Origin of the sequence: Methylomonas albis (assembly GCF_014850955.1) — a bacterium.
Classification (GTDB): Bacteria; Pseudomonadota; Gammaproteobacteria; order Methylococcales; family Methylomonadaceae; genus Methylomonas; species Methylomonas albis.
Genome location: NZ_JACXSS010000001.1, coordinates 4261195 through 4376537, shown reverse-complemented (window position 1 = coordinate 4376537; position 115343 = coordinate 4261195). Strand labels below are relative to the sequence as shown.

The 115343-nt window shown below is 57.0% G+C and carries 39 protein-coding genes (2 of these 39 only partly in view); 10 read left to right on the top strand and 29 right to left on the bottom strand.

Annotated elements, in window-relative coordinates; genetic code table 11:
* From EBA_RS19625 to EBA_RS24655, 22 genes are all read right to left on the bottom strand, one after another.
* Window positions 1-17319, bottom strand: partial view of a non-ribosomal peptide synthase/polyketide synthase gene (locus EBA_RS19625; RefSeq protein WP_192376280.1) — the 5' portion only. The gene continues 11451 nt to the left of window position 1, outside the view; the window shows 17319 of its 28770 coding nt (coding positions 1-17319); the start codon lies at window positions 17317-17319; its stop codon lies off the left edge, out of view.
* A gap of 251 nt (window positions 17320-17570) precedes the next feature.
* Entirely contained in the window at window positions 17571-18731 is a 1161-nt protein-coding gene (locus EBA_RS19620; protein ID WP_192376279.1) for an amidohydrolase family protein, read from the bottom strand.
* A gap of 141 nt (window positions 18732-18872) precedes the next feature.
* Entirely contained in the window at window positions 18873-27623 is an 8751-nt protein-coding gene (locus tag EBA_RS19615; RefSeq protein ID WP_192376278.1) for a non-ribosomal peptide synthetase/type I polyketide synthase, read from the bottom strand.
* On the bottom strand, window positions 27617-39943 hold the full coding sequence (locus EBA_RS19610; protein ID WP_192376277.1) for a non-ribosomal peptide synthetase: 12327 nt from the start codon (window positions 39941-39943) through the stop codon (window positions 27617-27619). Before EBA_RS19610 ends, EBA_RS19615 begins: the two co-directional genes overlap by 7 nt.
* Window positions 39944-40417: 474 nt before the next feature.
* Window positions 40418-41470 (bottom strand): prohibitin family protein, encoded by a 1053-nt coding sequence (locus tag EBA_RS19605; RefSeq protein ID WP_192376276.1) that lies wholly within the window; start codon window positions 41468-41470, stop codon window positions 40418-40420.
* A gap of 9 nt (window positions 41471-41479) precedes the next feature.
* Window positions 41480-43117 carry a cyclic peptide export ABC transporter gene (locus EBA_RS19600; RefSeq protein WP_192376275.1) on the bottom strand — a complete coding sequence of 546 codons (1638 nt, stop codon included), beginning with the start codon at window positions 43115-43117 and terminating at the stop codon, window positions 41480-41482.
* 341 nt (window positions 43118-43458) lie between these two features.
* The gene (locus EBA_RS19595) at window positions 43459-43965 is read right to left on the bottom strand and encodes a YcjF family protein (RefSeq protein WP_192376274.1); all 507 of its coding nucleotides are present in this window, start codon (window positions 43963-43965) and stop codon (window positions 43459-43461) included.
* A 274-nt stretch (window positions 43966-44239) separates the two neighbouring features.
* A complete protein-coding gene (locus EBA_RS19590; RefSeq protein WP_192376273.1) occupies window positions 44240-45655 on the bottom strand; it encodes an efflux transporter outer membrane subunit in 1416 nt (471 codons plus the stop codon).
* Between the two features lie 2 nt (window positions 45656-45657).
* A complete protein-coding gene (locus EBA_RS19585) occupies window positions 45658-48792 on the bottom strand; it encodes an efflux RND transporter permease subunit (RefSeq protein ID WP_192376272.1) in 3135 nt (1044 codons plus the stop codon).
* Window positions 48789-49949, bottom strand: a complete 1161-nt coding sequence (locus EBA_RS19580) for an efflux RND transporter periplasmic adaptor subunit (protein WP_229427853.1) — start codon at window positions 49947-49949, stop codon at window positions 48789-48791. Before EBA_RS19580 ends, EBA_RS19585 begins: the two co-directional genes overlap by 4 nt.
* 57 nt (window positions 49950-50006) lie before the next feature.
* Window positions 50007-54593, bottom strand: coding sequence for a type I polyketide synthase (locus EBA_RS19575; protein ID WP_192376271.1), 4587 nt, complete (start codon window positions 54591-54593; stop codon window positions 50007-50009).
* Window positions 54594-54605: 12 nt separating this feature from the next.
* Window positions 54606-63884 (bottom strand): non-ribosomal peptide synthetase/type I polyketide synthase, encoded by a 9279-nt coding sequence (locus EBA_RS19570; protein ID WP_192376270.1) that lies wholly within the window; start codon window positions 63882-63884, stop codon window positions 54606-54608.
* 12 nt (window positions 63885-63896) lie between these two features.
* Window positions 63897-68693 (bottom strand): type I polyketide synthase, encoded by a 4797-nt coding sequence (locus EBA_RS19565; RefSeq protein ID WP_192376269.1) that lies wholly within the window; start codon window positions 68691-68693, stop codon window positions 63897-63899.
* Window positions 68690-76492, bottom strand: a complete 7803-nt coding sequence (locus EBA_RS19560; RefSeq protein ID WP_192376268.1) for a type I polyketide synthase — start codon at window positions 76490-76492, stop codon at window positions 68690-68692. Before EBA_RS19560 ends, EBA_RS19565 begins: the two co-directional genes overlap by 4 nt.
* Before the next feature lie 9 nt (window positions 76493-76501).
* Complete coding sequence (locus EBA_RS19555) at window positions 76502-77941, bottom strand: beta-ketoacyl reductase (RefSeq protein ID WP_192376267.1); 1440 nt, start codon at window positions 77939-77941, stop codon at window positions 76502-76504.
* Complete coding sequence (locus EBA_RS19550) at window positions 77884-82134, bottom strand: type I polyketide synthase (RefSeq protein WP_192376266.1); 4251 nt, start codon at window positions 82132-82134, stop codon at window positions 77884-77886. Before EBA_RS19550 ends, EBA_RS19555 begins: the two co-directional genes overlap by 58 nt.
* On the bottom strand, window positions 82127-82654 hold the full coding sequence (locus EBA_RS19545) for a 4'-phosphopantetheinyl transferase family protein (protein ID WP_192376265.1): 528 nt from the start codon (window positions 82652-82654) through the stop codon (window positions 82127-82129). The genes EBA_RS19550 and EBA_RS19545 overlap by 8 nt, the downstream gene beginning before the upstream one ends.
* A 38-nt stretch (window positions 82655-82692) precedes the next feature.
* Window positions 82693-82938, bottom strand: a complete 246-nt coding sequence (locus EBA_RS19540) for a 4'-phosphopantetheinyl transferase family protein (RefSeq protein WP_192376264.1) — start codon at window positions 82936-82938, stop codon at window positions 82693-82695.
* Window positions 82939-82943: 5 nt separating this feature from the next.
* Window positions 82944-83531, bottom strand: coding sequence for an MbtH family protein (locus EBA_RS25035; protein WP_192376263.1), 588 nt, complete (start codon window positions 83529-83531; stop codon window positions 82944-82946).
* A 77-nt stretch (window positions 83532-83608) separates the two neighbouring features.
* A complete protein-coding gene (locus EBA_RS19530) occupies window positions 83609-84436 on the bottom strand; it encodes a thioesterase II family protein (RefSeq protein WP_192376262.1) in 828 nt (275 codons plus the stop codon).
* Window positions 84433-95133, bottom strand: a complete 10701-nt coding sequence (locus tag EBA_RS19525) for a type I polyketide synthase (protein ID WP_192376261.1) — start codon at window positions 95131-95133, stop codon at window positions 84433-84435. Before EBA_RS19525 ends, EBA_RS19530 begins: the two co-directional genes overlap by 4 nt.
* Window positions 95134-96728: 1595 nt before the next feature.
* Window positions 96729-97088, bottom strand: a complete 360-nt coding sequence (locus EBA_RS24655) for an MGMT family protein (protein ID WP_192376260.1) — start codon at window positions 97086-97088, stop codon at window positions 96729-96731.
* Between the two features lie 186 nt (window positions 97089-97274).
* On the opposite strand from EBA_RS24655, the gene EBA_RS19515 reads away from it, so the two are divergent.
* The 4 genes from EBA_RS19515 to EBA_RS19500 all read left to right on the top strand — a co-directional run bounded on the left by EBA_RS19515 (window position 97275) and on the right by EBA_RS19500 (window position 100570).
* On the top strand, window positions 97275-97997 hold the full coding sequence (locus tag EBA_RS19515; RefSeq protein ID WP_192376259.1) for a DUF445 domain-containing protein: 723 nt from the start codon (window positions 97275-97277) through the stop codon (window positions 97995-97997).
* A gap of 11 nt (window positions 97998-98008) precedes the next feature.
* Entirely contained in the window at window positions 98009-98782 is a 774-nt protein-coding gene (locus EBA_RS19510; protein ID WP_192376258.1) for an alpha/beta fold hydrolase, read from the top strand.
* 112 nt (window positions 98783-98894) lie between these two features.
* Window positions 98895-99269, top strand: a complete 375-nt coding sequence (locus EBA_RS19505) for a hypothetical protein (RefSeq protein WP_192376257.1) — start codon at window positions 98895-98897, stop codon at window positions 99267-99269.
* 71 nt (window positions 99270-99340) lie between these two features.
* On the top strand, window positions 99341-100570 hold the full coding sequence (locus EBA_RS19500) for a pyrophosphate--fructose-6-phosphate 1-phosphotransferase (protein WP_192376256.1): 1230 nt from the start codon (window positions 99341-99343) through the stop codon (window positions 100568-100570).
* Window positions 100571-100644: 74 nt separating this feature from the next.
* Here EBA_RS19500 and EBA_RS19495 read toward each other — a convergent pair whose 3' ends face one another.
* Window positions 100645-101112, bottom strand: coding sequence for a nuclear transport factor 2 family protein (locus EBA_RS19495; RefSeq protein WP_192376255.1), 468 nt, complete (start codon window positions 101110-101112; stop codon window positions 100645-100647).
* A 96-nt stretch (window positions 101113-101208) separates the two neighbouring features.
* Here EBA_RS19495 and EBA_RS19490 point away from each other — a divergent pair, with 96 nt between their 5' ends.
* Window positions 101209-101829 carry a TetR/AcrR family transcriptional regulator gene (locus EBA_RS19490; RefSeq protein WP_192376254.1) on the top strand — a complete coding sequence of 207 codons (621 nt, stop codon included), beginning with the start codon at window positions 101209-101211 and terminating at the stop codon, window positions 101827-101829.
* Here EBA_RS19490 and EBA_RS19485 read toward each other — a convergent pair.
* Window positions 101797-104490 (bottom strand): cation-transporting P-type ATPase, encoded by a 2694-nt coding sequence (locus tag EBA_RS19485; RefSeq protein WP_192376253.1) that lies wholly within the window; start codon window positions 104488-104490, stop codon window positions 101797-101799. The genes EBA_RS19490 and EBA_RS19485 overlap by 33 nt on opposite strands.
* A 190-nt stretch (window positions 104491-104680) precedes the next feature.
* Here EBA_RS19485 and EBA_RS19480 point away from each other — a divergent pair, with 190 nt between their 5' ends.
* The gene (locus tag EBA_RS19480) at window positions 104681-104887 is read left to right on the top strand and encodes a hypothetical protein (RefSeq protein ID WP_192376252.1); all 207 of its coding nucleotides are present in this window, start codon (window positions 104681-104683) and stop codon (window positions 104885-104887) included.
* 62 nt (window positions 104888-104949) lie between these two features.
* Here EBA_RS19480 and EBA_RS19475 read toward each other — a convergent pair whose 3' ends face one another.
* Complete coding sequence (locus EBA_RS19475) at window positions 104950-105696, bottom strand: HesA/MoeB/ThiF family protein (RefSeq protein ID WP_192376251.1); 747 nt, start codon at window positions 105694-105696, stop codon at window positions 104950-104952.
* Between the two features lie 206 nt (window positions 105697-105902).
* On the opposite strand from EBA_RS19475, the gene groES reads away from it, so the two are divergent.
* From groES to zwf, 4 genes are all read left to right on the top strand, one after another.
* Window positions 105903-106190: a co-chaperone GroES gene (gene groES / locus EBA_RS19470; RefSeq protein ID WP_192376250.1), complete on the top strand. Its 288-nt coding sequence runs from the start codon at window positions 105903-105905 to the stop codon at window positions 106188-106190.
* Window positions 106191-106246: 56 nt separating this feature from the next.
* Window positions 106247-107887: a chaperonin GroEL gene (gene groL, locus EBA_RS19465; RefSeq protein WP_192376249.1), complete on the top strand. Its 1641-nt coding sequence runs from the start codon at window positions 106247-106249 to the stop codon at window positions 107885-107887.
* A gap of 150 nt (window positions 107888-108037) precedes the next feature.
* A complete protein-coding gene (locus tag EBA_RS19460; RefSeq protein WP_192376248.1) occupies window positions 108038-108811 on the top strand; it encodes a response regulator in 774 nt (257 codons plus the stop codon).
* A 106-nt stretch (window positions 108812-108917) separates the two neighbouring features.
* On the top strand, window positions 108918-110408 hold the full coding sequence (gene zwf, locus EBA_RS19455) for a glucose-6-phosphate dehydrogenase (protein ID WP_192376247.1): 1491 nt from the start codon (window positions 108918-108920) through the stop codon (window positions 110406-110408).
* A gap of 286 nt (window positions 110409-110694) precedes the next feature.
* Here the strand turns inward: zwf and EBA_RS19450 are convergent, their stop codons facing one another.
* The 4 genes from EBA_RS19450 to EBA_RS19435 form a co-directional block, all read right to left on the bottom strand.
* Entirely contained in the window at window positions 110695-111474 is a 780-nt protein-coding gene (locus EBA_RS19450) for a hypothetical protein (protein ID WP_192376246.1), read from the bottom strand.
* 415 nt (window positions 111475-111889) lie between these two features.
* Window positions 111890-113200, bottom strand: a complete 1311-nt coding sequence (locus tag EBA_RS19445) for a hemolysin family protein (RefSeq protein WP_192376245.1) — start codon at window positions 113198-113200, stop codon at window positions 111890-111892.
* An 86-nt stretch (window positions 113201-113286) separates the two neighbouring features.
* Window positions 113287-114084 carry a transglutaminase domain-containing protein gene (locus EBA_RS19440; RefSeq protein WP_192376244.1) on the bottom strand — a complete coding sequence of 266 codons (798 nt, stop codon included), beginning with the start codon at window positions 114082-114084 and terminating at the stop codon, window positions 113287-113289.
* A 108-nt stretch (window positions 114085-114192) separates the two neighbouring features.
* Window positions 114193-115343, bottom strand: partial view of a glycoside hydrolase family 17 protein gene (locus EBA_RS19435; RefSeq protein ID WP_192376243.1) — the 3' portion only. The gene runs 550 nt beyond the window's last position; the window shows 1151 of its 1701 coding nt (coding positions 551-1701); its start codon lies off the right edge, out of view; it ends in the stop codon at window positions 114193-114195.

Genomic DNA, 115343 nt, shown 5'->3' with positions numbered 1-115343 from the left:
TATATTAATGCGATACAGCGGCGCGTCCGCTTGGGCGATGGACTGCTCGATCAGGCGAATTAGATGCTGTCCAAGCCGCCGGCCTTGACGGTCGTCAAAGAGTGCCGGGTCGAATTCCAGACGCAGTTCGATTTGCTCGCCGGGGGCGACCATCAGCGCGAGCGGATAATGGGTGGCGTCGTGGCCGGCAATATGGCTAATTTTAAGGTCGCCGATACCTTGTTTGATGGCGGCGCGGTCTATCGGGTAGTTCTCAAATACCAGTAGAGTGTCGAACAAAGGCTTAAGGTCGCCGGCGATATGCTGGATTTCCGTGAGGCCGAGGTAGCCAAAGTCCAACAAACCAGCCTGGCGCGCTTGTAGTCCGCCAAGCCACGCGGCAAGCGTTTGATTGGCCGGTACGATTACCCGTAGCGGCACGGTGTTGATCATCAGTCCGACCATTTGCTCTACGCCGGGCAGTTCGGCTGGACGTCCCGATACGGTGATACCAAAAATCACCTCCCGCTGTCCGGTCATACGACTCAGCAGCAAGGCCCAGGCGCCCTGGAACAAGGTATTGAGGGTGATGTCATGCTTGCGGGCAAAATCGTGCATTGCCCGGCTAATGGTTTGCGGAAAATTATGCCGCCATTGGTGGGGAGTCTGGTTTATGGCTTGGTCGGAGCGTTCAGGCGCGATCAGGCAGGGTGTGTCAAGGCCTGCGAGGTAGGCTCGCCAAGCGCTATGAGCCTGGGGCCGCTGTTGCGCTTGCAGCCAAGCGAGATAGTCGCCATAGCTGGATACTGGTGACAGCGTGTTTTGGCCGCTGGAGTCGCGATACAGGCTGAAGAGTTCCTTTAACAGAATAGGTGTCGACCAACCGTCCAATATCAAGTGGTGATTGGTGACCAGTAAACGATGCCGTTGTGGTCCGAGCGTGAGCACAGTGAAACGAATCAACGGCGGCTGGTCAATAGTGAAACGGTTAGTCCGCAATTCGGCGGCCACGGCTGCGGCACGTTGCGATTGCTGCGCCGCTTCAAGATCGCTCAAATCCTGGTATTGCCAAGGCAGGGGGGGCTGAGACACGACAACTTGCAACGGGGTTTGGCCTTGGTGGACAAAGCCGGTACGCAGCACGGCATGACGTTGTAACAAGGCCGCACAGGCGTTGCGCAAACGCTCCGCTTCCAAGTTGCCAGTCAGGTCAATCGCCGTTTGGACGCTGTAGAGGTCCGCCTCTGTGCTATCGAACAGGGCGTGGAACAGCAAGCCTTCTTGCAGCGGCGATAAAGGCCATAGGGTTTCCAGCTGTGGATAACGCTGTTCAAGCGCGCTCACCTGTGGCTGGGACAGCGCGAGTAACGGAAAATCAGCCGGCGAATGGCCGCCGGCTCCCTCTTGCCGGGTATGTGACACCAGCGCTCGCAAGGCGTGTTGCCAATGTTCGGCCAGTTTCGCGATGCTCTGTTCGTCAAGATGGCGAGTCGCCCAACACCAATGTGCCGAAAGCGTCGCGCCTTCCGGGCCGTCGACGATGACCGCGTTGACGGTTGTGGCATGCGTGACAGGCATCTCGGCATCCGCGCCGCCGCTCAGTCCATTGCCATCGGTGGCGATGCACCAGTCTTGGTTAATTCCCGCCGCAAACCGGCCCAGATAATTAAAAGCCAGTTGCGGTGAGGGTAGGTCTGCCAGAGTTTGTCCCTCGTTAGGCTGCAGATAACGTAGCAAGCCGAAACCCAGGCCGCGGCCGGGTATGGCACGCAACTGGTCCTTGACTTGCTTTAGCGCTAAGCCCATGTCCGCTTCGCCACGCAACGCGGCATCAATATCGATGCCCGCCAACGATAAGCTCACAGGGTATAGGGTTGTGAACCAGCCGACTGTGCGCGAAAGATCGAGATCGTCAGCGAAGGGTTCGCGGCCATGGCCCTCAAGATCGATCAACACTCCCGGCTTGCTTGCGGGTCGCCACGCGGCGACGGCCACGGCCAGTGCGGTCAGCAGCACATCGTTGATTTGGGCATAAAAGGCCGCGGGTATATCGGTCATTAGCGCCAAGGTCAGCGCGGGATTTAGGGAAACCGAAAAGGTTTGGCTGGTCGCCGTGGTATCCCGCTGCGTATCCAGGATAATGCCCGGTAATAACGGTACGCCCCGGGCAAGAATGGATTTCCAGGCCGCTAGTTCCGCAGCGATGACGGCGGACAGCGCGTATTCCTGTAGCCGTTGCGCCCAGATTCTAAACGGCGTGGTGACCGGTTCCAGCACGATGGGTTGCTGACGGCAAATGGCTTGCCATGCCGCGTCCAGATCTGACAGTAGAATGCGCCAGGAGACACCGTCGACGGTTAAGTGATGGATGATCCACAACAAGCGTTCCCCTTCGGGCAGCGAAAGCCACAGCGCCTCGAAAAGCAAACCGTTTGCCGGATCGAGTCGACCGGCGGCTTGATTAATCGCTTCGTTTAGACGCTGCTGCCGACTTAACGCTTCCATGTCGCGCAGATCAATACGCTGTAGGCGGCTATTGGCGGTGACTGTTTTTGGCGGTATCACCCCCTGCCATGCCCCGTTTTCACTACGCATGAAATGAGCACTTAACAGGGCATGGTGATCGGCCATGGCCTGTAGGATGGCGTTGAGCTGTTCGGCTTCGATGTGTGCGGGCAACTGGATTAGCATGGCTTGGTAGAAGCCGTTGCCTGGGCCTTCCGCGCTCAGAAAGCGGGCCATTATCGGCGTAGGCGGAAACGGCCCGCTGACTTCGAAGACGGTGGATGGCTTATTGCTAAGCGTCGTCCCGGCAATCTTTGCGAGATCGGCGACGCAGGGATGCTCGAACACATCGCGTGGCCGAATCTCTAGCCCAACGCGCCGGGCGCGGCTGACCAACTGAATGGACAGAATACTATCGCCGCCCAGCGCAAAGAACGAATCCGCCACACTGACGTGCTCCAGCCCCAACACCTCGCCGAACAACGCCGCCAAACGCGCCTCTTCCGAAGAAACCGGCGCCACAAACCGGGCCCCGCCGCGTTGCGGTGCCGGCAAGGCCCGCCGATCCAGCTTGCCATTCGGCGTCAACGGCAAGGCCTCTAACTTCACAAAGGCCGACGGCCGCAGATAGTCCGGCAACTGCGCCGCCAAGGCCGCGCGCAACGACGCGTCGGATTGATAGGTAGACAGCTCGGCGCCGACAGCCGGCACCCAATAGGCCACCAACTGCAAACCGAGGCCGTCGTCGCGGGCCACCACAGCCGCCTGCGCCACCCCCGGCAAGGCCAACAACAAAGCCTCCACCTCGCCGGGCTCGATGCGGAAACCGCGAATCTTGACCTGACTGTCGGCCCGTCCCAAAAACTCCAGCGTGCCGTCCTCGCGCCAGCGCGCCAGATCGCCGGAACGGTACATCCGGGCACCGGGCGAAAACGGATCGGCGACGAAACGCTCGGCAGTCAAGGCCGGACGGTTTAAATACCCACGGGCCAACGCCGCGCCGGCGATGTACAACTCAGCCGCGACACCGACCGGCACCGGTTCCAGAGTGGGGTCCAGCAGGTAAATGCGGGTATTGCGGATGGGCGAGCCGATGGGGATGGTCGGGCCGTTGACAGACGGGCCTTGTGCCGCATAATGCGTCACCTGGATCGTGGTCTCGGTCGGCCCGTATAAATTGACAACGCCTAGCTGCCAACGCTCCAACACGCGGCGGGCGAGCTCGGTCGATAAGGCCTCGCCGCCGCAAAATACCTGGCGTAGCGCCTTGGGCTTGCGGTCGTGTTCGGCCAGGAACGACGCTAGCAGCGAAGGCACGAATTGGGCAATCTGTACCTGATGCCGGTCGAGCTGTTCAAACAGCGACTGGTCGTCGCGGAGTTGCTGAGCCGAGATCAACACTTGCGTGGCTCCGGCCAGTAATGGTAGCCAAAGTTCCCAGACCGAGGCATCGAAGGTGGCGGCGGTTCTGCCGAGCACCCTCTCCTGCGAACCGAGCGGGTAAGCCTGTTGCATCCAGCCCATATGGTTGACTAGCGACCTGTGAGCAACCATCACCCCCTTCGGCTGCCCGGTCGAACCGGAAGTAAACAGCACATAGGCCGGATGCAGCGGGCTGAGCGGCGTCAAGCGATGGGCATTGCTCGGATTATCGGCGGGACGCAAGGCCAAATCGGCCACTATGGCCGGATCATCCAGCCGCATCGCCAGGCAGTTCGTGGGCAAGCGTTCGGCCAGCGTCGCCGTCGTGATCACCCATATTGGTCTTGCATCCTCCAGCATGGCGGCCACGCGGGCTTGGGGATGATCAGGATCCAGCGGCAAGTAGGCCGCACCGCTTTTCAGTACCGCCAGCAGCGCAATCAGCAATTCGAACGAACGCTCCAGATACAGGCCGATTAGCGCTTCCGGGCCCGCGCCTTGCGCAATCAGCGCATGCGCCAGCCGGTTGGCGCGATCGTTAAGTTCGGCATAGCTGAGTGTCAGATCGCCAAAGACCAAGGCAATGGCGGCCGGATCACGCGCCACTTGGGCTTCGAACAGTTCCGGCAAGGTGGCTTTTGGAACAGGCTGCGCGGCGGGGTTGAATTTTTCCAGCAGCGTATGGCGTTCTTCCGGGGTCAGAATATCGCACTGATACAAGGGCGCATCGGGCTGGGCCAGGGCCTGTTCGATCAGCCTTAACCAACGGCTGCTTATTCGTTCGACGGATTCGGCATCGAACAGATCGCGGCTGAATTCCAGCTCGCCGCTTAAGCCCAAGGGTTCGCCCTGATCATCGTAATGCTCGGCCAAACTCACCAACAAATCGAACTTGGCGCCGTGGTGCGCCAAGGGTTCCAGTGCCAGCGTCAGCCCCGGCAAAGCCATGCGCGGACGGGCGGTATTTTGCAAGGCCAGCATCACCTGAAACAGCGGATGGCGGGCCATCGAACGCGCCGGTTGCAAGGCATCGACCAACAACTCGAACGGCAAATCCTGATGCGCGTAGGCCTCCAGATCGAAGGCCCGCACACGTTGCAGTAGCGTGCGTAACGAAGGCCGTCCCGACACATCGCAGCGCAACACCAGCGCATTCACGAAAAAGCCGATCAAACCCTCGATCGCCCGGTCGGTGCGGCCGGCGATCGGCGTGCCAATCGCAATATCCTCGCCGGCCCCCAGGCGCGACAACAATGCCGCCAACGTGGCCTGCAACAGCATGAACAGCGACGCCTGCTCGGCCTGGGCCAAAGTCAGCAAGGCCCGATGCAGTTCGGCGGATAGCCGAAGCGGCACCGTGCCGCCGCGATAGGAAGCGACCGCCGGCCTGGGCCTGTCGGTCGGTAGCGGCAACTCATCGGCAATCCCGGCCAAAGCCGACTTCCAGAACGCCAACTGCCGGGCCATCGGACTGCCGGGATCGTCCACCGCCCCCAAGGCCTGGCGCTGCCACAGCGCATAATCGGCATACTGAATCGGCAAATCCGCCCAAGCCGGCGCCTGGTTCAGACAACGGGCGCTATAGGCCAAAGTCAAATCGTCCGCCAACACCGCCATCGACGCACCATCGGCGGCGATGTGATGCACCAGTAGCAGCAATACTTGCTCTTCCTGGCCTAAAGAGTCGGTGCTGAGCGGATCGACACTTGTGCTGAGCGGATCGACACTTGTGCTGAGCGGATCGACACTTGTGCTGAGCGGAGTCGAAGCAAACAACCAAGCCCGAAACGGCAACTCCACGCTAATATCCAGCGTGGTATCGGCGGCGGTTTGTAACTGCTCAGCCAGCTCCGCTTCCGTGACCCGGCAGCGCTTCAAAATAGAACCAATAGCCGCAACCGGCACAATCGCCTGCGCAGCCACACCGTCGAACTCCGGGAAGCGGGTGCGCAAGGCTTCATGACGAGACAGCAGATCGAGCAACGCCTGTTCGAGCGCCTCGACATTCAACTGACCGCTTAAACGCAAGGCGATAGGAATGTTATAAGTCGAGCTTGGTCCTTCCAGACGGTGAATAAACCACAAGCGTTGCTGCGCATAAGACAACGGCAAGCGCACAGGGCGCGGCAAGGCCAGCAGCGGCGCTCTTGCACCGAGCATATCACGCAGACGTAAAGCCAATTGCGCCACCGTCGGCGCCTCAAATAAAGCCCGGATCGGCAGCTCCAGCGCAAATGCCTCGCGCACCCGACTGACCAAACGGGTCGCCAGCAAGGAATGCCCGCCCAGTGCAAAGAACGAATCCGCCACGCTAACGCGCTCCAGCCCCAACACCTCGCCGAACAACGCCGCCAAACGCGCTTCTTCCGAAGAAACCGGCGCCACAAACCGGGCCCCGCCGCGTTGCGGTGTCGGCAAGGCGCGCCGATCCAGCTTGCCATTCGGCGTCAACGGCAAGGCCTCTAACTTCACAAAGGCCGAAGGCCGCAGATAATCCGGCAACTGCGCCGCCAAGGCCGCGCGCAACGACTCGTCAGACAGCCGGGTCGACAGCTCGGCGCCGACAGCCGGCACCCAATAGGCCACCAACTGCAAACCGAGGCCGTCGTCGCGGGCCACCACGGCCGCCTGCGCCACCCCCGGCAAGGCCAGCAACAAAGCCTCCACCTCGCCGGGCTCGATGCGGAAACCGCGAATCTTGACCTGACTGTCGGCCCGTCCCAAAAACTCCAGCGTGCCGTCCTCGCGCCAGCGCGCCAAATCGCCGGAACGGTACATCCGGGCACCGGGCGAGAACGGATCGGCGACGAAGCGCTCGGCGGTCAAGGCCGGACGGTTTAAATAGCCACGGGCCAACGCCGCGCCGGCGATGTACAACTCAGCCGCGACACCGACCGGCACCGGTTCCAGGGTGGGGTCCAGCAGGTAAATGCGGGTATTGCGGATCGGCGAGCCGATGGGGATGGTCGGGCCGTTGACAGACGGGCCTTGTGCCGCATAATGCGTCACCTGGATCGTGGTCTCGGTCGGCCCGTATAAATTGACAACGCCTAACTGCCAACGCTCCAACACGCGGCGGGTGAGCTCGGTCGATAAGGCCTCGCCGCCGCAAAATACCTGGCGTAGCGCCTTGGGCTTGCGGCCATGTTCGGCCAGGAACGACGCTAGCAGCGAAGGCACGAACTGGGCAATCTGTACCTGATGCTGGTCGAGCTGTTCAAACAACGACTGGTCGTCGCGGAGTTGCTGAGCCGAAATCAACACTTGCGTGGCCCCGGCCAGTAACGGTAGCCAAAGTTCCCAGACCGAGGCATCGAAGGTGGCGGCGGTTCTGCCGAGCACCCTCTCCTGCGAACCAAGCGGGTAAGCCTGTTGCATCCAGCCCATATGGTTGACTAGCGACCGATGAGCAATCATCACCCCCTTCGGCTGCCCGGTTGAACCGGAAGTAAACAGCACATAGGCCGGATGCAGTGGGCTGAGCGGCGTCAAGCGATGAGCATTGCTCGGATTATCGGCGGGACGCAAGGCCAAATCGGCCACTATGGCCGGATCATCCAGCCGCATCGCCAGGCAGTTCGTGGGCAAGCGTTCGGCCAGGGTCGCCGTCGTGATCACCCATATTGGTCTTGCATCCTCCAGCATGGCGGTCACGCGGGCGTGAGGATGGTCCGGATCCAGCGGCAAGTAGGCCGCGCCGCTTTTCAGTACCGCCAGCAGCGCAATCAGCAATTCGAACGAACGCTCCAGATACAGGCCGATTAGCGCTTCCGGGCCCGCGCCTTGCGCAATCAGCGCATGAGCCAGCCGGTTGGCGCGATCGTTAAGTTCGGCATAGCTGAGCGTCAGATCACCAAAGACCAAGGCAATGGCGGCCGGATCACGCGCGACTTGGGCTTCGAACAGTTCCGGCAAGGTGGCTTCGGGAACAGGCAGCGGGGAGGGGTTGAATTTATCCAGCAGCGTATGGCGTTCTTCCGGGGTCAGAATATCGCACTGATACAAGGGCGCATCCGGTTGGGCCAGGGCTTGTTCGATCAGCCTTAACCAACGGCTGCTTAAGCGTTCGACGGATTCGACATCGAACAAATCGCGGCTGAATTCCAGCTCGCCACTCAAGCCTAAGGGCCCGCCTTGTTCGTCGAACTGCTCTGTCAAATCGAAGGTTAGATCGAACTTGGCGCCACTGTGTGCCAAAGGTTCCATGGCGACGCGCAAGCCAGGTAAATCCATGCGGGGTTTAGCGGTGTTCTGCAATATCAGCATCACCTGAAACAGCGGATGGCGGGCCATCGAACGCGCCGGTTGCAAGGCATCGACCAACAACTCGAACGGCAAATCCTGATGCGCATAGGCCTCCAGATCGAAGGCCCGCACGCGTTGCAGTAGCGTGCGTAACGAAGGCCGTCCCGACACATCGCAGCGCAACACTAGCGCATTCACGAAAAAGCCGATCAAACCCTCAATCGCCCGGTCGGTGCGGCCGGCGATCGGCGTGCCAATCGCAATATCCTCGCCGGCCCCCAGGCGCGATAACAATGCCGCCAACGTGGCCTGCAACAACATGAACAGCGACGCCTGCTCGGCCTGGGCCAAAGTCAGCAAGGCCCGATGCAGTTCGGCGGATAGCCGAAGCGGCACCGTGCCGCCGCGATAGGAAGCGACCGCCGACCTGGTCCTGTCGGTCGGCAGAAGCAACTCATCGGCAATTCCGGCCAAAGCCGACGTCCAGAACCCCAACTGCCGGGCCATCGGACTGCCGGGATCGTCCACCGCCCCCAAGGCCTGGCGCTGCCACAGCGCATAATCGGCATACTGAATCGGCAAATCCGCCCAAGCCGGCGCCTGGTTCAGACAACGGGCGCTATAGGCCAAAGTCAAATCGTCCGCCAACACCGCCATCGACGCACCATCGGCGGCGATGTGATGCACCAGTAGCAGCAATACTTGCTCTTCCTGGCCTAAAGAGTCGGTGCTGAGCGGATCGACACTTGTGCTGAGCGGATCGACACTTGTGCTGAGCGGATCGACACTTGTGCTGAGCGGAGTCGAAGCAAACAACCAAGCCCGAAACGGCAACTCCACGCTAATATCCAGCGTGGTATCGGCGGCGGTTTGTAACTGCTCAGCCAGCTCCGCTTCCGTGACCCGGCAGCGCTTCAAAATAGAACCAATAGCCGCAACCGGCACAATCGCCTGCGCAGCCACACCGTCGAACTCCGGGAAGCGGGTGCGCAAGGCTTCATGACGAGACAGCAGATCGAGCAACGCCTGTTCGAGCGCCTCGACATTCAACTGACCGCTTAAACGCAAGGCGATAGGAATGTTATAAGTCGAGCTTGGTCCTTCCAGACGGTGAATAAACCACAAGCGTTGCTGCGCATAAGACAACGGCAAGCGCACAGGGCGCGGCAAGGCCAGCAGCGGCGCTCTTGCACCGAGCATATCACGCAGACGTAAAGCCAATTGCGCCACCGTCGGCGCCTCAAATAAAGCCCGGATCGGCAGCTCCAGCGCAAATGCCTCGCGCACCCGACTGACCAAACGGGTCGCCAGCAAGGAATGCCCGCCCAGTGCAAAGAACGAATCCGCCACGCTAACGCGCTCCAGCCCCAACACCTCGCCGAACAACGCCGCCAAACGCGCTTCTTCCGAAGAAACCGGCGCCACAAACCGGGCCCCGCCGCGTTGCGGTGCCGGCAAGGCGCGCCGATCCAGCTTGCCATTCGGCGTCAACGGCAAGGCCTCTAACTTCACAAAGGCCGAAGGCCGCAGATAATCCGGCAACTGCGCCGCCAAGGCCGCGCGCAACGACTCGTCAGACAGCCGGGTCGACAGCTCGGCGCCGACAGCCGGCACCCAATAGGCCACCAACTGCAAACCGAGGCCGTCGTCGCGGGCCACCACGGCCGCCTGCGCCACCCCCGGCAAGGCCAGCAACAAAGCCTCCACCTCGCCGGGCTCGATGCGGAAACCGCGAATCTTGACCTGACTGTCGGCCCGTCCCAAAAACTCCAGCGTGCCGTCCTCGCGCCAGCGCGCCAAATCGCCGGAACGGTACATCCGGGCGCCGGGCGAGAACGGATCGGCGACGAAGCGCTCGGCGGTCAAGGCCGGACGGTTTAAATACCCACGGGCCAACGCCGCGCCGGCGATGTACAACTCAGCCGCGACACCGACCGGCACCGGTTCCAGAGTGGGGTCCAGCAGGTAAATGCGATAGTGGTCGAGTGGCGTACCAATGTCTAGCAATGGAGTGCGTTGCCTCGCCAACGTAGTTTCAGTGACGGACTGCGCGGTCGCCCAGACCGTTGCTTCGGTGGGGCCATACAGATTGACCAACGAACGGGTTTTTGCCAACAAGCCCTGTGCCAGATCCTGCGGTAGCGCTTCCCCGCCGCAAATGGCCCGGAGTTGCGGGTCACTGTCCGGCAGAGCTTCGAGCAAGGCTCGCCAATGGCTCGGTGTTGCTTGCATCACAGTCGGTTGGTGACGAGCAAAAAATTGCGCGAATTCAGCAATATCCTTGTTTTCCGAACCCATGCTCAATAGTACGCAGGCGCCGCGAGACAGCGGCAGGAAAAGTTCAAGAACGGCGATATCGAAGGCAATCGTGGTCATTGCTAAGCAGCGGTCAGCCGCATCGCAATGAACGACTGCTTGGATCGACGCCAGGAATACGCTGAGCGCGCCATGGCTAATTGCGATACCTTTCGGTTTTCCGGTCGAGCCGGAAGTAAAGATCACATAAGCCGGCTGACGCGAGTCAAGCGGCATCAGTCGATTTGCATTGCTCGGATTATTGGCGGGCCGCAACGCCAAGTCGGCAGTTGTGGCCGAATCGTCAAGCCGAAAGTGCCTATAGCCTTCCGGCAAACTATCGGCCATAGCTGTCGAGGTAATCACCAGTAGCGGCGAAGCATCCTCCAACATGGTTGCAATACGCGCTATCGGATAGTCAGTATCCAGCGGTAGATAAGCCGCGCCGCTTTTCAGTACCGCCAGCAGCGCAATCAGCAATTCGAACGAACGCTCCAGATACAGGCCGATCAGCGCTTCCGGGCCCGCGCCTTGCGCAATCAGCGCATGCGCCAGCCGGTTGGCGCGATCGTTAAGTTCGGCATAGCTGAGTGTCAGATCGCCAAAGACCAAGGCAATGGCGGCCGGATCACGCGCCACTTGGGCTTCGAACAGTTCCGGCAAGGTGGCTTTTGGAACAGGCTGCGCGGCGGAGTTGAATTTTTCCAGCAGCGTATGGTGTTCTTCCGGGGTCAGAATATCGCACTGATACAAGGGCGCATCGGGTTGGGCCACGGCCTGTTCGATCAGCCTTAACCAACGGCTGCTTAAGCGTTCGACGGATTCGGCATCGAACAGATCGGCGCTGAATTCTACGGTGCCGGATAAGCCCAAGGGCCCGCCTTGTTCGTCGAACTGCTCTGTCAAATCGAAGGTTAGATCGAACTTGGCGCCACTGTGTGCCAAAGGTTCCATGGCGACGCGCAAGCCAGGCAAAGCCATGCGGGGTTTAGCGGTGTTCTGCAATATCAGCATCACCTGAAACAGCGGATGGCGGGCCATCGAACGCGCCGGTTGCAAGGCATCGACCAACAACTCGAACGGCAAATCCTGATGCGCGTAGGCCTCCAGATCGAAGGCCCGCACGCGTTGCAGTAGCGTGCGTAACGAAGGCCGTCCCGACACATCGCAGCGCAACACCAGCGCATTCACGAAAAAGCCGATCAAACCCTCAATCGCCCGGTCGGTGCGGCCGGCGATCGGCGTGCCAATCGCAATATCCTCGCCGGCCCCCAGGCGCGACAACAGCGCCGCCAACGTGGCCTGCAACAGCATGAACAGCGACGCCTGCTCGGCCTGGGCCAAAGTCAGCAAGGCCCGATGCAGTCCGGCGGACAGCCGAAGCGGCACCGTGCCGCCGCGATAGGAAGCGACCGCCGGCCTGGGTCTATCGGTCGGCAGAAGCAACTCATCGGCAATCCCGGCCAAAGCCGACTTCCAGAACCCCAACTGCCGGGCCATCGGACTGCCGGGATCGTCCACAGTCCCCAAGGCCTGGCGCTGCCACAGCGCATAATCGGCATACTGAATCGGCAAATCCGCCCAAGCCGGCGCCTGGTTCAGACAACGGGCGCTATAGGCCAAGGTCAAATCGTCGGCCAACACCGCCATCGACGCACCGTCGGCGGCGATGTGATGCACCAGCATCAACAACACCTGTTGCTCGGTAGTCGACGAACCCGTGCCAAGCGGATCGATACTTGTGCTGAGCGGAGTCGAAGCAAACAACCAAGCCCGAAACGGCAACTCCACGCTAATATCCAGCGCGGTATCGGCGGCGGTTTGTAACTGCTCAGCCAGCTCCGCTTCCGTGACCCGGCAGCGCTTCAACAGCGAACCAATAGCCGCAACCGGCACAATCGCCTGAGCAGCCACACCGTCGAACTCCGGGAAGCGGGTGCGCAAGGCTTCATGACGAGACAGCAGATCGAGCAACGCCTGTTCGAGCGCCTCGACATTCAACTGACCGCTTAAACGCAGGGCGATAGGAATGTTATAGGTTGCACTGGGGCCTTCCAGACGGTGAATAAACCACAAGCGTTGCTGGGCATACGACAGCGGCAAGCGCTCGGGACGTGCGAGTGCGGAAATCGTTGCTCTGGCGCCGCGCAAGTCGCGCAAGCACATCAGCAATTGTGCGACGCTTGGGGCATCGAATAAGGTTTTGGCGGGCAGTTCCAGTGAGAACGCCTCGCGTACCCGGCTGACCAACTGTGTTGCCAACAAAGAGTCGCCGCCCAGCGCAAAGAAGGAATCGTCAGGACCGACGCTATCCAGCCCCAGCACTTCGGCGAACAATGCTGCCAACAGTTCTTCGTCAGTACGATGCTTTGCTCTAGCGGCTTGCAGCCACTGATCTCGCACTTCGTTCGGCGCAGTGGGCATTGCCGCGGGCGATTGCCCCAGCAGCGCCAGCAAGGGTTGAGGTCCGCGAATCTCATACAAGCTCTTGAGGCGAGGCCAATCCGCATCGACCACGGCCACGCGGCTTTGCGAGCTTGCCAGCAAACGGCCGAACAGCGCCAGCGCCGAGTGGGCGTCAAGCGGGGTAAAGCCGCTGGCGGCGACTTGTGTGGCGGTCTCGTCAGCGATCATGCCGCCGGTTTGCCACGGTCCCCAGTTGATGCTGAGCACGGGCAGGCCCAGGCCTTGGCGATACGCGGCCAGGCCGTCCAGGAAGCCGTTTGCCGCCGTGTAAGCGGCCAGTTGCGCCGTCCCCAAAACCGCGGAAATCGAGGAGTAAAGGACAAAAAAATCCAGTTGCAGGTCCATGCTCAAGCGATGCAGAGTCCAGGCACCGCGAAGCTTGGGCGCCAGTACCTGACTTAAACCTTCGCGATCAAGCTCGTTCAGGCTGCGGGTGCTGAGGACGCCGGCGGCGTGGATGATGCCTTTGAGGCGAAAGTCGCCGGTGGCAATTTGCTTGAATAACTCGGACATGGCGGCTTCATCGCCGCTGTCCGCCTGCAGCAGGCGCACTTGCACGCCCAGCTGCCGGATAAAGTCCAGGGTGTCCCGAGCGGCTTCGCCAGGAGCCTTGCGGCCTAGCAGGATCAATTGGCCGGCGCCGTTTTCGGCTAAAAAGCGCGCGGTTTTTAAACCGAGTGCGCCCAGGCCGCCGCTAATCAGGTAAGCGCCGTCGGCTTTGCAGCGGACAACGGCGGCAGGGGGTGGCGGGTAGCCTGCCAGCCGGGCGACATAGCGTTTTCCGCCGCGCAGACTGATGGCGTCTTCGTCGCCCGGATTGAGCAGTTCGCGGATTAAGGCTGGGGTTTCGCCGGGATCAAGGTCAATCACGCCGCCTTTGAGCTGGGGATATTCGAGAAACAAACTTCTGGCCAGACCCGTCAGCAGCCAGGGAAAGGGCGAGGTGGGCGCATGGTCCGCGGCATTGCTAGCCGAAGGCGTGATCAGCCAAAGTTTGACCGCGGGTTGCAAGGCGGCGGCACGCGCCAGCAGAATGACCTGCATCAAGGCCGCCTCGCCCAAAGCGTCGGGCGGTGTCGGCGCGGACGGCCAGAGATAGACAATGGCTTGCGGCTGAATCGCCTCCAGCAAAACCCGGTAATCGTCGGCATTCTCGGCATCAAGCGACCAGACATCGCTGGCGGTCTGGGCATAGCGATTGCCCGGCGAGACACGGATACCGGTGAGTCCGGCATCCTGGAAACCCTGCGTTAACTCGGCGGCTTCGTCGCTGCTGAAAATCAGCCACGGCCGGCTTGGCGCGGCGCCGGGCGCTAAGGCTGAAGCGCTCAGGCGGGATTGTTGCTGCCAGATCGGCCGGTAGCACAGGCTGTCGAGATTGGCATTGACGGATTGATGCCCGCGAATCAATAAGCCGCTCAGTTTCGGTAACAACCGTAATTCGTCCGCCGACAGCTCGCCTTGGCTTTGCAGGTACTGGCTCAGCGCCTCGGCGTTTCCGGCTTGCAGCAGGGATAGCAGTGGGGAGTCGGGGGCGGCGGGTTGTTGCAAACTCCGCTCCACCCAAAATCGTTGGCGTTGAAAAGGATAAGTCGGCAACTGCAGAGACTGGTGGCGGTGTTTTGGATACAGGCTAGGCCAGTCGATGGATTCGCCATGCACAAACAACTGGCCCAGGGCGCGGTTGACTTGTTGGTCGTCGGCGGTGTGTTGCCGCAAGGCGGGGATCAAGACCGCGTCCGGGCAGAGCGAAGCGGCCATGCCCAGCAACACCGGATGGGGGCCGATTTCCAGCAGTAGTGAGATGCGCCGCTGTTTTAACGCGGCGACGCTGTCGGCAAAGCGCACCGGTTTGCGGATGTGTTCGAGCCAATAGGCCGGCGTGGCGATGGCTTCGGTGATCAGTTGGCCGCTGACATTGGAAATTAAGGGTATCCGCGGCACATGGAAATGGACTTCGGCGGCGACCTTGGCGAATGCCGCCAGCATCGGTTCCATCAACGGCGAGTGGAAGGCGTGGGAGACCTGCAGCCGGCGATGGCCGATGTGTTGGGTTTGCAGCGTCTCCAGCACTTGCTGCAGCGCGGCTTCCTCGCCCGAGATGACCACGTTGTCGGGGCCGTTGATCGCGGCGATGGCCAAGCGGTTGACCAACGTGGCGGCCTGTTCGCTCAGGACTTGCGTAACTCGCGTTTCATCGGCAAACACCGCCGCCATCGCGCCGCCAGCCGGCAAGGCCTGCATTAGCCGAGCCCGGGCGCAGAGCAATTTAAGCGCATCCGCTAGGCTGAACACCCCGGCCACGCAGGCGGCCACATACTCGCCGACGCTGTGCCCCAACACCGCGGCAGGCCGTACGCCCAGCGCTTGCCAGAATTCGGCCAGCGCCATTTCCAGACAGAACAGCGCCGGTTGGGTGTAAACGGTCTGGTCGAGTGCCGCCGCCGTCGACGCAAACAGCAACTCGACCAGCGGCACGGGACAATACGGCAGCAGCTGCTCGGCACAACCGTCGAGGGCCTGACGGAACAGCGGCTGGGTTTGATACAGCCGCTGGCCCATGCCCGGATATTGCGCGCCCTGGCCGGTAAACAGAAAGGCTGTGGCCGGCGCGGTCGTGGCCGGAAGCGGATGAGTGAACAAGCCCTCGACCGGATTAGCGTCGGCAAACGCCGCCAAGGCCTCGGCAAACGCGGCAATCGACGCCGCGCTCAACGCCAGACGATAGGGGAAATGGTTGCGACCGGTGGCGGCGCTGGCGCACAGATCGAGCGGCGCGAGGTTCGGGCTTGCGTACAGAAAATCCCGGTAACGCAGGGCCAGCGCCCGCAGCGCCGGCTCCGAGCGGGCGCTCAACACCAGCAACGGCTGCGGCGGACTGGCGGAAGCGGAAGCGGCTGTTGCTGTTGCGGCGACAGCGGGTATCAAATCGACTGGCCCCGCAGTTTCGATAGGCTGATTGGACGGCTTTGCCTGATCCCATTGCAGGGATTGAGCGGACAGCGCCAGCGGCGCCTCTTCAATGATGACATGGGCATTGGTGCCGCTGAAGCCGAAGCTGCTGATCCCGGCGATCCGTGGCCGTTCGCCTCGCTGCCAAGGCTGTGACGCCTGCAGCACCCGCAAGGGTTTATCGGCCCAGGGGAAACGCGGCGTCGGCTGCCGGCAATGCAAATGCCGCGGCAGCGATTCATGCTGCAGCGCCAGCACCAGCTTGATGATCCCGGCCACCCCGGCGGCGGCTTCCAAATGCCCGACATTGGTCTTGACCGAGCCCAGATACAAAGGATTGTCCACCGAACGCGACGGACTAAACACCTGATCCAAGGCCCCCAACTCAATCGGGTCGCCCAGCGCCGTGCCGGTGCCGTGGGCCTCGACATAACTCACCGCCGCCGGGCTTAGGCCGGCATGGCGCAACGCCTGGCGAATCACCTGTTCCTGCGCGGGGCCGCTGGGCACCGTCAGACCGCCGCTGGGGCCATCCTGATTCAGCGCCGAACCGCGCACCACCGCCAGCACCCGGTCGCCGTCCGCCAGCGCATCGCTCAAGCGCTTCAGCACCAGCACCCCGCAGCCTTCGCCACGCACATAGCCGTCCGCGCCACTATCGAAGCTCTTACAGCGGCCGTCGGGCGCCATCATTCGCGCCTTGGAAAAATTAATGCTCAGCCCCGGTTCCAGGATTAGATTCACCCCGCCGCTCAAGGCCAGCTCGCATTCCCGGCGGCGCAAACTCTCGCAGGCCAGATGCAAACTCACCAACGACGAAGAGCAGGCGGTATCGACACTGAAACTGGGACCGGTCAAACCCAAACAATACGACAAACGCCCCGCCGCGACGCCCTGCGAAGCGCCGGTGCCGACATAAGCATCGATCTGCTGCAGATGCGCCGGCGCGAACAAACGCTGGGCATAATCCTGACCGATGATGCCGATAAACACCCCTGCGGCGCTGCCATAGACGCGCTCGGGCGGAATATTGGCGAACTCCAACGCCTCCCAGGCCACTTCCAGCAACAAGCGTTGCTGCGGATCCATCGACTGCGCCTCGCGCGGGGAAATCGCGAAAAAACGCGCATCGAAGTCTTCGACCTGCTCGATAAAACCGCCATAACGGGTATTCATCTTGCCGGGGGCATCGGGATCGGCATCGTAATAGGCCTCGATATCCCAACGCTGCGCCGGCACCTCGGTGATGGCATCGCGGCCCTCGTCCAGCAACCGCCAAAAATCCTCGGGATTATTCACCCCGCCGGGCAAGCGGCAGGCCATGCCGACGATGGCAATGGCCTCGTTTTTTTCGGCGACGCAAGCCTTGAGCTTGGCTTGCAGCTCATCGATCTTCAGCAGTGCGCTTTTAATCAAGTCCCGCTGCGCGGGGCCGGGGTCGCTGGTTGGGGTCATAGTGGGCGTTGATTATGCATGTTTTCGCGCGGCAGAAAGTGACGGTATGCAAGCGCTTTGGGTATCAAGGAGCGGCCCGATGGCAGTCTGTCAAAGTTCACTTAATCGGATACGGCGCTGTAGCCAAGCCTATCGACCGGATTGTCACATAGCGCTTGGCTGGCAAGTGCCGGTGTGTACGGGACAGGTTTGCCATGATGTGGGTGAAGATAAGCCGCCAGGCATTGCTAATGGACAAGCCGGCTCATCCCTCAGCTCAATGCGGGCAGTACCCACTCTGCATTGGTGACGAAAAATTTTTCCGCATGTTGTTGACCCAGCCGGTCGATATGATCGACAAACTCCTGCATGGGTCTGGTGCCGCCTTCCGGGTGAGGAAAGTCGCTGTTGTAGCAATAGCATTCTTCGAATCCGTAACGTTCGATGTAATCAGCGACGGGCTCGAAGCGATAGGGGGTCACGCGGATGTTGCGGCGGATATATTCGGAAGGTTTCATGGACAGCGCAGATGATAAACGTCCATTGTAAATGGCTGCGACTTGATCCAGATGAGTAGCCATTGGTCCTAGCCATAATGCGCCCAATTCGATGACGGCGAAGCGGAGTCTTGGAAAACGTTCGAAGACGCCGCCGAGCAGGAGTGTGGACAGAAAATTCTGCGGCGAGTAATACATGGAAGAAAATATATAGGTATTAACCTGTTCGCCTTCGGATGTCATATCCGTGGGTTGAAAGCAGAGGTGATCGACGCCCTTAGCCCAGGAATCGCTGGCCATAAATCCATGTTCGCCGCCGGCATGAAGAATGGCGGTGGCGTCTGCCTCCTGGATCAGATGCCATAGTTTATCCATGTTGGCGTGGGCAGGCGAAGCGTCGCCGGGCGGAACCGAACTGGCCAAAACAAATGCCCGTCCGCCTGCTTTCAGAACTCGCTCGGCTTCTTTCGTGGCAACGTCAATGTTATGCGTATTCAATATGGCTACCGAGCGCAGCCGGTTGGGGTTGAGCTTGCCGAAATCGATGATAAAGTCATTCCAGTGGCGCATGGTGGCAAGGCCTAGCTCGTTATTGGCAAATGCCGCGCCTTGAATGCCGGGATCCGAGAAGATGAAAGATCGGTTAACGCCCATATAATCCAATGTTTTCAAGCGGCCGTCGGAACTAAACGCACCGGGTGCGGCCGAGCCTTTGATTTGCCATACGGTCTCTTCGGTATATTCCCGAGATTCTTCGCCCACCCACTTGGCGATTTTTGCCGCTTCTTCCGCGGGGGCATTTTCCAGCATTTGCTGATACATATCGGCGAAATATCTACCGACTTCTCCGGCGGCTATCGAGTAGTTATTCGGGGAAGGTTGAATATGAGTATCAAGGTCGTTCAGGCGGCCGTGGAATTGGCTAATGTCCAGCATCGGTCTGTCCTCTCGTCATTATTGGGGTGAAATGCACTTACTAAAAGCTTGCTCATTCTGTTTGGCTTTTGTCATGCCTGCTCCAGCAGCCTGACCAGACTAACAGAGATGCTGAGGTTTGGGTAGAACCAAGCAGGGGTTTTAGTCATTGAAATTTCCTTGGGCTAAAGATAGTGCAAGATGTAAAAGTTGTGTAAGCCGCCGGACATGGGGTTGGGTAACCATGGTTAGGTGATCGCCCGGTGTGTATTCCAATATCGGCGCGCCCTTGCTGTATTGTTGCCAACCCCAGCTGGCATCGTTTTTCAAATGCTCCGGCATCCCATCCAGGAAATCCGCCAGCGGCTCGCGGGCGCGAAATAAGGCGATTTTCACCGGTTGATCAGGGATAGGACGATAATCAATTCGCGCCTGGGTTTTGTAGACTTCGACAAAACCGCGGATTTCAGCGGCATCGGTACCGGGTTGGGTAATGCCTTGCGCCGCCAAGCATTGGGCTAACAGTTCGATTTGATCGCTCCAGGTCAGATCGACGATTTTTTCATAGTTTAATGACAAGGGTTTTTCGTAGAGATGGCCCAGTGTATTGGCAACCGCGACTAACCAGCGGCTATCGTCCCAGCCGCCGATGGCGGAGAGGTCTCTGGCAGCGGGTGAGCCGGTGTCCAGAATGGCCAATAATGCCACTTCGTGTCCGGCTTTTTGTAATTGCCGCGCCATTTCGAACGCCACCCAACTGCCGAAGGAATGCCCGCCCAAATAATAGGGCCCCTGGGCTTGAACTTTTTGTAGAGCGCGGACATTCAGCGCGGCGATGTCTTCTATCCGGGTCAACGGCGGAGTAAGGCCATCCAGTCCCTGCGCTTGCAGTGCGTAGAATGGGCGGTCGTATTCCGCAAAACAACGAGCCAACTCATTAAAATACAAGACATTGCCGCCGGTGCCGGGGACGCAGAAAAAAGCCGGGAGCGAGCCTTGAGATTGAATCGCGACCAGTGGCGAGAATGTCCGGCTTTCTTCCGGCTGGTCAAGTGTTTGTGCCAGTTGGCGAATACTCGGTTTATCCAAAAGCACAGTCAAAGGCAATTGCCGAGCGAATTTTTCTTTGATGCCGCTGAGCAAGCGGATAGCCAGCATCGAGTCGCCGCCCAATTCAAAGAAATCATCGTCTATACCGATTTCCGCAAATCCCAACAAATTTTGCCAAAGCGCCGTCAGCTGGTTTTCGCTGTGGCTGTTTGGCGCGGAATAGCTGCTGGATAGTTCGGGGCGAGTATAGAGTTTATTGGCCGGCGGTGTTGCCAAGCCGTTTTCCCGGCGTACCCATTGCTTAAATCGCTTTTCCAAGTCGCCGGTGGCGATGATGATCCTACCGGAAAAAACTTGGGAAATAAGCCGCCGAAAAGCTTCCACGGATTCCGTGGCTTGCATGGACAATGCTTCCGCTTGGGGCGTATCGGTAAATTGCCAGGCATCCCAGTCGGTCGAAAGCCAGGGAGTGGTGCTAACACGGTTTTGCCTGGCGGCGAAGGCGTCGAGGAACAGATTGGCGGCGCTGTAGGCGGTAAATCCCAGCCCGCCCAATACCGCCGAGGTTGAGGAAATCAGCAAACAAAAATCCAGCTGCCGTTCGCGCAATAGTTTTTCCAAAACATACAGGCCGTGAATTTTAGGGCCGAATTGGGCTTGCGATTCGCGTCGGCCTGTGTCGGTCAACGCACTCACGAAGGACGGATCGTTCAAGCGACCCGCAGCATGGATAAGGCCGTGCAACGCGCCGAATTGGCTATGGACTTGCGCAAGCGCCAGCTGCATGGCTTTTTCGTCGGCGACATCGGCTTGCAGCAGCACTACCTCCGCCCCTAAGTTTTCCAGGGTTTGAATGGCTTGAATTTTAAGGCTCAGTTCGTCGTCGGCAGGGTGATTTTGCAGCCACTCCGGCCACTGGGAACGTGTCGGAAAAAACGAACGGCCTAGCAATACCAGCCGGGCTTGCACGGTTTCAGCCAGAAACTTGGCGAGTAACAGGCCGATATTACCCAGGCCGCCTGTGATTAGATAGACCCCGTGCCGGCGCAGTTGCCGGACGCTATCGCCATCGGCGCCGAGCGCTACCCGCTCAAAGCCTGGCACCAGCCGCCGGCTACCCCGGTATGCGAGCAGCGGATCGTTGCCATCGTGCGCTATTTCCGCCAGCACTCGATTAAGCAGATCGGCTGTGCCGCTTTCGCTGCTTGAGGCGAGGCTGACATCCAGACAGCGGCAGCTTAGGCGGGGTATCTCCTGCGGCATGACCAAACACGGGCCGAGCAGCGTGGCTTTTTCCGGAACGATTTCACCCTGGCCGTTGACATCGTGTAGATGATTGGAGATCACGGTGATGTCGATTTTCTCGTTGTGTTGTTGTTTAGCCAGGGCGCGGCCCAGAAACAGCAGACTGTAATAGCCGTTGAGTTGAGACTGTTCAAAAATTTCCGGGCCGGTGACATCGGCGGCACTGAGACTCCAGAAATGCAGGATTTTGTGAAAAGTCTTTTCTTCAAGCGATTGAATCAAGCGGCCATAATCGTCTGCTGAAGCCGGGTTGATACGATAGTCGCCGCCATGTTGGCTATAGCTATCGCCCTGGCAAACCGTAATGACCGCTTGTCCGGCCTGTTGCAGTTTGGCGATGCAGAGCCGACTGAAACCGGACTCATCGCTAAACACTAGCCACAGCGATTGCTCGGCGAAATCTTCGTCGCACAGTGGTCGCGGCGTGAGCGTCGGCTTCCATCCCGGCAGATAAAACCATTCCTCCAGCGGAGGTTTTTTTAGCGGATTTTGCGCTGTGGAGGGTAAAACATCAGCGGCTGGCGGGTCTATCCAATAGCGCTGTCTTTCGAAAGGATAAACCGGCAAGGGAATGCGGGAACGTGGTTCGTGGGCGTAAAAAGCCGCCCAATCGACGTCGACGCCGACGCACCACAATCGGCCCAGGCTATCCAGCAACGGCGGTGTTTCAGTACTGCCCGGACCTGCTAGCGAGGTCAACACGCAGCGATGACGCCCGGCTAATGGATGACGTCGAACCAATCGGCTCAATATGGCGCCGGGTCCGACTTCTAACAGCAGCCGATCAGGATCGGTTAACAGGGTAGCGATGCCGGCTTCAAAATTGACCGTCAGGCGTAAGTGTTTTGCCCAGTATCCCGGATCGACCGCTTGTTGCGGGCTTATCCAAGTCCCCGTCAGGTTGGAAATAAACGGCAGACGCGGCGGATTTAAACTTACGCTACTCAAAATTTCGGCGAAAGCGGTTATCGCCGCTTCCATCATGCTTGAATGGAACGCGTGCGAGGTTTGCAATTGGCGACAAGCGATAGCCTGGTTCTCCAACCGAGATTTTAGCGCCGCAATGGCCGGGAACGGGCCTGACACCACGCAGGCTTCGGCGGCGTTAATCGCCGCCAACGATAGCTGGTCGCCCAGCAAGGCTTGGGTTTTGTCGACCGGCAGAGAAACGGCGAGCATGGCGCCTTGCGGTTGTTCCCAGATCAGCCGGCCCCGCCTGGCCACCAGCATCAGGGCGGTCTCCAGATCGAATACGCCGGCTAAACAAGCGGCTACATATTCCCCAAGACTGTGTCCGATCATGGCGCCGGGTGCGATGCCCCATGACATCAACAGTTGGGCCAGGGCATATTCGGTGACGAACAGAGCAGGTTGGGTCAACCAGGTTTGCTCCAATCGGGCAGGGGCTTGATCTGTTTCATTCGCCGAGGGGTAGAGGATTTGCCGCAGATCCAGGCCTAATTCCGGGAGCAGCCGTTCCGCACAATCATCGATGTGTTTGCGAAACACGGCTTCGTCACGGTAAAGATCGGCGCCCATGGCGACATACTGGCTGCCTTGGCCTGGAAACAGAAATGCGACGCCGGGCGCTTCGGTCCGGTTCTTGGCGATATGTCCCGAGCGGCAGCGTTCGGTGGTCTGGAGTGCGATTATTGCGTCTTGCCGGTCTCGGCAAACCACGGCAATGCGCTGGGAAAACTGCCGTCGCCCCAGTCCCAGGGTATAAGCCGCGTCGGCCAGGTTAATGTCGGGGTGCTCTTGCAAATAATGGAACAGCTCGAGCCGTTGGTTTTCCACGGCGCCGAGGCTGCGCGCCGATAGAATCAACAATTGCCAGGGCCGGGACGATGCGCTACTGGTTGCCGGCGGCGCTTCTTCCACGATCAAATGGGCATTGGTGCCGCCAATGCCGAACGAACTGACACCGGCGCGGCGCGGCGCGCCATTGGCGGGCCAATCGCGTAGCCGGTCGTTGACATAAAACGGACTGTGTTCGAAGTCGATTTCCGGATTGGGCCGTTCAAAATGTAGAGTCGGCGGAATTTGCCGGTGTTGCAGGGCCAGCACGGTTTTACAGAGACCGGCAACCCCCGCGGCGGCATCCAAATGGCCGATGTTGGTTTTTACCGCTCCCAACGCACAAAACTGTTTGTTGTCGGTTCCCGAACGAAATGCTTGGCTCAATGCGGCAATTTCGATTTGATCGCCCAAATGCGTCCCGGTGCCGTGGGTTTCGATGTAGGAAATGCTGTCGGGGGCAACGTTGGCTCGTGCCTGGGCATTGGCGATCACTTGCGCTTGGCCTTCGACGCCGGGGGCGGTGTAACCGATTTTGAGCGCGCCATCGTTGTTGATGGCCGAGGCCTTGATCACCGCGTGTATGGCGTCGCGGTCGGCCAAGGCCGACGCCAGCGGTTTCAACAGGACAATGCCCAAGCCGCTGCCCCAGGTGGTGCCGTCGGCGCTGGCGTCGAACGCGCGACAGTGACCATCGGCGGAGTTGATCATGCCTTGTTCATGCACATAGCCGGATTTTTGCGGAATTTTTAAACCGACCCCGCCGGCCAAGGCCATGTCGCATTCGCTATCCAGCAGGCTGCGGCAAGCCAGGTGGATGGCGACCAGCGAGGTGGAACAGGCGGTTTGTACGCTGACGCTGGGGCCTCTTAAATCCAGCGCGTAAGAGACGCGGGTGGATAAAAAGTCTTTGTCGCTGCCCAGAATGACCTGATAAATCGAGTGGGCGTCGCTGCTATACAAGTGCGGCAGCAAATTACGGATTAGATAGCCGTTATGACTACAACCGGCAAAAACGCCGATAGCGGTATCTGCGCTGTGAGTGCCGTAGCCGGCATGTTCCAGCGTATGCCAGGCATTTTCTAAAAACAGCCGCTGTTGCGGATCGATAATTTCCGCTTCGGCCGGCGTATAACCGAAAAAAGCCGCATCGAAACCGGCCACATCCGACAGTATGCCGTTGGCGCGCACGTAATGCGGCAAGTCGATTAATTCGGCCTCTATACCGGATTCCAGCAATTCTTCGCGACTGAAAAAACTGATCGACTCGCGGCCTTCCCGCAGATTGTTCCAGAATTGCTGCAGATCGTCGGCGCCCGGAAAACGGCCGGTCAAGCCGATGATGGCAATGTCGTCGTTGCCGTCAGGCCGGCGTGAAGGCGTTGCCCTGATGCGCAGTGGGCTTGGCGCTTCCTGATCGGCAAGCCGGGAGGCGAGGCTGCGGATCGTGGGATGCTGAAATAAAGTAATCAGCGCAAACGGTTCGCTGACCTGTTTGCGCAGGCTTTCATAGACGCGGGTGAGCAATAGCGAGTGCCCGCCCAAGTCGAAAAAGTTATCGTCGATGCCGACGTGTTCCAGGTTGAGGGTTTGCCGCCAAATTTCGGCAATGCTGTTTTCCAGCGCGTTGCGCGGTGCGGCAAAGCCGGCGGTTAATTCCGGGCGGACCGAGTCCGGGGCAGGCAGTGCTTTGCGGTTAATCTTGCCGTTGGGGGTTAGTGGCAGCTCGGCTATAAAGACAAAGGCAGCGGGCAGCATATAGTCAGGAAGGCTGTGCTTCAGGTGGCTGCGCAGTTCATTGATGCCGAGGGCGGTTTCGGGCGAGGCCAGCAGATAGGCGACCAGGCGTTTATCGCCGGGTACATCCTCTCGCGCCAGGACAGTGGCGTGTTTGACGCCCGGTAGTTGGCGCAAGGCCGCTTCGATGTCGCCCAGCTCAATGCGGTAGCCTCGAATTTTCACCTGGTGGTCTTGGCGGCCCAAAAACGCGAAGCCGCCGTCTGGCAAACGGCGGGCGAGGTCGCCGCTGCGATACAGACGCGCACCGGCTTTGCCGGTGAAGGCATCCGGCCGATAGCTGTCCGCGGTCAGGCTTGGACGGTTCAGATAGCCTCGAGCCAGGCCGTCGCCGCCAATGTGCAGTTCGCCGACAATACCTATCGGTAGCGGTTGATGAGTTTTGTCCAGAATATGGATTTGGGTGTTTTGTATCGGATGGCCTATCGGTTCTACAGCTTCTTGGTCGGGGCGGAGGGCTAGCACTTCGCGGACCGACGACCAAATAGTGGTTTCCGTGGGGCCGTAGAGATTCCACAGCCGCAAGCCGTTTTCGAGCAGTTGCCGGGCCAGGGCCACCGGCAGGGCTTCGCCGCCGCATAACACGTTAAACGGTTTTGGCGCTTTCCAGTCCGATTCCAGCAATAGCCGCCAGGTAGCCGGGGTGGCCTGCATGTGGCTGATGCCGTGGCATTGCAGCGTGGCTTGCAGTTGTCTGCCGTCCAGCGCGGTTTCGCGGTCGGCCAATAGCAGATGCGCGCCGCTAATCAGCGGTAAATAGATTTCCAGCGCGGCGATGTCGAAAGCAATGGTGGTGACCGCCAGTAGCGAGTCCTGTTCGCTTAATCCAGGTTCGCGCTGCATGGACATCAGAAAATTCAGCAGCGAGCCATGCTGGATTTGCACGCCTTTGGGCCTGCCGGTCGAACCGGAGGTAAAAATCACATAGGCGGTGTTAGACCCGGCGGGTAGTACGGGGCTATGCGGGTTTTGCCGCGCCAAGTCCGTCAGCATTTCCCGGTCCCTATCCAGGCAGATAACCCGCGCACCGCTTGCCGGCAGACTGGCTTCCAGCGCTTGTTGGGTAAGCAACAGCAAGGGGCGTGCATCGTCGAGTACCGCCGCCAGCCGTTCCGGCGGATAGCCGGGGTCCAGCGGAATATAGGCGCCACCGGCGCGCATAATGGCCAATAGACCGATGACCATGTCAAGGGAGCGTTCCAGGCAAAGCGCGACCAATGCTTCGGCGCCAACGCCCAACATCTGCAAGGCTGAGGCAAGCTTGCTCACGCGTTGAGCCAATTGCCGGTAGCTGAGGGATTGATAGCCGCAACTCAGCGCAATACGGTCCGGCGTCGCTTGTGCCTGGGTTTCGAACAGTTCAAGAAAACTTTGCACGGTTGGGTAACTTCGGGCAGTGGCGTTGGTGGCAAACAAAATATGCCGGCGTTCGTGCTCGTCGAGTAACGCTAATTCACTCAAGGCTTGTGTTGGCTTGGCGACCATGCTCTCCAGCAGCGTGCGGTAATGGCCGTTCATGCGGATGATGCTGGCTTCATCGAACAAATCGGCATTGTAATTCCACACCGTCAGCAGTTCGGTAGCCGTTGCTTCCACGGACAGACTCAGGTCGAATTTCGCCGCCACGGCTTCTTGCTCGACTGGATACAGGCTCAGACCGGGCATGGCGATGGCATCTTGCGAGGTGTTTTGCAGATCGAACGACACCTGAAACAGCGGCGCGTAGCTGAGGCTGCGCGGCGGTTTTAGCGCTTCGACCAGTTGCTCGAAGGGCAGGTTCTGGTGTTCGTAAGCCGCTAAACAGGTGCTTCTTACCCTTGCCAGCAGTTCTTGCACCGACGGATTAGCCGATAGATCCAGGCGTAGCGCCAGGGTGTTGATGAATAAGCCGATCAGCGCTTCAATATCGGCATGGTTGCGATTGGCGACCGGCGTACCGATGACGATGTCCTCCTGGCCGCTGTAGCGGGAAAGCAATAGCGCAAACCCCGACAGCAAGGTCATGAACAGCGTGGTGCCCGCCGTTTGGCTGAGTGCCTGCAAGCGCGTGCTTAAGTCGGCGTCCAGTCTGGCGTTTAGGCTGTGGCCGCGATAGCTTTGGATCGGCGGCCTGGGCCGGTCGGTTGGCAAAGCCAACAGTTCCGGGGCGCCGGATAGCTGCCGACGCCAATAGTCGAGCAGTCGATCAAGGATGACGCCTTGCAAGCGTTGGCGTTGCCAGTGGGCGTAATCGAGGTACTGGATCGACAGCTCCGGCAGCGGTGACGGGAAGCCTTTGCTGAAGGCTTCGTAGAGGGCGACTAATTCGCGCAGAAAAATACCTAGGGACCAGCCGTCGGAAACGATGTGGTGCATGGTCAGTAGAAACAGCTGCGAGCGATCGCTCCATTGCACCAGGGTGGCGTGTACCAGCGGATCGTTGGCGAGATCGAAACAGCGCCGGGCTTCCTGGTGAATCCAGCGTTGTTGTTCGGCCCCTGCTTCTTTTGCTTCGACAACAGTCAGCGGGCATGCCGCCGTTTCCCGAATGCGGATGACGGCTTGTTCGTCCGCCAGCGTGAAATTGCTGCGCAACACCTCATGTCGCCGCATGATTTCGTTCAAGGCTTTTTCCAGCGCAAGCACATCCAGCGATCCTTCCAGTCGCATGGCCAGCGGCATGTTATAGGTCGGTGAAGGGCCTTCCAGTTGTTCCAGAAACCATAGACGTTGTTGACCGAAGGACAGCGGTAAAGGTTGATGACGCGGGATAGCGGCAATGCGGCTTTGATGAGACGCTGCGGTTGAGGATTCCGCTTGTTGCAGATAGCGCAGGATGTCGGCCTTGCGAGCGGATAATTCCGCGGCCAGCTCTGCGCTCATAACCCCTTTGGGCGCCCGGCAACCTAATTGATCGCCATCCAGCCAGAGTTTGACATTTAACTCGCGCAGCCTGGACATCAATGCATCGGTGGATTTCACCATCTAAATTCCTCTTCGTCGTCCTCTAGCTCGGCTTCGGGCGTAGCGCCTTGCCGCGCTGCCCATAAGGTGGTATCGATATATTCGGCCAGTTGTTCGATAGTCGGCTTTTGAAACAGCACCGGCAGTGGCATGGCGAGTTGGAAGGCCTGGGCTATGCGGGTAACCAGCTTCGCCGCCAACAACGAATGCCCGCCCAGTTCGAAGAAGTCGTCGTCGACGCCGGCTTGTTTCACGGCTAAGACTTCGCTCATCAGTTCGGCCAACTTTGCTTCGGTCTTGGTGCGCGGCGCGGTGTAAGCCGCTCGGCGTTGGCGATTGGGAACCGGCAGGGCGGCGCGATCCAGTTTGCCGTTCGGCGTCTGCGGCAAGCTGTCGAGGAATAGCCAGTCTGTCGGCAGCATATAGGCCGGTAAATGCTGTTTAAGTCCATCGCGGAGGTTTTCCGCATCCAACTTCGTGCCGGGTTTCGCCAACAGGTAAGCGATTAGCCGTTTGTCGTCAACGCCCGCCTCCCAGACGCTGACCACCGCTTGTTTTACCCCGGCATGTTGGTTGAGCAGCGCTTCGATTTCACCCAACTCGATGCGGAAGCCGCGTATTTTTATTTGCTGGTCGATACGGCCCAAACAGCTCAAATTGCCATCCTCGCGGTAACGGACCTGGTCGCCGGTACGATACAAACGACTGCCCGGCTCGGTGCCGAAAGGGTCTGGCACGAAGCGTTCAGCGGTCAGGCCCGGACGGCCTAAATAGCCTTGCGCCAGCCCCGCGCCGCCGATCAGCAATTCTCCCGGTACGCCCATGGGGGCTGGTTGGCAAAAGCGGTCCACCACGTACAGGCGGGTGTTGTCGATCGGCCTGCCGATGGCTTGGGTCGCTTCGCCGTGGTTCTGTGCCGAGACCGGATGGGTCGACGACCACACCGTGGTTTCGGTAGGGCCGTACAGGTTCCAGGTTTCGATACCGGTTTGCAGCATGCGGAGGGCTAAATCCTGGGGCAAACCTTCGCCGCCGCAGAATGCTGTTTGTAAAGGCGCGCCTTGCCAACCGGCTTCCAGCAATAAACGCCAAGTGATGGGGGTGGCTTGCATCAGCGTGGCGTTAACTCGCTGCATTTCGGCCAATAAACCTGCGCCATCCACGGCGACTGCGCGGCTGACCAAGGCCAGCTTGGCGCCGACGATTAGGGGTAAATACAATTCCAGCCCGGCAATATCGAAGGATAAGGTGGTCACGCCCAGCAGCACGTCGCTTTGGGTCAAACCCGGCTTTTCCGCCATCGCCATCAGAAAATTCACCAAGGCGCCCTGGCTAATCTGCACGCCCTTGGGTCTGCCGGTGGAGCCGGAGGTATAGATGACATAGGCCAAGTCTCGTGGCGCGGAGCGGCGGACGGGATTGGCGTCGCTGAAAGCCGCCAAACTTGCGTCGTTTTCGTCCAGGCACAGCAACCGAGCATGGGTCGCCGGCAAAGTTGCGGACAAATGTTGTTGGCCGAGGATGACCGTCGCCTGGCTGTCTTCCAGCATAAAGGCCAGTCGTTGCGTGGGATAAGCGGGATCCAAAGGTAGATACGCGCCGCCGGCTTTTTGGATGCCCAGCAGCCCGATCAGCATTTCCAGAGAGCGTTCCATGCATAGCGCGACCAGTACGCCCGGCCCGACACCTAGCGCCCGCAGCCGATGGGCGACTTGGTTGGCGCGACGGTTTAGCCGGTCGTAGCTAAGCTGTTGATCGGCAAAAATCGCCGCTATCCTGAACGGTGTGCGCCTGACTTGTGCCTCGAATAGGTCGGCTAGGCTATGGTCGTATTCGGGATGTTTTATCGAGGACTGGTTCCAGCTTAGCAACAGCTGCTTCCGCTCTTCGGCAGCGATCAGGCAGCCAGACCATTGGCCAACGGTTTGCAACTGCGCCGCAACCAGGCCTCTCAACAGATTGCCGAGGTGATTCAGCAGGCGCCTGATGCTGTGTTCCTCGAAACGGCTGCTGTCGTAGGCTATTTTTAGCGGGATAGCTGCGGCATTGGCCGCCGTTAAAGTTAGCGGGAAGTTGGTTTGTTCATGGATTTCCAGGTCGGTAATCGCCAGTAATTCGGCCTGCTGTTCCAAAGAGCTGTCCATCGGATAGTTTTCAAACACCACGATGCTTTCAAATAAAGGCTGACGGGGGGCAATTTCACTGCAGGCTTGGATGGTTACCAATGGCGTATAAGCGTAGGCGTCGCGAGTCAGTTGCGTATCGCGCAGCTGTGTGAAAAAGTCGAGCAACAATTGCGCGCTGTCCAGTTGGATACGCACGGGGAGGGTGTTGATGAACAAGCCGATCATGGTGTCGACTTCGGCTATTTCCGGCGGCCGGCCCGAGACGGTGGCGCCGAACAGCACATCGTTCATGCCGCTGTAAGCACTCAATAACACCCCCCAAACACCCTGGATCAGTACGCTCAAGGTGAGTCCGCGGCTTTGCGCGAACTGTTGCAGGGCTTGGCTGGTGTCGGCATCCAGCGTCACCGCGGACTCCCGGTACTCGGCGCTTGCCGGTATGCCGACCGGGTTAGGCGGGCGATCCACGCCAAAGCCGGTCGGCGCGCTGAAACCGCGCAAAGTTTCACGCCAGAAGCTTTGCGCTTGGCTCAAATCCTGTTGCTGCAACCAGGCGATGTAATGCCGGTAGGGGCGGGGAGCGGTCAGATCAATGTCGCGGTCACTAACGAAAGCGCGGTAAAAATTCAGCACTTCCCGCATCAGGATCGGCAGGCACCAGCCGTCGGTGAGCAGGTGATGGTGACTCCAGAGGAATTGCCAGGTATTTTCATCCAGCCGCGCCAAGCAGCACCGCATCAGCGGTGCTCGATCCATGGAAAAACCTTGAGCGCGGTCCGCCTTAAGCCATTGTGCCCAGTTGGTTTGTTGTTGTGCTGCCGACTGGTCGCGCCAATCCAGTTCTTGCCAGGGCAAGTCGACTCGGTTGATAACGACTTGCAACGGATCCTCGCCGCCTTCGGCCACTATCGCCGTGCGTAAACTCGGATGCCGATCCAGTACCCGCTGCCAAGCCCGCTGAAACGCGAGCGGCTGAAACTCGCCTGTCATCTTGCCGGTCAGCTGGATGATGTAGGCCCCGGAATCGCCGGCGTACAGGCTGTGGAACCACATGCCCCGTTGCATCGGTGAAAGCGGATAGGCATCCTCGACCTGGCTGCCCCACAGCTGGAACAGGCGGTTTAACAAGGGCTCATTCGCGGCGGCTAGCGGGAAATCGGATGCGGTATAGCCGCCGGCTTCCTCGCTGCGGCAGTGATGGATAATGGCTTCCAGTTCGGCAAAGTAGCTGTTGGCCAAGCGTTCGATGGTTGGCCGCTTGTGCAAACGCTTGCTATAAGTCCAGGTCAGTTGCAAGCGGCTTTCTTTAAGAATAGCGTTGATTTCCAGTACAAATCGCCTCGGGCCGATTTGGCTTTGCTCGGAGCCCGTGGGTTCCGAGGCCTCGCCCAACAAGATCGTGCTGCCGGCATTTTGTTCGAAGCTGCCTAAATAGTTAAAACTGATTTCCGCCTGACTATTGGTAGCCAACAGGGCGCGAATGTCCGGGTCTTGATGGAGATAACGCAGAACGCCATAGCCGATGCCATGCTTGGGGATGCGGCGCAAGGTTTCTTTGATCTGTTTAAGCGAGCTGCCTATCGCTTGGTTGGCTTCTCCCTGTAATAGCAGCGGGAAGCCGCTGGTAAACCAGCCCACGGTGCGCGACAAGTCCACATCGTCGAACAATTCCTCGCGGCCATGGCCTTCCATCACGATACGCAGCCGGCTGTCGCCGGTCCAGGCGTTGACGGTGCGCAGCAGTGCAGTGAGCAGTACATCGTTGATTTGGCTGCGGTAGGCTTGCGGCGTTTCCAGCAACAGCGCCCGGGTTAAATCGGCCGATAAAGTCAGAGTGACATGCTCGGCGCTAGCCAGGGTATTGGCATCCGGCAGGGCGTGGCTGTCCAGCGGCAGCTGTTGGGTAGGGGTTGTGGCTTGTTCGCGCCAATAAGCCAGTTCCGTAAGGGCCTGCTCGGAATTGGCATTGGCCTTGAGTCGTTGGCTCCAATAAGGAAAAGCGCTGGTTTTGGCGGCCAGCTCAATCGGTTCGGCACGGCTTAATTGATTCAAGGCGGTATCGAGATCGCCGAGTAAAATGCGCCAGGAAACGCCGTCCACCACCAGATGATGGATGATCAATAATAATCGGTCGGTTTGGTTGTCGCCCATCCGGTAAAAAATCGCCCGCAATAAGGGGCCTTCGGATAAATTGAGACGGGTCTGTTGTTGCAACGCATCCGCCGAAAGTGCGGCTTGGCGCCGCTCGGGCGGTAGGCCGGAATAATCATGAACACTAAAGGGCAATTGGCCGCAACCGACAATTTCGGCACGGACAGGCCCATCTTGCCAATGGAAGCGGGCGCGTAGCATGTCGTGGTGGTTTATCAGGGCCTGTACGGCGCGTTCCAGGTGAGTCGGGTCAAGTCCCGCGACCAGCTTCAGCAACACGGATTGATTGAAATACTGCGGTTCCGGCGAGTTTCCCTCAAAGAACCAGATCTGAATCGGTGTTAGCTCTACGGGTCCGGTCAGCGTTCGCTGCTCGGCGTGTATCGCTTGCCGTTCCGGGGCCACCCGCGCCAGTTCTGCAATGGTTTGATGCTGGAACAATTGTTTGACGGTCAGGCCGAGACCGGCCCGGTTCGCACGGCTGACGATCTGTATGCTCAAGATCGAATCGCCGCCCAAACTAAAAAAATTGTCCTGAACGCCGATCTGTGCCAGGCCTAAAACGTCTTGCCAGAGATTGGCAAGTAGCGTTTCGGTAGCCGTGCGAGGGGCCAGATAATTCGATTCGCTGCTACCTCGTTCCGGTGCGGGTAGGGCCCGCTGGTCGAGCTTGCCGTTTGCGGTGAGCGGCAGGCTGTCGAGAAACACAAACGCCGCAGGGATCATGTAATCGGACAAACGGGTGCGCAAATAGGCTCGGATGCGTTCGCTGTCGCTAACGCCGCCGGCTTCGACAATCAGATAGGCCACCAGACGCTTGCTGCCGAGCTGATCGTTGACTACGACTGCGGCTTCAGCAATGTAGTCATACTCTTTAAGCGCCGCCTCGATTTCGCCGAGCTCTATTCTGAAACCGCGGATTTTTACTTGCTGGTCCACGCGGCCCTGGAATTCGATGTTGCCATCGCCGCGATAACGGCCAATATCGCCGCTACGGTACAAACGCGCGCCCGGCAGGGCTGCGAAGGGGTCGGGAATGAATTTTTCGGCGCTTAGGGCCGGATGGCTCTGATAGCCGCGACTGACTTGCTCGCCGCCAATATACAATTCGCCGGCTACGCCAACCGGCAGCGGATGCAGCCATTCGTCCAGCAGATAAAGACGGCTGTGCACGTTGGGTTTGCCGATCGGAATCGTTCGGCAGGGCGCGTCCTCATCGACCTGAAAGGCGCTGCACCAAATGCTGGCTTCGGTCGGGCCGTATTCGTTGTACAAAGCGGCATGCGGCACGAGCTGTCGGTGAAGCGTAGCCAGTTCGACAGGCATTTGTTCGCCGCCGACGATCACCAGATTCAGGTTTGCCAATTGCGCCGTTGTCGCCAAGTCCAGTAACGGCGAGTAAAGCAGGGGCAGCAGGATCAGGTGGGAAACTTGGGTTTGGGCGATCCGATCCAGCAATTGCCTGGGGTCTTGCGCTAAGTTGCGCGGTTCCAGGAACAGGCTGCCGCCTTGACACAGGCTCCAAAAGATGGCGCCGCTGGCAATATCGAAAGCAATAGGCTGCAGTAGCAGCAGGCCGGTTAAGGGAGCGGCGTATTGATTCAGTCTAGCTTGGATGGAATGCGCCAGATTGCCATGGCTTACCTGTACGCCCTTGGGTTGGCCGCTGGAGCCGGAGGTGTAGATGATGTAGGCCAAGTTGTCGGCGTGGCCCGTGAAATCGGGGTTGGTGTCCGGGGCGTTATTGCCAAGCAGCTCGTCGATGTTCAACACCTGCGTTCCACAAGCCGATAGCGATTCGGCCAGTGCGCTGTTGGTCAAAATCAGGGATGACTGGCTTTCCGCCAGCATAAACGCCAGACGTTCCGGCGGGGTCTCCGGCAACAGCGGCAGATAAGCGCCGCCGGCTTTGAGGATGGCTAGCAGGCCGATGATCATTTCAAACGACGGTTCCAGGCATAGCCCGACCGCTACCTCCGGGCCTATGCCCAACGTGCGCAATTGGTGGGCTACGCGGTTGGCTTGTTTGTTTAATGCCGCATAGCTTAGGTTTGCCCCGGCATGAACCAGGGCGATTTTGTCGGGGGTTTGCGCGGCCCGTGCCTCGAAGAACCGTGGCATGACCTGCGGCGGTGTCAGCGAAGGCGAGCTATTCCAGTCGAATACGATCTGCCGCTGCTCCGCTTCATCCAGCAAGGGCAGAGTCATTACCGGAGTATGCGGCGTCGCGGCCATGCTTGCCAGCAGTCGGCGGTAGTGCGCGATGAAGCGCAGCATGGTGGTTTCGTTGAATAGATCGGTGTTGTATTCGATCACGCCGCGCAATTCCCCCGACGTTTCTTCAATCGACAGCGTCAGGTCGAATTTGGCTGCCGGTGCGGCGGATTCGAGCATTTCCAAACTCAGGTCTGCCACGGCCACGGTCGGCGCGGGGGCATTTTGCAGCACGAACATCACTTGAAACAACGGGGCGTGGCTTAGATTGCGTTGCGGTTGGAGTTCTTCGACGATGTATTCAAAGGGTAGATCCTGGTGGGCGTAGGCGGCCAGCGCTGTTTGCCTGATCCGGCTCAATAGTTGCCGACTGCTGGGATTGCCGCTTAAATCCAGTCGTAGCGGCAGGGTGTTGACGAAGAAGCCGATTAACTGTTCCAGCTCGCCGCGGTTGCGATTGGCGATCGGCGAGCCGATCACCAGATCGGTGGTTCGGGCGTAGCGGGCCAGTAACACGGCATAAGCAGCCAACAGCGTCATGAATAAGGTGGCTTCGGCGGATCGTCCCAATTGCTTGAGTTGCTCGGTAAGTCCGGCTGCAATGCTAAACGATAGACTGCTGCCCCGATAGCGTTGTACTGGCGGGCGAGGTCGGTCGGTCGGCAAATCCAATAGGTCAGCGGCTCCGGCCAACTGCTTGGCCCAATAGCTTGATTGTTTTTCCAGTACCGGCCCCGACAGCCATTGGCGTTGCCATAGAGCATAATCGGCGTATTGGATGGGCAGTTCGGGCAGTGGCGATGCTTGGCCCAAATCGAAAGCCAGGTACAAATCCGCCATTTCTTGCAACAGCAGGCCGATGGACCATTCGTCGGAAACGATGTGGTGCAGGGTCATCAGCAGTAGGTGGCAGGTTTCATCCAGGCGCAATAAGGTGACGCGCAGCAACGGTTCCTCGGCCAGAATGAAGGGGCGCTGGTTTTCACTGGACAGCCAATGTAGGATTTCTTGTTCGCGAGCCTGTCCGGTCAATGCCTGCAGCGATACTTGCTGAATCCGGAAAGGTTCCGGCGGCAGGATGGTCTGAATAGGGTTGCCGTCGCGTTCGCTAAAGCGGGTGCGCAAAACCTCGTGGCGGCGGACGATCTCGCTGAAAACGCCTTCCAGCACGGTCACGTTCAGTTTGCCGGTCAGTCGTGCCGCCCCGGAAATATGATAAGTCACGCTGGCGCCTTCCAGCTGGTCGAGAAACCATAAGCGTTGCTGGGCAAAAGACAGGGGCGCGGCGGAACGTTCCGATGGCGATAGTGCTCGAACCGGCACTAGTATCGGCTCCCCGTTTGCGCCGTCACTCAAGCGTTCGCTTAACAGCGCGATGGTCGGTGCATCGAACAGGGCTTGAATCGGCAATTCGACGTTGAAAGCGTCGCGGACTTTAGAGATCACTTGAACGGCCAACAACGAGTGTCCGCCCAAGGTGAAAAAGTTGTCATTGACGCCGATGCGCTCTACGGCCAGGACTTCGGTCCAGATAGCGGCCAAGCCTTGCTCATCTTCATTGCGCGGCGGCTGATATTCTTCCTTGAGTCCGGCCAGATCGGGGGCGGGTAGCGCTCGGCGGTCGATTTTACCGTTTGCGGTTAAGGGCAGCTTATCCAAGAAAACGATGGCGGAGGGCAGCATATAAGCGGGTAACTGCTGCTCCAAATGCTGGCGCAGTGCCGTCGTCAATCGTCGCGCTTGAGCGTTGCGGCCGGGATTGTTGATGTAGCGTGCCAGACTATCAGCCGGGACCTCGCCGGCAATGCGGATGCCACGGCCGGCGTTGCGGCTGTTAAGGTGATAAAAAACCGCGTCGAAACGTCGTTGCGGTTCATCCGCCGCCCAGCCGAGCGCGACCGTGTAGGCTAGCGATTCGCCGAGCTCGCAGAGCGCTTCTGGATCGACACCCGGTGGTGTCTCATGCCGCAATTGCGTACGCAGGTCGCCGACGCTGCCGACGCCGTCGCGTAGCCATTCCAGTATCCGCGCATCCTCCGTAAGTCGTCGGTTTAGCAGGTTTTTGACCAGTAGGGTTTCAGGCTGTGCGGATAGAAGTTCTTGCAAATCCGCCAGGCTTAGCGGCTGTTTTTCAGCGTCCAGGATTGGGCTGGCAGGCTTAGTCAAGGGCGCTTCGCCGCCGATACGCAGTACCGCATCGTAGCGGAATTTAATCATTTCATTGGCCGCCGTCCCGTGTTTCAGGAAAAACTCAACGGCGCTGATGCGCGGTAATCGCGCTTGCAACGCGGCGAAAAAGCGCGGGTCCAACAGCAGCTCTTCTTCGCGTTCGGTTTGAGCCGCCACGCGGAGGCTCAATTCTTCGCGACCGCAGTCGGCGGCGGCTTGATGGAATTGTACCGAAGCGTGCTGAAGCTCCAGTAAGGGCAGGGTCCGTAAATCGCCAAGAAACAGACAGCCGCCGTCTTTGATGGCGTTGATCGCCCCTTCCAGAACGGTCAGCAGATAATCCAGGCCGGGAAAGTATTGGATGACCGAATTGATGATGATGGTGTCGCAGCTTTGCGCTTCATCCGGGGAAAATTGGTTGGCTTCCCGCCTTTGCAGTTGTACACCGCTTAAGCCCCAGGTTTCGATTTTTCGCCGCAGACCTTCCAGCACGGCTGCTGAAAAATCCACGCCAACATAAGTTTGCACACGGGGTGCAAGGCGCGACAGCAATAAGCCGGTGCCGCAGCCTATTTCCATGACTCGCGAAGGTTGCAGAGCCAGAATGCGCGCGACCGTGTCATCCACCCAGGCCTGCATTTCCAATTTTGGGATCGGTTTGCCGGTGTAACTGCTCAGCCAGCCGCTGGTATCGAAATTGTCCTCGCTAGGCGGTCGGGTGGTGCGATAGGTTTGCTCCCAAACCGTCTGCCATTTTTCAATCATGACTTCGCTGGCGGCGGTGTCGGCCTCTGCCGCACGCCAGTCGAAATCGGCCTCGACGTAAGTCAGTAATTGCTGCTGATCGGCGCGATCTTCCCGGCATATTGCCACTGCGTTAAGCACGGCCGGATGGCGGCTGAGTACGGCTTCGATTTCACCCAACTCAATTCGAAAACCGCGAATCTTGATTTGGTGATCCACTCTGCCCAAAAAGGCGATTTGGCCGCTGTTGAGAAAACGCACCAAGTCACCGGTTTTGTAAACCCGTGCACCGGGTATGGCGGCGAAAGGATCGGGTAGGAAGCGTTCGGCGGTCATCGCGGCTTGCCCCAGATAACCACGGCTTAGGCCGTCTCCGCCGATGTACAGTTCGCCGGGAATGCCAATCGGCAGTGGCTGAAAAAAGCGATCGACGATATAGGTTTGGGTGTTGGCAATCGGGTGGCCGATAGCGGCGTTGCCGCCGAATTCTCCGCCGTTATGCCGAGGTATTACCCGACTGGCCGTCGACCAGACCGTAGTTTCGGTCGGTCCGTATAAATTCCAGACTTGCGCGCGGGTTTGTAAAAGCTGCTGGGCCAGTTCCCCGGTCAGGGCTTCGCCGCCGCAGAATATCCGGCGTAGCGGCAGCGATGTCGGCTCTTCGGCGGCAAACAACAACCGCCAGGTCGCCGGAGTGGCTTGCATGACCGTCGCTTGCGTGCGGTTTATGGTTTCCCGCAACGCAAATCCATCCGCTGCTGTTTCCCGAGATGCCAGGGCGATGCGCCCTCCGGTGATCAACGGTAAATACAATTCCAGGCTGGCAATGTCGAAACAGATAGTGGTGACTGCCAGTAGGGTGTCATCAGGTCCCAGACCCGGCTCGTTACGCATGCTAAACAAGAAATTGAGCAAAGCCCGGTGGGAAATTTGCACGCCTTTAGGCCGACCGGTGGAGCCGGAGGTATAGATTACATAGGCCAATCGGTCGGTGCGGATTGGGCTGGCGGTCGTGGTGGGGCGGGTTGCGGCAATGCTTGGCCAATCTCTGTCCAAAAAAACGATGCGGGCCGCGCCGGCAGGCAGGGCGGATGCGGCGGCTTGCTGTGTCAATAACAGGCTAAGGCCGGAGCTGGCGATCATCGCGTTCAGGCGCTCCTTGGGATAGGCCGGGTCTAGCGGTACATAAGCCGCCCCAGTCTTCATAATGCCCAGCAAGCCCACCAGCAGTTCGGCGGAGCGTTCAACGCAGAGACCGACCAGGGTTTCCGTTGTTGCGCCCAGTGTACTCAGATAACCGGCCAGCAGATTGGCTCGCGCATTCAAAAGGCCGTAACTCAGTTGTTCGTTTTCCCATATCACGGCGATGCGGTCGGGATGTTGCAGGGCTTGTTGCTCGAACAAGCCGTAGACCGTTTGTTCGAGCGGATAGTCGTATTGGGTGGCGTTCCAGTCGCGCACTAGCTGTTGGTATCCGCATTGATCCAGCAGGGGAAGACCTGCCACCGGAGAATCGGGATGCATGGCAATGCCGGTTAGCAGTGTGTGGTAGTGGGCGACAAAGCGCTCGATGGTCGCCGCATCGAACAAGTCGGTGTTGTACTCGAATTCTCCCAAAAGCGCCCCATTCTGCTCTTCCAGTTTGAGCGTCATGTCGAACATCGACGAGGCAGCGGTTTGAGGTATAGTGGATATTCGCAAGTCGCCGATGTGCAGATCGCCGGTTTGTTCATTCTGGTTTTGCAGAATAAACATGACCTGAAACAAGGGAGAAAAACTTAAATTGCGCTCGGGTCTAATTGCTTCAACCAAACGCTCGAACGGCACATCCTGATGGCGGTAAGCTTGGAGACAGGTGTGACGCACTTGTGCCAGTAACTCATGTCCGGTCAGGGAGTCGGTGAACTCAGTGCGTAGCACCAGCGTGTTGACGAAAAAGCCCATCAGCGGTTCAAGCTCTTTACGCTGACGGTTGGCGATGGGCGAACCGACCACGATGGTTTCCTGGCGGCTATAGCGTGCGAGCAGCGCCGCGAATCCGGCTTGCAGGGTCATGAATAATGTGGCGCCGGAGGTTTGGCCCAGGGTTTTCATGCGCGTTAGTAGTGCCGCCTCAAGGGTAAAATAGTGGGTTGTGCCGGTAAAAGTTTGTATCGGCGGGCGAGGTCTATCCGTAGGTAGTTCCAGCAGAGTCGGAATGCCGGATAATTGTTTTTGCCAGTAGGCGATTTGGTTATCCAATCGCTGACCGCTAAGCCATTGGCGTTGCCAACAGGCGAAGTCGGCGTATTGAATCGGCAGTGCCGGCAGCGGCGAGGGCTTACCTTGTGAGAAGGCGGAATACAGGGTCAAGACTTCACGCAGCAGCACGTTACCGTTTGACCAGCCGTCGGAGACGATGTGGTGGATGTTGAATAGCAGGACGTGTCTATCTGTCGCCAGACGGATCATACTCAGCCTGAGTAGTCGATCTTGGGCAAGGTTGAAAGGGTGCCTTGCTTGCTGCTCCGCCAACCGGGTAAATTCGCTTTCCTGTTGCGCTTCAGGCAGATTTTGCAAGTCAACGACAGGAATCCGGCAATCGATCTCGGCGTGAATCAGTTGCACAGGAAGGCCGTTTTGTTGGATGAAATTAGTCCGCAACACTTCATGGCGACGGACGATTTCCTGAAAAACGGCTTCAAACGACGGCAAGTTGAGGGGGCCATTCAAACGGATGGCATTCGGCATATTGTAAGTGGCGCCCGGACCTTCCAGTTGGTCCAGGAACCATAAGCGCTGTTGGGCAAAAGACAGCGGAGGCCATGTGCCGCCAGAGGCGCGGCGCGGGATAACGCCTTCTGTAAACTCGTCGCCGCCGGCTGCTTGTCGGGCTTTTTGCAAAAGTGCCTGTTTGGCGGGCGACAGGGACGCAAAGCGGGCAACAACATCCTTCATGTGCATTTTCCAGAAAACTCAGAATCCCATAAAATCTGTAACAGATCGGCTCGGTTTCAAAGGGTGACTTTAGGGGAGGATCGCGCGCGAACCAATTAGCTGAAGTATAGTGCTCATCGCCTAATACCGGTTTATCTAACTAACGATCATGAAAACACCGTGTCACCCCGGCAAATGAAAGCCGTGTCGCCATGACTTTCACAGTAATAATTCAGGACATTTGCACTTGAATATAGCCGATACGGCTGAGCAAACAATATTTTCCCCACGCCGACTGATCGTTCTTGACCGAGTTTCCAAGGCTAGGGAGCGGATGTTGACAGCGTTGGCGGGTGTCCCGTCGTTTAAAGCGCCAGTCATGTATTTCACTCAACACCGTGCGGATGTCATCCAAACGGCAAGGAGCCTGAGTGGTGCTAATTCGGACCGTTGGCGGTCGCCGACAACCGCCGCTGTTCGATCCGAAACCCCAGCCTATTTTTTGGTGCCATCGGTTTTTGTTTTGTCTGTGTTGGATGCCGATTTTTCCGCTCTGCTCGGCGTCGTTTGGGATTGGTCTGTCGGTGCTTTAAACGGCTGTAACGATTTGCCGATCTCGTTGTTAATGTCTGTCTTCGCTGCCTCACCTGCTTGTGTTGGTGGAGTCGTAGGCGTGACGGTGTCGCTGCCGATCAGCAAAGGCAAGGCATTGAGCGAACTGCCGGTGACGATTATTTTCGCGTTGTTGGAACGAGCCAGTTCCAGGGTGGCGTTGATGCCGGACAGTCGTAAATAGCTGGCGAGATCTTTTCCGCCAATATTGTCGAACAGTGCCCGTACGCCTTCACCTTCAATGCTTTTACGTTGTTTTTCCTTGGTCTCGATCTGCAGGCGGAAGTCATATTCGAGTTGGCGTTGAAACTGCTCAACTTTAGCCTCTATGGCAGACGCTATTCGTTCAGGCAGTTTTATGGATTTCAGCATGAGTCTATCAAAGGCGATCAGCACGACCCCATTGGGGCTATAGGCGTTATCCTCATATAACTCCCCAATCATTGATTGCAATATTTTGTCTTGAGCTTCTTCCCGGTGAGTGCTGTAGAGCTCTTCCGCCGTGTAGTGGGAAATCACCGACCGTGCTACGGCACCTAATTCAGGTTTTAGGACCTCTTTGACAAAATCCGGCCCGACTTCTTTGTGCAGCAGGCCGAGCGTATCGGGCTTAACACGGTAAAGAAACGAAATTTTGGTGGCGACTAACAAGCCGTCTTTGGTGATGACATCGTAATCTTGATCGACAATCTGTGCCCGCGCGTCGTAATCGTACAGTTCGTCCCAGGGAAACTTTAAACGGGTTCCTTCTCTGATGGCCGGTCCGAGGTCGGTACCATTATTGAAGCGGTACCATCGTACTCCCAGGTGACCGGACGGAATAGTGACGATCATGGTCGGTGATAAGAACACGAATAACAGTCCCAAGACCATCACCGCGAGCGTGATGTTCATGATATGTTTTTCGTAGAATGGTTTAAAAGCGGCAAATTGCATAGACTTGGACTATTGAAGTGGCTTTTTACTGATGTCCGATGTTATGCGGCCTTCTTCAAGGGCGATGCATCTATCGGCTGTATCGAAATAGCGGTCATCGTGGGTAATGGCGATTATAGTTTTGCCTAGGGCTTTTAGGTGGGGTAACAATTCCTGATAGAATTTTCGGCGGAAATGAGGGTCTTGGTCTGCGGCCCATTCATCCAGTACGATAATGGGCTTGTCTTCCAATAGCGTGACCAGCAAAGCGAGGCGCTTACGCTGTCCCGTACTCAAGTCTATGGTATCGAAGCGGTTGGCGTCCTTTAATCGGACTTTACCTAATATTTCGAGCAGTAGACACAACTCATCAATGATCTCCGGACTGGGTGCATTGAGGCCGTACAGCCGTTTGAATAAGTAGTAATCGGAAAAAATGACTGAAAACTTGCTGCGATAGGACGAATAGGTTTCTGCCGAAAGCGCTTGTTGGTCGATCCGAATCACCCCTTTTTCGGGATAATAAAGCCCGACCAATAGTTTGACTAAGGTGGACTTTCCGGAGCCGTTGCCGCCTGTGATAAACAAGGTTTCGCCCTGGCGGATGCTGAAATTGAATGGGCCTACCGTAAACATGTCTACGGCTTTATTGTCGACGTAAGTAAAACTGACAGTGTCGAAATGGATGGCTTCGAACGTGGCGGGCAAAGGGCGTTCGATCATTCCCGGTATCGTGCTCACCAGGGATTGGAGTAGATGTTCTAATTGGCTTAGGTTGTCGGCGGCGGCATTAGCGGTCGCGAAGATCGGTATCGCTTGGGTGACCATCGCCAACGGGCCAATGATAAACAACATGGCGGCCGCAGTACGCGCGGCGGCTCCCGCTTCGACGCTGAAAAACATCGGTGCTATAAACACGATGATGCCAAGCAGCAGGAAACTCATAGTCTGGCTGAGTACAAACTCCTGAGCGGCGCGGCCTTGGAATGCAATTTTAACGTCTCGTGCGCGCGTTGCGGCGATGTCAATTTCCGCCAAAATGTCAATACGCCTGGGCGGACTCATTTTTACTTCTTTAAAGCCTTCGAGTACATCGCGTAGGCCGTCGTATAAATGATTTTCTTCCTCGTAAACCGTATTGAGTTCCGCGCGTAGCGCAATCATGTGTCTCAGAATCAGCAGCATGGAGAATGCGATAAAACTCAGGCTTAGCACAAACGCTATCTTATTGATCAGAAAGACGTAGACCATGGACAGTGCAATCATGATGATAGACTGAACGGCTATGACCAGAATGTTAGACGCTTGGGAGATCGTTTGCGTATCCCGGATCATTCCGGTGAGAATTTCCGAGCGTCCGACTCGTTCCAACGAAAGCAACTCAGCGTGGCTGATGTTTTCGACTAAGGCCATGCGTAAGTCGTGGATCATCGACTCCACTTCAGTGGCGGTAATGCGCATCAGGCCGCGTTGGCTGACAATGTAAATACCGATGACTAATCCGAACATGGTGATAGTGCGCAAGTCCAGCGCTGCTTGCTCAACACCGGCGGAAGTGGTGATGAGTGTCATCACCAAGACGTTGCTTACCCCGGAAAGCAGGGCGAGAAGAACGAATGTGTGTGGCGAGGTTTTTATGTGCCGGCGAATCAGTTCAATCAAGGACATGGAGAATACGCCGTCCAGCTAAACTAAGTCCGCGATGCGGTCAGTGTCGACTTTTTTTCAGAGGACTTGGTGATGTAAAGGATCAATAACATGACGAAGGGGGTAAGTACCAGGGATAGGACAAGCGTTATCAGAAATCCTGGTTTCCGACCAATGGCGCAGCAACTGACCAAAAGCAAAATTATTAGATAATAAATACCAATGAGTGGCAGCGATGTCATGGTGAGTGGGTTTAGGCGATGTTAACCTTAGAACGGCGTTCTTGTCGGAAATGCCTCAGTCAGTGCTCCAAAAACAAGCGTAACGGAAGCATTTGTCGATCTGAATTGCCTTGCGCTTATTTAAGCGGGTGTTTTGCCCGCTTTTCTGGATTTTAATGCGGCTTCGAACTCGCGCTGATAATGGACGCGAATTTTGTCGGCATTGAAAGTGAGCAGGGTGCCACCGGTTTGGAAATGTTCTGAAAAGACTTTGCCGACGGCATAAGTTGAAGCAAAAGCCAGCGCCGGGCCTACAAAATACCACGCCGCAAAGCCTATGAATGGGATTGCTTTCACTAGGTGAACGGCTCCTCCTGCGACGCCAATTGGGGCAATGCCGCCCACCAGTGAGCCCACTATGGCTTTGACGCGAGATTCTATAAAAGGAGTATCAAATGCCTTAGCCAATTCGTAGACCATCTTGACCTGAACCCCGCTAACCAACACGGAATCTATGAGCGGAACTGGAATAATGCCAATACCTGCAGCAATCAGGCTATAACGTTTAATGATCGGGCTTGCTGTGGCATCAGCATCGATGACGGTTTCCGCTAATAAAGTCGCTTCTTCGGTTACGGTAGCATTCATGGGGCTCACTCCTTAGTAAAAGCTGATTCTGAAATTAGGCATTTATCTTACACCATACAGGTTGAGTATACTATACAAAGATTCTACCATTTAGCATAAGGCGATATGCTGCGGAAGACATAGCCTTTCGACGGTTTTTTTGATGATCAATGTTAAGAAAAAAGGTTTCGCAGTTCCATGGTAAGGCGTTTATAGCGAAACAAAATACGACGTCCGTGGGGGCAAGTCGTGTCTGGCAATCGGTAGATGCGGCGGAGTGCGGCGCATTAACATGTTAACTAGCCGGCATTTCCGGTTTTTCCGACACTTTTTCTATCCAACTGCCGCCAAGTGCTTTGTATAAATTGATCACCGATTGCAATGAGTTGCTTTGAGCGGTGGCAAGGGATAGTTCGGTGGTGAACTGATTGCGTTGTGCATCCAAGACTACCAGGTAATCGGTAAGGCCATTGTTATAACGCAGTAATGCTAGCCTCCGATACTCTCGCAAGGCCGCGACTTGACGACTTAATGCCCGCACTTGTTCCAAGATTGCACTGTTATTCACTAACGCATCTTCAGTTTCTTGGAAGGCTTGCAGTAGGGTCTTTTGATAGGCGAATAGCGATTCTTGTTCTCGGGCTTCAGCGGCTTTTACTTGACCGGCGATTTTGCCGGCGGTGAGCAAGGGCATGGCTAATCCTAACCCGTAGCTCCACGCGCCCGCCGGTCCATCCAGCAGGCGGCTGAAATCAGCGCTGGCACTGCCCATTGCGCCGGTAATCGTGAATTTTGGGAAGTATTCGGCTTTGGCTACGCCGATATTGGCGTTTGCGGCGATTAAATCTTGCTCTGCCTTGCGTATATCGGGACGGCGGGTTAATAAATCCGAAGGAAGTCCCGCCGGTATGCCGGGCACCTGCAGTTCGGTGAGTGATAATCCACGTTGTATCGTGCTTGGGTTCCGGCCCAGAAGCACGCATAGTTCGTGTTCTTTTTGCGCGACCTGTGCGTTCAGTTGCGATACTGAAGTCGCTGTACTATGAACCTCCGATTCCGCTTGCCGTACATCAGCTTCGGAGTTGAGCTCTCCTTTGAGTCGTGCTTGGGCGATGCGGTAGGCTTCTTTCCGGTCAAGCTCGGTGCGTTTGGCAATTTCCAAGCGCTGGTCCAGCTCTCGCAATTGCACATAGGAACGGGCTACGCTGGTGACAAGCGTCAGAACCACGGTGCGCCGGACTTCTTCCTGCCCAAACAGGTTGGCGCGGGCGGATTCGGTAGCGCGCCTCAATCTGCCCCATACGTCGATTTCCCAGGAAAGGTTTAGCGCGGATTGAAAATTGTTGTAGGCGGGAGTTGGTATCGCTCCCGAGATCTCGTCGGAATTTTTTTGCCTTTGGTATGCGGCGCTGCCACTGATTTGTGGAAACAGGTCGGCGCGGGTTACCCGATAGGTGCCCAAATATTCTTCCACCGTGGCCGTCGCGATTTGCAGATCTTTGTTATACAGAAGCGCCTGTTCAATGAGTTGATTCAGTACGGGGTCGCCGAATTGCTCCCACCAGCGGCTATCGCCAGCCGAAACAGTTTCGGTTGGGGCAAAACGCCAAGCATCCGGTATCGACGATGTAGGTGGTTGGTAATCCGGACCGACCATGGAACAGCTCGATAGTGCTAAGGGTAGGAATAGGAGGATCAAGATGAGACGCATGATTAGATTTCCTGATTCGTAATGACGCTATCGGTCGGCTTTGTTGTCCTGTTTTCTCGGGTCTTCTCCAGTAATACGAAAAATAAGGGCACAAAAAACACGGCTAATACGGTAGCGCTGACCATACCGCCCATAATGCCTATACCGATAGAGTGCCGGCTGTTTGCGCCGGCACCGGTACTAAGCACCAACGGTAATACCCCAAGGATGAAAGAAAAGGACGTCATTAGAATCGGACGAAAGCGGAGTCGGCAGGCTTCCAGGGCGGCATCCACCACATCCATGCCTTGCTCGTGTTTAAGCGACGCGAATTCAACGATTAGTATGGCGTTTTTGGCACTGAGCGCAATCAGCGTGACCAAGCCGATTTGGAAATAGACGTCGTCCTGCATGTGGCTGGCCCAGACTACAAGAAAGGCGCCGAACAAGCCAAAAGGTACCGCCAACATCACGGCAAAGGGTAATATCAGCCGTTCGTATTGGGCGGCGAGAATCAGAAATACCATCAAAATGCCATAAGCAAACGCCGAACCCGATGAACTGCCCGAGGCTTTTTCTTGAAACGACTGTCCGCCCCAAGCGAATGACATGCTGTCCGGCAGGACCTCTTGCGCCGCTTGTTCCATCGCTAACATGGCTTGACCGGAGCTGTAGCCCATCGCGGCGGCGCCGTTGATACGGGCTGCGGGGAAACCGTTGAAACGGCTAATGGAGTCTGGGCCGTTGGCATAATGCACACTCAGTAAGCTGCTGAGGGGGACCATCGTACCGGAGGTGCTACGGACAAAAACTTTTTCGATATCTTCAGGGCGACTGCGGTATTGAGGGGCCGCTTGTAACAACACCTGGTAGGTGCGGCCGAATTTATTGAAATCGTTAACATAGGTGGTATTGAACATACCTTGTAAGGTATCGAAAACGTCGCCGATAGCCACATCCATGGCCCAAGTCTTGTCTCGGTCGAGGGTGATGGATAATTGTTGCGAGTTGGAGTTAATGCTGGTGGAGACACCTTGTAATTCCGGGTGCTGACTGGCTTTGGCGATGACCTTTTGGGTCATGGCTTCCAAGGTGGCCGTATCGCCGGCACCCTGGTTGAGAATCCAGAATTCGAAGCCACCCGCTACACCGAGACCGGGGATGGAGGGGGGATTCATGAACATCACCATCGCCTCTTTGATACTGGAGGCTTGTTGCATCAAACGGCCCAACACGTTTTCGGCTTGCAACTCCGGTTTGATTCTATCTTTCCAATTTTTCAGGGACAGAAATAACACCCCGGCATTCGTCTCGTTGCCGCCATCCATCAGATTCATGCCGGTAATAGAGGCTATATCGCGTAACGCCGGATTGTTTTTTACCAAGTTTTCCACTTGCTGTACTGCTGCGCCGGTGCGGTCCAGGCTGGCTGCGTCCGGTAGCAAAACGACGCTAAATAGCGTGCCTTGATCTTCCGGGGGAACAAAACTGGTCGGTACGACTTTAAACAGGCCGACGATGGCGGCAACCATGCAAACATACAGCAGTATGCCGACAGCGGTATGGCGTAATAGCCAACGGACGCCGCCGAGGTAGCGCTGGGTGGTTTTTTCCAGCGCGGTGTCGAACCATAGAAACAGACGCGGCTTTTGGTGTTCGGTCGGCTTGATAAGGATGGCCGCCAAAGCCGGGCTCAGGGTCAGGGCAACGATGGCCGATAGCGCTACCGATATGGCGATGGTGATGGCGAATTGTTTATAGAGCTGTCCGGTCATACCGCCGAGAAACGATACCGGTAGAAATACGGCAATCAGCACCAAGGTCGTGGCAACCACCGGCCCAGCGACTTCAGACAAGGCGTGAGTCGCTGCTTCGCGGCCTCTCAGCCCCAGTTCACGTATATTGCGCTCCACATTCTCGATCACCACGATCGCATCGTCGACCACCAGTCCGATAGCCAGCACCATGCCGAACAGGGTGAGCGTGTTAACTGAAAAACCCAAAATATACATGCCCGCCAAGGTGCCGATAATGGATACCGGTACGGCTAAGGTCGGAATCAGCGTGGCGCGCCAATTTTGCAGAAACAGGAATACAACGCCGATCACCAAGATGATGGCTTCAAACAAGGTGTCAATGACTTCCTCGATCGATATTTCGACAAACTCTGTCGTGTCGTAGGGAATGGCGTAGCTGATGCCTGCCGGGAATGTGGTAGACAAACGATCCATGGTTGCCCTGACTTGTGCCGCGACATCCAGCGCATTGGCGCCGGGTTGTTGATAGACCGCTATCAGGGTGGCGTTTTCTCCATTGAGCCTGGTCAACATGTCATAACTCTGCGCTCCCAGTTCCACAGTGGCGACGTCGCGCAAGCGGATGGCGCCGTCAATGTTGGCGCGCAGGATAATCTCTTCAAACGCTTTGGGGTCGGTGAGACGGCCTTCCGCCGCTATGGGCAGGGTGAGCGCGACGGGTTCTGACGTCGGCTTTTGCCCAATCTGGCCGACGGCGAACTGAGTGTTTTGCTGGGAAATCGCGTTACGGATGTCCGCGGTAGTGATGCCAAGATGCGCCATGTTGTCGGGTTTTAACCAGATGCGCATGGCGTAATCGGATGAACCCATGGGGGCAACTTGGTTGGCGCCAGGAATTTGTTTGAGTTTGTCCAGGACATGCAGACTAGCGTAGTTACTGATGTAGGTAGGATCGTAACGGCCATCCGATTTAATGGCCAACATCAGCAAAATGCTGGAAGTAGACTTTGTGACCGAGACGCCGCCACGGCGTACTTCGTCCGGCAGTTGCGCTTCGGCCATCTTGACGCGATTTTGTACATCGGTCTGCGCTTTATCGATATCGGTGCCAATGTCGAATATGATGCTCAGCCCCAGAGAGCCATTGGATGCACTGCTAGAGTTCATGTACAGCATGTTTTCCGCGCCGTTGACTTGTTGCTCAATCGGTGCGGCGATTGTTTGCGCCACGGTTTCGGCACTGGCGCCGGGGTAGGTGGCGGATACCTGGATCTGCGGTGGAGAAATATCGGGAAACTGCGCCACGGGTAGTTGACGCAAGGCTAATAGACCCGCCATAACGATGACGATTGATAGGATAGCAGCGAAAATAGGTCGGCTGATAAAAAATCCAATGCTCACGGCTGACTCCTGCTACTGTCGGCCGCCGCCTGTTGCGGTTTTACCGGCATATTGGGTGCCACGTGACTGACGCCGTCCACTATCACCCGTTCGCCGCTTTGTAGACCGCTTTCGACAATCCATTCGTCGTTGTACCAATCGCCCATTTCAACCGGGCGTATTTCCGCTTTGTCATCGGGGCCGACCACGTAAAGGTATTTACCTTGTTGGCCTTGCAACACCGAACGTTGAGGAACCAGAATGGCGTTGGGTCGTTTAGCGCCTTTTAGCTTAACCCGCACAAACTGACCGGGAACCAGTCTCATCTCGGGATTCGTAAAAGTGGCGCGAAACTCCCGTGTGCCGGTGTCGGTAGAATATTGTTTGTCGGAAAAATTCAGAGTGCCGTCAACGGGATAGGTAGAGCCGTCAGCCAGATGCAGTTGCACCACAAAGCTACTGTTCTCCGGCATGAGTAACTGGTTTTTCATGACGGCTTCGGAGACTTTCAACAGACGGGTTTCCGAAGCGCTGAATTTGACCCACATCGGGTCGGTCTGTGTGACTGTGGTCAGTAAGCCGTCCTGGCCTGGGCTGATAAAACTGCCATCGGCTTTTTTGCTCTGACCCGTTAAGCCGGTTAGTGGCGATGTGATCGTGGCATAACTCAAGTTTAATTCCGCCGTCGTGACATTGGCTTTGGCCGTTTGCACTGCCGCGTCTGCTTCAGTCAATGCGGACACCGCATCGTCAAGGTCTTTTTGACTAACGGCTTTTTCCGATATCAGGTAATTGAGTCTTTCCTCATCGCGTTTTGCGTTTTTCTGCTTGGCTACCTGTTGAGCCAAGTTGCCTTTTTCGCCTTGTAAGGCGGCGGCAAACGAGCGGTCATCCAATTGATACAAGACTTGACCTTTCCGCACCAGCGTACCTTCCTCGAATAGGCGTTTATCAATAACGCCTTCGATGCGAGTGCGGATTTCGACGAGGCGAGAACTTTCTGTTTGGCCGACAAAATCCCATTCAATAGGGATCGTTTTAGCCTCAATATGCTGGACGGTCACTTCGGGCGGCGGGAACGCCGGTGGTGTATGCTGTTCTTGACACGCCGCCAGCAACAGAACCAACAAGCAGGGAAGCGTCCAAAGGATGGTGGTTCGGCGCAGACTTGATTTCACGATGTGCCTCGAATGTATCCGGTTATAAAATTTAGGGCGAGAAAGAAAAAACCATGGCTAATGTCCGAGTGCATTGAGCAACTCCGCCGGCAGACTACCGCTTTCCAGCAGGGCTTGCGCTTCGTCCTCGGACATTTGTTCGAGTTTGTCGAGCCACTCGGCCAATTGATCTTCGTCGCTTGATTCAAGCTGTTTTTTTAGCAATGTTTCGCTTAATTCGGCAATCGTTGGCGCAATGAAAAACAGCGTCAATTCCAGGTCTACCTTGAACGTATGCTGAAGCCGTGACACCAGTTGCGTGGCAAGCAAGGAGTGTCCTCCCAAGTCGAAAAAGTTATCGTGAATGCCGATTTTGTCGATGCCCAAGTATTCTTGCCATAATTCCGCGATCGCCATTTCACTTTCATTACGAGGAGCCTGATAAGGATAGTCCAAGTCGGGACGGTCGTGACGCTTGCCGGCAGCGGATGTTTGGGTCGTTGCCGGGGTATCCGACATGCGGTCGAGAGCCTTTCGGCGGAAACGAGGATCGCTGGTGGCAATGATGATAGCGGTCGATTCGCCCAATGCCATCAGACGCAGGAAGGCATTGCCGCCTTCCTGCGGGGTCATGGCAATGTCGGCCAAGGCCGAGTTTATCCCGGGTGCTTCACCTTCTTCTTGCCATACATCCCATTGCACGACGATCCAGGGGTAGGCGCCGGTCTGATTGTGTTGCCTGGCAAAGGCCTCCAAATAAACGCAGGCAACGGCATGAGTCGCTTGTCCAATACCGCCGAGTTCGGCGGCTAAGGAGGACATCAACAGGCAGAATTCGATATGCCGCTGTTCGAGAGATTGCTTTAGGGCGTTAAGGGATTGTTGCTGGATTTGCCAGTAGGCGTCCTGCTCTGCTTTGCCTATGGTTTGCATCAAGGAAAACGGACGAGAACTGCTCATGTCCGCCGCGTGGATGACGCCGTCAAGCCCCCCGAAGTGGTGTTCCGCCTGGTTCAATACCGAATTAAGACTAGGCGTATCGAAGTCGACAAGACGGAGGGGCAACACTTCGCAACCCAAAGCTTCCAGCGCGCGAATTTGTTCCACGGCGATGGAATCCAACGAAGCCGAGGTGGTGAGTATCAGTTTGGCTTGAACCATGGCGGCCACGTGCCGGGCAAACAACAAGCCGATGCCTTCGAGGCCGCCGGTGATCAGATAAATCCCGCCGTTGCGAAGCAAGCACGGGACTTCTTCATGCGGACTATCCGGCCTAACCGCTTCCAGGCTGGGAATCCAGCGGTAGCCATTGCGCAGGACCAGCAGAGGCTCTTTTGCCTCAACGCTCAATTCTCGGGACAAGCGGCTGGCTAGGCGGTGTAGTTGAACCGCCGTCGTCGGCAGCGGAATATCAATCGCTTGCGCACTGAGATGAGGCAACTCCCAGGGCAGGGTACGCAGCAGACCGAGCAGCGAGGCTTTGCCCGGATCGATAGGCTCGTTAGCGCCGACATCGCGAATGCCGTTGCCGATCACGCTGAGCTCGACCGGCACACCGTCAGGCCGCCGGCTCAGTGCTTGAATCAGCGCTAGCAGCGGGTCGCAGTGTCGGCTCAAGTCTGTCGCGCCGGCATCGGGTTTGCTCAATGCCCATAGATAGACAATCTGTCTTGGCAGTGCGTTTTCCCGGTCCAAAGCGTCTAGTAGCGCATCGAAGTCGGAGGGATTGGTCGGGTTTATGCTGTAAGCGCGCTGATGTTGCCGGGTAAAACCGGCGCCAACGTTAACGGTAATGATTTGGCGATCGTTTTGTGCCTGATCCGTGGTCAATGTCTCAGCCAGTCCGATTTCGTCGGCGAACACCAGCCATGCAGAGACTGATGCCGAGGGCGTCGGGGCAAGACTGGCTTTCCACGACGGCAGGTAGAACCAGTCGGCCGGGTTGGCTTGTCTGCTGCCTGCAGTGCTTTTTGCGGCTTCTCCGGCGACAGGTTTGCCCGCTTCTATCCAGTAGCGACGACGCTGAAAAGGATAGGTGGGCAGCGGTACGCGCAAGCGCCGCTCATCTCGGTAGAATCCATTCCAATCAATGTCGATGCCGGCCAGCCATAAATCGGCGAGACTACGTAGCAGAAAACTCTGCGCATCGCGATTTTCCTGAGCTTGAGGCAGGCTAGACAGACATAGGGGCTGCGTTTTCAAGCCGGCGGCAAGCCCTGCCAAACCGCCCAGGGTGCGTCCCGGCCCAACTTCCAACAATACCGGAGTAGCATCGGTCGCCAGTAACACCGCAAGTCCCTCACCAAAGCGCACGCTGTGGCGCAAATGTTTGGCCCAATAATCAGGGCTACAGGTTTCTGCTGCGCTAATCCAGGTTCCGGTGAGATTGGACAGATAGGGGATTTGCGGCGGCTTGAGTTCAATAGCCCGCAGTAATTCGGTAAAGGGCGCCAGAATAGGCTGCATCGCCGCAGAATGGAAGGCGTGCGAGGTATGCAGCAAGCGGCTGGACAGGCCTTGAGTATTCAGTCGATTTTGTAGCAATTCAATTGCCGACAGCGGGCCGGAGACCACGCACAGTTCGGGGCCGTTGACGGCGGCAAGGTCGATCGGCTGCGCTATTTCAGCCAGCAGCGTCAGCAGTGCCGGTTCAGCCATAGGCACCGCCAGCATGGCGCCGACCGGCATGGACTGCATCAATCGGCTTCTGGCTGCGACCAGGGTTAAGGCGTCGGACAGCGAGAAAACCCGGGCGATACATGCGGCAACGTATTCGCCGAGACTGTGGCCAATCATGGCGTAGGGTTTTAAGCCCCAGCTCATCCATAATCGCGCCAAGGCGTACTCGATGCTAAACAACGCCGGTTGCGCCAGTGCGGTTTGTTTTAATTGGATGGCCGCCGCTGCCGTTTCGGTGGCGTTGGGGAACAATAATGTCCGAATGTCCAGGCCGAGTTCCGGCAGCAGGATTTGCGCGCATAAATCGATTTGTTCCCGGAATACCGCTTCTTGAAGATACAACTCTGCGCCCATGCCCGGATATTGGCTGCCCTGGCCGGGGAACATAAACACCACGCCGCGTTGGGCTTGATGATCGACGTGGCTGTTCGGCATGGTGCGGAGTGCTTTAATCGCTTCCCCGGTGGACGTGCAGGTAAAGGCCCGCCGGTGGGCGAATGCCCTGCGGCCTTTTTGCAAGGTATGGCAGGTGTCGGCCAGATTTATGTGCGGTTCTCGTTCCAGAAAAGCGGCCATATTTTTCGCCGCGGCCGACAGCGCTGCATCGGTTTTCGCGGAAATCATCATCAGTTGCAGCGGACGGGAGGATGACCCTGGCTCGGGCAGCGGGGCTTCTTCGAGGATGGCGTGGGCGTTGGTTCCGCCCACCCCAAACGAGCTGATACCGGCGCGGCGCGGCGCGGCTGGGTCGCGGGGCCAGGCTTGCAAACTGCCGACGACGTAAAAAGGGCTGTCGGCTAGGTTCAACTTGGGGTTAGGCTGTTTAAAATGCAAGTTGGGGGGAATCATGCCGTGATCGAGCGCCAGCGCGGTTTTGATCAAGCCCGCCAGCCCCGCCGCTTTATCGACATGGCCGATGTTGGATTTGACCGAGCCTATCCCGCAGTAGCCCTTTTTATCCGTGCCGGCGCGAAAGGCCTGGGTGAGGGCGGCAACTTCGATTGGGTCGCCCAAAGGCGTTGCCGTGCCATGGGTTTCGACGTAACTGATGGTCGCCGGACTAACCCCTGCCACGGCTTGCGCCTCGACGATGACTTCGGCCTGACCGTTGATGCTGGGCGCCGAATAGCCGACTTTCGCCGCGCCGTCGTTATTGATCGCGCTACCTTTGATGACTGCGTAAATGCGGTCGCCATCCGCCAGGGCTTCGCTGAGCCGTTTTAGGACCACTGCGGCAACGCCATTGCCATCGATTAAGCCGCTAGGTTCGGCGTCGAATGGGCGGCAGTGGCTATCGGGAGAATACGCCGTTCCCGCTTCATATAAATGCCCCATTTTTTCCGGCAAATGGATGGAGATGCCGCCGACCAGCGTCATATCGGATTGATAGGTCAGCAGGTGTTGGCAGGCAAAGTGTACGCCGACCAGCGAGGAGGAGCAGGCGGTGCCGATGTCGATCGCCGGTCCCTTGAGATTCATGCTGTAGGCGATCCGGCTGGGGACAAAGTCCTTATCGTTATAAATGGACAGTTGAAAACCGCCGACTTGCTGCAGCAAACCGGGATTGGAAAGAATATTAAAAGGCAGATAGGTGTTCATGCCCGCGCTGGTAAACACGGCGATTCGGCCTGGGTAGGTTTCCGAATCGTAACCGGCGTGCTCCAGCACTTCCCAGGCACACTCCATCATCAAGCGATGTTGCGGATCCATCAACTCGGCTTCCCGCGGGGAAATTCCGAAAAATGGCGCATCGAACATTTCCACGTCGTCCAAGATCGCCTTGGCCGGCACGAATAGCGGATCACGGATGGTTTCCAGGTCCAGGCCCGAAGCCAGCATCTCGGCTTCGGAGAATAGCGACACGGCTTCCACGCCGTCGCGCAGGTTTTGCCAAAAGCTTTCCAGGTCGGGCGCGCCCGGCATGCGCACGGCGATGCCGACGATGGCGATGTTTTCTTGGTCTTCGCCTATTTCTTCGTGATTCATAGCCTCTACTTCCTAGACATGAGTGGTGCTGCGTCGACGAGCTTGCTGATCGACGGCGGCTTTTTGGCGGCTGACCCGGTTTTTGATCACCTCGTAATCGACTTGAATCGGTGCCGTGTCGTTGCCGATAAACGCCGCCAACGCGCTGATCGTCGGGTATTTGAATAGCTCGACCACCAGACAATCGGTTGGCAATAGCGCTTGCAGTTTTTGATAGGCTTGCAGTATCAGCAGGGAGTTGCCGCCTATATCGAAAAAGTTGTCGCGAATGCCCACGTTGTCCAGTTGCAGGATTTCCTGCCAGACGGCGGCGATCTGGCGTTCGATGTCATTGCCGGGCGGCATGAAGTCTTCGGCCCGATCGGGACGCGACCGATCGGGGACGGGCAAGGCCAGGCGGTCGACCTTGCCGTGACTGGTCAACGGCATCTCTGTCAGCGGCACGATAACGGCCGGCACCATATATTCCGGCAGCAGCAATTTGAGCGCTTGGCGCAATTGGTCGGTATCCAGCGATTGATCCGGTATCGGAGTTACATAGGCTACCAGCCTGTGATGGCCGGGTTGATCCTCACGCAGCAGGGCCACGGCCTCGCGCACATTCGGCTGGTCGGTGAGAACGGCTTCGATTTCTCCCAGTTCGATACGATAGCCGTGCAGTTTGATTTGATGATCGATGCGGCCCAGGAATATCAGCGTGCCGTCGGCCAAATAGCGGGCACGGTCGCCAGTTTTGTATAAACGGGCACCCGGTTCGCCGACATCATCGCTAAACGGATCGGGTACGAAGGCGGCGGCGGTCTGGCCCGGTCTGTCCAGATAACCGCGGGCCAGTCCCTCGCCGCCGATGTACAGTTCGCCGGGAACGCCCGGCGGCGCGGCTTGCAGATATTGATCCAGTACATACAGACGGGTGGCGCGAATGGGTCTGCCAATCGGCACGGACCCGGCAATCGGTCTATCGGCCAGATAGGTGCAGCAACCGACCACGGTTTCGGTTGGGCCGTACTCGTTGACCGCCAGCGTATCGGTATCCCTGAACCAAGGATCGAGCGAGGCTCCCGGCAAGGCTTCGCCGCCGAGGACCAAATAGCGGGCGAGATGGGCGGAGGCGTTGGGGTCGGCGGCACGCAGGGCATTTAGAATCTCCAGATGAGCCGGGGTCAGCTTGATAAAACTAAACCGGTATGGGGAGCGGTGTAGGGCGGCCAGGGCTTCGAGTTCCTCGCCGTCGGGTAGCAAAACCACTTGGCGTCCGGCCAGCAAGGGTACGAACAGGCTGGTGACGGTGGCGTCGAAACCGATGGAGCCCAACACCGGTGCGCCATCGCCTTGATCGACCTTGTAGGCGCTTACCGCCCATTGCAGATAATTGACCAAGCCTTGATGTGAAATCATCGCCCCTTTGGGTTTGCCGGTCGATCCCGAGGTGTAGATGACATAGGCCAGATGATGGGGCAAAACAGTGTTGAGCGGATTGCTGTCGGACTCGCGATTGATGGTGTCGGCATCCCGGTCCAGACAACAGACTTGCCGAGGCAGATCTGTCAGTCGCGGCAATAGCTTTTCCTGAGTCAGTAACACGGCCACTTCCGCATCGCTTTGCAAGAAAGCCAAGCGCGCGGCTGGATAGCTGGGATCCATGGGCAGGTAAGCGCCGCCGGCTTTGAGGCTGGCCAACAGCGCGACCATCAGTTGCCAGGAACGCTCCAGGCAAATGCCGACTCGCCGGTCCGGGCCGACGCCGATGCTGCGCAGATAATGGGCCAGGCGGTTGGCGCGCCGATTGAGATTGTCATAGCTAAACAGCTTGCCCTCCGGACCGTCCTCTACCAGTGCGATGCGGTCGGGATGTTTGGCGACCTGTTCCTCCCACAAGGTATGAAAACAAGTCGGACAGGCGGCAGGTTCGGTTTGGTTCCATTGCAGGATTTGCATCAGTCGTTCCGCTTCGCTCAATAAAGGCAGGCGGTTCAGGCTTCGCTCCGGCTGGCTGACGACCGCTTCGAGCAGGGTTTGATAGTAACCGAGCAGCCGCTGTATCGTCGCGGCATCGAAAAGATCGGTGTTGTAATCGCATTCCAACTGCAGTTGATCGTCGCGCAGATTCGCGGTCAGGGTCAGGTCGACGCTGGTGTAACTGCGCGGTTGCGGATACACCTTTAGCTGTAAGCCCTCGACTTCGGGGATCTCCGCCTGGCGTTCAAGGTTAAAAATGCTGCCGAGCAAAGGCGAACGGCTGTTGTCGCGCTTAAGCTTGAGTGTGTCGAGCAGGCGGGCGAATGGATAATCCTGGTGCTGGTAAGCATTGAGCAAGGTATTGCGGATTTGCAGCAAGTGTTGGTCGAAACGGCTGGCTGGGTTGATTTCGCTGACTATGGGCAGCAGGTGCACACAGTAGCCGACCAAAGCATTGCCGCCTTCCAGTCCGCGTCCGGTGTAGGGTGCGCCGATGACTAGTCGCTGTTGACCGCTGAGTCGGTGCAACAACACCGAGTATGCCGCCAGCAAGACCATATACAAGGTACAACCCTGTTGGCTCCCCAGGTTTTTCAGGGCTTGCAGCAGGCTGGCTTCGATTGTCGAGCTTGCTCTAGCGCCGTTATAGGTTTTGACGGAGGGACGCTGGCGGTCGGCCGGCAAGTCCAAAGCCGGAAGCGGTGTGGCGAATTGTTGCAGCCAATAGCGTTCGTGTTCCGCCATCGCCGCCGAGTTGATTTGGGTTTGCTGCCAGCGGATGAAATCGCGATATTGAATCGGCGTAGCCAGCTTGGCGGTCTCGCCACGGCAAGCCGCTGCGTAGAAAGCCATGATGTCATTCAGGACGATGCCCGTGGAGGGGCCATCGCCAATGATGTGATGGGCGGACAGCGACAGCACATGGCGTTCGGCGCCGAGTTTGAGGAGGGTGGGGTAGAACAAGGGGCCCTGTGTGAAGTCGAATAGCTGCCGGGTTTGCTCCTGTAACCAGTGTTGAAGTTTGGCTTCGGGATCTTTCTCGGCGCTTAAATCGATACAAGGCAGGCTTAGCGCTAGCGGCGCTTGCACCCATTGCTGTTCGCCGGTGGCGTCGATGAGGGTACGCAAGGATTCGTGGCGAGCAATGGTCTGTTCCAAGGCGAAGCGCAGCGCCGCTTGATTCAGCGGTCCTTGCAGCAACATCGCCGCCGGATCGTTATAGGCGCGATGACCGTCTTTATCGAGCTGGCCCAGCACCCACAATTGTTTTTGCGCTTCGCTCAGCGCAAATCCAGGCTGGCTGCCGGAAGCGACCTCAGGGTATTTTGCCTTGAGCTCGCTGATTTGCGGCAGGTTGGCGATGACCGAAGCGGGCGCGACGCCGAAGTCGACGAAACAAGCGAGTTCATCGACGCCGATACTGAGCAGTTTTTCGACAATCGGCACACAACTTTCGGGGGAGCCGATCAAGGCGCTGCTGGCCACATATTTTTCATAGGCTTTGCCGACGATGTAGGCTTTATCTTCCGGTGTTACCCGTTCTAAATCCGTAGACGGCCCTACGTCCTGGGCCATTTTCTGGAACAGGCCGATGCTGGACAGCAAATAGTCGCACATCGGCTGGCGGGCTTCGCGTATAGCTTGTTCGGCGTCGGCGCACAGATAGGTGTGGATCAATACCGTGACATTGCCAGCCTTGGGGTCGTGACCATGTTCAGCCAAGGCTTGCCGATAGGTGGCAATATTGTCCGCCAGGTCTTCCAGCGATTGGCCCATCAGATTGGTCAGCACGCCCAGCCCCATCTCGCCGGCTTTACGGTAGGTGTCCGGGTTATTGACGATGGTGAGCCAGGCGGGGAGCGATGCTTGTTTCGGCCGCGGGTAAATGCTCAGTTCAACCTGACTATTGTTGCCGCCGCGCCGCGTGATGCTTTCCCCCCGCCACAAATGCCGGATGGTTTCTATGCCTTCAAAGGTTAACTCGCGGTGATGGCCGTAAGCATCGGGTGCGAACACGAAGTCGTTAGGATGCCAGCCCGAAGCAAAACCAATGCCGACGCGACCGTTGGACAGGTTGTCCACCAACGCCCATTCTTCCGCGACCCGGACCGGGTTATGCAGCGGTAAGACCACGCTGCCGGCGCGCAGTTGCAGGTGTTGGGTCTCACGCGCCAATGCGGCGGCCAGCACCGAAGGATTGGGTGAAAATCCGCCGAATTCGCTGAAATGCCGTTCGGGAATCCATAGCGCCCGAAAGCCTTCGCGGTCGGCATAACGCGCGCCTTCCAGCAGCGGATCGTATTTGCCGTCGGAAAAATCGGCATCGTAATTGCCGAAATAGAACAGTCCGAAAGCCAGGCCGCGTCGCCCTGTCGTCGATGCAGTCCTGGCCGGAAATGCGCTTTCCCGGTGGCTGAGCTTGGAGTTGTGGCGGAACCAGGTTCTATCCGTGGAATCCGCCAGGTGTTTATGGGTGGCAATGGCGGCCGCTTGATTGCATTCCGGCAAGAAGCCGCCTTGGCGTAATTCCGCAACGCTTTCCTTGACTGCCCGAATCAGCAGCTCAAGGTCTTCTTCAGTATGGGCCGTGGACAGGAAACAGGCGCGCCATTCCCAGATGTACACGCCTTTTTCCAGCAAGTGGTAGTAAAACATCTCCAGATTGCCGGGAAACTTGAAGTGGAAGGTCGAGGCGAAATGGCATACCCGAAGTTCCAATTTCTCGGCTATGAAATAGTCGTTGAGGGATTTGGCCAATGCGGCGGTGCGTTGATTGAGGCGTTCTTGCAGCGCCGGTCCTTGCTCTTTGAGATGGCGTAGCGTGGCCAGGCAGGCGGCCATCGAAAACGGGTGCTGACAGAACGTGCCGCCGAAATAGGTGCGGGTAGCGCGCGGATAGGAGGCGTCGCCGTATTGCCAGAAACCGCCGTCGATACCGTCGAGGAAGCGTGCATCTCCGGCGACGGCACCGATGGGCATGCCGCCGCCGATAATTTTGCCGTAGGTGGCAAGATCGGCTTTGATACCGAACAGCCCTTGCGCGCCGGCGGGATGGGCGCGGAAGCCGCTGATCATTTCGTCGAAAATTAGCGCGACGCCGGTTTGCCGGGTCAGGCCGCGCAATTGCTGCAAAAATTCAAGCGGTTGAAAATCCAGGCGGCGGCTTTGTACGGGTTCTACCAGCACCGCTGCTATTTCGTGGGCATGTTCGCGGATGATGTTAAGGCTTTCCTGGGTGCCGTATTCGAGTACCAGAATATCCTTGGCCAGATTCGGCGGTACGCCGGGTGATACCGGTTCGGAGCGAAGTTCGCCGTCGACGCGGGTGGTTTTAGCCAGGGTGCCGTCGGAATGGCCGTGGTATGAGCCTTCGAAGATCACGATTTTATGTCGGCCTGTGGTGGTGCGAGCCAGGCGCAATGCGATCATGATCGCTTCGGTGCCTGAGTTGGTGAAGGCGACGCGTTGGTGACCGGTTATTTCGGCGAATAGCTCGGTGATTTCCTGCATATGCTCGGAGCGCGGGCCGAGCTGGAAGCCGTGTTGAATTTCCGTTTCCAGCACGCCCTGCATGAATTCGGGGCGGCTTCCGAACAGCAGCACGCCGAAGCCCATGGTCAGGTCGACATAGCGGTTGCCGTCAATGTCGCGTAGCCGTGAACCCATCGACTCGGCGCCGGTGATGGGGTAGAGGATTTCTTTGGTCGAAAAACGAAAGCCGATGCTGGCTCGACTGTCGGCCAATCCCGGCCTGCAGGCTTGAGCCAGCGCTTTAGATTTAGGGGTTTTTTTCTGATAGCGCTCGATCAGGCTCTCAAGGTGTCGGCTTTGCTGCGGACTCAGCCCGCTTGCGCCCGGAACGATAGGATTGTTGAGCGCCCGTAGCGGCGAAGAACAGTTGTCCGACGCTTGCGGCCGCTCGGTTTGGGCAAGGGCTTGCGCTGGAACTGAACTCTGTGCGACGGCTTGAACCGGAGTGCCGGCGACGGTTGCCGCCGCCGGCAAGCCCTGCAAAACGGCCAACTGCTGGGCCATTAGTTGCGTCTGGGCCAGGATGATTTGTTGTAAAGCGCTGCCGTCGACGCTGCCGCCAGCCGCTAATGCCGTTGCTGGATAAGCGATTGCCGGTGTTGGTACGGGAGCGCTTAAGGATTGAGCGCTGTTGGCGGTCGCCGGTGTGGGTGGCGGCGTTTGCAATTGAGGCGCTTGGGTTGTTACCGACGCTGCCTGTTGCGGTAAATCGCCGCAGCTTCGCTCCGCCAGATAGCCGGCAATCGCGTCTAGGGTGGTGATTTCTTCGAAAAACTGCCGGATTTCGAGTTTAATCCCGAAATTATCTTCAACGATACGCACCCCTTCGACCAGAACCAGAGAGTCGGCACCCATTTCCAGGAACTGGGCGTGGGTATCAATTTCGCCGGGATCGGTGCGTAGCAAGCCGGAAAAAAGCTGGCACAGACGGGCCAAAATGGCTGCGCGCCGGGCGTGCTGATCTTGAACAGGCTGTGACATCACTGGTTGCGGATTGGTCATGGTCGATTCCTTGGGAGGGAGCCAATAAGATTTGCGTTGAAAGCCATAAGTGGGGACACAAACACGGTTGCGGCCAAATGCCGCATCGAAGCCAGACCAGTCGACGTCCGCGCCGCGTGCGTAAGCCTCGGCCAAGCTAGTCGAGATCACGGTCCAGTCGGGTTTTTGTTGCAGCAGGGACGGCAGCCAAGTGGCCGATCCGCTCAGGCGCTTGCCCAGATTCGTTAACACTTGGCCGGGGCCGATTTCCAGAAATAGTTCGAAATTTCGGCCAACAGCAGGCGCCGCCTTATCTTCATCGTTCACTGCAAGCTTGGGGAGTAGGCTGTTCAAGCCTTCGGCGAAGCGAACCGGCTGGCGGCAATGCCGGCGCCAATACGCGGCATCGGGAATTTCTTCGCTGGCCAATGGTCGTCCGCTCAGGTCGGAGATAAACGGCAACTTCGGCGCTTGGAAACGGATTTGGCGGGCATAACTCTCAAACGGATCCAGGATAGGCTCCATCAGCGGCGAATGAAAGGCGTGGCTCACTTGCAAGGGATAGGTTTCGATGCCGGCTTCGCGGAACTGCTCGAGTAATGTGGCCAACGCCGCGCTACGGCCGGAGACCACGATATGTTGGGGGCCGTTGATCGCGGCGATGCTCAACTGCTGCCGATGCGGTGCGATGGCGGTCGCCACCCGCGCCTCATCGGCAAAAATCGCCGCCATCGAGCCATCCTCGCTGAGCGTTTGCATCAACCGGGCGCGTTCAGCCACCAATTTAAGGCCGTCTTCAAGGCTGAATACACCGGCGACACAGGCTGCGGCATAAGCGCCTATGCTGTGACCGAATACCGCGGCGGGTTCCATGCCGAAGGACCGCCACAGACCGGTCAAGGCATATTGCAAGGCAAACAGGGCGGGCTGGGCGTAGCGCGCTTGTTTAAGCAAGTCTTCGTTGTCACTACGGTTTGTCTCGGCATAGAGGACGGACAGCAGCGGTTTTTCCAAAAGCGGTTCGAGGATGGCCGCACAGTCGTCCATCGCCAGGCGAAAACCGGGATGGAGAGTATATAAATCGCGGCCCATGCCGGGATAAATAGAGCCCTGCCCGCTAAACATCAACACCGGTCGTAGCGGTTTGGCGGGTGGAGGGCCGCCGACAAAAAGTCCGGGGCTGGCCTGGTTTTCGCTAAAGGCGGCAAGCCGCTGCCGCAGCTGGGACGGGTCTTCGGCGCACACCGCAATGCGATGTTTGAAATGTTGACGACCGGTATTGGCGCTGAAGCAGATGTCCGCTAACGGCGCTGACGATTGCTGCAAAAATCGTTGGTAAGAAACCGCCAAGTCATTTAGCGCCGGTTCGGTTTTGGCCGAAAGGGCCAGAATATGCTGCGGGCGGTCTTGCGCTGGAGAAAGTGTTTCTTTCAGCGGAGCTTCTTCGAGAATCAGATGGGCGTTGCTGCCGCTGGCGCCAAAGGCGCTCAGCCCGGCCAAACGGCGTTTTTCGCCTCTGGGCCAGGGCGTCAGTTGGGTGATAGGGCGGATATTCAGCTGGTCCCAGCCGATGCGTGAATTGGGCTGCTTTATGTGCAGCGTCGGCGGCAATTCTTCGTGGCGCAGGGCCTGAACCAGCTTGATCAATCCGGCAACGCCGGCCGCCGATTCCAAATGACCGATGTTGGATTTTACCGAGCCGACCAGTAGCGGGCGCTCCCGGCCTGGTGCTTGGCCCAGTACTTCACCCAAGGCCTGAGCTTCGATAGGATCGCCGAGTGATGTGCCGGTTCCGTGGGCTTCGATATAGTCGATTTCGTGCGCCTGCACCCGGGCTTTGCTCAAGGTTTGGCGTAGCAGCTTTTGTTGCGCCACGCCGTTCGGCACGGTAAATCCGCTGCTGGCACCGTCCTGGTTCACGCCCGAGCCGCGAATTAGCGCTAGGATCTGATCGCCCGCCGTCAGGGCGTCGGCGTAACGTTTGAGTATGACAATGCCGCAGCCTTCGCCGCGGACGTAGCCGTTGGCGGCATCGTCGAAACTTTTGCAGCGTCCGTCCGCCGACATCATGCCGGCGGCGGATAGGGTGATATTCAGCAACGGCGACAGCGTCAGGTTGACGCCGCCACTTAACGCCAGATCGCAGTCTTTGGCGCGTAGCGCGGTGCATGCCAAATGGATGGCCGTCAGCGAGGAAGAACAGGCTGTATCGACCGCCATGCAGGGGCCTTGCAAACCCAGCACATAGGACAGTCTGCCGGCACAGGCATTTAACGGGGTGCCGGTATTGAAATAGGGGTTTACCTGGCCTTGATCTGCGCGTTCGGCCTGGAGCAGACCGTAATCGCTGGCGGTGACGCCGACAAACACCCCGGTCGGGCTGCCTAGCAGTCGTGAAGCCGGTAAGCCGGCGTGTTCCAGCGCTTCCCAAGCGACTTCGAGCAGCAGGCGTTGTTGCGGATCCATGCTTTCGGCTTCCCGCGCGGAAATGCCGAAAAAAGCCGCATCAAAGCGGTCGGCCTGTTCAATAAATCCGCCGTAACGGGTATAGGCCTTGCCGGGTCGACCCGGTTCCGGATCGTAATAGGCGGAGGCGTCCCAGCGTTCCGCCGGAATTTCGCGGATTGCGTCCCGGCCATTACGTACAAGCTCCCAGAAGGCGTCGGGATCGTTAGCGCCGGGGGTTCGGCAGCCCATGCCGATAATCGCGATAGCTTCGCTGGCCGCCTGTTCGAGGCGATCGACTTTACCGCGCAATTGCTGGATAGCCGTATAGGCTTTCTGCAAGGGAGTGAGTTCATCCGGGAGCCCTTGAGCCATCTCTGTTTATCCTTATTGGGTTAGAGAGGAAAATTCGTCGTCGATAAGCGCCGCAAGTTCGGCGTCGGAAAGTTGTTGAATCTCGGCTCGGCTAGAGCGTGCGGATTCCTCGGTCTGCTCAATGGCGGATGCGACCGGCTGATCCTGCCGAGCGGTGGGGAACAGCAGCTCGAGTAGGTGGGCGGCCAAGCCTTCGACATTAGGATAGTCGAAAACCACTGAAGGCGGGAGCGAGCGCTGCAACTTGGCCTCGATCCGGCCCTTCAATTCCACGGCGGTCAGCGAGTCCATGCCCATGTCGAAGAAGCCGCATTTTGGATCGGGGAGATTATTACTGTCGAAACCTAGCGCCGCGCCCACTAGCTCTTGTAGTCGACTGACCAGATAGTCGAATTGGTCCCGAGCGGTCAGCGCCCGTAGTTCGTTAAGCGTGGAGGATGGGGCTGTTGTAACGGCTGGCGATGCGTTTTGCCCCAGCAGCGCCAGCAAGGGTTGAGGTCCGCGAATCTCATACAAGCTCTTGAGGCGAGGCCAATCCGCATCGACCACGGCCACGCGGCTTTGCGAGCTTGCCAGCAAACGGCCGAACAGCGCCAGCGCCGAGTGGGCGTCAAGCGGGGTAAAGCCGCTGGCGGCGACTTGTGTGGCGGTCTCGTCAGCGATCATGCCGCCGGTTTGCCACGGTCCCCAGTTGATGCTGAGCACGGGCAGGCCCAGGCCTTGGCGATACGCGGCCAGGCCGTCCAGGAAGCCGTTTGCCGCCGTGTAAGCGGCCAGTTGCGCCGTCCCCAAAACCGCGGAAATCGAGGAGTAAAGGACAAAAAAATCCAGTTGCAGGTCCATGCTCAAGCGATGCAGAGTCCAGGCACCGCGAAGCTTGGGCGCCAGTACCTGACTTAAACCTTCGCGATCAAGCTCGTTCAGGCTGCGGGTGCTGAGGACGCCGGCGGCGTGGATGATGCCTTTGAGGCGAAAGTCGCCGGTGGCAATTTGCTTGAATAACTCGGACATGGCGGCTTCATCGCCGCTGTCCGCCTGCAGCAGGCGCACTTGCACGCCCAGCTGCCGGATAAAGTCCAGGGTGTCCCGAGCGGCTTCGCCAGGAGCCTTGCGGCCTAGCAGGATCAATTGGCCGGCGCCGTTTTCGGCTAAAAAGCGCGCGGTTTTTAAACCGAGTGCGCCCAGGCCGCCGCTAATCAGGTAAGCGCCGTCGGCTTTGCAGCGGACAACGGCGGCAGGGGGTGGCGGGTAGCCTGCCAGCCGGGCGACATAGCGTTTTCCGCCGCGCAGACTGATGGCGTCTTCGTCGCCCGGATTGAGCAGTTCGCGGATTAAGGCTGGGGTTTCGCCGGGATCAAGGTCAATCACGCCGCCTTTGAGCTGGGGATATTCGAGAAACAAACTTCTGGCCAGACCCGTCAGCAGCCAGGGAAAGGGCGAGGTGGGCGCATGGTCCGCGGCATTGCTAGCCGAAGGCGTGATCAGCCAAAGTTTGACCGCGGGTTGCAAGGCGGCGGCACGCGCCAGCAGAATGACCTGCATCAAGGCCGCCTCGCCCAAAGCGTCGGGCGGTGTCGGCGCGGACGGCCAGAGATAGACAATGGCTTGCGGCTGAATCGCCTCCAGCAAAACCCGGTAATCGTCGGCATTCTCGGCATCAAGCGACCAGACATCGCTGGCGGTCTGGGCATAGCGATTGCCCGGCGAGACACGGATACCGGTGAGTCCGGCATCCTGGAAACCCTGCGTTAACTCGGCGGCTTCGTCGCTGCTGAAAATCAGCCACGGCCGGCTTGGCGCGGCGCCGGGCGCTAAGGCTGAAGCGCTCAGGCGGGATTGTTGCTGCCAGATCGGCCGGTAGCACAGGCTGTCGAGATTGGCATTGACGGATTGATGCCCGCGAATCAATAAGCCGCTCAGTTTCGGTAACAACCGTAATTCGTCCGCCGACAGCTCGCCTTGGCTTTGCAGGTACTGGCTCAGCGCCTCGGCGTTTCCGGCTTGCAGCAAGGATAGCAGGGGGGAGTTGGGGGCGGCGGGTTGCCGTGCGATCGTGGGGCTATCGTGATACCAATGGCGTTTACGTTGGAAGGGATAAGTCGGCAGCGTGAGGCGATGCCTAGGGTAAGGCCGATCAAAACCTTTCCAGTCAATCGCGGCGCCCGCCAGATAAAGTTCGCTTAAGCTTTGGGCGAGTTGCGGCCAATCGGCTTGACCCTTGCGCAGGCTGGGCAGATATAACTCACGGTTTGCCGGCGGAGCGTCCGCACGCACCAGGCCCAACAGTACCGGATGCGGCCCGATTTCCACGAACGCCGCGATGCCGTGTTGGCGTAGCGTGTTGATACCGCCGGCAAACAGCACGGTCTCACGGATATGCCGACACCAGTAGTCGGGATCGGTGACTTCGTCAGATACAAAATGCCCGCTGATATTCGAGACCAGGCGAATGCGCGGTGGCCGCAAGGCAACGCCGGCAACGACTTGCCGGTATTCGGCCAACATCGGTTCCATCAACGCCGAATGAAAGGCATGAGAAACTGTCAGTTCGCGGCTGGAAATGCCGGCTTCGGTTAACTGCTTTAGCAGCGTTTCGATGGCTTGGCGTTGGCCGGAAACGACGGTTTCGCCCAGACTATTGATAGCCGCTATCGCAATCCGTGGCGGGTTATTCTCTAACGCGGCGATGGCCTGTTTCACGCGATGGGCGTCGGCAAACACCGCCGCCATTGCGCCGTTGCCGGGTAGGGCCTGCATCAGACGTGCACGCGCGGCGATTAGCTTCAGGCCGTCTTCCAGACTGAAAACTCCGGCAATACAGGCGGCGACGTATTCGCCGACGCTGTGTCCGGTGACCGCGTCGGCTTGCAAACCCCAGGATAGCCACATTTGCGCCAGCGCATATTCGAGGGCAAACAGGGCCGGCTGGGTGTAGGCGGTTTGGTGAAGATCAGTTGAATTCGTATCGAATAATAATCCGGTGAGGGATAGGCCGAGCAAGGGATCAAGGTATTGAGCGCAGTCATCCATGGCCCGTCGAAAAACCGGTTGGGTTTGGTACAAATCCGCGCCCATGCCGGGATATTGAGCGCCTTGCCCGCTAAACAACCAAGCTATGCGCGGTGGTTCGACGGGATATGCGCCGGGCTGTCCTTGATCTGCACCGTTGCAACCCTGTGCGAGTTTGCCGCGCATTTCGGCCGGATCGGCGGCGGCGATCAGCAGTCGATATTCAAATACCGAGCGGCTGGTATTGGCGGAATAACAAACGTCGGCCAGTGCCGTTGGCGCCACGCAGCCTAGATAATCGGCATAGCGGGCGGCTTGCGCAGTTAGCCCGTCGCGAGTGCGGGCGCTGAGGCAAAGCAGATGCAGCGGGCGTTCCGCCGCGGCTTCGTTAGCAGGCGCCACTTCAAGCGGTGCTCCCTCGAGCACCACATGCACATTGCTGCCGCTGAAACCGAACGAGCTGACTCCCGCTAGTCGTGGTTTTTCCGTCGCGGGCCAGGCGATGGCTTGCGTGGCTACCCTGATTGGTATTTCCGCCCAGGGAATGAATGGCGTGGGTTGGTCGCAATGCAGGTGGCGGGGGATTTGTTGATGGCTTAGCGCCAACACCACTTTCATCAGTGCACTGATGCCGGCGGCGCCTTCCAGATGACCCAGATTGGTTTTGACCGATCCCACGATCAGCGGCTGCCTCGAACTGCGGGTCGGGCCGAAAACGGCGTTGAGCGCGCCGATTTCGATGGGATCGCCCAGCTTGGTGCCGGTGCCGTGAGCTTCGACATAGTCGATTTGTTCCGCCGCTACACCGGCATTGCGCAGGGCATCGCGTATCACCGTTTGCTGGGCTGGTCCATTGGGCACCGTCAAGCCGCTGGTCGCGCCATCCTGGTTGCTTGCCGATCCCCGGATCAGCGCCAGCACCCGGTCTGATCCGGGTACTACATCGGAAAGCCGTTTGAGCACGATTAGACCGCAGCCTTCGCCACGGCCAAAACCGTTGGCCGTGGCATCAAAGCTCTTGCAACGGCCATCGGGCGACAGCATGTGATTGCGGGAAAAGTTGATGCTGGTTTCAGGGCATAGAATCAAGTTCACGCCGCCGCTCACGGCCAAATCGCATTCGCGATTACGCAGGCTTTGGCAGGCCAAGTGAACCGCCACCAGGGACGATGAGCAGGCGGTGTCCACCGCCAGGCAGGGGCCTTGAAATCCCATGCTATAGGCCAAGCGCCCGGCGGCAACGCTATGCGCCATGCCGGTTGTCATGTAGGCGTCAATCTCGATGGCTTCCCGCGACATCAGCAGAACGCTGTAATCCTGATTGCAAATGCCGATGAATACCCCGGTGCGGCTGCCAGCCAAGTCGGCGGGAACCAGTCCGGCATGCTCCAAAGCTTCCCAGCACACTTCCAGCAGCAGATGCTGCTGAGGGTCCATGCTCATGGCTTCGCGCGGGGAAATGCCGAAAAACTGCGGGTCGGAGTCTTGTATCCGGGTCAGAAAACTACCAACGCGCGTGACTATTTTGCCCGGCGCATCGTAATCGGGATCGTAATAACGGTTGCTATCCCAGCGCGACGCAGGTACCGGGCTAATCGTTTCCCGGCCGTCGCGCAGCAGTTCCCAAAACGCCTCGGGCGTTGCAATATCACCCGGCAGGCGACAGCCCATGCCGATGATGGCGATAGGTTCCGTTTGCGCCTGTTCCAGGGCTTCGAGTTTGGCGCGGGTGGTCTGTAAGGCCAGTAAAGCGCGTTTTACCGTGGACAGTTCGGTTTCCGGCGAGGCAGCGTGATTCATGACGAAAACCCCATTTCTTCCAGTTCCTTGAGCAGCGTCGCTTCCGCTTCCGCTTCCGTTAGTCGTTGCAGTGATTCGAGTTCGACGGCTACGGCGGTTTCAGGCGCTGGCGACGCGTCGATAATCTCCGGCCTCCATAGTTCGTTCGCCAAATATTCGACCAGCGCTGCCACATTGGGGAAGTCAAAAGCCAGTGTGGACGGCAGTGGACAGCCCAGGCTACTGCGCAGACGGTTTCTTAATTCTATCGAGGTCAGGGAATCCATACCCATGTCGAAAAAACCTTGTTTTCTATCGATGGCAGTCGTAGTGGGAAATCCCAATACGCTTGCCACCTGTAAGGCGACATGGCGGCTCAATAACCCCAGGCGTTCGCCGACGGCGGCGGCTTGGAGAAGTGCTCGGAATTCGCCGGCTGCTTGGCGCGGCTCGGACTGTGGCGCCGAGAATTCTTGGCGAAAATTGGCCAAATACCCCGAATGGGCCGCGCGTTGCAGATAGCTTGGCCAGTCAATGGCTGCCACCGCAATTTGCGCCGAACCGCTATGAAAAATTTGTTCCAACGCGGTTAATCCGTCGTGCGGGGCGATGAAGCCCATGCCTTGGGCTTTAAGGAAATCCCCGGCTTGTACCCGCGCGGCATAACCGATTTCAGACCACGCGCCCCAATTGATACTCAATGCTGGCAAACCATTCGCTCGCCGTTGATGAGCCAAGGCGTCGAGAAAGGCATTGGCGCTGACGTGGTTTGCTTGGCCGACGGCGCCGAGCACAGAGGTGACCGAAGAGAATAAGATAAAAAACTCCAAAGGCAGCGCCAGGGTCTGGCGATGGAGTTGCCAGGCGCCGTCCAGCTTGGGTTCCAAGACTTTGCTGAAGCGGGTCGGCGTTTGTTCGCTCAGTACCCCGTCATCCAGAACCCCGGCGGCATGAATGACACCGGATAGCGCCGGCAGCTTAGTGGCGATTTCCGCCAACAGTTTGGCGGTTTGCTCCGCTTTGGCTATATCGACCTGAAATACGCTGACTTCGGCGCCGGCTTGGCTAATGCCTCGGATTTTGGCTTCGATTGCCGGTGTAACGCCGCGGCGTCCCGCCAGAATCAGGTGGCCCGCGCCGTGTTCCGCCATCCAGGCGGCGACCAGTAAACCTAAATCGCCTAAACCGCCACTGATTAAATAGCTGGCATCTTTACGAAAAGGCAGGGCCGGGCTATCGAAAGATAACACCAGCTTGCCGGTATGCTTGGCCTGCTGCAGGGTGCGGAATGCCGATTCCACCTCGGCTGCGGCAAAGATTGTGCGTGGCAAGGGCTTGAGTTGGCCGTCGCCGAACTCGGCTATCAGCCGTTGCAGCAGGCCTTGCAGCAGCGCGGGTTGTTCCAGGTACAAAGCCATTAAATCAATGGTGTGGTAGCTGACGTCCGGCGCCAGTTCGGCGACTTGTTCGGCGCTGCGCAAATCGGTGATGCCGATTTCCAAAAACCGGCCTCCGCTACGCAGTAAGGCCAGGCTTTGACTAGTGAACTCGCCGCTCAAGCAATTGAGAACAACGTCGACGCCTTCGCCAGCGGTCAAACGCCTGATTTCGTCGCCAAAGTCGAGATTGCGGGAGCTCATGATGTGTTTGACGCCCAAACCGCGCAGCACCGGCCATTTGCTTACGCTGGCCGTGGCGAATATTTCGGCGCCGGCCCGCTGAGCCAGCTGGATAGCGGCTTGGCCGACGCCGCCGCTCGCGGCATGGATCAGTACGCGCTCGCCTGCTTGTAAATGGGCGAGATCTTCCAAGGCATAGGCGGCGGTTAAAAAGGCGATGGGCAGCGTCGCGGCTTCCTCGAAACTTAGGTTGTTCGGCAGGGCGGCAACCGTCCGGGCGGGAACATTGACGTAACGGCTGAAGCTGCCCGGCGCCATGGCCAGTACCGAATCGCCGACGGCAAGGTGGTTCACGGTCGATCCCACGCGAGTCAGCGTGCCGGCGCATTCGATACCCAATACCGGTCCGGCGGCGGCAACGCTATGCAGCGCCAACAGCAGATCCTTGAAGTTGAGTCCGGCAGCCCGCACCAGGATTTCTACCTCGTCTGGCTTGGGGGCCTGGCGTACGGACGGGCTCCAGACCAATTCGTCGAGGTTGCCTGTTGCAGGTACGCATAAACTGTAGGCTTCCGACTGCGGTAAGCCGCGTTTGGCGCTGTGCCGCACCAGTCTTGGCACCAGGCGTAGCTCGCCTCGAAAGGCGATCTGATCCTCAAGCGGCGCTTGGCTATCTGCGCTCACTTCGGCGACGATGGCCGCGATTTCATCTTCTCCGGCCATGGCGGGCAGATCGATACGAATGCAGCGCAACTCCGGGTATTCCAAGGCGATACTTTTACCCAGCCCCCAAACCGGCGCCGCGGCCAAACTATTCACCGCTTCACCCGACACCGAGACGGCACCCCGTGTGATTAAAACTAAGCGCGGCGGAGCCATGAGCTGATTTTTGCCTAAGGCTTGGGCCAGATGCAGCGCCGTTTCCCAGCCCAGGCGAGCGCTTGCGGTCAGCGAAGACTGGTCATCATTGGGTGTATGGGTATCGAGGCTCCAAAAATGTGCGCAGTAAGCCGGGCCTTGGTCGCCTAGATCGCTGAATAAGCGTTGATAATGCGCGGCTTGGTAAGGATCGATGCTGAAACTGTCGGCTTGCAGGCGCCGGTATTGGCTACCCGGATAAACCACCGTGCAGATTGAGCCGGTGGCGCGCAGGTATTGAGCTAAGCGTAAGCCCGTTCCACCGGCATCGGCGAAAATTAGCCAGGGTTTGGCCAGGCTTTGATCAAGCGCTTGCGCAGCGGTTTGAGCGATGATGATGGACTGGTGAATCGGCGGGCAATCGATGCAGTCGGTTTCTTGAAAGCCCGATGCCTGCAAGGCGTCGCACCAAGCGGACCCTGATAGCAAGGGATGGGAGGGGCGCAGATGCTTGTCGTTAAATCGCCACCAGCCGCCAGTCATGCCGAAGATGAGGTCTATCCAGTTTTGCGGCGCGCTACCTTCCAGCATTAATAACAGGCCGCCGGGCGCCAACAAGCTGCGGGTGTGTTTCAGGGTTTGCGCCAAATCTTCGGTGGCGTGTAAAACGTTGGAGGCCACCACGATGTGGTAATCCTGGAGTTTGAAACCTTGTGCCTGCGGATCTTTTTCGATGTCCAGGGTTTTGTATTCGATGAATGGATAGGCGGCAAACGTCGTTTGTGCTTGCAGCGTGAAAGCAGGCGAAATGTCGGTAAAGACATACTCGCTGCGCTCTGCCGGCAAATGCGGCAACAAAAATGAACTGGCACCGCCGGTACCCGCGCCGATTTCCAGAATGCGTATGCCGCTGCGTTGCGGCAGCGGCTTAAGCGCGGCCAGCAAAGCTTGCCGAAACACCGCGCCCACGGCTTGCGCTCCGGGCGGATCGCGATACAGCGCGGCCAGCGCCGAGCCGTTGCCGCCGGGAAATAATAATTCTTGCAGCGGATCGCAGCGGCCTTGCAGGACTCGCGCCAGCGCGGAGCCGCAAGGTTCCAGCAGATCGAGTTCCAGGCTTACTTGCGGATAATGGCCGCGCAATTCTTCTGCGGTTTGTTGCGGATTGGGAGTGGCTAGTGTGTGCAGCACCGCCCAGTCGTCGGTGTTACGCAGCAGAATGCCAGCTTCCGCCAGCATTTCCAGCATGCGTTCGAACAGCTGCCGGTGGGCGGGCACAATACCGAGTCGAATGGCTGCTTCCAAGCTTGAAAAACAATCTTGGCGTTGAAAGCTTAGGCCCATGTCCTGGAATGCACGCAACACATAGGCTACACACAGCTTGTCCAATTCATCCAAAGCCATGCCGCATTGCTCCAGCCGCGAAAGCCGGATCCCTGCCGTCATCGCAGCGTTTAATGCGGCGCTCATCGTCGTCGGCGACGCCGGTAAAGCCGAGTGAGCATTCGGTGAACACAAGCCCCGAGGCTGCCAGTCAACCCGGTAAAGCCAGCTTTCCAGGTCGTCGGCTTGGCCGGATGCCGCGGTCGACAAACTGTTTGCATTAGCCTGCTTGGCCTTGAATCCTTCGATGACGGCGATGATTCCACCCTCGTCGTCGAACAGCAACAGGTCGGCAGTGAGAAATCGCCGTTCGTCGGCGTTATGGACTTTCGCCCGGCACCATAATCGCGTGCCAGGTGCACGGTACAGTTGTAAACGATCAAGCCCCACCGGTAGCCAGGTTTCGTTGGCGCGGCTGTCGACCAAGGTGGCAATTAATATCTGGAAGCAGGCATCTAAAAGCACCGGATGTATGTGGTAGCCGGCCGCCTCGGCAAGCAGCCGCTCGGGCAACTTAATCCAGCCCAGCGCTTGGCCATCGCCTCGTCGCAGGCTTTGCAATGCCTGAAAATTGGGGCCGTAGGCTATGCCGTGTTGCTCGCAGTGTCGGTAAAAATCCGCGATATCAATGTCGTCCGAGAATTCGGCCAGAACGGCTTTGATATTGACGGGTGGCGGCACAGAATCTGCCGCGATGGCGGTAATACCGCCGGTCGCATGGCAGGTCCATGGCTGCGCTGGTTTATCGCTTAGGCTGTAAATTTCAAAATGAGCCGCTTGTTCCTTGGTTTGCGTCAGAATCAATTGCATGGTTTTGTCGCGATTGTCGGCAAAAATCAACGCTTGTTGAATGCTGACATCTTCCAGGCCAGGCAGGACAGTATTGCCATTCCGGCTGGCGGCGGCCAAGGCCATTTCGATAAAAGCGGCGGCGGGCAGCAGCGCTTGCTGAAACACCCGGTGGTCTTGAAGATAATTGTTGTCGTTAAGGGTTTGTTGATAACGTATTTCACCTTCTGCCAGCGCTGGCAAATTCAGACGCTGGCCGAGCAGCGGGTGCTTGCTAGCGCTGCCGGCCATATTGCCGGTTTGGTTGGTGGATGAACTCCGCTCCACCCAAAATCGTTGGCGTTGAAAAGGATAAGTCGGCAACTGCAGAGACTGGTGGCGGTGTTTGGGATACAGGCTAGGCCAGTCGATGGACTCGCCGTGCACAAACAACTGGCCCAGGGCGCGGTTGACTTGTTGGTCGTCGGCGGTGTGTTGCCGCAAGGCGGGGATCAAGACCGCGTCCGGGCAGAGCGAAGCGGCCATGCCCAGCAACACCGGATGGGGGCCGATTTCCAGCAGTAGTGAGATGCGCCGCTGTTTTAACGCGGCGACGCTGTCGGCAAAGCGTACCGGTTTGCGGATGTGTTCGAGCCAATAGGCTGGCGTGGCGATGGCTCCGGTGATCAGTTGGCCGCTGACATTGGAAATTAAGGGTATCCGCGGCGCGTGGAAATGGACTTCGGCGGCGACCTTGGCGAATGCCGCCAGCATCGGTTCCATCAACGGCGAGTGGAAGGCGTGGGAGACCTGCAGCCGGCGATGGCTGACGTGTTGGGCTTGCAGCGTCTCCAGCACTTGCTGCAGCGCGGCTTCCTCGCCCGAGATGACTACGTTGTCGGGGCCGTTGATCGCGGCGATGGCCAAGCGGTCGGCCAACGTGGCGGCCTGTTCGCTCAGGACTTGCGTAACTCGCGTTTCATCGGCAAACACCGCCGCCATCGCGCCGCCAGCCGGCAAGGCCTGCATCAGCCGAGCCCGGGCGCAGAGCAATTTAAGCGCATCCGCCAGGCTGAACACCCCGGCCACGCAGGCGGCCACATACTCGCCGACGCTGTGCCCCAATACCGCGGCAGGCCGTACGCCCAGCGCTTGCCAGAATTCGGCCAGCGCCATTTCCAGACAGAACAGCGCCGGTTGGGTGTAAACGGTCTGGTCGAGTGCCGCCGCCGTCGACGCAAACAGCAACTCGACCAGCGGCACGGGACAATACGGCAGCAGCTGCTCGGCACAACCGTCGAGGGCCTGACGGAACAGCGGCTGGGTTTGATACAGCCGCTGGCCCATGCCCGGATATTGCGCGCCCTGGCCGGTAAACAGAAAGGCTGTGGCCGGCGCGGTCGTGGCCGGAAGCGGATGAGTGAACAAGCCCTCGACCGGATTAGCGTCGGCAAACGCCGCCAAGGCCTCGGCAAACGCGGCAATCGACGCCGCGCTCAACGCCAGACGATAGGGGAAATGGTTGCGACCGGTGGCGGCGCTGGCGCACAGATCGAGCGGCGCGAGGTTCGGGCTTGCGTACAGAAAATCCCGGTAACGCAGGGCCAGCGCCCGCAGCGCCGGCTCCGAGCGGGCGCTCAACACCAGCAACGGCTGCGGCGGACTGGCGGAAGCGGAAGCGGCTGTTGCTGTTGCGGCGACAGCGGGTATCAAATCGACTGGCCCCGCAGTTTCGATAGGCTGATTGGACGGCTTTGCCTGATCCCATTGCAGGGATTGAGCGGACAGCGCCAGCGGCGCCTCTTCAATGATGACATGGGCATTGGTGCCGCTGAAGCCGAAGCTGCTGATCCCGGCGATCCGTGGCCGTTCGCCTCGCTGCCAAGGCTGTGACGCCTGCAGCACCCGCAAGGGTTTATCGGCCCAGGGGAAACGCGGCGTCGGCTGCCGGCAATGCAAATGCCGCGGCAGCGATTCATGCTGCAGCGCCAGCACCAGCTTGATGATCCCGGCCACCCCGGCGGCGGCTTCCAAATGCCCGACATTGGTCTTGACCGAGCCCAGATACAAAGGATTGTCCACCGAACGCGACGGACTAAACACCTGATCCAAGGCCCCCAACTCAATCGGGTCGCCCAGCGCCGTGCCGGTGCCGTGGGCCTCGACATAACTCACCGCCGCCGGGCTTAGGCCGGCATGGCGCAACGCCTGGCGAATCACCTGTTCCTGCGCGGGGCCGCTGGGCACCGTCAGACCGCCGCTGGGGCCATCCTGATTCAGCGCCGAACCGCGCACCACCGCCAGCACCCGGTCGCCGTCCGCCAGCGCATCGCTCAAGCGCTTCAGCACCAGCACCCCGCAGCCTTCGCCACGCACATAGCCGTCCGCGCCACTATCGAAGCTCTTACAGCGGCCGTCGGGCGCCATCATTCGCGCCTTGGAAAAATTAATGCTCAGCCCCGGTTCCAGGATTAGATTCACCCCGCCGCTCAAGGCCAGCTCGCATTCCCGGCGGCGCAAACTCTCGCAGGCCAGATGCAAACTCACCAACGACGAAGAGCAGGCGGTATCGACACTGAAACTGGGGCCGGTCAAACCCAAACAATATGACAAACGCCCCGCCGCGACGCCCTGCGAAGCGCCGGTGCCGACATAGGCATCGATCTGCTGCAGATGCGCCGGCGCGAACAAACGCTGGGCATAATCCTGACCGATGATGCCGATAAACACCCCTGCGGCGCTGCCATAGACGCGCTCGGGCGGAATATTGGCGAACTCCAACGCCTCCCAGGCCACTTCCAGCAACAAGCGTTGCTGCGGATCCATCGACTGCGCCTCGCGCGGGGAAATCGCGAAAAAACGCGCATCGAAGTCTTCGACCTGCTCGATAAAACCGCCATAACGGGTATTCATCTTGCCGGGGGCATCAGGATCGGCATCGTAATAGGCCTCGATATCCCAACGCTGCGCCGGGACCTCGGTGATCGCATCGCGGCCCTCGTCCAGCAACCGCCAAAAATCCTCGGGATTATTCACCCCGCCGGGCAAGCGGCAGGCCATGCCGACGATGGCAATGGCCTCGGTTTTTTCGGCGACGGAAGCCTTGAGCTTGGCTTGCAGCTCATCGATCTTCAGCAGTGCGCTTTTAATCAAGTCCCGCTGCGCGGGGCCGGGGTCGCTGGTTGGGGTCATAGTCTTAGCTTATTCCGCGATGAGTCCGAGTTTTTCCGCCAGTAAATCTTCCAGTTGTTGTTGCGACAACAGATCCAACGCCGCCGTCTGCTCGTCAATGGCCGAACTTGTCGTTGCCTGTGCCGCTACCTCGATCACTTCGAATGATACGGGTAGCATGGTTGCCAAGTGATTGGTCAGCGCTTCGAGCGTTGGGTAATCGAATAACAGGGTTGTGTTCAACGGACAGGCCAGTAGCGCTGACAGCCGATTCTTTAATTCCACGGCGGTTAACGAATCCAATCCAGAATCGAACAAGCGCTGGCGCGGAGCGATAAATCGATTGCTTTCCGCACCGAGTACCCGGTTGATTTCAGCGCTCACCAAGGCGCTGAGCAGGCTTCGCCGATCCGCCACGGCAGTGCTTTCGAGTTGCGCGGGCCATGCGGCTGGCGATGTGGGTGCTGATTCAGTCGTCAAAGTCCTAGCGGACGGCTGGCGTAAAGACTCAAATAGCGGCATGTCGCTGGCGCCGGGGAAGTGGCTGAGGAAGCTTGGCCAATGAATATCCATGATGCCGATTTGAGCCGGCGGATTCGGCCACAGCCGGTCAAGGGCGCGAAAAGCGTCTTCTGCCGACATGGGCAGGATACCGAGCGACGATAGTCGTAAGCGCTGTTTGTCATCAAGACGCGCCGCCATTCCGGCTTCGGCCCATGGCCCCCAATTGATGCTGATCCCGCTTAGACCCTCCGCTCGGCGTTGCTGCATCAAGCCGTCAACGAAGCAGTTGGCGGCGACATAAGCGCCTTGGGCTGGAGAGCCGGTTAATGACACCATGGAAGAAAAGCCGATAAAAAACTCCAAAGGCAGATGGAGGCTGTATTCATGCAGATATTGGAGTCCGACTGTTTTAGCCGCCAGCACCCGCCTGCATCTCGGCCAATCCAATTGGGCCAGGACGCCATCATCCAGCATGCCGGCGGCGTGGACGATACCGGTCAAAGGCGATTGTGCCGAGGCGGTGGCAATAAGATCCTGGACTTGCCCGGCGTCAGTAATGTCAGTTTGGTTGACGTGGACGATAGCCCCCAGTTGTTCCAGCTCTGCAATAACCGACGCCGCTTCGGGACTGGCTGACTTGCGTCCGCACAACGTGAGCCGCCGCGCGCCGCGCGCTGCCAATCGCTTTGCCAACAACAGTCCTAAACCGCCCAATCCGCCGCAGATCAGATAATGCCCGTGCTGACGTACCGGCAGGGTTTTGGAGGTTTCCGCCGGACGATAAGGGACCAATCTGGCGCATAGACGCATGGCATTGCGCCGGACAATTTGATTTTCCAATGACGGGTTAAGCAGCTCATCGACTAGGAAGACGGCATTGCTTTCGGTGCTGTCGGCGCTATCCAGATCTATGCATTGACAACGCCACTCGGGATGTTCCAGTGCAATGGTTTTGCCCAGCCCCATAAAGGCGTTTGCTCGATGCGCGGCGTTGCGGTGGAAAAATCAGGCGAATCGACCATCTGGCTGGCTTGAGTTACCAGGACTAGGCCAGACACCAGCGCGGGCTCTATACGACTCAGGGCTTGAATAAGCTGCAACGCGGGGGCGCAGCTTTGCGCCAGCGTAACTGCCAACTCGCCCTGTGCGGGGCTGTGCAAGCTCCAAAGATAGACGATGCGCGCACTGGCGTGGTTCTTAAAAACCGCCGCCAAAAGCAATGACATATCCTCGGCTCGCAGCGGGTCTATCCGGTAATTCAGCCTATCCGATTCTTCGAAGCGGACGCCGGGATGAACCGATGCTACCGTATGTCCTTGCGCTTTCAGTCGTGCGGCGACTACCGATCCGAGCCCTGCCTCATCCATAAAAATCAGCCAGTTTCGGCTTGTTAAGGATGATGCGGGTTGACGATCACGCTTAATCCAATCCAGCCGGTAAAACCACTGGTCAGGGTCTTTGGCCAGGGTGCGCAATAAGGTCTCCGGTGTCGCGGCGCGGCCTTCCAGCCCCAGGCATTCGGCAATCAATTCGCCCTGTTCATTCTGCAGTTGAATATCGCCGATTAATTTATCGGGGAATTCCGCCACCTGCCGACGGCGAATATGTACCCAAAACTGTTGGCCCTGGGCTGGACGGAGGACGTTGAAACGCTCAATGGCGAACGGTACTAAAGTCGCGTCGTCTTCCAGGGCGACTAGCGTGCCTAACAGTCCGTAACAGGAGTCGATCAGGCCCGGATGCAACAGGTAGCCGTCAACGGCAAGGCTGTGCCGGCCAATAGTGGGCAGCCGCAGACGGCCAATGGCTTCCGCTGGGCCGATCCGAACCGATTCCAGCCATTGATTGCTGGCGCCCAGCTCGATGTGCCGGCGGCTATAGGCTTCATAGACGGTTTGCCCCGCTAGTTCATCGTCGAAACGCTGCCACAATTCCGCCGGGGATGATGCCGGTCGGGTTGCTGGAGCGGGCGAGGTCACATTCAAGTTGCCGCTGGCATGTAGCGTTCCTTCAGCCGTTTCGCTATCGCCTGTCAAGCTGATTAGTCGGAACGAGGCCGTGTTATTGCCCTGCGGTTTAATGGCTAAATGCACGGATATTTCGCCGCCATCGGCGATGGCCAGGGCTTGGTGAAACATCAATTCCGAAACTTGAATAGCGCCTTCGCCGAAAGCCTGCCTGGCCGCACCTAATATCATCGAGGTCAGGCAGGCGCCGGACACCACGGTCTTGCCGAAAATCCGGTGGTCTTTGAGTAGCGGCATTTGAGCTTCACCAAACCGCGTCTCGAACAGGATGGCTTCCAGCAGCGGCGAACGGATCATTCGCTCCAGCAGCGGATGGGCCAACTGCGAGGGAGCGGGCTGGTGGGTTATTCTGGCCTGTGCCGGCGTTTCAACCCGGTATCGCTGGCGTTGGAAGGGATAAGTCGGCAGTTCGGTCCACCGACAGGCTTGATCGGCATACACTGCCGCCCAGTTGATCTCCGCACCTTGTACATAGAGCTCCGCCAAACTGCGGGATAGTTGTTGTTGCTCCGGGATGTTCCGCCGCATGCTGGCCAGCCATGTCGCGCCCTCGGCGATGCAATGGCGTCCCAAGCCAAGCAGCGTCGCTTGAGGGCCGATTTCCAAGAATAGTTTTATTCCGGCTTGATCGAGCGTGGCCATGCCCGCCGCAAAATTCACGGGCCGACGGATGTGTTCTAGCCAGTAATCGGCACAGGCAATGTCTTCGGTTATGCTGCTGCCGGTGATGTTGGAGATCAGTTTGATGCGTGGCGCCGAGTACGTCACGCGCCGCGCGACGCGCTCGAATTCGGCCAGCATGTCGTCCATGCGCTGGGAATGAAAAGCATGGGAAACCGTCAGCGGCGTGGTTTGGATACCTTGTTTTTCCATCAAGGCGCAAATGGCGCGGACCGCGTCTTGATCGCCGGAGATGACCAATTGTTCGGGTTCATTATATGCCGCAATACTAATCCGCCCTTGGTAGGGTGCTATTGCGCTATCGACACGGCTCGCCGGGGCGGCAATCGCCGCCATGCCGCCGCCTGCCGGCAAGGCTTGCATCAAGCGGCCGCGTTCGGCGATCAAGCTTAAACCGTCTTCCAAACTGAATACCCCGGCTACACAGGCCGCGACATATTCGCCGACGCTGTGCCCCATGAGCACCGACGGCGTGATTCCCCATGAGCGCCACAGTTCGTACAAGGCGTATTCCAATGCGAATATTGCGGGTTGGGCGTAAGCCGTCCGGTTTAAAACTTCGGCTTCGCTGTTAAACAGTAAATCGGGTAAGGAGCGGTTTAACAGGGGTTGCAGCACCGCATCGCAACGATCGATGGCTTGTTTGAAAATCGTGTGGGTTTGATAGAGTGCCTGGCCCATGCCAGGGTATTGCGAGCCTTGGCCGGTAAACAAAAAGGCGATCTCGGGGGCGCCGTTTTCGCTGTGTCCGATGACCGGATCCCGGTTGGCTTGGCCCAGTTGGATAAAGTCGGCCAGTTTGTCACGCATCTCGGCCAGACTGCGACCGGTAACGGACAGCCGCCATGGCCAGTGCTGACGGCCGACTGCTGCCGAGTAGCATAGGTCGGCCGGCGTGGTTGATGCGGTTTTCGCCGCATCTTGGGACAAGCGGGGCAGATAGTCGGCAATCAGCGCCAGTAATGCGGGACGGTTCCGCGCCGATAGGTTCAGCAGGTAGAGATTCTGCCGCACATCTTGGGGACGAGTTTCCGGCAGGGGCGCTTCCGCGACGATGACATGGGCGTTGGTGCCGCTGAAGCCGAAAGCGCTGAGGCCGGCAATGCGAGGCCGGCTTGAGCGTGGCCAGGGCGATTGATCGGCAAGGACCCGCAGCGCCAGACTGTTCCAGTCTATATGCGGATTGGGGCGTTGGAAATGGATATTCCGCGGCAGTTGTTCATGGGCCAGGGACAGCAGGATTTTTATCAGCCCCGCCATGCCCGCCGCCGGTTCCAGGTGGCCGATATTGGTTTTTACCGCGCCTACCCTTAAAGGGGATTGCCGATTGACTCCCAGCACCGCGCCCAGGCCTTCGACTTCGATAGGGTCGCCGAGCACGGTGCCGGTACCGTGCGCTTCCACGTAATCCACCGCTTGCGGCTGGAGCCCGGCATCTGCCAGGGCTTCACGAATAACGGCCTGTTGAGCAAGACCATTGGGGGCGGCCAAGCCATTGGTTTTGCCGTCTTGATTAATCGCCGAACCTTGGATAAGCCCAAGAATGCGGTTGTTGTCGCGGATCGCGTCTTTATGGCGTTTGAGCACGACCATGCCGCAGCCTTCGCCGCGCGCATAACCGTTGGCGGATGCATCGAAGGTTTTACATTTGCCATCGGGCGAGATGGCCTGAAGTTTAGAAAAACCAATATGCAATTCGGGGGATAGCATCAGATTGACGCCACCGGCCAGCGCCAAGTCGGATTCTCCGTTCCGAAGGCTTGCACAGGCCAGGTGAAGTGCGACCAGCGACGAAGAACAGGCGGTATCCAAAGCCATGCAAGGGCCTTGCAGCCCCAGGATGTAGGAAAGTCGGCCCACGGCGGTGCTGAAGGTGGAGCCGGTAATGGCATAGGCGTCGATGCTTTCTGGCTGCCCGGAATGGCGGTGGCTGCGGGCGTAATCGTCGCTGGACATGCCGACGTAGACCCCGGTTCTGCTGTTTTTTAGGCGGCTTGGAATCAGGCAGGCATGTTCCAGGGCCTCCCAGGCTATTTCCAGCAGCAGTCTATGTTGCGGATCCATGGCGCGGGCTTCTTTGGGCGATATACCAAAAAAGTCCGCATCGAAACCATCAACCGCGATATTCAAGAAGCCGCCTTGAGCGGTGTACATTTTGCCCGGTGCCTGTGGGTCGGCGTCGTAATAATCCTTGGCCAGCCAGCGATCGGCTGGGACTTCGGTGGTGGCATCGGAGCCGTTTTCCAATAGTTGCCAAAACTGTTCAGGGTTATTGGCGCCGCCGGGAAAGCGGCAGGCCATGCCGATAACGGCAATGGGCTCCTTGTGTTTGAGCGAGGCGTTTTCTTCCAGCAGTTGCCGAATGCTGATCGTGGCTTTTTGTAAAGCTTGTCTATAGGCTTCTTCTCGGTCTTGCTGTGCGAATTGAGCCATTTTTTCCTGATCAGACATAAAGCTTGCCTCGATTTACATCATGGTCAAACAAACGCTCTAAAGCGTGTAACGGAAATTCCTCGCATTGCCAATCCGTCAGCTCCGGTCCCAAGGCCAGGGCCGCCGGAATTTTTATTTGCGGGAGGGGATAGACCCGATAACGGCTATAGGCTTGCAATTTGGCGGGCCAACGTAAAACCGTGCCGTCTTCGCCAATCTCCAGGTCCGGTAAATCGATTTGCAAGCCTTCACCGCTGGCTTTTAAGAGTGCTTCTTTGCAAGTCCAGGTTCGGTAAAACTCGAGCAGTTGTTGTGGTTTGGACCGGGTCAGGCAAGCGTTGCGTTGTTGGTTCGAAAAACATAAGGCGATCAGGCCGGCAAGGTCGGGTATCGGTCGGTCGATTTCAACATCCACGCCGATTTCTATATCGCGGGATACCGCAATCAACCCAATATGCTGACTGTGGGCCATATTAAATTTCCAGACAGCATCGGCGCCAGTCAAAGCGGGTTTGCCGTAAGGGCCATAGGTAAACACCAGGCGTTCCGGCGCTTTTGCACAACAAGCGCCTAAAATCAGTCGTAACGCTCCGCGTCCGCCAATGAAGCGCTGTTGCAGTTGGGGGTGGCAAAGGCATGGGCGCGTTCGCGTTCGTCAGGGGACAAAATAGCTTCCAGCTGGTCGGTAAATCCGCTCAGCGCATCCAAATTAAGCTGCCAAACGCGGACGCTGCCTGTTTCCGGGGACGGCAAAAAATCCGCGGCTTCGGTCGTCGATGGTAAGCCCGAATGTTTCGGAAAAAGCTGTGATTGCGCTTGCAAGGTCGCTATCCGGCAATAATTTCAAGATGCCCCTGTCCGCCGAAAGTTGCCAGATCGACATCGGCTATGCAGCGGACTTTGGTGTAATTGAGGGTTAAACCGCCAACCAAGCGAATTTTACCGGTCTGAGTTTCAAAATTGGCCTGGCTAAGGTCGCTATCGTCCCGATCCAGTTTGATACCAAGCTCGGTTCCGCCCTGAGTTTGCGGGAAGACGATATGCACGAATCCCCGATCCAGGCATCCCTGCAGGGCGGCGATGGATTTTTCAGGGCGCAGGCCTAGCTCAACAGGCTGGGGACCGTCAGCCAGTCGCGCCACCAAGTCGTCCTCGCCGCTGTCTTCGGTTGGTATGGCTTCGCTTGGCGGTGGTGGATTGCGAGCGGCCTCTTCCATCTGTTTGCGCAGGCTGAGGGGGCGCATATCCACCCATACTTTCTCGATATGTTCCAAGCATTCGGCTTTCAGGCCGCTAAAGCCGACATCATTCCAACCTAGGGGAAGTTCGCGCTCGGCAGGCCAGATGGAGTACTGCTCCTCATGATTCACTACCACTTTGTAAAGGGTTTGGTCTTCCTGTTCATCGTGTTGCATGGGTGTCTCTTAGAATGATATAGAGGTTAGGGAATGGATGACCGTCTTAGCCGTTATGTAAGCCAGGCACGACGCGCTCAAAGCACTACAAACCGGCTTGATGCCGTGCTGATTGCCTGCATCAGCGCGTCGGCATCCGAGCGTAGAAAGAAATGTCCTCCCGGAAATACATGGAGATTGGCGCTCTGCGTGGTGTGTTCGCTCCAGGCTTCAACGTCTTCGGGCGAAACTTCCGTGTCTTGGCGACCAGCATACAATTGTAGTGGACAATTCAGCGGCGTATCGGGGACATAGTCGTAGAAGTCGCACAAGGTCAGATCGGCTCGCAGTGTCGGCAGTAAAAAGTCCAGCAGATCCTGATGTTCGAGAATCTCGTCCGGAAAGCCGCCGAAACGGCGGAGTTTTTCGATGAATTCCTGGTCAGGCAATGCGTGCATTGGCGCTCGACGTGCCGGCAAATGTGCGGCACGGTGAGCGGAAAGAAACAGCGTCAGCGGCAACGGTGCGTTTTGGCGTTGCAGGATTTTGGTTAGTTCAAACGCCAGCAAGGCCCCCATGCTATGGCCGAACAACATGAACGGTTTCTCGGCATACCGTTGAATCTGATCCGCAAGAAGCTCGGCCAAAGGCAGGGCAGCGGTATGTGCCGGCTCGCGAAAGCGGTTTTCCCGTCCGGGCAACTGTATCGGGCAAACCTCAATCGCCGGCGATAGGCCTTTTCCCCAGGTTCTGTAGATCGAAGCTCCGCCTCCGGCAAACGGTAAACAAAACAGCCTTAACTGTGCCGCAGGCTTTGGGTTTGGACAGGTTATCCAGTCGTTAAACTTGATGGGCACATGCGCTTTCGCTACTGCGGTGGCGGGTTGGCGGGGGCAAAAGGCTGAATCTAAATTTTCTGTTCTCATGAGTTCAGACTCGGTTCGTCAAGGAGCTTGTCTAGGTCTGCCAGTAGCGACTGCGCGTTAAAGCTGGCGGAATCGTCGCGCGGCGCGGGTTCGGGTGGTTCGCCGCGGCTAGGTTGCGTAAGCGAGATTAGCGCGGCGTCCATCAATTCTTCTACGTAGTGCGTAATGTCGTTTACGGTAGGGTAGTTAAACGCCAGACTGACCGGCAAGGCCTGCTGCAAGTGACGGCCCAGCACATTTCGCATCTGTACCGCCATCAAGGAGTCCAAGCCCTGGTCGGCCAGGGGCTTGGCAGCATCCAAATGCAGCGATTCGTGTATACCCAGCGTCTGCCGTACCGTGTCGTGCACCAAATTGCCAAGTAGCTGCTTGCGAGCTTCCGGCGATGCATGCCGCAGTTCCAGCAATATATCCGCCGTGGAGGCGCCGCTTTCCTTTATTGCCGTTGGGGCGGTTTTGCTGAGTTCCGAGAAGAAATGCGGCGGCGTATTGAGTTGGGCGAGATATTTTTGCCAATCCCAATCGATTACGCTGATTTGTGCGATGTTACCGGTGCTCGCCAGGATTTGTTCCAAAGCCAATATGCCGATATCGGGTTGAATGCCTGTGAAGCCCAAGCGGCCCATATGCTTGGCAATGCCGGCGTCCGATGCGGCGATGCCTATGCTGTCCCACGGTCCCCAGTTAATACTGGTAGCCGCCAATCCCTGCTGTTGTCGATAATGGGCTAAACCGTCCAGGAAAGTGTTGGCGGCGGCATAATTGCCTTGCCCCTGGTTGCCTAACACTGAGGCGGCGGATGAAAACAACACGAAAAAATCCAATGGCAGTGTCCGGCTGAGTTGATGGAGATGCCAGGCGCCTTGGATTTTCGCGGGTAACACTTGTTTAAAGCGTTGCCAACTTTGCTCGGCAAGCATGCCGTCCTCAATGCTGCCGGCGCAGTGCATCACGCCGCGCAGGGGCGGGAGGGCGGTGTCGATTTTGTGGAATACTTCGGTCAGCGCTTGCATATCCGATACATCCGCTCGCATCAAAAGCACTTGAGCGCCGGCCTGTTTCATGCGGCTTACGGCTTCCAAGGCTTCCTTGGCGGCTTCGCCGCGGCTGGTCAATAACAGGTGTCTGGCGCCTTGCGCTACCAACCAGGCGGCTGTGCTGAGTCCCAAGCTGCCGGTGCCGCCGGTAATCAGATAACTGGCATCGCCCCGCACCAGCGATGGGCGCTTGCCGGCGGGAGCCGCTTGGCGGATGAGGCGGGCAACGTATCGTACACCTTGCCGCCAAGCGATTCTGGATTCGCCATCGTCCGGCTGCAGACTGGCCAGTAGATCGTCGGTATCGGTAGGTGGTATCGCCGGATCCAGGTCTATCAGGGTGCAAGCGAATTCCGGGTGTTCCAGCGCCACGACCAAGCCCAAGCCCCACAACGGCGCTTGCTGAATTTGCCGATTGCCCGTTTCGTTGCCGACGGCTTGACTGCCACGGCTGACCAACCACAAATGTGTGCCGTTTGGCCATCCGGCGCGAACCAAAGCCTGAACCAAGTGCAGCACACTGGCGCAAGCGAGGCTTTGGTTGTGGGCTAGCCATTGACTGTCCTCGACTTGGGGTTCGTCTTGACTCCATAAATGCACGATGCCTTGGAAACGACCCTCGGTTCCAACGCTATCTTGCAATAATTTTGCAAAATCCTCGGCTTGTTCAGGGTTGACGCAATAATGGTTTGGCCCGACCATGCCATAGACCGAACCCGGCGTCACCAGTACGCAACGGTCGCCGCGATCAGTCAGCTGTTGCGCCAATTTCCGGGCGGTTTCCCGACGATCCGCAAAAATTAACCATTGTCCCGCTATGTCGACCGCTGGCTGGCTGGCTGCTAACGGCAGCCAAGCGCTGCGGTACAACAGCCTATCGGCCCGGCTCGGCAAGTAGCGCTGGATGGCCTTGAGATTGGCGGCTCGCGCTTCCAGACCGATGAATTCGATCAACACCTGTCCCGAGGCGTCGCACAGTGCGGCGTCGGCAATCACCCGTTTCGCGGCATCGGCGGCGCGCAACACCAAATGTCCCCATAGCGGGCTATCGTCCGGCGTCCGGAAGACGCGTATTTCCTCAATAGCGAACGGTAACCAAGTTTCGTCTTCCGCCAGGATGCCGGTGGCCAGTAGCAAACCGAAGCAAGCATCCAATAATCCCGGATGCAGTTGTTTAGGATCCAGGCCTCCCAGCGATTGCGGTTTACGCAGCCGGCAGATGCTTTCCCGATTCCCGAGTTTGATGGATTCCAGCCAGCGATAGCTCGGTCCCAGATGGATATGACGATCAGCTTGGGCTTGGTAAAAGACCTCGGTTGAGAGGGATTCGCCGCAACGCTCCCAAAGGCTTGGAAAAGATTTGCCGGGCGAGTGAGCAACGGCTGGGGCAAACGTGCCTTCCGCGTGGGTGGCGACGCTGGCTTGTTCCGCTGCGGCGGTGGCGGCAAAGCTGATCAGTTGCAGCGTGGCGTTGCTGTCTGTGGTCGGCGTTACTATCACCTGCACGCTACGGGTTTGTCCGCCGGGAATAATCAGCGGTTCCGGGAAAAAGACATCTTTCAGCACATAGGCACTGTTGCCGAAGCTTTCCGTGGCGGCGTTCAGCATCATGGCGACATGGCAGGCTCCGGATACCACGATTTCATCGTAAACTCGGTGATCCAGTAAAAAGGGCAGGGTTTCCGCGCTGAAGCGATTTTCGTAGATTGTCGCTTGCACGGTCGGTAACTGCAATTTATGACCGAGCAATGGCTGGCTGGAGTCGTTGCTGCGAACGGCCGTTGTCAGGGCGGCGGGCCGATCCAGCCAGTGGCGGCGGCGCTGAAATGGGTAAGTCGGTAGCGGCAAGCGTCGGCGTTGATAAGCCTGGTCGAAGCCTTTCCAGTCTACCGGGCCGCAAACGGATAATTGGCCCAGACTGTTAAGCAGCGTCTGCCAAGCGGTTTCCCCTGGCCGCAAACTGGGTAGCCAGAGTGCGTGGTCAGAACCAAGGCAGCGCGCGCCCATGCCTAACAGAGTCGGTTTCGGACCGATCTCGATAAAGATTTCGCAGCCGTGTTGGCTTAGGCTCTGCACGCCGGCCATGAATTTTACCGGCTGGCGAATATGGCGGCGCCAGTATTCGGGCGTGGCGATTTCGTCGGAGGCCAGGGTGCCGGTGAGGTTGGAAACCAACGGAATTTGCGGTGCGGTATAGCTGATACCTGCGGCGATACGGGCAAAATCGGCCAACATTGGCTGCATCAATGGCGAATGGAAGGCGTGCGAGGTGTTGATCGGCTGGGTGTTATAGCCGTCGTGCTCCAAGCGGGCGACAATCTCGGAGAGGGCTGATTTTTTGCCTGAAATGACGACACTCTCGGGGCCATTTACAGCGGCGATAGCCACATCGTTCGGGTAGGCGGCTAACAACGGGCGTAGATGCGCTTCGGCGGCGAAGACCACCCACATTTCGCCGTCTTTAGGCAAAGCCTGCATCAGGCGGGCACGTTCCGCGACCAATTTCAGGCCGTCGTTCAAGCTGAATACTCCGGCAATACAGGCCGCGACATACTCGCCCAAACTGTGGCCGATGACAAAGTCGGGCTCTATGCCCCAGGATTTCCACAGTGCAGCCAGGGCATATTCGAGCGCGAATAGGGCCGGTTGAGCATAGGCGGTTTCATCCAGCGCTGTCGGGCTGTCGTCAGCCGGATAGAGTATTTCCAACAAGGGCTGGTCCAACCAGGGCTGCAAAATCTCGGCGCATCGGTCGAGTTGCTGACGAAACACCGGCTGACTGCCGTATAACTGCAGACCCATGTCCGGATATTGGGAGCCTTGGCCGGTAAACAGGAAGGCAATTTTGGCTCGGCCCTGGGGAGTTGTTTGTCCCAGTATGACGCGGTCAGGACTCTGCCCGGCGACGAAGTTTTGCAAGTCCTCGCGCAACTGCTCGACAGCATCGGCTGGCAGCGCCAAGCGATGTTCAAACGCCCTGCGACCGGTGTTAGCGGTAAAACAGACGTCAGCCAAACATACTCGCGGGTTATTGGCGAAAAACGCCGCGTAACGTTCGGCCATCGCTAGCAAGGCCGGTTGGCTGCGCGCACTCAGCATCAGCAAGTGTCGCGGCCTTTCCAATTCGTTGATCACGGCTGCCGGCGGCGGCGCTTCCTCTAAAATGATATGGGCGTTGGTTCCACCTATGCCCAGCGAATTCACCCCTGCGCGTAGCGGGGTGCCGGCGGTTTTCCAAGGGGTCGGGCGGGTGTTAATGTAAAACGGGCTATTGTCGAAATCAATCGCCGGATTGGCTTTGTTGAAGTGCAGGGTGGGCGGGATTAGTTTGTGTTGCAGTGCCAGTACCGTCTTGATGAAACCTACCGTTCCCGAAGTGATTTGCAAATGGCCGACATTGGTTTTAACCGAACCGAGTGCGCAAAAGCCCTTGGCTTCGGTGTGGGCGCGGAACGCCTGGGTCAGCGCGTTGACTTCGATGGGGTCGCCCATTTCCGTGCCGGTACCGTGCGCTTCGACGAAGCCGATGCTGTCCGCCGTGACGCCGGACATGGCGATGGCTTCCGCCGCGACTGCGGCCTGTCCCTCACTGCTGGGCGCCATATAGCCGACTTTCACGCCGCCGTCGTTATTGACGGCGGAACCTTTGACCACGGCGTAAATATGGTCGCGGTCGCGGAGGGCATCGTCCATCCTCTTTAGCAGCACGGCGCCGACGCCACTGCCGAACACCGTGCCTTTGGCTTGTGCATCGAACGAGCGGCAGTGGCCGTCGGGAGAAACGATCATGCCGGTTTGAAACAAATGGCCGGATTGTTGCGGCACTTGCACCGCCGCGCCACCGGCGAGAAACAGGTCGGCTTCGCCATTCAGTAGCGATTGGCAGGCCATATGGATAGTCACCAAGCCGGTGGAACAAGCCGTCTGCACGTTAACGCTGGGACCTGTGAGGTTGAGTTTGTACGAAACCCGCGTGGTCAAATAGTCCTTGTCGCTAGCCACCATCAGCAGGAACCCGCCCATGGAATCCAGCGTGGCGACTTCCAAATCGTCCTGGATGTCAAGGGTGTCGCGGTTGGGGTAGAGGTTGTTGAGCAAATAGGTATTCATGCTTGCGCCGGCATAAACACCGGCAACACCTTCGTAAGCGATAGGATCGTAGCCGGCGGTCTCGAAAGCTTCCCACGCGCATTCCAGAAATAAGCGGTGTTGCGGATCCATCAATTCAGCATCGCGGGCAGTGTAGCCGAAGAAGCCGGCGTCGAAATTTTCCACGTTGGCTAACAGCGGACTGGCCTTGACATAGTCGGGATGATGCACAACCGAGGGTTTGATGCCGGTGCCGGTAATTTCAAGTTCGTCGAAGAAGCTGATCGATTCGACGCCTTCGGCCAGATTGTGCCAAAAGCTATCCAAATCGTCGGCGCCGGGAAAGCGGCAGGACATGCCAATGACGGCAATCTCGCTGCTGCCGTGACCGGCTTTGTAGCCGCTGCGCGCTTCCGCGCGTTCCTGACCTCTTTGGGAAGGCGTTTCCCTGAGTCCTTCATCGGCCAGTAGTTCTACCAGCGCGCCGATGGTCGGATATTTGAATAAATCGACCAAAGTCAGTTGTGGGCCGAAGATTTCCACCAAGCGAGCATGTGCCTGCACCAGTAGCAACGAGTGACCGCCTAATTCAAAGAAATTGTCGTTGAGGCCGACTTGCGGGATTTCCAGCAGGTCCTGCCAGATTTTTGCGATCCGGATTTCGATATCCGAGCCTGGGGGCAGTTGTTGGGCCGATTCCGGGCGGCTGCCCTGAGCTAGTTTTGCCAGCCGGTCGCGGTCGATTTCACCGGCTGCGGTCAGCGGCATTTCCGGCAGGTACTGTAAGAGATTGCCGGGACGGCAGCCGGGACGGCGTCCCAGCGGGTCTTCGGCAAACAGCGCGGCATAGAAAGGGTGCTGCCGGTACTGCTGTTTGTTATGGTAAGAGGTACAGGTGAAGGGAATGCTTTCGCCGTTGCCGCACAGGAATTGACCGCTGACCACGAAGTCGGGATTAAGGCCGTTGTCGCATAGACTACGGGTTATTGTTGCGACGATGCGGTCGCCGGGTCTGGTCTCGATGCCTGGATGGAATAACGGTAGATAGACCGGTAGCCAACTGTATTCGTGCTCAATAATGTCGATGACTTCGCCTTCTATAGTGTGAAGGTTTAGCCACACCAAAAAGCCGTCGAGGCGCGACGCCTGATCGATGATTAATTCGATGTCATGCTGTTCCTCTAACGGCGTGATGCGGTTGAAGTCCAGGTCTTCGAAGATGTCCGCGTTGGACAACAGGTTGCCGCGAGGAAAGTTTTTAATGCACAGCCGCAGGTCGAAAGGGTAGCCCACCTCGTCAAAAATTTTGCCGGTATAGCGGCTGGGGACTTGATAAAACCCCGGATGCGGCAGCAAAGCATCGGGAAAACGCGCGGCGGCGATTTTGGTAATGCTGCGGCCGGGAATCATAATGCCACCTGGGCGCAGGAAACGATGCGCGTTGTTGATCAGCGCAGCCGCACCTTCACAGCCGCCGATCGGGCCGACGATTTCAGACACGCAGATATCGGCCAGTTCCGGTAGGTCGACTTGGGTTGCATCGCCGTGGACGATGGTGATTTTGTCTTCCAAGCCCAGCTGTTGAATGTGGGCCACCGCTTGCGCGTATGCTTCGTCGCCCATTTCGATGGCGTAGACTTTGCGCGCTCCCGCTTCCAGCGCCAACCTGGCCAGGATCGCCTCTTTACCGGTGCCGATGTCGAGGACTATTTTGCCGGGAACCGTGCGTTGTAGCGCGATGCGGTAACTTTGGTTTCGACGTTCGTCGTTGGCCAGTGCGTAATAAATGAGGTCGTCGTAGACGAAATATTCGGCTACCGACGGCCACAATTCAAGCTGCTGTGCGCCGGCGCTTTCCGGTTCGTGTAATTGAATATAGTCGCAGGGGATTGGCGTTCCGTAGCGGTCTGTCAGCGGTTCCGGGTTTAAGCCCGACGGCGCCATCAAGCGGCGCGCGGTGAAATAAATTTTGGTTTTAGCCAATTGCGGCGGGCCGCTGTGGGTTTTTGCGCGAACAGCCGGGCTGGCGTTATCCAGACCGATGAGTATCTGGGTTTCGTTGAGTTGCAGTGCAACCAGGATGGCATTGAGGTTGCCGCGCATTAGGCTGGTCGCGGTTGATTGCTCGTTCGGCGAGCTCGCTATGTTGAGTAGGTCCCAGTCGCTCAGGCCGATATGGCAAACACGCGGACTGTTTGTCATCGTTGGCCGCGAGTCGAATTCGGTGGGCAAATTTTGGTTGGCGGGGTTGAAACAGCCGTCTGTCGACGACAGGGTGACAAAAAGTTTGCCTCGGTATTGCTCAAGAATGCGATGGAGAGCGCTCGTGCCGATTAATTCAGCGCTCAGCCGGGTTTGCAGAGCTTCCGGGGGGAGCTCCAGCAGCGAACCGTCAGCTAAAGTGTGTGCAAGGCGAATGATCCCGTCCAACTGATCACCCCAAGTGGAGAGCGCGGCGCTAACAGTCTGCTGGAATGCGGCCTGATCCAAATCGGCAATGGCTAGATAAATGCATTCGCCGGACAATTGCCGTAGTCGTTGGTAGTAGGCAAGGCGGTCGGCGTCTTTGTCTGTCAGTCCTGATTGCGTTAGCAACGGCGTCTTTCCCAGCAGCAGCAGACGGGCGTGGTAGCGGTTGAGCAGATATTCCGCCAATTGCGGTCCGATTCCTTCCAGGCCGTTGTCAATGATATAGACGGCTTGACGCCGGAAAGGCAAGCCGATAGGGAACGCTTGGCTGGCAGTAGCCATATCGATTGGCTGTAGGCCCATGACCCAACGATGTGGCCCGCGATAGGCGATTTCGCTGTCGATGGCGGTTCCCAGCAACTCTTTGACGATAGCCGGCGCATAGGTCGGCGGGTTATCCGTTGGGCAATCCAGTTGCAGGCAGCGCAGGGCGGGGAACGCTTGTTCGATGCGATGCAGCAGTTCTGAACGCGCGGCATTCGCATAGCCAATAGCGTCGTGCGTATCGCAGGAAACCGTCAGCAGCCGTAGCGGTCCGACGGTGCCGAGTGCCGACAGAGCCTGGGCCAGAGCTAATAGATTGCCGGCTTCGGCGGGTTCGGAGGCATAATCGAACAGGTTCAGAATGGGGCCGAGTCGGATATCCGATGTCCTAATCCATTCCAGTAATCGCCGATAGTGTTGCGGATCATTCGGACGGATCGAGAATTCCAGCGCGCCGAGTTGAGCGTAAGATTCGCCGGATTTGACGACTATGCATTGAATGCCTGCTGTAGCTAATTCGGAAGCAACCCGTAAACCCAGTTCAAGCCTGTCGAGAAAAATAAGGCTGGCACCGCTGTCTGTGCGGTTCATCGGCGTTTGTTGCTTGCGTCGCCAAATCTTTTTATGGAAACGGTCCGGCAGGGTGTGTTCGTTTGCCGTCAATACATCCAGATGCTCGAGGATGGCCTGAAAATCACCTTGTTGGAATTGGCTAATGAGTTTTTTATGCTGGATCTTGCCGATACCGGTTTTGGGTATCGCACTGCAATCGAGCGGAATCAGGTAATCCGCTTTGATACCCAAGCGCTTGATCAGTCGCGACTGGATGGTTTTTAATAATTTGAGCAGGACGGCATCGTTATTTTCGTAGTCGGCATGGAAGAAAATTGCCAATTTCAGTTCGTCACAGCCTTGTGGCCGGACCGCGCAAGCTGCGGTAAACGATGCGGCGATTCCGGGGATTTGTTCAACGGCCGCCTCGATCTCGTTATTATAGAAATTCGCGCCGTTGATGATGATGCCGGCGCCGACACGTCCGGTGAGAACCAGTTCGCCGCCGGAAATAAAGCCGGAGTCGCCGGTATCGAACCAACCGTCGGCCCCAAACACCTTGTTTGCCTCGGGATTGAGGTAATAGCCGGGTGTGAGCACTTCGCCTTTAAGTTGAAATCGACCGATGGTTTCTTCCGGCAGCACACGCTGTTGGTCATCGACGATGCGCATCGAAACGCCGGGGATGACTGGGCCGAGGCTGGCGAAGGAAACGCAACGTTCGTCGTCCACTTCGACCCGGCGAACCGCGCCGCTGAGGGAGTTTCGGTCGAGATGGTGAAAACCAAGGGATTGGCCGGCTGCCGGCTGATGGTAGTTCACGCCCGAGCAGACTTCCGACATGCCGAAAGCGGCCACTAGCGTTGACGGTTGTAGGCCGTAGTTAGCCAGTTTTGCCAAAAAATCTCGGGTGGTCGTGCGTGTGATGGATTCGCCGGCGGTCAGTAGCGATTTAACACAGGATAAGTCCCAGTCCCGTTGCGGTTCGTTGTTGAGGGTATTTGTCACCAATGCGTAGGCAAAATTGGGCGCCCAGCTGTGGCGGGCGCGATACCTGTGAATGAGCTCAAGCCAGCGTAATGGCTGCGCCAGGACATAATCTTTAGGGGCGTAGACCAGTTGGCAGCCGAGATCGAGGTAGCGTAGATGCCACTCGGAAATGCTGCCGATATGGTCGAACGGCAACCAGTTTAAAATGACGTCGTCGGCTGAATGCCGGCACAGCATATTGGTGCCGCGTGCGCGTGCCAGCAGGTTGCGGTGCGTTAGCGCGACGGCTTTGGGTATGCCGGTGCTGCCGGACGACAGCGTGTAGAAGGCCACATCGTCGGGCGCGGCTGTGTGGATTTGCATATCCGCCGGATTGTCGCGTAGCGCTTCGATGGCAACCCAGTTGGCATCGGCGAAACTTGTCGTCTGCGACGATGACCGAATAGACGCGCCGTGGGCATGGTTGGTGAAGATTAGCGGTTGGTCGAACAGGCTCCAGACCTGCTGGAGCTGCTCCAGGGCTCGGCTTTCAATATCGTAACTCACGGGCACCGGAACGATAACAGGCTCAAAACCGCCCAGTAAACAGCCCCAGAAGGCGGGCAGGATATCGTCGTTGCGTTCAAGCTGGAAAACGACTTTATCGCCGGGTTTTAGGTCGGTGCGTCGTAAGCCGTGGAGTATTCGGCAGGCTTCCGTTAGCAGTGAGCCGTAGCTTTCAATGCGTTCGCTGCCGTCATGGTCGATATAGATAATGGGCGTGTCGGTTTGGGCTGCAAATAAAACCTGCTGCAGAACTTGGGCCGCACCGTCGCGTTGCGGTAAGGGTTGTCCGTGACTGATGGCGGCGGGCGCATCGCTCAGGGTTGCTTGGAGCGGGGTCTTTGCTTGAGACTGATGCGCGGCGCCTGGCACGGCGTTTTTCAGCAACTTGCCGACGTGGATATGCCGAGGCTTATCCGGCCAGTACCCCGAAATACAGGCAGCCCGTTCGATGTCGGGTAATGCGGCGATACGCTTAGTGACGTTCTCGGTAAATTCTGCCGACAAAACCGGTACCCGTGCCAACGCGGTTTCGTCTACTGTGCCGTCGTCGTTGAGGGGGAGATAGGCCACGGCTACGAATGTAGCGATTTGGCCTTCGGCCTGTGCGTGCAGTCGGAGTTGTAGCTGTTCGAAGTTGTCGGCTTCCGTTGTCACGATGTAGGCGACACGCTCTAATTTGCCTTGTTGCGTTTTCCGTTCGAGGACCATGTATTCCTCGATTGCTGGATCGTTCAATAGTGCCGTTACCATGGCGAGTCCGTGTCTGTATTCGTTATTGTTCTACATAGTCGAAGGCACCATTCCGGCAAAAGTCGCTCGGCAGGCTATGGCGCGAATTTTTGTGAAGCATTTTGTTAATCGGGCTGCGGTAAGGTGTGGCGACTACTTGAGTTGGATATGGTCGAAAATTCACGGCTGGTGTGCGCGGCCAAGGCCTTCCGAACAGGGAGGCAACTTGAAGCGGACCACAGATGTCGAGCGGCGCAGCTAGCCGCAAAGCTTGGGCAATGCTGTGCACGGAAACAAAATTCCGTGGAGAATCGAGCATATCGAAAGGGCTTTTGCTCGGGAGTCGGTAGGGTCTGGGCTTGTTGAAATCGGTGGTAAAGTCATTCCAGTTATACATGGTGGCAATACTCGACTTGTTATGGGCGAATTAGTATACGGGCTGCATGGGGAAGACGCGATGACACGCCGACTACAGGATCTTTACTGGAAGAAACCAGGATATGCAGGTCAAAAGGGGCCTGGCGCCGGCAAAATTGGCAAATGTCCGGCATTGGTCTGTCCTCTCGTAATTATTGGGGATGGAAGTCCGCTTAAAAAGAGTCTCCTCCTGCTCGAATCATGGCATCAATAGCCCTGTAGTCTGCCGACTAGACTAGCAGAGATGCTGATGTTTGAATAGGGCAGGTGTTTTTAGGTTCTCTCAATAGCATCAATTCTAGTGTGTGTTACGGCACTGAGTCCAATCATCGGCCATTGGGCTGCGCAGTGCCATCGACTTGGCGAGTGTTTTGCAATGCTGACGATTCACGGCCATGAAAAAACCGCCGGCCTTGCGGCTGAATGTCTAGACTTGAGGATAGTCTGATAGAAACCAAAGAAAATTCGAAATCATTCAGAGTCAGCAAGCTTATACTTCCAGACGTAGGGCAATAGATTCGCCAATTCGTAACAAGGAGATACGCCTTCGTAAAATGAGATAAAACTAACTCGAGTGGATTTGTGGAGTCACCTTTGCAAGCTATGACTTTGATGATGACGTTAGAGACGGTTCGGGAAATTTTGGCTGAACCTGACTGAGAATTCATTTATAGCAGCCTATACTGCCGGCTCCTTTGTGCTGTTTACCAAAGATCCTTGATCAATCATCAAAGGAAACACCATATGAAAATGCTGCGCGACCGATCAAAACTTCTGATTTGGTTAATTTTGGTGCCCGTCAAGGGCTTGATTTAGCCTCAAAATTCTGATGACAAATAAAATGAAACTTCTTGGAAATCAAAGGCATAATTTCGACAAATACTGACAGGGCGCCTGGTTAAATTGTTGGTAAATATACAAGGCAGGCCTAATTGTGATTCCGGTTGTCGTGGGTTCGAGCCCCATCGTTCACCCCATTAAAATCAGACGTTTAGTTATTTTGCCGGTTGTCACGACAGTGCTAACTTTCGGGCCGCATAGCTAGGCGGTCAAAATTTCGTCCTTTCGGTCGATAGTCTCAATTGTCGTTGCGACCTTATCTACGCAAACCATTAGGTTTCGGATTAAAAGTTATAGTTTTATTTCTGGCATTTGCATTTTATGCTGTATTTCCTGTAGCGCCGCTTTGTGTTCCAGCCCTAACGATAGCCTGATAAATCCCCATCAATTCTTAATGCCCGATGACAAGGTATTGCTATGGCTAAAGGATTGGCTGCGTATGCGCTCTCTGGTGCTCGGCCGAATTCGGTGAGGCTTATGCGGGCAATGCCGCTGTAACTAGTTGTAGCGCTTATAGGAATTCCCTGTAATGCATTGCCAAATGCGCTGCGGGATGATGCGCGGCCAGTATCTAAGATTAGTTCTAGCTCCGGCCTCTGGCATCTCGATAAATTTCCGCAATTTGGCGAAAATGTGCTCGGACTCGGCGAGCCATCCGGAGAATTGTCCTGAAGGTTATTGCTAAATTGCCTGGAGCGTTGCCTAAGGCGAATACACAATTTAATCAGCCAGCCAGCCAGCCAGCCAGCCAGCCAGCCAGCCCAGCGGACAGGGGGCGATGTCGACTAGATTGACTCGTGTCAATGGTATGTTTTTTTATCGGAGTGTCGCTCGACAAAGCTCCGTGCCTGTCTTATCCATGCCAATCTGGTAAAGTAAGATTAATCCAGTCACTGAACAAAATAATGAAAAAACTATTAAACCAAAGCTTCTTAACCAACTTTATCGCTTTGCTGATTATCGCTGCCGGCTACGCCAGCCCGTTTTATCCGGAAACCTTGAAAGCGATTGGCTTTTTTGCCTTTTCCGGTGCAATTACTAACTGGTTGGCCATTCATATGCTGTTCGAAAAAGTGCCGTTCTTATATGGCTCAGGGATTATCCCGGCACGTTTCGAAGAGTTTAAAGCATCGATCAAGGCCCTGATGATGCAGCAATTTTTCACGGTGGAAAATATCGAACAGTTCATCGAAAGAGAAGAGCAGCAGGGCGGAAAGGTGTTGAATTTGCACCCTTTGTTAAACGCAGTCGATTACGACAAGGTTTACGAAGGCTTGGTATCCTCGATTATGGCTTCTTCGTTCGGTGGCATGTTGTTGATGATGGGGGGCGAGGAAGCGTTATTGCCGTTAAAACAACCTTTTACCGAAAAAATGCAGCACACTCTGCTGGAAATGGTGGAGTCAGAGCGATTTAAACAGGCTTTGCATCAGGGCTTGAACGCTCACAAGATTGGTGAGGATTTGACCGGCAAAATAGAAATGGTGATCGATAAACGCCTGAATGAGCTGACGCCGCAGTTGGTCAAGGAAATGGTGCAATCCATCATCAAGCAACATTTGGGTTGGCTGGTGGTGTGGGGCGGCGTATTTGGTGGAATCTTGGGCGCTGTATTCGGTTTTGCCTGAGCGGCGTGACTATGACTACCATCGAACTGGCTTACGATAGTTTTGGCGCACCCGGCGACACGCCGTTACTGATTGTGCATGGTTTTTTGGCCGCCTCGCGTAACTGGCGTTCGGTAGCCAAGCGTCTATCCGCACAGCAGCACGTTTATGTGCTGGATATGCGCAATCACGGCAGTTCGCCGCATGCCGAGGTGTTGGATTATCCCAGTATGGCCGCTGATCTGTTGGCTTTTATGGACAGCCATGGTATCGCCAAGGCGAACCTGCTCGGACATAGCATGGGCGGTAAGGCGGTGATGTGGTTTGCTTTACATTATCCGGAGCGGGTCGCCGGTTTGATCGTTGCCGACATTGCCCCGGTAAGCTATCAGCATAGCTTTGATGATTTGGTCGACGCCCTTAGTCGTTTGCCGGTGGACAGCATTGGCAATCGGAAGCAAGCGGAAGAGGCGCTAGCCGAGGCGGTCCCGGATTTGGCCTACCGGCAGTTTTTATTACAAAACCTGTTGCTGAAAGACGGCAATTACTATTGGCGAATCAATTTGGACATTATTCAAAAAAACGCCCACCACATTGTCGGGTTTCCTGATGTCGGTGACAGCGTTTTTCCTCGGTCGGTGTTATTTATCGGCGGTGGAAATTCCAAATATCTGGATGAAGAAGCGATTTATGCGGTGTTTCCGCAAGCGCAAATCGCGACAATTCCGGATACCGGCCACTGGCTATATGTAGAGCAGCCGGACGAGTTTTGTAGCTTGGTGCAGGATTGGTTGCTTGCTGCGTAGCGTTTAAGTCATTGATCTAAGCCGGTTTAGAACCTTGGTACACTGGTCAATAATTGGAATGACGATAAGCTTACCGCAGTAATCTAGTTAGTTCAGTGCGGAGCGGTAACACATGACAGACCAATCATCTCAACAAACTCACGGTGTCAGACGAGGCAAGCCTGCGGTGCCGCTCGACGATTTGTTGCTCGCTGAGTCAGAGCACGGACTCAGCGAATATTTGTTGCTATCGCTAAGCGATTACGGCGAGCTAACCAAAGTTAGTATCACCACGACCGATGTCGAGCCGCGAACCTATTCCGCTTTTATTCATGCGTCCATGCCGCTGGATTGTGCTTCAGTGGTGTTTTTTGCTCAGCCAGTTAAGTTGGGGGAGTTGAGCGAGCATCGAACATTGCCGGATAAAAGAAAAGCTTGTGTTAGAATCGCGCGGCTTGCACCGTTTTGGCGGGTGTTGCGGCAAAAGGGTTCGCAACGCCGGCGCTGAGATGCTGCGATAGCTGATGGTTAGCACGCTGAGCCATCACTTTTTTCTTAACTTTTTTATTCGAAATGCTCATGAACAAACCCAAAAAAGTCGCAATTCTCACGGCCGGCGGTTTGGCGCCATGCCTGAACTCCGCTATCGGCAGCCTGATTGAACGCTACACAGAAATTGATCCCAGCATCGAAATTATTTGTTATCGCGGCGGCTACAAAGGCCTGCTGCTTGGCGACTCCTATCCTGTAACCGCTGAAGTGCGTGCCAAAGCCGGCCTGTTGCAACGCTTCGGCGGTTCAGTGATCGGCAACAGCCGCGTAAAGCTGACCAACATCAAAGACTGCGTAAAACGTGGTTTGGTGAAAGAGGGCGAAGATCCGCAAAAAGTCGCGGCCGACCAATTGATTAAAGATGGCGTCGATATTTTGCATACTATTGGCGGCGATGACACCAATACTGCGGCAGCCGATTTGGCGGCTTTCCTGGCTAAAAACGATTACGGCTTAACCGTGATTGGTCTGCCAAAAACCGTCGACAACGACGTGTTCCCGATCAAGCAATCGCTCGGAGCCTGGACTGCTGCCGAACAAGGCGCGAGCTATTTCTTGAACGTCGTGGCGGAAAATAATTCCAACCCGCGCATGTTGATCGTCCACGAAGTAATGGGCCGTAACTGCGGCTGGTTGACTGCAGCCACTGCGCAGGAATACCGCAAATTACTGGATAAAGCCGACTGGCTGCCTGAATTGGGCTTGTCTCGCGAATCTTATGAAGTTCACGCGGTATTCATTCCGGAAATGGCGATCGATCTGGAAGCCGAAGCGACTCGGTTACGCGCGGTGATGGATAAAGTTGATTGCGTCAATATCTTCGTTTCCGAGGGTGCTGGCGTAGAGGCCATTGTTGCCGAATTGCAGGCCAAAGGCCAGGAAGTGCCGCGGGATGCCTTCGGCCACATCAAACTGGATGCGGTGAATCCCGGCAAATGGTTCGGCGAGCAATTCGCGCAAATGATAGGCGCAGAAAAAACTCTGGTGCAAAAATCCGGCTATTTCGCCCGTGCTTCCGCAGCTAATATCGACGACATGCGTTTGATCAAATCTTGCGCCGACTTGGCCGTGGAATGTGCGTTGCGCCGCGAATCTGGCCTGATCGGCCATGACGAAGATCAAGGCAACGTGTTGCGAGCGATTGAATTCCCGCGCATCAAAGGTGGTAAACCGTTCGATATCGAAACCGATTGGTTCACCGAAACTTTGGCGACCATCGGTCAGCACAAAGGCGGCAAAGTAGACGTTAGCCACTAACGGTCAATTAGCCAAATTGTGACAGGCAGGGGCGGATTTATCCGCCCCTTTTGCTTTTTAGGAGGAGGGTGCCTTTATAGCCCTAACTCGCTCAAGCCTGGATGTTCATCAGGCCGGCGGCCCAAGGGCCAATGAAATAAGCGTTCGTCGGCGGTAATCGGTAAGTCGTTGATGCTGGCAAAGCGGCGCTGCATAAACCCATACTCGTTAAATTCCCAATTCTCATTGCCGTAGCTGCGAAACCAGTTGCCGGCATCGTCATGGCATTCGTAAGCAAAGCGCACCGCGATGCGATTGTCGGTGTAAGCCCACAACTCCTTGATCAGGCGATATTCCAATTCCTTGGCCCACTTGCGCTGTAAAAATTCGCGGATTTGGATACGACCGACCGGAAACTCGGCACGGTTGCGCCAGCAGCTGTCTTCGGTATACACCTGCACGACCCGATCAGGATCGCGGCTATTCCAGGCATCTTCTGCCATGCGGACTTTTTGTGCGGCAGTTTCGGTGGTAAATGGCGGTAGAGGGGGTTTGCTTTCCATTGTTGAGCTCCTGAGCGGGTGGCTAAGTCATGTAGACAGGGTTGTCTACTGCTGGCGATGGTAGCAATTGTAGACAGACTTGTCTACAATCGAAACATGATTTCCGATTCCTCTACTATTTTGGACCGACCGCCGCGAGAGCGGATTTTGCTGACTGCGCATGATCTATTTTATCGAGACGGCATTCGCGCTACCGGCATCGACAAAGTGATTGCCGAATCCGGTGTCACTAAAGTGACGTTCTATCGATATTTTCCCAGCAAGAATGATTTGATCCGGGCTTTTTTGGATTATCGGCATGAAGGCTGGATGGCCTGGTTTCGTGGTGCGCTGCAGCGAAACGGTGGCCGAGCGGGTGGTGGGTTGATGCCGCTGGTCGCGACGATGGCAGAATGGTTTCGCAAGCCCATTTATCGGGGCTGCGCGTTTATCAATACCGTCGCGGAACTGGGGGGCGTGTTACCCGATGTGCTGGACATCTGCCACCAGCATAAACAGGATATGGTGCGGGTGATTAGTGAGCTATTGCCTGATAGCCCCAACCGTCAGCAGTTAGCTAACGCTGCTGCGGTGGCGGTCGACGGCGCTATTGTTAAGGCACAACTGGAAGCGCAGGAAGCGGGGGAGAAGCAGTCCCTAAAAAGCTTGGAGACACTATTAGTGGCGCTGGACGCCTTTGCCGAATCAACTGCGGCGGGCAAAGCGCCGCACCACTAGTTTTTCCAGGCCTATCGCCGCATAAACTACTAGGCTAACCCCTAAAATCAACAGCCACTCGTCTTGGCCGATTGCCGCGCTGCCGAACAATGCCTGCATCGGTGGCCAGTAGGTAAACAGTAACTGCAGCAAGGTCATGCTGACTACGCCAAAAATTAGCCATAAATTGGAAAATAGGCCGACATGGAACATCGAGTAATTTAACGAGCGGCAGTTGAATAGATAAAACAGCGAACCGAACACAAACACGTTGACCGCCACGGTGCGGGCTTTGTCTAGGGTTTCGTTGTGCGACAGTTCCCATTCGAATAGACCGAATGCGCCGGCCAGCAGCAGAAAGCCGACCAGACAGATACGAAGCATTAGGCGTTTGGTGAGGATCGGCTGTTTGCGGTTCCGCGGTTTGCGCAGCATCAAACCCGGTTCCTTGGGTTCAAAAGCCAGCATCAAACCCAGCAGCACCGCAGTAGTCATATTGATCCACAGGATTTGCAAGGGCGTGATCGGCAAAGCCACATTGGCGAACACCGCAGCGGTAATCACCAGCCCTTCGCCAAGATTGGTCGGCAAGGTCCAGGCAATGAATTTCACTAGATTGTCGAACACGCCGCGGCCTTCCTCTACGGCTGCTTCTATGGTGGCGAAATGATCGTCGGTCAATACCATGGCCGCGGCCTCTTTAGCGACTTCGGTGCCGCCCATGCCCATCGCCACGCCGATGTTAGCTTGCCGCAGTGCTGGCGCATCGTTGACACCGTCGCCAGTCATGGCTACTACGTGACCGTTAGCCTGCAAGGCTTGCACCAATTGCAGCTTTTGCTCCGGGGCGATGCGGGCAAATACGTCGCAGTCCTTGACGTGTTTGCGATAGTCGGCCTCGCTGTAGTTTTGCAGTTCGGCGCCGCTGATCACCCGTTCGGTATGGCGCATATTCAGCTGCTTGGCGATGGCCAGCGCGGTGACTGGGTGGTCGCCGGTGATCATCTTGACGCAGATCCCGGCTTTATAACAGGCGGCAATGGCTCTGGCAGCCTCGGGGCGCGGCGGGTCGATCATGGCTTGCAAGCCCAGAAATGTCAGGCCGCCGTGCACTTCGCGATGTTCAACTGCGTCGTCGTCATGCTCGGCGCGCGCAAAGGCCAGGACTCTCAAGCCTTGCGCGGCCAACGCTTCGGCTTGTTGGTTCAGGCGATTTTTATCCAGCGCCACCAATTGCATGTCGGCAGAAAAGGCGTTGTCGCAACGCTCCAGCAGGCTTTCCAGGGAACCTTTCAAATAAATATGTCTAGCATCCTCTGCTAGATCGTGGTGCAAGGTCGCCATGAATTGGTATGCCGATTCGAACGGAATTGCGTCCAGGCGCGGATGATCATCGCTGACGCTGGCTTGATGTAGGCCGGCTTTGTGGGCGGCTACCAACAAGGCGGCTTCGGTGGGGTCGCCTTCTATGTGCCAGCTACCGGCATCAGCCATTAATCGAGCGTCATTGCACAGCAAGCCGGCTTTCAGGCATTCCAATAATGCCGGTTTCTGGGGCGGGTCGAGGATTTGTTGATTGCTGCTGAATTTGCCGTCCGGTGTGTAGCCGCTGCCGCTGATCTCGAATACTTCGCCACCCGCCTGTACGAATTGCACCGTCATTTGGTTTTGCGTCAGGGTGCCGGTTTTGTCGGAGCAGATCACCGTGGTGCTGCCCAGGGTTTCCACGGCCGGTAGTTTACGGATAATGGCGTTACGCTTTGCCATCCGCGAGACGCCAATCGCCAGCGTTATGGTCAGGGCCGCCGGCAGGCCTTCCGGGATGGCGCCAACCGCCAGCGCCACCGAAGCCATAAACATGTCTAGCATGGTTTCACCGCGCCAGACGCCGACCGCAAACGTGATGGCCGCGCAGCCGATGATCACCCAGAGCAACAATTGACTAAACTGGCTCATCTTCAGCGTCAGGGGGGTTTCCAATGGCTCGGCACTGCCGATCAGCTTGTTGATACGACCGATCTCGGTGTCGTCGCCGGTACTGACGACGATAGCCAGCGCGCTGCCATAACTGACCAGCGTCGAGGAATAAGCCATATTGCCGCGATCAGCCAATAAGGTGGCTGTGGGCAGGGTTTGTGCCTGTTTTTTTACGGGTATGGATTCGCCGGTTAGGGCGGATTCATCGATTTTCAGTTCGCGGCTTTGCAACAGGCGCAGATCGGCAGGTACCTTGTCGCCGGATTGTAGAAATACCAAATCGCCGGGGACTAATTCCGCAGCGGCGATACTTCGGCGTTGGCCGTCCCGTAGCGCATTGCTACTGATGTTCAAGGTTTGAGCCAGGGCGTTAATGGCTTTCAGCGCATTGGCTTCCTGGATAAAGCCGATCACAGCGTTGATGATAACGACGCCAAAGATCACGCTGCTGTCGGTCCATTCTTCTAAAAACGCCGTGGTGGCGGCGGAAAGCAGCAAAATGTAGATCAAGGGCTGATTAAATTGTGCCAGTAACAAAAGCAATGGGCCCTTGCCGCGGCGAGCAGTCAAACGGTTTGCACCGCTGGTCGCTAGGCGTTTTTGCGCTTCGTCGCTGCTCAGGCCTTGACCCAGTTCTACGCCAAAATGCGTTAATACTGTTTCCGGTGTTTGGCTGTGCCAGTCGGCTTTCGGGTAATTGTCCATATGCTTGGATTAAGTGATTGAAAACGGCGGCGCGGCCGTCGGTTTAGAGCCAAATAAGTCAGCGGCTAAAGCTATGAGTCGACAAAGAATACTTTGTACTTGTTCCCTAAAAGGTATGGGGTTATAGTCCATTCCCGAGGTCTATGACCTCATTCTAAATTAAAATAAAAACAAATAGTTGGAGGTATTTATGGGCGGAGTTATCGAATTAGTGGTGTTGATGTTGATTATTGCCATCTTCGCTTTCGCACCGTTAGGGTATTTTATTTACATGTACACCATGAAGAATGGCGAACCGTTCGGCGACATCGAGCCGCACAGTGATAGCGATTCAGCGCTATTGAGAAATGTCAGCAAAGCCATTCTGATGGTTAAAGGCAAACTGGGAAGAAATTAATTACGCCTTATTTGCCAGCAATAGAAAGCCGGGTTTAGCCCGGCTTTTTTATGCGGATTAGCTTATTTCGAGCCGCAGCTTGGGCAATTTGGGTTTTTCTTCAAGCGCATGCTATGCCATTCCATACTCAGTCCGTCCAACAACAGCAAGCGGCCAGTCAATGTGGTGCCGGTGCCGACTATCAGCTTGATCGCTTCCATGGCCTGTATGCTGCCGACGATGCCGGTTATTGGCGCGATCACGCCATTGCGAGCGCAATTTTGCAATTCCTCGCCCTCGCTTTGATACAGGCAGTTATAGCACGGACTGTCGTCCAGACCGGGTGTAAACACGCTGACTTGGCCCTCGAAGCGGATCGCTGCACCGGAAACCAGCGGTGTCCGCCTTTCCACGCAAGCCTTATTGATGGCAAAGCGGGTGGTGAAATTATCGCTACAGTCCAGCACCACGTCGGCATTCGTCACTTCGTCAAGTAATTGCGCGCCGGCCAGGCGTTGCTTGTGAGCAAACACTTTTACGCCCGGATTAATTTTTTCCAGCGTCTGTTGGGTTGAAATAACTTTATCCAGCCCTATATCGGCTGTGTTGTGAGCAATCTGGCGTTGCAAATTGGTTAAATCGACCTGGTCGTCGTCATAGACAGTGATCTGGCCGATACCGGCCGCCGCCAGATACATTGAGGCAGGCGAGCCCAAACCGCCGGCACCGACGATTAACACTTTGGCATCGAGCAATTTTTGCTGCCCGGCAATGTCGATTTGCGGCAGCATGATTTGCCGGCTGTAACGGAGTAATTGTTCGTCGTTCATAGTTTGCATGAGTGGGGTGAGGCGCAGATGATGCCAAAGAGCTTGACAGAGTGCAAAAGCCGGATATTATTAGCACTCGTTGCTAGAGAGTGCTAATAAACTTGAGGCCGTTTAAAAGCTCGCTTCTTCTGCAAGGATGTAGTTGTTTTTTAAATAGCTTTATTAAGTTTTTAACCTTTAACTTTATCTACATTAAGGAGACATTGATGAAAATTCGTCCGTTACATGACCGTATCGTCGTAAAGCGCGTGGAAGAAGAAACCAAAACTGCTGGCGGCATCGTGCTGCCCGGTTCAGCCGCAGAAAAACCCAGCGAAGGCGAAGTTTTAGCGGTGGGTTCAGGTAAAACGTTAGATAACGGCCAAGTACGTGCCCTGGAAGTTAAAGTTGGCGACAGAGTGTTGTTCGGCAAATATTCCGGCACCGAAGTTAAAGTCGATGGCGAGCAATACATCGTCATGCGCGAAGAAGACGTCATGGGTGTTTTGGGTTAATCCCGATTCGTCCGACACCCCCTTTTTCAATTTAACCAATATCTCAGGAATAAGAAATGGCAGCAAAAGACGTAAAATTTGGTGGCGACGCACGGGCACTGATGGTGCAAGGCGTTAACGTTCTGGCTAACGCAGTAAAAGTTACTTTAGGTCCTAAAGGCCGTAACGCTGTGTTGGATAAAAGCTTTGGCGCACCAACCATCACCAAAGACGGTGTATCGGTTGCGAAAGAAATCGAATTGAAAGACAAATTCGAAAACATGGGCGCACAAATGGTAAAGGAAGTTGCCTCTAAAACTTCCGACGTAGCCGGCGACGGTACTACTACTGCAACCGTGCTGGCGCAATCCATCGTTAACGAAGGTTTGAAATCAGTCGCAGCGGGCATGAACCCAATGGACTTGAAACGCGGTATCGACTTGGCTGTTACCGTAGCGGTTGCAGCGATTCAAAAGGCATCAACCCCTTGCACAGACAACAAAGCAATCGCCCAAGTAGGTACTATCTCTGCAAACTCTGACGAGTCTGTGGGTAGAATCATTGCCGAAGCGATGGAAAAAGTCGGTAAAGAAGGCGTTATTACCGTTGAAGAAGGTACCGGTCTGGAAAATGATCTGGATGTGGTTGAAGGTATGCAGTTCGACCGTGGCTACCTGTCACCTTACTTCATCAACAAACAAGAAAACATGAGCGTGGAACTGGACGATCCTTTCGTGCTGCTTTACGACAAAAAAATCTCCAACATCCGCGAGTTGTTGCCGATTCTGGAAGGCGTGGCGAAATCAGGCCGTTCTTTGTTGATCATTTCTGAAGATGTCGAAGGCGAAGCCTTGGCCACTCTGGTTGTGAACAACATGCGCGGTATCGTTAAAGTGGCGGCTGTTAAAGCGCCTGGCTTCGGGGACCGTCGTAAAGCTATGCTGGAAGACATCGCGGTTCTGACCGGTGGTGTGGTGATCTCCGAAGAAGTAGGTTTGTCTTTGGAAAAAGCCGACGTCAGCCAATTGGGCACAGCAAAACGTGTCCAAATCAACAAAGAAAACACCACCATCATCGACGGTGCCGGCGACGAAACCCAAATCAAAGGCCGCGTCGCGCAAATCCGCGCCCAAGCCGATGATGCAACCTCCGATTACGACCGCGAAAAACTGCAAGAACGTCTGGCCAAACTGGCTGGCGGTGTAGCGGTTATCAAAGTGGGCGCGGCGACTGAAGTGGAAATGAAAGAGAAGAAAGCTCGCGTTGAAGACGCGCTGCATTCAACTCGCGCTGCGGTTGAAGAAGGTGTGGTTGCCGGTGGCGGTACCGCGCTGATCCGCGCACTGTCTGCTCTGGAAGGCCTGAAAGGCATCAACCACGACCAAGACGTAGGTGTCAGCATCCTGCGTCGGGCGATGGAAGAGCCATTGCGTCAAATCGTCAGCAATGCCGGCGACGAAGCGTCTGTTGTCCTGAACGAAGTCAAAAAAGGCACAGGTAACTTCGGTTACAACGCAGCAACCGGCGAATACGGCGACATGATCGCCATGGGTATTTTGGACCCTGCGAAAGTAACCCGTTCCGCGCTGCAAAATGCAGCCTCTGTTGCTGGTCTGATGATCACTACCGAGGTAATGATCGCCGATTCACCAGCTGACAACAAAGCCCCTGCAATGCCTGATATGGGCGGCATGGGTGGCATGGGCGGCATGATGTAATCGCTGTTCGGCCTCGGCCTAAAAACCCCGGTTGCCGCAAGGTGCCGGGGTTTTTTATGGCCTGCCGCTTTTGGTATGGAAAGGTTTTCGAGTTATTGACGCGCAATAGATTGATTTTTGCAGCGAAACATTCGATAACGGCATCAGCAAATGATTAACGGTTTGAAACTACTAACCATGACAAACGATTTTTCGATTCTGATTGCCGACGACAATGAAATCAATCTGTGGTTGTTGCGCGAGCAGTTGGAACACTGGACGATGGATATCGCCTTGGCAAATAATGGCCGGGAGGCCTGGCAACAATTGCAACAGCGGCGCTACGACTTAATTTTCTTGGACGTGAACATGCCGTTTTTAAGCGGTTTTGATGTGGCGGAAAAATTGCGCGGGACTGAAAACTGCAATCGGCAAACGCCGGCGATTGCCGTAACGGCTCATGCGCAGAATCAGCAGCGCGAGCGAGCAATCGAAGCCGGGTTTAATGAATGCCTGGTCAAACCCCTTCGCCTATTTCACTTGGAGCAATTGCTGGCGCGTTGGCGGCAACATGGTGCTGTGAATGCCGAATATTATGCCGGGCAAATTTTGACCAAAGCCCAGCATGACAGACCATTGAGCCAATCGCTGATGAGCAAATTATTTGCCCAGTTGCCCAGTTTAATGAGCGATATAGAGCAGGCGCTAGATTGTGGGCTACTCCAACAAGCCTGGGAGATTAACCACAAACTGCATGGCACCTTTTGTTTTTACGATTTTGCCGATTGTTTGGCGGTGGTCCAGAGTTTGCAAACAGCATTGGAGCAAGCCGACGAAGATAAGGCGCGGCAACGTTTTAGTGCTTTGAAACTCATTCTGAACTGGCTGCTGGATAACCAGGAGCAGGTGCTGCAATGTCTGGTCAAGGATGACAGTCGGGTGTGAATCACTTTGGTCGCTTTTGTTGAGCGCTGCGTTTTTGAGTTCGACGTGTCCGTGCAAATGATGCAAACTGCATCCAATCCTGCAAAGTAAAGACGAGGTAGCCCTTATGAATACAGACCCCTGCACTTACGTCATTTTCGGTGCTACCGGCAATCTGGCGCGACTGAAACTGATGCCCGGTTTTTATCATCTGGAACTGGAAAAAAAATTGCCGGAAGGCACCCGCATCCTGGCCGTGGGGCGCCGTCCTTGGGATAAGGCAACCTGGCTGGCGGAAGTGAAGACTTTGTTACAGGAGCAGGCCAATGGAGCGCTGGACGAGGCGGTATTCGCCCGTTTTAGTGAACGGTTGGATTATCATCGCGGCGATCTCGATCAACCGGAATGCTATAAAACTCTGGCGGAAACATTGAACGGCCAGTCGCGGTTTTCCCGCAATATGGCCTTCTATTTGGCCATAGGTCCCAGCGATTTCGGCAACGTCATCGAAGCCTTGAGCCAAGTGGACTTGCTCAACGAAGAATACGGCTGGCGGCGGGTGGTGATCGAAAAGCCGTTCGGCTACGATCTGGAAAGCGCTCAGGCCTTGCAAAAACGTCTGAGCCGTTACCTGAGCGAAGACCAGATTTACCGCATTGATCATTATCTGGGCAAGGGCATGGTGCAGAACGTCTTGGTATTTCGTTTCGCCAACGTGATGCTGGAACCCTTGTGGAACCGCAATTACATCGACCATGTGCAGATCACTCACTCCGAAGAACTGGGCATAGGTAGCCGTGGCGAGTATTACGACAGCGCCGGAGCAATGCGCGACATGTTGCAAAGCCATCTGTTACAGCTTTTAACCTTGGTGGCGATGGAGCCGCCGGTGTCCATGGATGCCGAGTCTCTGCGCGACGAAAAAGTCAAAGTGCTGAAGTCGATCCGGCCGATCCCCAAGTCAGCTGTGCATGCGCATGCCTTTCGCGGCCAATATGCCCGCGGCAATATCGAAGGTCAAAAAGTGTGCGGCTACCTGGAAGAAGCCAATATTCCCGCTGACAGCAGTACCGAAACCTATGCGGCGATGAAATTGTTGATCGACAATTGGCGCTGGCGCGGTGTGCCGTTTTATCTGCGCACCGGCAAACGCATGGCCAAGGGTCAATCCTCGATTGCGATCTGTTTTCGGCATCCGCCGTTTCAGTTTTTCCGTGATACCCATGTGCAATGCATGACGCCGAACTGGATATTGCTGGGGATTCAGCCCGAAGAATGCATTCGTATCGAAATGACCGTCAAGGAACCCGGCCTGGAAATGCGTACTCGCACCACCAGCCTGGACGCCAGTTTCCGTAATCCCGACGAACGCCGTGTCGATGCCTACGAAGACTTACTACTGGATGTGATGAAAGGTGACCGTTCCTTGTTTTTACGCTTCGACGAAGTGGAATACGCCTGGCGCATTGTCGATCCCATTTTGCAAAATTGGCTGACCGAACGGGATTACATTGCCACTTATCCGGCTGGTTCTTGGGGGCCGGAGGAAAGCCAGCGTTTGTTCGAGAAGGAAGGGCAGTATTGGCGGAGTTCTCTGATGCCGGAGTGTCAGCCGTAATTCTTGGGCGCTGACAAATTTTAGAGCAGGGGGCGAGGTCTGCCCCTTACGCTCGTTGTTCCGCCAGGTCAAACGGGAAACTGGCCTATCTCGACCCTCATGCGCAGCCTGGATGCAGTGCACTGCAATCCTGGGTTTGGTAGCCACATTTCCCCAGATTTCATTTTATCTGCGCCGGGCTACTCTCAAAACTTGCCAGACAGCGCGTCAAAAGCAAATATCCAACCGCAATCGCAACGAGGGTGCGGTGAGTTTGCAAGTGAGTGATCTGCCTGGTCCTGTCGTCCTATGGCAGCCCTTTGCCCCGCCTTGGAATCCAGTACTCGATATTGCACCGTTCAGGCGATACCAGACACATAAGGAGCTGGCCGCCACAACTTGGGCAGCGTTCAATATCGCAGAGGGACGTATGAAACTCTCCGTTATTCACACCGCAGTCGGGACACTCTGGGCCGAACTCTCCAAGATACGGCTCACGGGGCAAATAGTTGTAACCGCCTACGATTGATTTTCGAACGGTCGTGTAACGCTGCGCGACGACAATATCCAAAGGAAGGTAGCTTGGTAGTTTCCGGCCCCGGTACGTTACCCACTGGTTATCGAATTGCGCTAATAACTCTGCCTCTGTGCGCCATAGCTTAGGGTCAATGCGATCATGCAACTCGCCCGCCAGGTGCTTTGCATGAAAGTAGTGAACGAACTCAAAAAGTTCCACGAAAACGGAGCGGTAATAGTCAGGGTTTAGGTCGTACTCGTGGTGCACGATCTTGTTACGTTGAGTACTTGCACGCTTGATGGCGCGTGCCTCTTTCTCGTCGATCTGAATATTCGCAATGCCTTTCAGTCGATCTAGGCAAAGCGTCAGGTTGACCGTGTTCTTCGGACTATCAATGTTCTCGAAGATCAAGATCGGATGCTGGAGTTGAAGCACATGTTTCATCAACAGCTCCAAGCCTTGAATCAGATGAAAGATGGCGAATGACCAATACCTCGACTCCCGCTTCGCTCGTCGAGCGTTACGGATGGCCTCATTGATAAACACGGAGGCATTTTCGAGAAGAGTCACAGTCGACTGCGGCATACTTAAGACGCCCAAAAAGGAATTAAATAGTTAACCGTATATCTACCGGCAAACATACGGCTAAACGATAATTTTTTTATAAGCATATGTTTTTCCTTTCCGTATGTAATTTGCGATAAATATCAAGCGGGGGGTGGCGATCAAGCCTGTGTTGCTTCCATCAGCGGTGTGACTGTCATGCCAGCGGCGTAGCCTGGATGGAATCCGGGAAGTTAAGGCTAACAAGCCCCGGATTACGCTGCGCTGCATCCAGGCTACGCAAGCTACGCAAGCTACGCAAGCTGGTTGATACAGTGTTCAATCAGCTGGGGCTAGCGACCGCGAGGTTCGGACTCTGCTACCACCAAAAGCTTGCGGCTTGAGTCTCTCAATCGCTGTCTGTAGCAGTCACTCGCTAAAACTAGTGCTTCGGATAAACCTGTACCCACTCAATCCGCGGTCCATTCATTTCCTTTACGACGATTTCAAAATCGTTAAAGGCGATGCGTTCGCCGGCGTCGGGGATGTCGCGCAGTTGTGCCAAGATCATGCCGCCCACTGAGTCGACATCATCCAGATCCAGTTCTTCGTTTTCCACATCGATGCCCAAAATCCGCTCCAACGAGAAAATCGGCAAGCTGCCTTTACCCAGCAAACTGCCGTCGTCCTGGCGGGTCCAATCGCTCTCGGTTTTCCGGAATTCGTCGCGGATCTCTCCGACCATGGCCGACAACAAATTGTCCAGGGTGATAAAGCCGTGCGGTTTGTGGCCTTTCTGGCCGATGACTGCGAAATGCGGCGAGCCTTGGGTAAAGCGTCGGAATAATTCCAGGGCAGGCATATGCGCGGAGATATGTTGAATCGGCCGTAGATACGGTTCTAAATCGTCGATTTGCTGGCCGTGTTGTTGCGCCAGGAACAAATCTTTCAAATGGATAATGCCCAACACATCAATGCCGTTAATGTCGAAATACGGGTAACGGCTAAAGCAGCTGCTATACACTGTATCCAGCATTTGTTGCTGAGATTGGCCTTGATACAGCGCGGTGATTTCGTGAATAGGCCGCATCAGGTCGGAGACCTCCAGCTTGCCGAAGTCCAGCGCTTTGGCCAGCACGTTGCATTCGTCGCTGGTCAGGTTTTCGCCGGCCCGGCTGGAGCGCAGGATCAGTTTTAATTCGTCGTTGGAATAATGGCTATCTTGGCTGTGGCCGTCGCTGAGTCCGGCGATACGCAACACCAGATTGGCGCTCCCGTTCAATAACCAGATGGCGGGATACATCAGCCAGTACAGCGCGTATAGCGGTCCGGCGCTCCACAGGCCTATGCCTTCCGGATTGCGGATGGCCAGCGATTTAGGCGCCTGCTCGCCGACCACAATATGCAGGAAGGAGATCGTGCAAAACGCAAAAGCAAATGAGATGTTATGAATGATTTCCGGCGAGGTGATTTCGGCTTTGGCAAATAGCGGTATTAACAGATCGGCGAAGGCCGGTTCGCCGATCCAGCCCAGCCCCAGTGAAGCCAGGGTAATGCCCAGCTGGCAGGCCGATAAATAGGCATCGAGTTTTTTGTGTACTTTGGCCAGAATCCGGCCGCGCCAGCCTTCTGTTTGTTCGATGGTCTTGATTCTGGTTTGCCTTAGTTTAACCAGACTGAACTCGACTGCAACAAAGAAGCCGTTTAGAAATACCAGCAACAAGGCGCAGGCGACCAGAACAAGATTACTCATAGATAAAGCATTAATTACAGCGGAATCGGCATTATACCGGGAATCCGCACCTTTGCTCGATGTGTGATGTGGTCGCCGGAGCTACGCTAATTCGGTGGGCCGGGCAGACGTTCGACATTAGCGGCCATATGCATAGGATAGAGCGCCGGTCCGAATTGCGTGAAGATCGCTACGTCCGCCGCATCGTGGCCGTAAGCGACGATGACTCGGCCGCCGCAGGGTTCGGCTTGGGTGGGATCGAAGGTGTACCAACGGCCGCCCACGTAAGCTTCAAACCAAGCATGGAAATCCATAGGCTGTAAGCCGTATAAATAGCCAACCACCATGCGCGCCGGAATACATAATGCCCGGCACAGCGCGATGCCCAGATGTGCCAGTTCGCGGCAAACGCCCTCGCCAGCCATATTGGTTTCGACCGCCGACAGCTGGAAATGCGGGGAGTCCGGATTGAAACGGATATTTTCGCGTAGCCAGCGGTGCAGCGTAGCCACTTGGTCGTAACCGGGTAAGGCATCGGCGACGATTTCCTGGGCCAGATCGATAAAACGATCGGATTCGCAGTAGCGGGTCGGCGTTAGATAAGTCAATACCGAATCAGGCAGACTTTGTACCTCGGTAAACGGCGCGCCGGGGCAGACGTCGATATGCTCGTTGGTATGAATGTCGGCGCTGGTGCGCACGGAAAACTCGCCGGGCGGTGCTATCAGGCGCTGGCAAAGATTGCCGTAATAGTCGGTATATTCGAACACCGGCACCGTTGGATTCAAGGTGTACGACTCGCGGGCTACCCATTGATTGGCGCCGTTGCGCGGTCGCAGCATCAGAATGAACGGGGTATCGATGCTGACATCGAAGCTTATTTCGCAACTGGTGCGCAGCCACATATTGGTTGTCCTTGTTTGGTTACCGAAAATTCAGTCAAATTCGGCAAGCGTCGGTAGGCGCGTTGCCTGAGTGCGAACAAAGCGTTCGCGCAATATTGCAGATCTGAGCTACGCCTTGGCTTTGCCGGAGCGACTGGCCCAGAACGGGATGGACAGCACCAGTATACACAGCAACCAATTCAGCAATTGCCGATTGTATAGGGTGTACCCCAGTGCCACCGGTAAACCTTCGCTAAAGTTCGGATGCGCTTGTATGAAGTCGTAGGCGGCCATGAATTCGTAAGTCTCGCCTATCACTACAGCAAACATGCCTGCGCTGAAAAAATAGGCCAGTAAACGGTCGCGAGGTGTTTGCGAATTGCCGCCGGACAGGGTGTCGAAGCGCAGCATATGCCAGTGCAAGTGGCGCTGGACCAGACATAGGCAAGCAATCAAACCGCAGATGCCGATAGCCGGAATCGCGAATTGTTCAACAGGAAAACTCAGATACCGGCCGTTGAACGCCAGGCTGTAGGTTTTATAAAGTGCCAATACAACGAAAAACAGATAACTGCTTCTTAAACGGCTTGCCAGTTCCGGCAGCGCCGGTTGCTGAGCCAAAATGGCATAGCTGCGTTGCATCAATAGGCCGCTTAGCAAGGTATTTGCCGCGACGAGCAGGATGGTGTAAGCCTGTTGCCAGATGCTGTAGCTGGTAAACCACAGAAAATCTGCCAGTGTGACCAGACAAGCGCCAAGCACTTGCGCCAAGGTCAGAAAGACTAGCAAGCGCGGCAGTGACAGGCTGGGCAATTTTTTAAAGTAGACCGCGACCAATAGCAGCCACAGGCCGATCGCCCAGGCAAAATCCAGCAGCCATTCCGCGTTTTCGTAAACCGGGCCGGTCAACGGGAATACCGGTTCCCGGTCGATAGTCAGCAAACCCCAGTTGGCACCGACCACGCCTTCGTTATGGCTTTTCCAGGGCTGGTTAAAAGCCTCGACAATGTTGTAATCCATACCGTGGCGGTTGGCAACTTCGATCAGGCTGCGGATAAAACGGGTTTCGTTAACCACGCTGGGTACCGCATGGCCGCGCTGCCGGCCGGCCGCCGGCCAACCCGATTCGCCGATCAGTATGGGTTTGTTCAAGCCCATACTGTGGGCTTTGTCTTCAATTTGTTTGACGATTTTTTCGACATGCCCGGCCGCGTCTTCTATCGCCACCGGCTCGTCTTCCCAATACGGCAGGATATGCACGGTGATGAAATCCACTTCCT

Excerpts from the sequence above, each read along its gene's own strand:
- EBA_RS19620 (WP_192376279.1), bottom strand. The coding sequence starts at position 18,731 with ATGCTGGACATTAGCCAATTCCACGGCCGCCTGAACGACCTTGATACT.
- EBA_RS19615 (WP_192376278.1), bottom strand. The coding sequence starts at position 27,623 with ATGGTGAAATCCACCGATGCATTGATGTCCAGGCTGCGCGAGTTAAAT.
- EBA_RS19610 (WP_192376277.1), bottom strand. The coding sequence starts at position 39,943 with ATGAAGGATGTTGTTGCCCGCTTTGCGTCCCTGTCGCCCGCCAAACAG.
- EBA_RS19605 (WP_192376276.1), bottom strand. The coding sequence starts at position 41,470 with ATGCAATTTGCCGCTTTTAAACCATTCTACGAAAAACATATCATGAAC.
- EBA_RS19600 (WP_192376275.1), bottom strand. The coding sequence starts at position 43,117 with ATGTCCTTGATTGAACTGATTCGCCGGCACATAAAAACCTCGCCACAC.
- EBA_RS19595 (WP_192376274.1), bottom strand. The coding sequence starts at position 43,965 with ATGAATGCTACCGTAACCGAAGAAGCGACTTTATTAGCGGAAACCGTC.
- EBA_RS19590 (WP_192376273.1), bottom strand. The coding sequence starts at position 45,655 with ATGCGTCTCATCTTGATCCTCCTATTCCTACCCTTAGCACTATCGAGC.
- EBA_RS19575 (WP_192376271.1), bottom strand. The coding sequence starts at position 54,593 with ATGAATCACGAAGAAATAGGCGAAGACCAAGAAAACATCGCCATCGTC.
- EBA_RS19570 (WP_192376270.1), bottom strand. The coding sequence starts at position 63,884 with ATGGCTCAAGGGCTCCCGGATGAACTCACTCCCTTGCAGAAAGCCTAT.
- EBA_RS19565 (WP_192376269.1), bottom strand. The coding sequence starts at position 68,693 with ATGAATCACGCTGCCTCGCCGGAAACCGAACTGTCCACGGTAAAACGC.
- EBA_RS19560 (WP_192376268.1), bottom strand. The coding sequence starts at position 76,492 with ATGACCCCAACCAGCGACCCCGGCCCCGCGCAGCGGGACTTGATTAAA.
- EBA_RS19555 (WP_192376267.1), bottom strand. The coding sequence starts at position 77,941 with ATGGGGCTGGGCAAAACCATTGCACTGGAACATCCCGAGTGGCGTTGT.
- EBA_RS19550 (WP_192376266.1), bottom strand. The coding sequence starts at position 82,134 with ATGTCTGATCAGGAAAAAATGGCTCAATTCGCACAGCAAGACCGAGAA.
- EBA_RS25035 (WP_192376263.1), bottom strand. The coding sequence starts at position 83,531 with ATGCAACACGATGAACAGGAAGACCAAACCCTTTACAAAGTGGTAGTG.
- EBA_RS19530 (WP_192376262.1), bottom strand. The coding sequence starts at position 84,436 with ATGAGAACAGAAAATTTAGATTCAGCCTTTTGCCCCCGCCAACCCGCC.
- EBA_RS19525 (WP_192376261.1), bottom strand. The coding sequence starts at position 95,133 with ATGGTAACGGCACTATTGAACGATCCAGCAATCGAGGAATACATGGTC.
- EBA_RS19515 (WP_192376259.1), top strand. The coding sequence starts at position 97,275 with ATGAAAAAACTATTAAACCAAAGCTTCTTAACCAACTTTATCGCTTTG.
- EBA_RS19510 (WP_192376258.1), top strand. The coding sequence starts at position 98,009 with ATGACTACCATCGAACTGGCTTACGATAGTTTTGGCGCACCCGGCGAC.
- EBA_RS19505 (WP_192376257.1), top strand. The coding sequence starts at position 98,895 with ATGACAGACCAATCATCTCAACAAACTCACGGTGTCAGACGAGGCAAG.
- EBA_RS19500 (WP_192376256.1), top strand. The coding sequence starts at position 99,341 with ATGAACAAACCCAAAAAAGTCGCAATTCTCACGGCCGGCGGTTTGGCG.
- EBA_RS19495 (WP_192376255.1), bottom strand. The coding sequence starts at position 101,112 with ATGGAAAGCAAACCCCCTCTACCGCCATTTACCACCGAAACTGCCGCA.
- EBA_RS19490 (WP_192376254.1), top strand. The coding sequence starts at position 101,209 with ATGATTTCCGATTCCTCTACTATTTTGGACCGACCGCCGCGAGAGCGG.
- EBA_RS19485 (WP_192376253.1), bottom strand. The coding sequence starts at position 104,490 with ATGGACAATTACCCGAAAGCCGACTGGCACAGCCAAACACCGGAAACA.
- EBA_RS19480 (WP_192376252.1), top strand. The coding sequence starts at position 104,681 with ATGGGCGGAGTTATCGAATTAGTGGTGTTGATGTTGATTATTGCCATC.
- EBA_RS19475 (WP_192376251.1), bottom strand. The coding sequence starts at position 105,696 with ATGAACGACGAACAATTACTCCGTTACAGCCGGCAAATCATGCTGCCG.
- groES (WP_192376250.1), top strand. The coding sequence starts at position 105,903 with ATGAAAATTCGTCCGTTACATGACCGTATCGTCGTAAAGCGCGTGGAA.
- groL (WP_192376249.1), top strand. The coding sequence starts at position 106,247 with ATGGCAGCAAAAGACGTAAAATTTGGTGGCGACGCACGGGCACTGATG.
- EBA_RS19460 (WP_192376248.1), top strand. The coding sequence starts at position 108,038 with ATGATTAACGGTTTGAAACTACTAACCATGACAAACGATTTTTCGATT.
- zwf (WP_192376247.1), top strand. The coding sequence starts at position 108,918 with ATGAATACAGACCCCTGCACTTACGTCATTTTCGGTGCTACCGGCAAT.
- EBA_RS19445 (WP_192376245.1), bottom strand. The coding sequence starts at position 113,200 with ATGAGTAATCTTGTTCTGGTCGCCTGCGCCTTGTTGCTGGTATTTCTA.
- EBA_RS19440 (WP_192376244.1), bottom strand. The coding sequence starts at position 114,084 with ATGTGGCTGCGCACCAGTTGCGAAATAAGCTTCGATGTCAGCATCGAT.